92 protein-coding genes, 3 pseudogenes and 1 riboswitch (1 of these 96 only partly in view) are annotated in these 115343 nt (G+C 70.7%); of the genes and pseudogenes, 49 read left to right on the top strand and 46 right to left on the bottom strand.

Going from position 1 to position 115343, the window contains the following annotated elements:
- From ABZ794_RS11740 to ABZ794_RS11730, 3 genes are all read right to left on the bottom strand, one after another.
- Positions 1-718 carry the 5' portion of an AAA family ATPase gene (locus tag ABZ794_RS11740; RefSeq protein ID WP_357515434.1) on the bottom strand. 221 nt of this gene lie to the left of the window's left edge, so only the first 718 of its 939 coding nucleotides appear in the window; it begins with the start codon at positions 716-718; its stop codon lies off the left edge, out of view.
- Positions 719-720: 2 nt separating this feature from the next.
- Positions 721-1542, bottom strand: a complete 822-nt coding sequence (locus tag ABZ794_RS11735; RefSeq protein ID WP_357515605.1) for a bifunctional DNA primase/polymerase — start codon at positions 1540-1542, stop codon at positions 721-723.
- A gap of 1375 nt (positions 1543-2917) precedes the next feature.
- Positions 2918-4432 (bottom strand): recombinase family protein, encoded by a 1515-nt coding sequence (locus ABZ794_RS11730; protein WP_357515432.1) that lies wholly within the window; start codon positions 4430-4432, stop codon positions 2918-2920.
- A gap of 22 nt (positions 4433-4454) precedes the next feature.
- Between ABZ794_RS11730 and ABZ794_RS11725 the strand changes: the two are divergent.
- Positions 4455-4616 (top strand): annotated as a pseudogene (locus tag ABZ794_RS11725) (antibiotic biosynthesis monooxygenase); the annotation flags it as partial.
- Between the two features lie 279 nt (positions 4617-4895).
- Here ABZ794_RS11725 and ABZ794_RS11720 read toward each other — a convergent pair.
- Both ABZ794_RS11720 and ABZ794_RS11715 read right to left on the bottom strand, forming a co-directional pair.
- Positions 4896-5492, bottom strand: a complete 597-nt coding sequence (locus tag ABZ794_RS11720) for a class F sortase (protein ID WP_210781410.1) — start codon at positions 5490-5492, stop codon at positions 4896-4898.
- A gap of 323 nt (positions 5493-5815) precedes the next feature.
- A complete protein-coding gene (locus ABZ794_RS11715) occupies positions 5816-6403 on the bottom strand; it encodes a hypothetical protein (protein WP_210781409.1) in 588 nt (195 codons plus the stop codon).
- A gap of 209 nt (positions 6404-6612) precedes the next feature.
- On the opposite strand from ABZ794_RS11715, the gene trmB reads away from it, so the two are divergent.
- The 3 genes from trmB to ABZ794_RS11700 all read left to right on the top strand — a co-directional run bounded on the left by trmB (position 6613) and on the right by ABZ794_RS11700 (position 10670).
- Positions 6613-7242: a tRNA (guanosine(46)-N7)-methyltransferase TrmB gene (trmB, locus tag ABZ794_RS11710; protein ID WP_357515603.1), complete on the top strand. Its 630-nt coding sequence runs from the start codon at positions 6613-6615 to the stop codon at positions 7240-7242.
- 112 nt (positions 7243-7354) lie between these two features.
- Positions 7355-9868: a DUF3516 domain-containing protein gene (locus tag ABZ794_RS11705; protein ID WP_357515430.1), complete on the top strand. Its 2514-nt coding sequence runs from the start codon at positions 7355-7357 to the stop codon at positions 9866-9868.
- A 157-nt stretch (positions 9869-10025) separates the two neighbouring features.
- The gene (locus tag ABZ794_RS11700) at positions 10026-10670 is read left to right on the top strand and encodes a hypothetical protein (protein ID WP_091401551.1); all 645 of its coding nucleotides are present in this window, start codon (positions 10026-10028) and stop codon (positions 10668-10670) included.
- Positions 10671-10776: 106 nt separating this feature from the next.
- Here the strand turns inward: ABZ794_RS11700 and ABZ794_RS11695 are convergent, their stop codons facing one another.
- The 5 genes from ABZ794_RS11695 to ABZ794_RS11675 all read right to left on the bottom strand — a co-directional run bounded on the left by ABZ794_RS11695 (position 10777) and on the right by ABZ794_RS11675 (position 17186).
- Entirely contained in the window at positions 10777-12894 is a 2118-nt protein-coding gene (locus ABZ794_RS11695) for an acyltransferase family protein (protein WP_357515428.1), read from the bottom strand.
- 255 nt (positions 12895-13149) lie between these two features.
- Positions 13150-14097, bottom strand: a complete 948-nt coding sequence (locus ABZ794_RS11690; protein WP_357515426.1) for an iron-siderophore ABC transporter substrate-binding protein — start codon at positions 14095-14097, stop codon at positions 13150-13152.
- The gene (locus tag ABZ794_RS11685) at positions 14097-14999 is read right to left on the bottom strand and encodes an ABC transporter ATP-binding protein (RefSeq protein WP_357515424.1); all 903 of its coding nucleotides are present in this window, start codon (positions 14997-14999) and stop codon (positions 14097-14099) included. The genes ABZ794_RS11690 and ABZ794_RS11685 overlap by 1 nt, the downstream gene beginning before the upstream one ends.
- Positions 15000-15018: 19 nt before the next feature.
- Complete coding sequence (locus ABZ794_RS11680; RefSeq protein WP_247668886.1) at positions 15019-16143, bottom strand: iron ABC transporter permease; 1125 nt, start codon at positions 16141-16143, stop codon at positions 15019-15021.
- Positions 16140-17186: an iron ABC transporter permease gene (locus ABZ794_RS11675; protein ID WP_210781359.1), complete on the bottom strand. Its 1047-nt coding sequence runs from the start codon at positions 17184-17186 to the stop codon at positions 16140-16142. The genes ABZ794_RS11680 and ABZ794_RS11675 overlap by 4 nt, the downstream gene beginning before the upstream one ends.
- A 141-nt stretch (positions 17187-17327) precedes the next feature.
- Between ABZ794_RS11675 and ABZ794_RS11670 the strand changes: the two genes are divergently transcribed.
- Entirely contained in the window at positions 17328-17687 is a 360-nt protein-coding gene (locus ABZ794_RS11670; protein WP_357515421.1) for a YciI family protein, read from the top strand.
- Positions 17688-17699: 12 nt separating this feature from the next.
- Here ABZ794_RS11670 and ABZ794_RS11665 read toward each other — a convergent pair whose 3' ends face one another.
- The gene (locus tag ABZ794_RS11665; RefSeq protein ID WP_210781357.1) at positions 17700-18092 is read right to left on the bottom strand and encodes a cytidine deaminase; all 393 of its coding nucleotides are present in this window, start codon (positions 18090-18092) and stop codon (positions 17700-17702) included.
- 143 nt (positions 18093-18235) lie between these two features.
- Here ABZ794_RS11665 and hrpA point away from each other — a divergent pair, with 143 nt between their 5' ends.
- Complete coding sequence (gene hrpA / locus ABZ794_RS11660) at positions 18236-22300, top strand: ATP-dependent RNA helicase HrpA (RefSeq protein WP_210781356.1); 4065 nt, start codon at positions 18236-18238, stop codon at positions 22298-22300.
- Positions 22301-22377: 77 nt separating this feature from the next.
- Here hrpA and ABZ794_RS11655 read toward each other — a convergent pair whose 3' ends face one another.
- On the bottom strand, positions 22378-23310 hold the full coding sequence (locus ABZ794_RS11655; protein WP_210781355.1) for a LysR family transcriptional regulator: 933 nt from the start codon (positions 23308-23310) through the stop codon (positions 22378-22380).
- 83 nt (positions 23311-23393) lie between these two features.
- Here ABZ794_RS11655 and ABZ794_RS11650 point away from each other — a divergent pair, with 83 nt between their 5' ends.
- From ABZ794_RS11650 to ABZ794_RS11640, 3 genes are read left to right on the top strand one after another with little or no spacing between them, the layout of a single operon-like run.
- Positions 23394-24077 (top strand): succinate dehydrogenase cytochrome b subunit, encoded by a 684-nt coding sequence (locus ABZ794_RS11650; protein ID WP_084597936.1) that lies wholly within the window; start codon positions 23394-23396, stop codon positions 24075-24077.
- Between the two features lies 1 nt (position 24078).
- Positions 24079-26016, top strand: a complete 1938-nt coding sequence (locus ABZ794_RS11645) for a fumarate reductase/succinate dehydrogenase flavoprotein subunit (protein ID WP_210781354.1) — start codon at positions 24079-24081, stop codon at positions 26014-26016.
- Positions 26013-26777: a succinate dehydrogenase/fumarate reductase iron-sulfur subunit gene (locus tag ABZ794_RS11640; RefSeq protein ID WP_210781353.1), complete on the top strand. Its 765-nt coding sequence runs from the start codon at positions 26013-26015 to the stop codon at positions 26775-26777. The genes ABZ794_RS11645 and ABZ794_RS11640 overlap by 4 nt, the downstream gene beginning before the upstream one ends.
- Before the next feature lie 250 nt (positions 26778-27027).
- On the opposite strand, the gene ABZ794_RS11635 is transcribed toward ABZ794_RS11640, so the two are convergent.
- Together ABZ794_RS11635 and ABZ794_RS11630 are read right to left on the bottom strand one after the other, a co-directional pair.
- A complete protein-coding gene (locus ABZ794_RS11635; protein ID WP_210781352.1) occupies positions 27028-27981 on the bottom strand; it encodes a sigma-70 family RNA polymerase sigma factor in 954 nt (317 codons plus the stop codon).
- Positions 27982-27991: 10 nt separating this feature from the next.
- Positions 27992-29200 carry an FAD-dependent oxidoreductase gene (locus ABZ794_RS11630; protein WP_210781407.1) on the bottom strand — a complete coding sequence of 403 codons (1209 nt, stop codon included), beginning with the start codon at positions 29198-29200 and terminating at the stop codon, positions 27992-27994.
- Positions 29201-29506: 306 nt separating this feature from the next.
- On the opposite strand from ABZ794_RS11630, the gene ABZ794_RS11625 reads away from it, so the two are divergent.
- The 4 genes from ABZ794_RS11625 (at position 29507) to ABZ794_RS11610 (ending at position 34067) form a co-directional block, all read left to right on the top strand.
- Positions 29507-30691 carry a zinc-dependent alcohol dehydrogenase gene (locus ABZ794_RS11625; protein ID WP_357515417.1) on the top strand — a complete coding sequence of 395 codons (1185 nt, stop codon included), beginning with the start codon at positions 29507-29509 and terminating at the stop codon, positions 30689-30691.
- A 55-nt stretch (positions 30692-30746) separates the two neighbouring features.
- Positions 30747-31676, top strand: coding sequence for an SDR family NAD(P)-dependent oxidoreductase (locus tag ABZ794_RS11620; RefSeq protein ID WP_210781350.1), 930 nt, complete (start codon positions 30747-30749; stop codon positions 31674-31676).
- Positions 31677-31788: 112 nt separating this feature from the next.
- The gene (locus tag ABZ794_RS11615; RefSeq protein WP_357515415.1) at positions 31789-32793 is read left to right on the top strand and encodes a serine hydrolase; all 1005 of its coding nucleotides are present in this window, start codon (positions 31789-31791) and stop codon (positions 32791-32793) included.
- Positions 32794-32966: 173 nt separating this feature from the next.
- Positions 32967-34067 carry an MBL fold metallo-hydrolase gene (locus ABZ794_RS11610; protein WP_210781406.1) on the top strand — a complete coding sequence of 367 codons (1101 nt, stop codon included), beginning with the start codon at positions 32967-32969 and terminating at the stop codon, positions 34065-34067.
- Positions 34068-34073: 6 nt separating this feature from the next.
- Here ABZ794_RS11610 and dgt read toward each other — a convergent pair whose 3' ends face one another.
- Entirely contained in the window at positions 34074-35585 is a 1512-nt protein-coding gene (gene dgt, locus ABZ794_RS11605; RefSeq protein WP_210781348.1) for a dGTP triphosphohydrolase, read from the bottom strand.
- Between the two features lie 172 nt (positions 35586-35757).
- Between dgt and ABZ794_RS11600 the strand changes: the two genes are divergently transcribed.
- The 7 genes from ABZ794_RS11600 (at position 35758) to ABZ794_RS11570 (ending at position 44605) form a co-directional block, all read left to right on the top strand.
- Positions 35758-38244: a Tex family protein gene (locus ABZ794_RS11600; RefSeq protein ID WP_357515412.1), complete on the top strand. Its 2487-nt coding sequence runs from the start codon at positions 35758-35760 to the stop codon at positions 38242-38244.
- Between the two features lie 205 nt (positions 38245-38449).
- A complete protein-coding gene (locus tag ABZ794_RS11595; protein WP_357515599.1) occupies positions 38450-39334 on the top strand; it encodes an aminoglycoside phosphotransferase family protein in 885 nt (294 codons plus the stop codon).
- Between the two features lie 24 nt (positions 39335-39358).
- Positions 39359-39817: a hypothetical protein gene (locus tag ABZ794_RS11590; RefSeq protein ID WP_357515410.1), complete on the top strand. Its 459-nt coding sequence runs from the start codon at positions 39359-39361 to the stop codon at positions 39815-39817.
- A 270-nt stretch (positions 39818-40087) separates the two neighbouring features.
- A complete protein-coding gene (locus tag ABZ794_RS11585) occupies positions 40088-40774 on the top strand; it encodes a sugar transferase (RefSeq protein ID WP_307850445.1) in 687 nt (228 codons plus the stop codon).
- Between the two features lie 22 nt (positions 40775-40796).
- Complete coding sequence (locus ABZ794_RS11580) at positions 40797-41945, top strand: aminotransferase class I/II-fold pyridoxal phosphate-dependent enzyme (protein WP_210781345.1); 1149 nt, start codon at positions 40797-40799, stop codon at positions 41943-41945.
- Complete coding sequence (locus ABZ794_RS11575; RefSeq protein ID WP_210781344.1) at positions 41942-42586, top strand: acetyltransferase; 645 nt, start codon at positions 41942-41944, stop codon at positions 42584-42586. Before ABZ794_RS11580 ends, ABZ794_RS11575 begins: the two co-directional genes overlap by 4 nt.
- Before the next feature lie 144 nt (positions 42587-42730).
- A complete protein-coding gene (locus tag ABZ794_RS11570; protein ID WP_210781343.1) occupies positions 42731-44605 on the top strand; it encodes a nucleoside-diphosphate sugar epimerase/dehydratase in 1875 nt (624 codons plus the stop codon).
- Between the two features lie 200 nt (positions 44606-44805).
- Here the strand turns inward: ABZ794_RS11570 and wecB are convergent, their stop codons facing one another.
- The 5 genes from wecB to ABZ794_RS11545 form a co-directional block, all read right to left on the bottom strand.
- Positions 44806-45930: a UDP-N-acetylglucosamine 2-epimerase (non-hydrolyzing) gene (wecB, locus tag ABZ794_RS11565; RefSeq protein ID WP_210781342.1), complete on the bottom strand. Its 1125-nt coding sequence runs from the start codon at positions 45928-45930 to the stop codon at positions 44806-44808.
- On the bottom strand, positions 45927-47165 hold the full coding sequence (locus tag ABZ794_RS11560; RefSeq protein WP_357515406.1) for a glycosyltransferase family 4 protein: 1239 nt from the start codon (positions 47163-47165) through the stop codon (positions 45927-45929). Before ABZ794_RS11560 ends, wecB begins: the two co-directional genes overlap by 4 nt.
- Positions 47162-48289 carry an NAD-dependent epimerase/dehydratase family protein gene (locus tag ABZ794_RS11555; protein ID WP_357515404.1) on the bottom strand — a complete coding sequence of 376 codons (1128 nt, stop codon included), beginning with the start codon at positions 48287-48289 and terminating at the stop codon, positions 47162-47164. The genes ABZ794_RS11560 and ABZ794_RS11555 overlap by 4 nt, the downstream gene beginning before the upstream one ends.
- Complete coding sequence (locus ABZ794_RS11550; RefSeq protein WP_307850444.1) at positions 48283-49323, bottom strand: SDR family NAD(P)-dependent oxidoreductase; 1041 nt, start codon at positions 49321-49323, stop codon at positions 48283-48285. The genes ABZ794_RS11555 and ABZ794_RS11550 overlap by 7 nt, the downstream gene beginning before the upstream one ends.
- 195 nt (positions 49324-49518) lie before the next feature.
- Entirely contained in the window at positions 49519-50781 is a 1263-nt protein-coding gene (locus tag ABZ794_RS11545) for a hypothetical protein (RefSeq protein ID WP_238688075.1), read from the bottom strand.
- A gap of 343 nt (positions 50782-51124) precedes the next feature.
- Here ABZ794_RS11545 and ABZ794_RS11540 point away from each other — a divergent pair, with 343 nt between their 5' ends.
- Both ABZ794_RS11540 and ABZ794_RS11535 read left to right on the top strand, forming a co-directional pair.
- Complete coding sequence (locus ABZ794_RS11540) at positions 51125-52357, top strand: glycosyltransferase (protein ID WP_357515401.1); 1233 nt, start codon at positions 51125-51127, stop codon at positions 52355-52357.
- Positions 52358-52504: 147 nt separating this feature from the next.
- Positions 52505-53749: a hypothetical protein gene (locus tag ABZ794_RS11535; protein WP_357515399.1), complete on the top strand. Its 1245-nt coding sequence runs from the start codon at positions 52505-52507 to the stop codon at positions 53747-53749.
- 19 nt (positions 53750-53768) lie between these two features.
- Here ABZ794_RS11535 and ABZ794_RS11530 read toward each other — a convergent pair whose 3' ends face one another.
- Positions 53769-55079 carry a hypothetical protein gene (locus tag ABZ794_RS11530; RefSeq protein WP_357515397.1) on the bottom strand — a complete coding sequence of 437 codons (1311 nt, stop codon included), beginning with the start codon at positions 55077-55079 and terminating at the stop codon, positions 53769-53771.
- Between the two features lie 240 nt (positions 55080-55319).
- Here ABZ794_RS11530 and ABZ794_RS11525 point away from each other — a divergent pair, with 240 nt between their 5' ends.
- Positions 55320-58427 carry a M14 family zinc carboxypeptidase gene (locus ABZ794_RS11525; protein WP_357515395.1) on the top strand — a complete coding sequence of 1036 codons (3108 nt, stop codon included), beginning with the start codon at positions 55320-55322 and terminating at the stop codon, positions 58425-58427.
- A gap of 91 nt (positions 58428-58518) precedes the next feature.
- Positions 58519-59436, top strand: a complete 918-nt coding sequence (locus tag ABZ794_RS11520) for an NAD(+)/NADH kinase (RefSeq protein WP_357515393.1) — start codon at positions 58519-58521, stop codon at positions 59434-59436.
- Between the two features lie 8 nt (positions 59437-59444).
- On the opposite strand, the gene pgm is transcribed toward ABZ794_RS11520, so the two are convergent.
- Together pgm and glgC are read right to left on the bottom strand one after the other, a co-directional pair.
- Positions 59445-61085 carry a phosphoglucomutase (alpha-D-glucose-1,6-bisphosphate-dependent) gene (gene pgm / locus ABZ794_RS11515; protein ID WP_357515391.1) on the bottom strand — a complete coding sequence of 547 codons (1641 nt, stop codon included), beginning with the start codon at positions 61083-61085 and terminating at the stop codon, positions 59445-59447.
- A gap of 31 nt (positions 61086-61116) precedes the next feature.
- Positions 61117-62349: a glucose-1-phosphate adenylyltransferase gene (gene glgC, locus ABZ794_RS11510; RefSeq protein ID WP_091401467.1), complete on the bottom strand. Its 1233-nt coding sequence runs from the start codon at positions 62347-62349 to the stop codon at positions 61117-61119.
- Between the two features lie 72 nt (positions 62350-62421).
- Here glgC and glgA point away from each other — a divergent pair, with 72 nt between their 5' ends.
- Entirely contained in the window at positions 62422-63627 is a 1206-nt protein-coding gene (gene glgA / locus ABZ794_RS11505) for a glycogen synthase (protein ID WP_357515389.1), read from the top strand.
- A gap of 12 nt (positions 63628-63639) precedes the next feature.
- On the opposite strand, the gene ABZ794_RS11500 is transcribed toward glgA, so the two are convergent.
- From ABZ794_RS11500 to ABZ794_RS11490, 3 genes are all read right to left on the bottom strand, one after another.
- Entirely contained in the window at positions 63640-64584 is a 945-nt protein-coding gene (locus ABZ794_RS11500) for an inositol-3-phosphate synthase (RefSeq protein WP_357515387.1), read from the bottom strand.
- Between the two features lie 164 nt (positions 64585-64748).
- On the bottom strand, positions 64749-65969 hold the full coding sequence (locus ABZ794_RS11495) for a helix-turn-helix domain-containing protein (protein ID WP_357515385.1): 1221 nt from the start codon (positions 65967-65969) through the stop codon (positions 64749-64751).
- A 16-nt stretch (positions 65970-65985) separates the two neighbouring features.
- On the bottom strand, positions 65986-66183 hold the full coding sequence (locus tag ABZ794_RS11490; protein WP_238688066.1) for a hypothetical protein: 198 nt from the start codon (positions 66181-66183) through the stop codon (positions 65986-65988).
- A gap of 255 nt (positions 66184-66438) precedes the next feature.
- On the opposite strand from ABZ794_RS11490, the gene ABZ794_RS11485 reads away from it, so the two are divergent.
- Positions 66439-66666, top strand: a complete 228-nt coding sequence (locus tag ABZ794_RS11485) for a winged helix-turn-helix domain-containing protein (protein ID WP_112731238.1) — start codon at positions 66439-66441, stop codon at positions 66664-66666.
- Between the two features lie 161 nt (positions 66667-66827).
- Here ABZ794_RS11485 and ABZ794_RS11480 read toward each other — a convergent pair whose 3' ends face one another.
- On the bottom strand, positions 66828-67109 hold the full coding sequence (locus ABZ794_RS11480) for a hypothetical protein (RefSeq protein ID WP_238688100.1): 282 nt from the start codon (positions 67107-67109) through the stop codon (positions 66828-66830).
- A 34-nt stretch (positions 67110-67143) separates the two neighbouring features.
- A pseudogene (locus ABZ794_RS11475) lies at positions 67144-67209 on the bottom strand (AbrB/MazE/SpoVT family DNA-binding domain-containing protein); the annotation flags it as partial.
- Positions 67210-67354: 145 nt separating this feature from the next.
- Between ABZ794_RS11475 and ABZ794_RS11470 the strand changes: the two are divergent.
- The 4 genes and pseudogenes from ABZ794_RS11470 to ABZ794_RS11455 all read left to right on the top strand — a co-directional run.
- Positions 67355-69400 (top strand): annotated as a pseudogene (locus tag ABZ794_RS11470) (maltotransferase domain-containing protein); the annotation flags it as partial.
- Positions 69401-69627: 227 nt separating this feature from the next.
- Entirely contained in the window at positions 69628-71730 is a 2103-nt protein-coding gene (glgB, locus tag ABZ794_RS11465; RefSeq protein ID WP_238688064.1) for a 1,4-alpha-glucan branching protein GlgB, read from the top strand.
- A gap of 161 nt (positions 71731-71891) precedes the next feature.
- Positions 71892-72239, top strand: coding sequence for a hypothetical protein (locus ABZ794_RS11460; RefSeq protein WP_210781327.1), 348 nt, complete (start codon positions 71892-71894; stop codon positions 72237-72239).
- Positions 72236-72766 (top strand): DUF6036 family nucleotidyltransferase, encoded by a 531-nt coding sequence (locus ABZ794_RS11455; protein ID WP_210781326.1) that lies wholly within the window; start codon positions 72236-72238, stop codon positions 72764-72766. Before ABZ794_RS11460 ends, ABZ794_RS11455 begins: the two co-directional genes overlap by 4 nt.
- Positions 72767-72792: 26 nt before the next feature.
- Here ABZ794_RS11455 and ABZ794_RS11450 read toward each other — a convergent pair whose 3' ends face one another.
- Positions 72793-73833, bottom strand: a complete 1041-nt coding sequence (locus tag ABZ794_RS11450) for a phosphatase domain-containing protein (protein WP_210781325.1) — start codon at positions 73831-73833, stop codon at positions 72793-72795.
- A 173-nt stretch (positions 73834-74006) separates the two neighbouring features.
- Between ABZ794_RS11450 and ABZ794_RS11445 the strand changes: the two genes are divergently transcribed.
- The 4 genes from ABZ794_RS11445 to ABZ794_RS11430 all read left to right on the top strand — a co-directional run bounded on the left by ABZ794_RS11445 (position 74007) and on the right by ABZ794_RS11430 (position 78398).
- Positions 74007-75662, top strand: coding sequence for a hypothetical protein (locus ABZ794_RS11445; RefSeq protein WP_357515381.1), 1656 nt, complete (start codon positions 74007-74009; stop codon positions 75660-75662).
- A gap of 64 nt (positions 75663-75726) precedes the next feature.
- A complete protein-coding gene (gene yaaA / locus ABZ794_RS11440) occupies positions 75727-76524 on the top strand; it encodes a peroxide stress protein YaaA (protein WP_238688062.1) in 798 nt (265 codons plus the stop codon).
- A 106-nt stretch (positions 76525-76630) separates the two neighbouring features.
- Entirely contained in the window at positions 76631-77377 is a 747-nt protein-coding gene (locus ABZ794_RS11435; RefSeq protein WP_238688061.1) for a hypothetical protein, read from the top strand.
- Positions 77378-77441: 64 nt separating this feature from the next.
- A complete protein-coding gene (locus ABZ794_RS11430; protein ID WP_238688060.1) occupies positions 77442-78398 on the top strand; it encodes a TAXI family TRAP transporter solute-binding subunit in 957 nt (318 codons plus the stop codon).
- Between the two features lie 10 nt (positions 78399-78408).
- Here ABZ794_RS11430 and ABZ794_RS11425 read toward each other — a convergent pair whose 3' ends face one another.
- From ABZ794_RS11425 to ABZ794_RS11415, 3 genes are all read right to left on the bottom strand, one after another.
- Positions 78409-79839, bottom strand: a complete 1431-nt coding sequence (locus ABZ794_RS11425) for a HAMP domain-containing sensor histidine kinase (protein WP_357515377.1) — start codon at positions 79837-79839, stop codon at positions 78409-78411.
- 9 nt (positions 79840-79848) lie between these two features.
- Positions 79849-80505 carry a response regulator transcription factor gene (locus ABZ794_RS11420; protein ID WP_210781320.1) on the bottom strand — a complete coding sequence of 219 codons (657 nt, stop codon included), beginning with the start codon at positions 80503-80505 and terminating at the stop codon, positions 79849-79851.
- A gap of 97 nt (positions 80506-80602) precedes the next feature.
- A complete protein-coding gene (locus ABZ794_RS11415) occupies positions 80603-80914 on the bottom strand; it encodes a hypothetical protein (protein WP_210781319.1) in 312 nt (103 codons plus the stop codon).
- Positions 80915-81027: 113 nt separating this feature from the next.
- Here ABZ794_RS11415 and ABZ794_RS11410 point away from each other — a divergent pair, with 113 nt between their 5' ends.
- Entirely contained in the window at positions 81028-81366 is a 339-nt protein-coding gene (locus ABZ794_RS11410) for a DUF952 domain-containing protein (protein ID WP_210781318.1), read from the top strand.
- A gap of 130 nt (positions 81367-81496) precedes the next feature.
- On the opposite strand, the gene ABZ794_RS11405 is transcribed toward ABZ794_RS11410, so the two are convergent.
- The 3 genes from ABZ794_RS11405 to ABZ794_RS11395 form a co-directional block, all read right to left on the bottom strand.
- Positions 81497-83254: a CDP-glycerol glycerophosphotransferase family protein gene (locus ABZ794_RS11405; protein ID WP_210781317.1), complete on the bottom strand. Its 1758-nt coding sequence runs from the start codon at positions 83252-83254 to the stop codon at positions 81497-81499.
- Positions 83255-83482: 228 nt separating this feature from the next.
- Positions 83483-85591, bottom strand: coding sequence for a DUF6077 domain-containing protein (locus ABZ794_RS11400; protein WP_357515374.1), 2109 nt, complete (start codon positions 85589-85591; stop codon positions 83483-83485).
- Positions 85592-85716: 125 nt separating this feature from the next.
- On the bottom strand, positions 85717-86355 hold the full coding sequence (locus ABZ794_RS11395; RefSeq protein ID WP_238688058.1) for a TetR/AcrR family transcriptional regulator: 639 nt from the start codon (positions 86353-86355) through the stop codon (positions 85717-85719).
- 180 nt (positions 86356-86535) lie between these two features.
- On the opposite strand from ABZ794_RS11395, the gene ABZ794_RS11390 reads away from it, so the two are divergent.
- From ABZ794_RS11390 to ABZ794_RS11375, 4 genes are all read left to right on the top strand, one after another.
- Complete coding sequence (locus ABZ794_RS11390; protein WP_210781314.1) at positions 86536-87432, top strand: ABC transporter permease; 897 nt, start codon at positions 86536-86538, stop codon at positions 87430-87432.
- A gap of 34 nt (positions 87433-87466) precedes the next feature.
- Entirely contained in the window at positions 87467-88243 is a 777-nt protein-coding gene (locus tag ABZ794_RS11385; RefSeq protein ID WP_210781399.1) for an ABC transporter ATP-binding protein, read from the top strand.
- A 146-nt stretch (positions 88244-88389) separates the two neighbouring features.
- Entirely contained in the window at positions 88390-89907 is a 1518-nt protein-coding gene (locus ABZ794_RS11380) for a bifunctional cytidylyltransferase/SDR family oxidoreductase (protein WP_210781313.1), read from the top strand.
- 33 nt (positions 89908-89940) lie between these two features.
- A complete protein-coding gene (locus ABZ794_RS11375) occupies positions 89941-91611 on the top strand; it encodes a CDP-glycerol glycerophosphotransferase family protein (RefSeq protein WP_238688057.1) in 1671 nt (556 codons plus the stop codon).
- A gap of 4 nt (positions 91612-91615) precedes the next feature.
- Here ABZ794_RS11375 and ABZ794_RS11370 read toward each other — a convergent pair whose 3' ends face one another.
- From ABZ794_RS11370 to ABZ794_RS11350, 5 genes are all read right to left on the bottom strand, one after another.
- Positions 91616-92362, bottom strand: coding sequence for an alpha/beta fold hydrolase (locus tag ABZ794_RS11370; RefSeq protein WP_210781311.1), 747 nt, complete (start codon positions 92360-92362; stop codon positions 91616-91618).
- Between the two features lie 124 nt (positions 92363-92486).
- Positions 92487-93335, bottom strand: a complete 849-nt coding sequence (locus tag ABZ794_RS11365) for a C39 family peptidase (protein WP_238688056.1) — start codon at positions 93333-93335, stop codon at positions 92487-92489.
- 232 nt (positions 93336-93567) lie between these two features.
- Positions 93568-93708, bottom strand: a riboswitch (cyclic di-AMP (ydaO/yuaA leader).
- Positions 93709-93992: 284 nt separating this feature from the next.
- The gene (locus ABZ794_RS11360) at positions 93993-94763 is read right to left on the bottom strand and encodes a hypothetical protein (RefSeq protein WP_238688055.1); all 771 of its coding nucleotides are present in this window, start codon (positions 94761-94763) and stop codon (positions 93993-93995) included.
- 135 nt (positions 94764-94898) lie between these two features.
- Positions 94899-95321 carry a hypothetical protein gene (locus ABZ794_RS11355; RefSeq protein ID WP_238688054.1) on the bottom strand — a complete coding sequence of 141 codons (423 nt, stop codon included), beginning with the start codon at positions 95319-95321 and terminating at the stop codon, positions 94899-94901.
- A 91-nt stretch (positions 95322-95412) separates the two neighbouring features.
- Positions 95413-96648, bottom strand: a complete 1236-nt coding sequence (locus ABZ794_RS11350) for an acyltransferase (RefSeq protein ID WP_210781307.1) — start codon at positions 96646-96648, stop codon at positions 95413-95415.
- A 299-nt stretch (positions 96649-96947) separates the two neighbouring features.
- On the opposite strand from ABZ794_RS11350, the gene ABZ794_RS11345 reads away from it, so the two are divergent.
- Positions 96948-98111, top strand: a complete 1164-nt coding sequence (locus ABZ794_RS11345) for a glycosyltransferase (RefSeq protein WP_357515369.1) — start codon at positions 96948-96950, stop codon at positions 98109-98111.
- Positions 98112-98244: 133 nt separating this feature from the next.
- Positions 98245-99297, top strand: a complete 1053-nt coding sequence (gene pseI / locus ABZ794_RS11340; RefSeq protein WP_210781305.1) for a pseudaminic acid synthase — start codon at positions 98245-98247, stop codon at positions 99295-99297.
- A gap of 23 nt (positions 99298-99320) precedes the next feature.
- Here the strand turns inward: pseI and ABZ794_RS11335 are convergent, their stop codons facing one another.
- From ABZ794_RS11335 to ABZ794_RS11320, 4 genes are read right to left on the bottom strand one after another with little or no spacing between them, the layout of a single operon-like run.
- Positions 99321-99776 (bottom strand): hypothetical protein, encoded by a 456-nt coding sequence (locus tag ABZ794_RS11335; protein ID WP_357515367.1) that lies wholly within the window; start codon positions 99774-99776, stop codon positions 99321-99323.
- 52 nt (positions 99777-99828) lie between these two features.
- Positions 99829-100584, bottom strand: a complete 756-nt coding sequence (locus ABZ794_RS11330; RefSeq protein ID WP_210781303.1) for an SDR family NAD(P)-dependent oxidoreductase — start codon at positions 100582-100584, stop codon at positions 99829-99831.
- A complete protein-coding gene (locus ABZ794_RS11325; RefSeq protein ID WP_357515365.1) occupies positions 100577-101857 on the bottom strand; it encodes an AMP-binding protein in 1281 nt (426 codons plus the stop codon). The genes ABZ794_RS11330 and ABZ794_RS11325 overlap by 8 nt, the downstream gene beginning before the upstream one ends.
- Positions 101854-102105: an acyl carrier protein gene (locus ABZ794_RS11320; protein ID WP_091401397.1), complete on the bottom strand. Its 252-nt coding sequence runs from the start codon at positions 102103-102105 to the stop codon at positions 101854-101856. The genes ABZ794_RS11325 and ABZ794_RS11320 overlap by 4 nt, the downstream gene beginning before the upstream one ends.
- A 100-nt stretch (positions 102106-102205) precedes the next feature.
- Between ABZ794_RS11320 and ABZ794_RS11315 the strand changes: the two genes are divergently transcribed.
- Positions 102206-102715 (top strand): GNAT family N-acetyltransferase, encoded by a 510-nt coding sequence (locus ABZ794_RS11315; protein ID WP_210781301.1) that lies wholly within the window; start codon positions 102206-102208, stop codon positions 102713-102715.
- A gap of 100 nt (positions 102716-102815) precedes the next feature.
- Here the strand turns inward: ABZ794_RS11315 and ABZ794_RS11310 are convergent, their stop codons facing one another.
- Positions 102816-104552 (bottom strand): hypothetical protein, encoded by a 1737-nt coding sequence (locus ABZ794_RS11310; protein ID WP_210781300.1) that lies wholly within the window; start codon positions 104550-104552, stop codon positions 102816-102818.
- A 364-nt stretch (positions 104553-104916) separates the two neighbouring features.
- On the opposite strand from ABZ794_RS11310, the gene pseB reads away from it, so the two are divergent.
- The 7 genes from pseB (at position 104917) to ABZ794_RS11275 (ending at position 112274) form a co-directional block, all read left to right on the top strand.
- Positions 104917-105900, top strand: coding sequence for a UDP-N-acetylglucosamine 4,6-dehydratase (inverting) (gene pseB / locus ABZ794_RS11305; RefSeq protein ID WP_210781299.1), 984 nt, complete (start codon positions 104917-104919; stop codon positions 105898-105900).
- Positions 105897-107054 (top strand): aminotransferase class I/II-fold pyridoxal phosphate-dependent enzyme, encoded by a 1158-nt coding sequence (locus tag ABZ794_RS11300; protein ID WP_210781298.1) that lies wholly within the window; start codon positions 105897-105899, stop codon positions 107052-107054. The genes pseB and ABZ794_RS11300 overlap by 4 nt, the downstream gene beginning before the upstream one ends.
- 10 nt (positions 107055-107064) lie before the next feature.
- Positions 107065-107913: a hypothetical protein gene (locus ABZ794_RS11295; RefSeq protein ID WP_210781297.1), complete on the top strand. Its 849-nt coding sequence runs from the start codon at positions 107065-107067 to the stop codon at positions 107911-107913.
- Positions 107903-109729: a class I SAM-dependent methyltransferase gene (locus ABZ794_RS11290; RefSeq protein WP_210781296.1), complete on the top strand. Its 1827-nt coding sequence runs from the start codon at positions 107903-107905 to the stop codon at positions 109727-109729. The genes ABZ794_RS11295 and ABZ794_RS11290 overlap by 11 nt, the downstream gene beginning before the upstream one ends.
- Positions 109726-110499 carry a glycosyltransferase family protein gene (locus ABZ794_RS11285; protein ID WP_307850442.1) on the top strand — a complete coding sequence of 258 codons (774 nt, stop codon included), beginning with the start codon at positions 109726-109728 and terminating at the stop codon, positions 110497-110499. The genes ABZ794_RS11290 and ABZ794_RS11285 overlap by 4 nt, the downstream gene beginning before the upstream one ends.
- Complete coding sequence (locus ABZ794_RS11280) at positions 110496-111572, top strand: spore coat protein (protein ID WP_210781397.1); 1077 nt, start codon at positions 110496-110498, stop codon at positions 111570-111572. The genes ABZ794_RS11285 and ABZ794_RS11280 overlap by 4 nt, the downstream gene beginning before the upstream one ends.
- A 66-nt stretch (positions 111573-111638) precedes the next feature.
- Positions 111639-112274 (top strand): alpha-ketoglutarate-dependent dioxygenase AlkB, encoded by a 636-nt coding sequence (locus ABZ794_RS11275; protein WP_210781295.1) that lies wholly within the window; start codon positions 111639-111641, stop codon positions 112272-112274.
- A 13-nt stretch (positions 112275-112287) separates the two neighbouring features.
- On the opposite strand, the gene ABZ794_RS11270 is transcribed toward ABZ794_RS11275, so the two are convergent.
- On the bottom strand, positions 112288-115092 hold the full coding sequence (locus ABZ794_RS11270; RefSeq protein ID WP_210781294.1) for a BTAD domain-containing putative transcriptional regulator: 2805 nt from the start codon (positions 115090-115092) through the stop codon (positions 112288-112290).
- Positions 115093-115343 lie beyond the last annotated feature (251 nt).

Genomic DNA, 115343 nt, shown 5'->3' with positions numbered 1-115343 from the left:
AAGCCGTTGTGGTGTCTGTTGTCCAGGGCCAGTCACCACCACGCATTAGCGACTTCGGCCAATCTCGTGAGTCCCGAGGTGGCCGGTAGTGCTTGATTTCGCCATCCTTGGCTAGGTGTAATCCAAACTCAGGCCACCTGAGCCACAGTGAGGCACCGTAGGGTCTAATCGGTCTGGTCAACCCTTGGGCCGCATGGGGACTGTGAGCCTCGATAATTACCGCGAATCCAAACTCTGCCCGTAGTTCGTCGATCAGAGTTGAGATTGGCTTTGAGACTCTGTCCTCTTTGAGGTCATCAGACGCCAGCTTGTAGAGCGGACCGATAATCAACAGATCCGGAGAAGTCTCTAAGATTTCGTCTCTGAGCCACTTCCGGTCATCTGGACTACCTGGGATGTCCAAACCCTCTGGCCTTGATACGACTGCTAAGTTTGCCCGTTCGACTTTGCTTCGGAGTGCGGCGAGCGACCGACTGAGGATCTTCTTAGGGTTCTCGAAGTCGGCCAGGAGTACGCGCAACGGCTCTATCTTTTGAGTCGGGTCAAGAGGGTGCAGTCCGGCACTTGTGGTTACGGCCATCTGTCGTAAGAGAGTGCTCTTTCCGTGCCCTTCACCACCAGTGAAAATCAGCCGGTCACGACGTTCAAGCATTCCCGGGATTGCCCAGTCATATTCTTGTTCGTCGTCGTTCAGGAAGTCGTCAAGTTCAGAGGCCACATTCAGCCACCGATCCGGGTTTGCTCAAACCGAATCGGGCGCATCTTGCCGTCCGCAATAGCGTTGTTGACTGTTGGGATAACCTGACGGTCGAGGTCTAGGCCACAGGTGATTCCGGCAGCAATCAATGCTGTTCGGACTTCGGCCTCTTCTAAGTAGCCACCAGCAATCATTCCTCCCAGCCGGTATGCCTTGAGGTTGAGCAAGTTATATCGGCCGGACTGCGCACCTGAAATGTCATCGACGGAACCAGCTAGAGCACTGTTTGCCCAATCGTGGGGGTCACCGTTTATGTATTTGACCGTTGCGCTGTTGGAAGCAAGCCCGCCCAGCGGGGGGAATTTATTTTCTGGTGGTGCGGAGCACAGGTCAATGAAATATTGGGGTAACGGTAGCGGGTCGACGTTGTGACTCACCGTATAACCAGGAGTGCCAGGCGCAACTACTAGCCCACCGTCGCCGATAATGTCGATACCGGGTCCTGGTCTGTTATGGCGGGTCCGCAAAGGCTTATCGTAGTAAAACCAGAAGTGCGGACCTCCGCTTTTTGAGCGGTGAACGCGAGTCTCCCAACACCCCCGCTGGGTGGGTTCTGGAAACTTTGACAGCGACTCTTCGCCACCATTCCGGTCGTCCACCTCGACAACTACTAGGTTGCCTTTCTGGTGCCCTGTCTGAACTCCGATGTACTTGTGTCCGCTGTTCTCGAAGTAGAGAAGCGCATCTTCCGGTTTGTGTGATTGCCAACCTACGTACTTAGGTCGCTTATCGGCTGGCCGCAGTGGAACCGGCCACAACCCGTCGCCGACGTACACACGCGCCATTTCAACCGCACTCGTGCTACCGTTGTTCTTGTTCAGGGAGCTGGACCACTCGGAACAGGTTTCGGGGACCGTGGGCGAATCTTCTGGGTTCACGTGCGGTCCCCGCTTCCATTCGGGGTTAGTGGCTCGGTCAAAACACGAGCGACCCGTAACCGTTGTTCGGGACTTAGGTTTTCGGCCAGTTGCCGAACCTTCGACGCCGCTACTTGCTCTCGCAGCCTGTCTTGTAGCGCAGAAACGTCAGCATCCGGATTTTTCCTCTTGGCATTGGCAATCGCTGCCCTTGTATGAGTCCATGATTCAGACATAGTTAAACCTCCCCTTGTCTCGTTAGGTCTGGGATTCGAGTCTTTTTGTGCTGGACTCAAGCGCCGTAACTAACTTCGAGATTCGGTGAGGTTGGCTGGTTCTTATTGCTTCGCTGTGGAGTTGTCAGGTGCACAAGTGCTAATTAGCACGTGGCGTCGGCCGATCTGGCATCCGCTCTCCGTTGATCATATCCCTTGTCCTAGGTAGAACAAGGACAGCAAACGGCCAACGTATTTGGTCGATTGGTGCCAGGTCTTACACCACCTGCGATTGATCTTGGACACAAAGTAATGGTGACCTTTCCGCCCGAGAGCTACCCGAGCAACGTCGGCCAGCGGTCATGTTTGGCTAATCTCGATCGATGCTTATCAGCGCGCTCGATCGATGCATGCCGATCAATGGGGAGTCGTTACCAGAAAGATGGTTCGGGACTACGGTGCGTGAGGGCTAGTTACCAGTTGAGCGCTAGCCGGTTAACTTTCTGACTTTCTGAATCTTTCTGGTCCGTTCCATAAAGATCATTCCGGGGATCTTTCTGGCTTTCTGAGCCTTTATAGAAGGCTCGAAACAGAAAGGCAGAAAGATCCCGGCCAACTTGACCACCAACCAACCCACCAGCCCACTCACGTTCGTCGATGCTTCGTCCTGGTGGCCGTTCACCTCCCCTACCGACGCTCCCAGAGATGACCCTCTAGCCACCCTCAGAGCGGCCCACAAACCCGCGCGGAGGGCAGGGGTCCGTGGGTAGGGGTAGCGCGCACGGCTCGCCACAGAGGCTCTGAGCCGATAGCCCTAAATGATCACGCTGCATTAGTGCTGCACTCACGTTCGGTCCTGAGAGTGATATCGTTGACGTGCAGGCTGGGTTATGGTCATTTCTTCAGTTTGCCCCAGTGGGGACTAAGAGAATTTTGGTTTCTTCGGTTACCCTCCTTTCGCTCTTAGTCCCCACTAACATAATGCGACTTTTTCCCAGGAGTCGTGACATGACGAAAGCCCGCAACCCTAATAAGGACTACGGGCTTTCGTCGTTTGGCGCACGGCTGAATCTGCCGTGCGTCCTGGTCTAGCTCTGCGGATTCCTACTAAGCCGATCCTCCACCCAATCAATGTGGACGCGTTCCTCAATCGGCTTCTTGTAGCCCTTACCGTTTGGCAAAACCTCGATGCCATCAATCAGGTTGCCTGAGCGCAGAAACTCTCGCTTCTCCGGAAGGCTCATGTCATCCCACGTTTCCGGGTTGCTAATCAGCTTGCCGACAATGGGCAGGACTCGACTTGAGCGAAGTTGCTCCTGTAGGTCTTGGAGCTGTGGCTCTATGTCCGCCTCGATACTCGCCAACCGGACCGCAGAAAGCCTCTTAGTCCCCGGTGCCGGACGGAGGAACTGCTCTTGAGCCTCATCTAGCTGCTTCTGCAATTCGGCTATCTCGGACTTGATGACTTCCCGTTCTTCGTCCTGGTCGTCATCAACCAGCGTGACAGTGATCAGACGTGCCTTAATCTCTGCTGTGAGGTAGTCCTCTAGCGGCTTGCGTGGGACTGTCGAACAGAAGTTTATCGAGCACATGTAGACCGGATAGCCGTTGTTCATTCGAGCGCGCATCAGCTCACCACACTTGCCACACCTGATGATGTAGGAAAGAAGGTGTTTGATAGCGCTGTCGCGCTGAGTCCTACGAGCAGGGTCGGAAAGCTTCTCGACGCACGCTTGCCACACCTTCTCATCAAGGATCTTCGGCCATGATGCTTCGGTGAAAGTCGGCGTCATGATTTTAGCGAGTCTGTCTGCCTTTGTGATGTGGATTCGCTTACCGACGTAGGCCGGATTGGTAATCATCCGCTTGACTTTGGTGATGTCCCATCGCGTACCCGTTGCGGTAGGAATACCCCTCTTGTTGAAATCCTGTGCTACTGCCCACAGGCTTTCGCCTTCCGATACCCTTTTCGCGGCTTCCCTGATTACCTTGGCCTGGTCTTCGTTGATGTGCTGCGCGACCATCTTTCGGCGGACCTGACCTTTAGCGTCCTGGACAATCTCGTACTCTCGCCAGTAGCCATACTGAGTACGACCGTGCGGCTTTCCCTCACGCACGTTATCAACCATGGCTCGACGTACGCGCTCAGCCGTTTTCTCCGACTCATAGGCGGAATCGATTCCGTCCTCTGCCAGGCTTTTCCAGTCTCGACCTACCATGAGATCGTAGGTACGCCGGTCTTTGACGACATGAATACCGATTCGATAAGTCCGGCAGAGGGCGAGCAGGGTGAACCACTCAATAGGTTCACGGCTTCCGCGTGAGGATTCCCACAGAATGAGGATATCTGGCCGATTGGCGTTCAGGTATTCAACCAATGCTTTGTACTGCGGACGTTCGGTAGTGGCGAACCTACTTGCGGACCGGTCATTTTCAGGGAAAACCGCATCGACGTGCCAACCTTCATAGTCGGCGTCTGCTCGACATTCGGTTTCCTGCTCACCTACTGAGCGTCCATTGCGTTCGTCATCTTTGCTCACTCGGCAATAGATAACTGCGCTCATTGCCCGTATTGCCGCAAGTCCCGGTTTCGTCGCCCTCATGTCCTCAATGGTACGTCTCTAGCTGTACTCACCGTGGGAGAGCGAGGAAGCGTTCCAGGCATGGGCCGCCGGCCCGTCGCGCGCCGCCCACGCCACCGCCCCCGGCGACAAGCCCCGTCCCCCGGTCTCCACCGGCGCCAGCCTGCTGGAGTTCGAGGTGGCGCTGCACGTCCCCCAGCCCTGACCGACCCTCGCCGACCGCTCGGACACGGACGACGTCCCCGTCTCGACACGTCGCGACGAGGCGGGCTGGTTCAGGCGCGTTGGAGCACGTTGGAGCGGCGGCCAGCACCTTGATCGTGCTCGATCCTGGATCTCAACGCCGTCGCGTCAGGGCTGCGGCGAGCAAGAGGTCCGCGCCGATCTTGCAGTTTCTGTTGTTGATATGGGCGGATGCGCCCCTTGCGTCGGGACAGAAAGTGCAAGATCGCGGCGCAGGATCGGTTCGGGCTCGGGGTCGATCTCAGGACTTGCGGGAGGACTGGAGGGTGGCGAAGGCGATGACGTTGTCGGCGTAGCCGGTGCGGCCCCCGATGAACTGCCCGCCGCAGGTGATCAACCGCAGCCCGGGCGGCCCGTCATGGCCGTAGATCCGTTCGGCGGGCAACTGGTCCTTCGGGAAGTGTTCGACGGTGTCGACCCGGAACACCACCACCGACTCGTCCGCCCGGGCCACCTCGATCAGGTCGCCGGGGTGCAGCTTGCCCAGGTCGTAGAAGACCGACGGGCCGGTCTTCGTGTCCACGTGCCCGACGATCACCGCAGGGCCAGGCTCACCGGGCGTGGGCCCTCGGTCGTACCAGCCGGTCTCGTTGTGCCGTTCCAACGGCGGTACGGCGATCGAGCCGTCCCGCGCCTGCCCGACGGGCGCCACCGGCGCTGTCACCTTGATCGCCGGCACCGAGAGGCGCACCGGCCGACTGGCTGACAACCCGACCGACTCGCTGCGGGCCGGCCGGTCACCGCCGGTCGGGGCCAGGTCGAACGGGCCGACCGAACGGCCCAGCCCCGCCCCGGTGGCGAAGACCCCGGCCAACACCAACACCACGGCCAACGGTATTGACCAGGGGCTGCGGCCGGAGGGACGACTACGCCGGGGGGCGACGGCGGTCGGCGGACGCGCGGCAACCGACGGGCGGTCGGGATCCGAAGGGCGCTCGGGATCCGGCGGACGCCGGCGATTTGGCGGGCGCTGGGGACCTGGCGGGCGGTCCGAGCCCGGCCAGCCGTCGTCCAAGTGCAGCCGAACATCATCGGGCGGCGAGGCGGGGCGGCCAGCGAACGGCGGGCGTGAACCGGCCGGCGGCGGCGTGGGACGGCCAGTCGGCGGCGGTCGTGAACCGGCCGGCGGCGGCGTGGGGCGGAAGATCGTCATGGCGGGCCTCAGCGACGCGCGGCGGCTCGGGGACGGCGAAACGCCATCACGGCGAGGACCAGCCCGGTGATGATCAGTGCCGCGCCGCCGGGCAGCAGCAGATTGCCGGTCATCCCGCCGGTGCTCCCGCCGAAGCCGGTTGCCGGACCACGGCTGGGCTGGACGGGGACCTTCTTGACCACCTGGAGCATTGTCGAGGCCGTCTCGCCGTCGCGGCACTCCAGCTTGACCCGGTAGTTGCCGGGGCGGGTGCGCTCGCGGACCATCGGCGCGGCGGTGAGCACCCCGCGCTGCGGCTGCACGCCGACCGCCCCGAAGGCGTCGGAGACCACTGTGGCGCCCACCGAGTTGTCCCGACAACTGGCCCGGATGCCCACCAGGTAGCCGGGCTGCACAGTGCTGGGGCTCACCTCGACGAAGATGTCCACCGACGGGTGCGGTTGGGGCGCACCTCCGGGCGGCCATTCCGGCTGCGGCGCGGGCGCGACGGCAACGGCCCGCTCAGGCGCGGCGAGGGCGGGCGTGGCGGCCAACAGGGGGCCGGCCAGCACGGTCACCAGCGACAGGGTCACGACACCGCGGGTCACTGTCACGATGCCCCCTCTCGACGCCGTGCGGCCGGGTCGGGCGGTGGAGCACCCCGACCTGCCGTACCAGTTGGATCCTCTCATTTCCGGTCGCACATCACATCCGATCAGCCGGCGGCGTCGCGTACGCTCGGTTCGCTGTGACCGCCACCGACCATGACCCCGCCGTCCCGCCCGCGAGCCGGACGATCCGCACGTTCCACCCCCGCCGGGGTCGGATGAGCGACCGGCAGACCGACGCGCTGAGCCGGCTCTGGCCCGCGTACGGCCTCGATGTGCCGGACGGACCTGCCATGCCCGTCGACCTGGCCGACCTGTTCGGTCGCCGGGCGCCCGTGGTGCTGGAGATCGGCTCGGGCATGGGCGACACCACCGCTGCGATGGCTGCCGCCGACCCGGATCGAGATTATCTGGCGGTCGAGGTGCACACGCCGGGAATCGCCAACCTGCTCCACCTGGTGGAGCGTGGTGGCCTACGCAACGTCCGGGTGGCGGAGGGCGACGCGTTGTCCCTGGTCAACGGCTTGCCCGAGGGCGTGTTGGACGCCGTGCACGTCTTCTTTCCGGACCCGTGGCCGAAGTCCCGCCACCACAAGCGGCGGCTCATCCAGCCGGCGCACGTGGCGCTGCTGCGGTCCCGGCTGCGCTCCGGCGGCATGCTGCACTGCGCGACCGACTGGGCCGAGTATGCCGAGGCGATGCGGGAGACCCTCGACGCGGACCCGGAGCTGGTGGACGCGTACGGCGGTTTCGCGCCGCGTCCGGCGCACCGCCCGGTGACGAAGTTCGAGCGGCGGGCGATCACGGCCGGTCGGCCGGTCGCCGACCTGCTGTACCGCCGACGGTGACGGGCGAAACGCCCGGACCGGCACACGGGGGCGCGTTCGGGACGCCCGGACGGGGGTCCGGTGCGGACCGGGTTGGCGTACCGGGGCATGATCCAGGCACCATGGACAGGCTATGACGCTCACCGCCGCGCTGCCGACAAGCGCCGACCCCGACACCCTCTTCGACGCGTTCGCCGGCTGGGCGAAGGAGCGCGGCCTCGACCTCTACCCCCATCAGGAAGAGGCGGTCATCGAGATCGTCTCCGGCGCCAACCTGATCATGAACACGCCCACCGGCTCGGGTAAGAGCCTGGTGGCGATCGCCGCGCACTTCGCGGCCCTCGCCGACAGCCGGACGACCTTCTACACCGCGCCGATCAAGGCCCTGGTGTCGGAGAAGTTCTTCGCCCTCTGCGAGGTCTTCGGCGCCGAGAACGTCGGCATGCTCACCGGCGACGCCAGCGTCAACGCTGACGCCCCGATCATCTGCTGCACCGCGGAGATCCTGGCGAACCTGGCGCTGCGCGAGGGCACGAAGGCCGACGTCGGCCAGGTGATCATGGACGAGTTCCACTTCTACGCCGAGCCCGACCGGGGCTGGGCGTGGCAGGTGCCGATCATCGAGCTGCCGCAGGCCCAGTTCATCCTGATGTCCGCCACCCTGGGGGACACCACGCGCTTCGTCGACGACCTGACCCGGCGCACCGGGCGGCCGACCGCCGTCGTGCGCACGGCCGAGCGGCCGGTCCCGCTCATCTTCTCGTACGCGATGACGCCGCTGCACGAGACACTCGAGGAACTGCTGGAGACCAAGCAGGCCCCGGTGTACGTGGTGCACTTCACCCAGGCCGCCGCGCTGGAGCGTGCCCAGGCGCTGACCAGCGTCAACGTCTGCACCCGCGCCGAGAAGGACATGATCGCCGAGGCGATCGGTGGTTTCCGGTTCACCGCCGGCTTCGGCAAGACGCTGTCCCGGCTGGTCCGCCACGGCATCGGCGTGCACCACGCCGGCATGCTTCCGAAGTACCGCCGCCTGGTGGAGACCCTCGCCCAGGCCGGCCTGCTCAAGGTCATCTGCGGCACCGACACCCTCGGCGTCGGCATCAACGTGCCGATCCGCACCGTGCTGTTCACCGGGCTGTCCAAGTACGACGGGGTCCGTACCCGGCTGCTGAAGAACCGGGAGTTCCACCAGATCGCCGGGCGGGCCGGCCGGGCCGGCTACGACACCATCGGCCGGGTCGTGGTGCAGGCCCCGGAGCACGTCATCGACAACGAGAAGGCCCTCGCCAAGGCCGGCGACGACCCGAAGAAGCGGCGCAAGGTGGTCCGCAAGAAGCCGCCGGAGGGTTCGATCGGCTGGGGCCAACCCACCTTCGACCGACTCGTCGACGCCGAGCCGGAGCCACTGACCTCCAGCTTCCAGGTCAGCCACTCGATGCTGCTCAACGTCATCGGTCGGCCCGGGGACGCGTTCACCGCGATGCGGCACCTGCTCACCGACAACCACGAGGAGCCGGCCGCGCAGCGCCGGCACATCCGCCGCGCGATCGCCATCTACCGGGCGCTGCGGGCCGGCGGGGTCGTCGAGGAGTTGCCCGAGCCGGACGAGACCGGCCGGCGGATCCGGCTCACCGTCGACCTCCAGCTCGACTTCGCCCTCAACCAGCCGCTCTCCCCCCTCGCGCTGGCCACCATCGAACTGCTCGACGCCGAGTCCCCGTCGTACGCGCTCGACGTGCTGAGCGTGATCGAGTCGATCCTCGACGACCCCCGGCAGATCCTCTCCGCGCAGCAGTTCAAGGCGCGCGGCGAGGCGGTCGCCGCCATGAAGGCCGAGGGCATCGAGTACGAGGCGCGCATCGAACTGCTCGACGAGGTGACCCACCCGAAGCCCCTGGCCGAGCTGCTGGAGGCCGCGTACGAGATGTACCGGCAGGGGCACCCGTGGGTGGCCGACCACCAACTCTCCCCCAAGGCCGTCGTCCGCGACATGTACGAGCGGGCCATGACCTTCACCGAGTACGTGCAGTTCTACGGGCTGACCCGCTCGGAGGGTCTCGTCCTGCGCTACCTGGCCGACGCGTACAAGACGCTGCGCCAGACAGTGCCCGAGGACGCCAAGACCGAGGAGCTGATCGACCTCATCGAGTGGCTGGGCGAGCTGGTCCGCCAGGTCGACTCCAGTCTCATCGACGAGTGGGAGCGGCTGCGCAACCCGTCCGACGTGGCCGAGGTGGCCCAGGCGCACGCCGCCCTGACCGATCGACCACCGGCGGTGACCCGCAACGCGCGGGCGTTCCGGGTGCTGGTGCGCAACGCGCTGTTCCGCCGCGTCGAGTTGGCCGCGCTACGCCGCTGGGACCTGCTCGCCGAGTTGGACGCCGAGGACGGCTGGGACTACGACGCGTGGGCCGACGCCCTGGCGCCGTACTTCGAGGCGTACGACTCGATCGGGGTCGGGCCGAACGCCCGCGGTCCGGCGCTGCTCATGATCGAGCAGGGCCGGGAGCGGTGGACCGTACGGCAGATCTTCGACGACCCGGACGGCGACCACGACTGGGGCATCAGCGCCGAGATCGACGTGGCCGCCTCGGACGAGGTCGGCGCGGCGGTCGTACGGATCACCGACGTCGGCCAGCTCTAGCGAGCGTCTCGACAGGGGGGCCGTCAGTACGCCGGACGGCCCCCTTTGTCGCGTCTTCCGCACCCCTTCTTTCGCTGGGCGATGTCAGACCCGTCGATTAGAATGTATGTACTAATCGAGTTCCTGACCTGCAGGATTACGACCCGGGAGGACGCCCGTGACCGCGCCCGCCTCCACGCCCCTCACCCCCTACGCCACGCTGCTCGGTTTCACCCGCTACGTCGACCGCACCGGCCCCACCAAGGCGACCTTCGTCGGCGGGCTGCGCAAGCAGCGCGCCAGCCGGTCCGGCTTCAACCCGCACGGCCAGTTCGTCAAGGCGCTCAAGGCCGACATCGCCTTCCACACCGGCGGCACCCACCTGGCCGGGGTGGCCGACATCGTCAAGCCACGATGGCGCCCGCTCTACCAGGCGCTCGTCCCCGGCGCCACGACCTGGCTGCACTCCCTCGGCGAGCCGGCCGCCGTCGATCTCGCCCAGACCCGCGACGCCCTGGCCATGCTGGGCGACCTGCCCGTCAAGATCAACCCCCACTTCGGGGTACGCCACGCCGACGGCCGCGCCGAAGCGGTCCGCCTGCACTTCGACGAGGCCCCACCGAGCGAGGAATCGGTGCTCGCCACCCTGCACCTGATGGCCCGACACATGGACGCGGTGCTCCCGCACGCCGAGCCGGTCCTGGTCGACGTCCGCCGCGGCCTGGCCCACCGCATGCCCACCGACGCCAAGCCCGACCAGATCGAACGATGGCTCTCCGGCGAAGCCGCCGCCTTCCGCGCCATCTGGTCCACCGCCGCCTAAGACACCGCCGCCGCCCGAGCACCCTGCCGCCGCTGACCGGTCCGGCTTGGTGCTCGGGCGGTGGCCTGCTGTTCGAGGTAGCCCGCCAGCGAGACCGCGGCGCCCCTCAACCCAATACGCGGTCCAGCGCCGTGCCCAGCCGTGGTGCGAGGGTCGCAGCGTAGGTGGCGGTGATGTGGTTGTTGTCGCGGTACACGAGCACCCCGCCAATGACCGGCGAGCACCGCTCACGCGGGCAGATGGCCGGGTTCAGATCGACCAGGTACACCTTGTTGTTGCTGCGGGCGGCCGCTTCGTGGGCTGGGCCGCCGCCACCTGCGAGGACCTTGTCCCGGGGGGAGACGCATCGGGTCAACTTCTTCGGATTGGCGGACACACACTCAGCGATGTCCCTGTCGTGATAGGGGGTGTCACGCAGCACGATCACGGGAACCCCGGCTGCCGCCATCGCGGCCCACGTCCGCCGGAGTGCGTCCGTGAAGGCGGCCTGTGCTTGGCTGGTGACCCTCTCACCGTTCTGGATCATCACATAGAAGGACGTACTCACCACCAGCACGTTCGGGCGCTCCGCCCCGGTCACCTGCGCGCGAAGTTTGTCGTTCCACTCGGTGCAACTGGGGTACGGCCGGCTGTCCAAGGCAACTTCGCCATCGATGAACGGGCATGAGGACTTCGTGTAGCTCTTGAGGCGCCACTTCTTTGACTCGGCCACCCTCTGCAGCGCCGGAAGCCATTGAGCGGCGTGGGAATCCCCGGCGAGAGCCACGGTGAACGACGCGTTGGGGTCCCCGTACTGACAGGCCCTGACCGCACTGCTGCGCTGGTCCGCATGGCATCCGTCCCGCCACGCGTCGGGGCCATCCTTGCTGGCCACCAGCGGATCCGGCACGAACGGTCCGACTCGGTCGACGGGAATCCCCGCGTCGCTGCTGGCCGGAGAGTCGCCCAGAGCGGAGGCGCCCAGAACCGTGGGTGAGGCAGCTACGGGGACACCGCTGCCGCCCGCCGTCGGCACGGCCAGGGTGGGCGGCATCGGCGCCCTCGCCGGCGGGACGGTGAGTTGGAAGGCCAGTCCCGCTAGGAGGGCCACGCCGGTGCAGACCGCCCCGAGTTGCAATGATCGCGCAGGTTCCCACGTGAGCGTCGGCGACATCCGGATCGGGTTCTCGATGAAGCGGTAGGTGAGGGCGGCCGGCACCACTGAGATCGCGGCAACGGCGAGGCCGGTGGCGGTGGTCAGCTCCCCGAACCGAGCCTCGGCAGCGATGAGGAGAGGCCAGTGCCAGAGGTAGAGGGAGTAGGAGATGGCTCCTACGGCGCGTACCGGCCGCAGCGCCAGCAGCATGGCGGGCCCGAAACCGCCGGCAGCCATGCCTCCGGCGATGACCGCTGCCGTGCCCAGGGTGGGGGCCAACGCCACGTACCCGGGGAAGGCGGAAGCCTCCGACAGGAGAGCGGCGGACGCCACGATCGCGGCGAGGCCGCACCAGGCGAGCGCGGCCGCTACCAGCCGGGGCAGACGCTGCAGATGCCCGCCGAGCAGGGCCAGGAAGCCGCCAAGGGCCAGCTCCCACATCCGGGTGGTGGTCACGAAGTAGGCGCGGGCGGGATTGTCCTCGGTCAACCAGACGGACCACGCGAAGGACGGCACAGCGACCAGCGTGAGGGCGAAGAGCAGGTATCCGGTGCGGGCGTACCGCCGCCGGCCGAGCCACACCGCGGAGGCAAGTAGCAGCGGCCACACCAGGTAGAACTGCTCCTCGACGCCGAGGGACCAGAAATGCTGGAGGATGCTGGGCGCCTGATTGGCCGCCAGGTAGTCGACGGACTGTTCGGCGAGTCGCCAGTTCATGGCGTACAACCCGCTGAACACCACATCCCAGCCCGTGGCCGACCACCGGGTGCGCGGCAGAAAGGCGAATGTGAGCAGCAGGCTCCCGATCAGAACCACCACTGCGGCCGGCAGAAGCCGCTTGGCGCGCCGGGCGTAGAAGCCGATCAGCGAGAGGCGGCCCGTCCGGTTCACCTCGGCGACAAGTAGTCCGGTGATCAGGTAGCCGGAAATGACGAAGAAGACGTCAACACCGACGAAACCGCCAGGCACCAGTTGCTGGCCGGCATGTCCCGCGAGCACCAAAATCACGGCGAGGGCACGCAGCCCTTCCACGTCACCTCGGAACCCGGCCCGGGGACTGGCTTCCGGTCGCACGGCCGTTCGTGTCATTCGTTTCCCACCCCATGCCTCATTCGCGTCGCTGGCACAACTGGGGGAAGGCGTGGGTGGTTACGATTCATATCAGGCTGGTTGGCCGTATTCCGCCTGGGCGGTGACCATCCGGCGCGCCTCCCCCGAATCAACGGCGAGCCAGGGGGTCAAGCGAATGGGTGCCATGGAGGTAGTGGCCCCGGTCGGGAGAGGGCCACTACCTCGAAGCAGTGCGGAACGCTTTCCGAACGCCAGCCAGGCGCCGGGTGCGTGTCAGGCGGCGGGGAGGTACTTGGTCAAGTCGTCGAGGATCTTGTTGGCGGCGCCGACGCCGATGCCGGTCATCCAGACCTCGTCGGAGACGGGGTACGCCTTGCCGGCCTTGACCGCGCCGAGGCCCTTCCACAGCGTCCCGCCGGCGACCTTGGTCTGCTCGGCGGCGGCCTTGTCGCCGTACGCGGTCACGAAGATGACGTCACCGTCGACCTCGTTGACCCGCTCGGGGCTGACCAGGTCGAAGCGCTTGTCCTCCTTGTTGGCGAGCAGCTGCCGCTCGGGGCGGCCCAGGCCGGTGTCGCCGATGACGATGCCGGAGAACGAGTCCGGACCGTACACCCGGATGTTGCCGGGCAGGAACCGCACGATGGAGACCTTGCGCGCGGCGGCGTCGCCGAGCGTCGCGCCGAAGTCCTTGGCCCGCTTCTCGTACGCGGCGAGCAGATCCTTGGCCTGCTGCTCACGGCCGAGCGCCTTGCCGTCGAGGAGGAGGTTCTCCTTCCAGGTGATGCCCACCTTGTCGGTGAACACGGTCGGCGCGATGGCGGCCAGCTCGTCGTAGAACTTCTCCTGGCGGAACTTGCTGCCGAGGATGAGGTCAGGCTTCAGCGCGTTGATCGCCTCCAGGTCGGGTTCGGTGAGCACCCCGACCTCCTTGATGCCGGCGAGCTTGTCCGCGCCGAAGTACGTGGGCCAGCTCTTCGCCTCACCGGCGGTGGCCGCGCCGACGGGCGTGATGCCCAGCGAGAGCGCCGTGTCGATCTTGTCGGTGTCGAGCACGACGACGCGCTTGGGCTCGGCCGGGACCTTGGTGGTGCCCATGGCGTGGGTGATCTCCCGGGTGTCCCCGGTGGTGGAGCCGGCGACCGGGTCGCTCTCACCGCAGGCGGTGAGGCCGGCACCGAGGGCGACGGCCGCGGCGAGAGCTGCGACGAGACGACGCATCAGAGTCCTTTCGAGGGGTGCGAGCCGGCGAGCGGGTTGGCCGCGTCGCCGGTGGAGGGTCCGACATCCGGTACGGACGCCGTCGACGAAGAGTGGTCACCCGCGACAGCGGGTGCCGGAGCGTTACCACCGGTGTACGCGGGCACCACCAGCGGTGCGCCGGTCACCGGGCAGGGCACCACCACGCAGGCCAGCCCGAAGACGTCGCGGACCAGGTCGGCGGTGAGGATCTCCCGGGGCGGGCCGGCGGCGACCACTGCGCCGGCGCGCATGGCGACCAGGTGGTCGGCGTAGCGGGCGGCCTGGTTCAGGTCGTGCAGCACGGCGACCACTGTGCGGCCCCGCTCGGAGCGCAGCCGGTGCAGCAGGTCCAGCACCTCCACCTGGTGGGCCAGGTCGAGGAAGGTGGTCGGCTCGTCCAGCAGCAGGGCGTCGGTGTCCTGGGCGAGGGTCATGGCGATCCACACTCGTTGCCGCTGACCGCCGGAGAGGCTGTCCACCGGTCGGTCGGCCAGGTCGGTGACGTCGGCGAGGGCCATCGCCTGGTCCACCGCCGCGCCGTCCTCCGACGACCACTGCCGCCACCACCGCTGGTAGGGCTGCCGGCCGCGCCCGACCAGGTCCGCCACAGTGACGCCCTCGGGCACCAGCGGGCTCTGCGGCAGGACGCCGAGGCGGCGGGCGACCTCCCGGGTCGGCAGCTCGCGGATGGCGGTGCCGTCCAGCAGCACCGTGCCACGGCGGGGGGTGAGCAGCCGGGCCATCGTGCGCAGCAGGGTGGACTTGCCGCACGCGTTGGGTCCGACGATCACGGTGAACGCGTCGGTGGGCAGGTCGAGATCGAGCCCGTCCAGCACGGTCCGCTCGTCGTAGCCGGCGACCAGGTCGCGGGTGGAGAGCATCACACGACTCCTTGAGGCGTCACGACGACCGCCGCCGGCCGCGCTGCAGCAGGAAAATCAGGTACGGGCCGCCGATCGCGGCGGTCAGCACACCGGCGGGTAGTTGGGTGGGTGCGAACAGCCGCCGGCCGGCCAGGTCGGCCAGCACCAGCAGGAGGGCGCCGAGCAGCGCCGCGCAGACCAGCGGTGGTCGTTCGGCGCGTACCAGGCGACGGGCCACCTGCGGGGCGACCAGCGCCACGAAGTCGACGGCGCCCACCTGGGCGGTGACCATCGCGGCGACGAGTACGCCGGTGCCGGCGAGGCCGATCCGGCGGGCCACCGGACGCAGGCCGACGCCCCGGGCGGTGTCGTCGTCCAGGGCGCTGCTGTTCAGCGCCCAGCCGGCCCAGGCCAGCACCGGCAGCAGCACCAGCAGTGTGCCGGCGATCCAGGCGGCCTCGGTCCAGCCCTTGCCGGCCAGGGTGCCGATCAGCCAGATCTGCGCGCGCAGCCCGTCGATCGGATCGGCGGTGAGCATGACCACCTCGGTGAGCGCCCGGAACCCGAACGCGACAGCCACCCCGGCGAGCACGAACCGCTGCGCGGCCAGCCCGTGCCGGGCGCCGAGGGCGAACAGCAGCACCGCCGCGAGCAACCCGCCCACCAGCGCTGTGGGCGCCACCAGCACCGCGGCCATTCCGCTGGTCAGTGCCACGGTCGCGGCGAGGCCGGCACCCTGGGTGATGCCGATGACGTCCGGGCTGGCGAGTGGGTTGCGGGCCACGCTCTGGATCAGCGTGCCGGCCACCCCGAAGGCGGCCCCGGCCACGGCCGCCAGCACGACCCGCGGCAGCCGAAGATCAAAGACCACGAGGTCGTACGGGGTGCCGGCTCCGGAGAGGGCACGCAGCACGTCGGCCGGTGCGACGTACGGGGTGCCCAGCGAGAGGCTGAGCACGACGGCCAGCAGGAGCAGCACGGTCAGCACGGCGGCCACCAGTACCGCGCGACGGCGGATCAGCAGGCTGACCGGGCCGATCCGCAGCAGCGACCGCCCGGGCAGCCGGGCACCGTCGGCACCAGACGAGCCGGCGGCCGCGACGGTCGACAAGCCAGCGGACCCAGCCGAGCCGGGGCCGGAGGAACGGCGGGTGGTGGTCATGCGGTCACCACCCGGGCGCGGCGGACCAGCACGGCCAGCAGTGGCGCGCCGATCAGCGCGGTGACGATCCCGGCCGGGATCTCGCCGGGTGGGGCGACGAGTCGACCGACGATGTCGGCGGCGAGCAGCAGCGCCGGCCCGAGCAGCGCGGAGACGGCGAGGGTCCAGCGGTGGTCCGCGCCGACCAGGGCGCGGGCCAGGTGCGGCACGGCCAGCCCGACGAACGCGACAGGTCCGGCGGCGGCCACCGCGGCGCCGGTCAGCAGCACGGCGGCGAGGCCACCACCGAGGCGGACCAGACCGATCCGGTGGCCGAGACCACGGGCCACGTCGTCGCCGAGGGCCAGCGCGTCCAGGCCCCGGGCCACCAGGGCGGCCAGCACCAACCCGACGAGGACGAACGGCAGGACCTGCGCGGCGACCGACAGGTCCCGTCCGGCCAGCCCGCCGACCACCCAGAAGCGGTACTCCTCGAAGGTGCGGGCGTCGATGCTGAGCAGCGCGTACACCCCGGAGGCCAGGCTGGCGTCGAGCGCCGCGCCGACCAGCGCGAGGGTGACCGGGCTGGCGCCCTCGCGGGCGCGGGTGGCGATGGCGAAGACCAGCAGCCCGGCGATCAGGGCCCCGGCGATGCCGAACCAGACGTACCCGGCGAGCGTGCCGACGCCGAAGACGGAGATCGCGAGCACCACCCCGAACGACGCGCCCGCGCTGATGCCGAGGATGCGCGGCTCGGCGAGGGGGTTGCGGGTGAGCGCCTGGAACAGCACCCCGGCCACGGCGAGCGCGAGCCCGACCGCGAGGCCGAGGGCGGTCCGGGGCATCCGCAGCTCACGGACGATGGTGCTGGCGTCGCCGCCGTCCGGCGCGACGAGCGCGTGCCAGACCTGGTCGACGCCGAGTTGTCGGCTGCCGAGCGCGAAGCTGGCCAGCACGGTGAGCAACAGCACCAGCGCGGCCGCGACGGTGACGGCCACCCGGCGGCCGGTGCGGGTGCCGGACCGGTTGCGGGCCGGGGTCGGCCGGGTGGCGAGGGTGGTCACGAGTCTCCTGCACGTTCACGCTTAGGTTCGCCTAACCTTAGCGGCTCAGTTGAGGGTCACCTAACTGGCGCTCATCGATCCGCCAAGGGCTGAGCAGGGCAGACGCCCGCGCGGAGAGGGCTGCGCGCCTACTGTTGGCTCATGCGATTCGACCAGCACACGGTCGTCCTGCTGAGCCGGCCTTCGGATCCGCCGGAGCTGCCGCAGGACGCGATCGACCGGTTGCGGGAGGCGCACCTGGCCCACCAGGCGGGCCTCGTGCAGCAGGGGCTGGTGCTCGCGGCCGGGCCGTTCCTGCACCCCGACGACGAGCGGCTGCGCGGCTTCGTGGTGCTGTCCATCGCCCCGGACGAGGCACGCGCGCTGTTCGCCAACGACCCCGCGGTGCGGGCCGGGCGCCTGGTCGCGCGGGTCACGTCGTGGCTGCTTCCGGAGGGCACAGTGCGGTTCGAGGCCGTGCCGGTGCCGCAGTCGATGCTGGAGGCGGCCTCCGGGGACTGACCCCGGGCCCGGTCAGCCGGCCGCGCCGCTGCCGGTCTCGGCCGGCGACTCGGCGAGCGGGACCACCCGCAGGGCGTCCATCGGGCCGACGATCACCCGCAGTTGCGGGAAGTGGTCCCGCAGCACCTGCCGGCACCGGTCACAGGGCGCGACGACCTCGCGGCCACGGTCGGCGACAGTGACGATCGTCTCCAGCGCGGTGACGCCCTGCGTGGCGGCCGTGCCGATCACGACCAGTTCGGCGCAGGCCCCTCCGGTGGCGTGCTGGACGTTCACGCCGGTGAAGACCCGACCGTCAGCGGTCCGGGCGGCTGACGCGACAGTGTGGTGCTGGCTGCGGCAGCGCAGCTTGGAGACCGCCGTGGCGGCCTGCACCAACGCGCGGTCGGTGTCGCGCATCTCCATCCGGCTCCCCCAGCGCTCGACGTCGGCCGCCAACTCTAGGGCCCGCTCGTGGCCGTCAAGGGACCGGAGGTGACCGTCGGACAGCCGGGCGCTCGGTAACCCAGGGGCGGTGCGTCGCCCGGCTGCCTATCCTTGGGCACGACATGCAGAATCCAACCGCCTCCGTCGCGTCCGACCCCGTTCGCGAGCTGCACCGCCGTCTCACACCTCTGATGTTCCGCGACCAGCGCCGGCTCCAGCGGCGACTCGACGGTGCCCGCAAGCTGCGCGACCCGCAGCGTCGGGAGGCGGCGCTGACCGAGATCACCGCCGACCTGGTCCGGGCCGAGCAGCGCCTCGCCGCCCGGCAGGCGGCGGTGCCCGTGATCACGTACCCGGCGGGTTTGCCGGTCAGTGAGCGCAAGGACGACATCGCCGCCGCCATCCGCGATCACCAGGTGGTGATCGTGGCGGGCGAGACCGGCTCCGGCAAGACCACCCAGATCCCCAAGATCTGTCTCGAGTTGGGGCGCGGGGTGCACGGCCTGATCGGGCACACCCAGCCCCGGCGGTTGGCCGCCCGGACGGTGGCCGACCGGATCGCCGACGAGCTGGGCACCGAGTTGGGCGACGTGGTCGGCTACAAGGTGCGCTTCACCGACCAGGTCGGCGAGCGCAGCCTGGTGAAGCTGATGACCGACGGCATCCTGCTGGCCGAGTTGCAGACCGACCGGATGCTGCGCCAGTACGACACGCTGATCATCGACGAGGCGCACGAACGCAGCCTCAACATCGACTTCATCCTCGGGTACCTGCGGGAGCTGCTGCCCCGACGACCCGACCTCAAGGTGATCATCACCTCGGCGACCATCGAGACCGACCGGTTCGCCAGGCACTTCGCCGGTCCACCCACCGCCGACGAGCCGGAGGGCGTACCCGCGCCGGTGGTCGAGGTGTCGGGTCGCACCTACCCGGTGGAGGTGCGCTACCGGCCCCTCGTCGAGCTGGCCGAGGGCGAGGACGACGGCGACGGTGACGAGGAGAACGTCCGCGACCAGATCCAGGCGATCGGCGACGCCGTCGAGGAGCTGGCCGCCGAGGGCCCCGGCGACATCCTGGTCTTTCTCAGCGGCGAGCGGGAGATCCGGGACACCGCCGACGCGTTGGGCAAGCTGGTGCAGAAGAAGCGCTCGCTGCTCGGCACCGAGATCCTGCCGTTGTACGCGCGGCTCTCCTCCGCCGAGCAGCACCGGGTCTTCGCCGCGCACTCCTCGCGCCGGGTGGTGCTCGCCACCAACGTGGCGGAGACCTCGCTGACAGTGCCCGGCATCAAGTACGTGGTGGACCCGGGCACCGCCCGTATCTCCCGCTACTCCAGCCGGCTCAAGGTGCAGCGGTTGCCGATCGAGCCGATCTCCCAGGCGTCGGCCAACCAGCGCAAGGGCCGCTGCGGCCGTACGTCGGACGGCATCTGCATCCGCCTCTACGACGAGCAGGACTTCCTCTCCCGCCCCGAGTTCACCGATCCGGAGATCCTGCGGACCAACCTGGCGTCGGTCATCCTCCAGATGACAGCGATCGGGCTCGGCGACCTCGCCGCGTTCCCGTTCATCGACCCACCGGACAAGCGCAACATCACCGACGGCGTCAACCTGCTGCACGAGCTGGGCGCGTTGGACCCGACCGAGGCCGACCCGGCGAAGCGGCTCACCGCGCTCGGCCGGCGGTTGGCCCAGTTGCCTGTCGACCCGCGCCTGGCCCGGATGGTGGTCGAGGGCGAACGCAACGGCGCCGCCACCGAGGTGCTGGTGATCGCCGCCGCGCTCTCCATCCAGGACCCGCGGGAGCGGCCGGCCGAGAAGCAGGCCCAGGCGGACCAGGCGCACGCCCGGTTCGCCGACAAGGAGTCGGACTTCGTCGCCTTCCTCAACCTGTGGCGCTACCTGCGCGAGCAGCAGCGGGAGCTGTCCTCCAGCGCGTTCCGTCGGATGTGCAAGGCGGAGTACCTGAACTACCTGCGCATCCGCGAGTGGCAGGACATCGTCAGCCAGCTGCGCCAGGTGCTGCGTACCCCGCCTGAGGGCGACCGGCGTGGCGGGCGGCCGGCACGCGACAGCTCGGACGACGCGGACGCCGGCCGGGGCCGCCGGGGTGGCGCGGACCTGCCGGAGGAGATCGACACCCCGAAGGTGCACCAGTCGCTGCTGCCCGGCCTGTTGTCGCACATCGGCCTCAAGGACGCCCAGAAACACGAGTACCTGGGGGCGCGGGGCGCCAAGTTCGCCCTCTTCCCCGGGTCGGCGTTGTTCAAGAAGCCGCCGCGCTGGGTGATGGCCGCCGAGTTGGTGGAGACCTCCCGGCTGTGGGGGCGCATCGCCGGCCGGGTCGAGCCGGAGTGGGTCGAGCCGCTGGCGCAGCACCTGGTCAAGCGCAGCTACAGCGAACCGCACTGGGAGAAGAAGCAGGCCGCGGTGATGGCCTACGAGAAGGTCACCCTGTACGGCGTCCCGCTGGTCAGCTCCCGCACTGTCAACTTCGGGCGGATCGACCCGACGCTGAGCCGGGAGCTGTTCATCCGGCACGCCCTCGTCGAGGGCGACTGGCAGACCCACCACCAGTTCTGGGCGGACAACAAGCGGCTGCTCGCCGAGATCGAGGAGTTGGAGAGCCGGGCCCGACGCCGGGACATCCTGGTCGACGACGAGACCATCTTCGGCTTCTACGACCAGCGGATCCCGGCCGACGTGTCCTCCGGCCGGCACTTCGACAGCTGGTGGAAGAAGATCCGCCGCGAGCAACCCGACCTGCTCACCTTCACCCGCGACCTGCTGATCAACGACGGCCGACCGGGGGTGGACGAGGACGACTACCCGGACGAGTGGCAGGCCGACGGGGTGAGCCTGCCGCTGACCTACCGGTTCGAGCCGGGCACGCCGGACGACGGCGTCACAGTGGACATCCCGCTGCCGCTGCTCAACCAGGTGCCGGCGGAGACCTTCGACTGGCAGGTGCCCGGGCTGCGCGAGGAGACGGTGATCGCGCTGATCCGCTCGCTGCCCAAGGCGATCCGCCGCAACTTCGTTCCGGTGCCGGACTACGCCCGGGCCGCGCTGGCGGCGATCACTCCCGGCGAGGAGTCGCTGCTGGACGCGCTCACCCGGCAACTGCGCCGGATGACCGGGGTGACAGTGCCCCGCGACGCCTGGGAGCCGGGCAAGCTCCCGGCGCACCTGCGGGTGACCTTCCGGGTCCTCGGCGACGACGAGAAGCCGGTCGCCGAGGGCAAGGACTTGCCGGCCCTGCAACGCCAACTCCGCCAGGAGGTACGCCAGGTGGTGGCGGCCGCCGCGCCGGAGGTGGCCCGCACCGGGCTGCGCGAGTGGAGCATCGGCACGCTGCCCCGGACCATCGAGCAGGTCCGCGCCGGGTACGCGGTCACCGCGTACCCGGCGCTGGTCGACGAGGGCGTCACGGTCGGGGTGAGGGTGTTCGACTCCCCCGCCGAGGCGGAGGCGGCGCACTGGGCCGGCACCCGCCGGCTGCTGCGGCTCACAGTGCCGTCCCCGGCGCGGTTCCTGCAGGGGCGGTTGGACAACGAGGCGAAGCTGGCGTTGAGCCGCAACCCGCACGGCGGTGTCCAGGAGTTGATCGAGGACGCGGCGGGCGCGGCCATCGACCGGCTGATCGGTGTGGCGGGCGGGCCGGCGTGGGACGCCGACGGCTTCGCGGCCCTGCGCGAAAAGGTGCGCGCCGACCTGGTCGACACCGTCGTCGAGGTGATGGACCGGGTCCGCAAGGTCCTCGCCGCCGCGTACGCGGTCGAGCAGCGGCTCGGCGCGACCCGCAACCTCGCCGTGGTGGCGGCGCTGGCCGACATCCGCAACCAGCTCGCCGGGCTGGTGCACGCCGGTTTCGTCACCGAGACCGGGTACGCGCGCCTGCCCGACCTGCTGCGCTACCTCACCGCCATCGAGCGTCGGCTGGAGCGGCTGGGCGGCAACCCGCAGCGGGACCGCCAGCAGCAGGACCGGATCGCTGTGGTGCAGAAGGAGTACGCCGACCTGCTCGCCAACCTGTCGCCGGCCCGCCGCCAGGAGTCGGCCGTCCGGCAGATCCGCTGGATGATCGAGGAGTTGCGGGTGAACGTCTTCGCCCAGGCGCTGGGCACTCCGTACCCCGTCTCCGAGCAGCGGATCTACCGGGCGATGGACGACGCCGAGGGCCGCTGAGCCGACGGCCGGGCCGCTGCCGACCTCTTCGCGACCGCGGCCCCGGCTGGCCTCTTCGCGACGGCGGCCCCGGCGGGTCAGGTCAGTGGCTCGACGCCCGGGGGCAGTTCACCGAGGTCGATCGCCGACTGGATGTAGTCGAGCAGGATGCGCCGAAGCTCCCGACCGGCGTGGGTGGGTACGACGTCGCGCCGACGGGCCACCGCTATGGTCCGCCGCACCCCGGGCGGGGCGAGCGGGGTGATCCGCACGCCCGGCCGGCGAGCCAGCACGATGCCCGGCACGAGAGCGATGCCGAGCCCCGCCTCGACGAAGCTGAGCACCGCGTCCATCTCGCCGCCGTCCACCGCGAAGGTGGGTTCGAAGCCCGCCTCCCGACACGCCTGGATGGTCGCGTCGCGCAGGTCGTATCCCTCCCGGAACATCACCATCGGCTGGTCCCGCAGGTCGGTGATGCGCAACTCCCCGGTCGTCGACGCGGTCGCCACCTCCCCCACCGAGGCCACCACCAGGCTCTCCCGCAGAATCGGGTCGACCCGCAGCCCCGGGTCCGCCCCCTGCGCCGGCATGATGATGAGGGCCAGGTCGAGGTCGCCGCGGAGCAGGTCGCGGACCAGATCCTGCGAGCCACCCTCCTCGACGCGCAGGTCGACGGTGGGGTGCGCGTCGCGGAACCGGCGCAGCACCGGCGGGGCAAGCGAGGTCGCCAGACTGGGGGTGGCTCCGAGCCGGACCCGGCCCCGGCGCAGCCCGACCAACTCCTGGACCTCCCGGGTCGCGGTTTCCACGTCGGCGAGGATCCGGGTGGCCAACGGCAGCAGCACCTCACCCGCCGCGGTGAGGGCGATGTTGCCCCTTACCCGCTCGAACAGTGGTGCTCCGAGGTCGGCCTCCAGAGCGTGAATTTGCTTACTGAGAGAAGGCTGAGTGATGCCCACGAGGTCGGCGGCTTGGGTGAAATGTCGTACTTCGGCCACCGCGACGAAGTACCGGAGCTGATGGAGCTGCATCTACATAGCCTACGGCTATCAACACTGCGAGTTTGATGCATTGGACGACTGATCGAAGTGCTCCTAGCGTCGGTCCTGTGGTAATCACGAAGACTCGGTCGCCCATCCGCTCGAACGTCGGCCTCAAGGCCGTCATGGCGGTGACGGGCATCCTGCTGGCGCTGTTCCTCATCGCCCACATGCTCGGCAACCTGAAGGTGTTCACGGGGGAGACCTCGTTCGACCACTACGCGCACTGGCTGCGCGACATCGGCAAGCCGCTGCTGCCCGGCGTCTGGTTCCTGTGGATCCTGCGCACCGTGCTGGTCGTGGCGGTCGTCGCCCACATCGTCGCCGCCACCGTGCTGGCCCGGCGGGCCCGCGCCGCCCGCCCGGTGAAGTACGCCCACCGCAAGAAGGTCAACGGCAGCTACGCGGCCCGCACGATGCGCTGGGGTGGAGTGATCATCCTGCTCTTCGTGATCTACCACCTGCTGGACCTGACCACCGGCACGCTGAACCCGGTCGGCGACGCCAGCAAGCCGTACGGCAACGTCGTCGCCGACTTCGCCCCGGAGCGCTGGTACGTCACCCTCTTCTACACGCTGGCCATCCTCGCGGTGGGCTTCCACCTGCGCCACGGCGCGTTCAGCGCGTTCCGCAGCCTCGGCCAGCAGACGCCCCGCGGCGAGCGCAGGGCACGTACCGCGGCTCTGATCTTCGCCGTGCTGCTCTGCGCCGGGTACCTGGTGGTCCCGTTCGCCGTACTCACCGGATTGGTGTCCTGACATGGAACTCTTCACCGAGGGCGACCCGATCGCCGACACCAAGGCTCCCGCCGGCCCGGTCGAGAAGCGTTGGGAGACCCGGCGCTTCGAGGCCAAGCTGGTCAACCCCGCCAACCGCCGCAAGATGACGGTGATCGTGGTCGGCACCGGCCTGGCCGGCGGCTCCGCCGCCGCGACCCTGGCCGAGCAGGGCTACCACGTCAAGTCCTACTGCTACCAGGACAGCCCGCGCCGGGCGCACTCCATCGCGGCGCAGGGCGGCATCAACGCGGCGAAGAACTACCGCAACGACGGCGACTCCGTGCACCGGCTCTTCTACGACACCGTCAAGGGCGGCGACTTCCGCTCCCGGGAGTCGAACGTGCACCGGCTCGCCGAGGTGTCGGTCAATATCATCGACCAGTGCGTCGCCCAGGGGGTGCCGTTCGCCCGCGAGTACGGCGGCCTGCTGGACACCCGCTCCTTCGGTGGCGCCCAGGTGCAGCGCACCTTCTACGCCCGGGGCCAGACGGGCCAGCAACTGCTGCTCGGCGCGTACCAGGCCCTGGAGCGGCAGATCGGCCTGGGCAACGTCGAGATGTACGCCCGGCACGAGATGCTCGAGCTGGTCCTGGTGGACGGCAAGGCCCGGGGCATCGTGGTCCGGGACCTGGTCACCGGCGAGATCAGCACCGAGATGGCCGACGCCGTGGTGCTCGCCTCCGGCGGCTACGGCAACGTCTTCTACCTCTCCACCAACGCCAAGGGCTGCAACGTCACCGCCACCTGGCGCGCACACCGCAAGGGCGCGTACTTCGCCAACCCGTGCTACACGCAGATCCACCCGACCTGCATCCCGGTCTCCGGCGACCACCAGTCGAAGCTGACCCTGATGAGCGAGTCGCTGCGCAACGACGGCCGGGTCTGGGTGCCGAAGACCAAGGGCGACGACCGCAGCCCGAAGGACATCGGCGAGGACGAGCGGGACTACTACCTGGAGCGGATCTACCCCTCCTTCGGCAACCTGGTCCCCCGCGACATCGCCTCCCGCGCCGCGAAGAACGTGTGCGACGAGGGTCGGGGCGTCGGGCCGACGAAGCTCGGCGTCTACCTCGACTTCGCCGACGCGATCGGCCGGCTGGGCCGCAAGGCCATCGAGGCCAAGTACGGCAACCTCTTCGAGATGTACGAGCGGATCACCGGCGAGGACCCGTACGAGGTGCCGATGCGCATCTACCCCGCCGTGCACTACACGATGGGTGGCCTGTGGGTCGACTACGACCTCCAGTCGAACATCCCCGGCCTGTTCGTGATCGGCGAGGCGAACTTCTCCGACCACGGCGCGAACCGGCTCGGCGCCTCGGCGCTGATGCAGGGCCTCGCCGACGGCTACTTCGTGCTGCCCACCACCATCGCCAACTACCTGGCCTCCGGTCCGCTGGAGAAGGTCGACGCCAGCCACCCGGCGGCCGTCGAGGCGCGCACCGACGTCGAGGACCGCGTCCAGCGGCTGCTCGCTGTCGACGGCGACCGGACCGTGGACTCGTTCCACCGGGAACTGGGCCAGATCATGTGGGAACACTGCGGCATGGAGCGCAGCGAGGCCGGGCTGCGCAAGGCGATCGACGAGATCCGTGCCCTGCGCGAGCAGTTCTGGCAGCGGGTCAAGGTGTCCGGCACCGGCGAGGAGCTCAACCAGTCGCTGGAGAAGGCCGGCCGGGTGGCCGACTTCTTCGAGCTGGCCGAGCTGATGTGCATCGACGCCCTGCACCGCGAGGAGTCCTGTGGCGGCCACTTCCGGGCCGAGCACCAGACCCCCGACGGTGAGGCGCAGCGCGACGACGACCGGTTCGCGTACGTGGCGGCCTGGGAGTTCACCGCCGACGGCGAGCCCTCGGTGCTGCACAAGGAAGACCTGAAGTTCGAATACGTCCACCCCACGCAGCGGAGCTACAAGTGAACCTGACCCTGCGCATCTGGCGCCAGAAGGGCCCTGAGGACAAGGGTCGGATGGTGACCTACCCGGTCGACGACGTGTCCCCGGACATGTCGTTCCTGGAGATGCTCGACGTGCTCAACGAGCGGCTGATCCTCGCGGGCGAGGACCCGGTGGCGTTCGACCACGACTGCCGCGAGGGCATCTGCGGCATGTGCGGCCTGATGATCAACGGCGACGCGCACGGGCCGCAGCGCGGCACCACCGCGTGCCAACTGCACATGCGGCAGTTCTCCGACGGCGAGACGATCGACATCGAGCCGTGGCGGGCCAGCGCCTTCCCGGTGGTCAAGGACCTGGTCGTCAACCGGAGCGCCTTCGACAAGATCATCGCGGCTGGCGGCTACGTCACCGCGCCGACCGGCAGCGCACCCGAGGCCCACTCCACCCCGGTGGCCAAGGCCAACGCCGACGCCGCGTTCGAGTCGGCGGCCTGCATCGGCTGCGGCGCCTGCGTGGCAGCCTGCCCGAACGGCTCCGGCATGCTCTTCACCGCCGCCAAGCTCACCCAGCTCTCGCTGCTGCCGCAGGGCCAGCCCGAGCGCTACACCCGGGTGATCGGCATGGTCGACGCGCACGACGAGGCCGGCTTCGGCGGCTGCACCAACGCCGGCGAATGCACCCCGGCCTGCCCGAAGGGCATCCCGCTGAACACCATCGGCCGGCTCAACCGCGACTACCTCGCGGCCACCGCCAAGGGAGCCAACAACACCCCCGGTTCCTGAGCTCCGCCGCGTCTGCACAGGCCGCCGTATCCCTTCCTGGGTGCGGCGGTCTGGCGTTTCGGCGGTCGGCGGTCGGCGTTCGGTTGGGCGGTTGCGGTCCGGTTCCGCCGACGAACTGGTGGGGTTGGCGTAACGGCGCGTCAGCCCGGTCACTCACCCTGCTCACGCCGGAGTTCGGCAAGCAGCGGCCGGTACGTCATGTGGTACGCGAAATGACGACCAGCTGCGCGGGTTTCGTCCCAGTACCTCGTCACCACTGGGTGATGAGCGGCGTGTCCGGTTCGTGCTGCCGCCAGGCTTCGGTCAGGCGGGCAAGGCGGATGGGGGCGGCGATGCCGCGCACAGTCGCGATCTTGCCGTTGCTGATGTCGAGCGTCACGGCACCGAGGACCTGGTCGCCGAGCACAAAGAGGAGGGCGGGGGCACGGTTGACGAGCGCGTAGTGGATGGCGGGCGTACCGCCGGCAAGTCGCCGTTTCGCGGGTGTGGGTTTGAAGCCGGCCCGTACGACGGCGGCGATGCGCTGCGGAGTGTCGTACCGCAGCAGCGTCTCGGTCAGGCCGGCGCCGTCGGAGATCGCGGTCGCGTCGTCGGTCAGCAGCGCCACCAGCCGCTCGGTGCGGCCCGAGGAGGCAGCGGCGAGGAATTCCTCGACGATTCTGCGGGCAGCTGCCGGGTCGACCTCGCCGCTGCGGCGGCGGGCGGCGGTGATGTGGCGCCGGGCCCGGTGGAGGTGCTGCTGGCTTGCGGACTCGGTGATGTCGAGGATCTCGCCGATATCGGAATGGCTGTAGGAAAATGATTCGCGCAAGAGGTAGACGGCCCGCTCAAGGGGTGACAGGCGCTCCATGAGAGTCAGCACGGCCAGGGAGACCGATTCGCGCTGCTCGAACGTGTCGGCCGGGCCGAGCATCGGGTCGCCGTCAAGGAGCGGTTCGGGCAGCCAGGCGCCCACGGCGCGTTCCCGGCGGGCCTGTGCCGAGCGGAGCCGGTCGAGGCACAGGTTGGTGACGACCTTGGTCAGCCATGCCTCCGGCACCTTGATCCGCCGCCGGTCGGCGGCCTGCCAGCGCAGGAACGCATCCTGCACGGCGTCTTCGGCCTCGGCGGCGGAACCCAGCAGCCGGTACGCCAGCGAGGCCAGCCGGTTCCGGCTGGCCTCGAACCGGCTGGTGTCGAAGCGATCCTCGGCGATGCTGTCCACGCGGACCAACCTAGGCGGCTACGCGACCGTCTGTCCGGCGGGACGCATCCGGCAGCGCGATCAGGCGGTGCCTGCGCTTGGGCAGGCCGAAGGTCGGGTGCGAGACGGCCCACAGCGAGGTCTTGAGGATGCCCGCCTTGACCCGTGCGGCCTTCCGGCCGCCCACATACTTCGGCTTTGCGTGCGCCTCGTCGTCGACCATCTGCAGGATCCCGTCCCGCCGCCCGAGGCTGATGTGGTTGCCCGGGTAGCCCAGCTTGGTGTTCGCAATCTTGCGGCCGGTCAGGCGTCCCACGATCGCTTCGATCGCCTGCATGCCGGTGTAGCCGGCCGAAGCGCAGGACATCGGCAGCGGCTGGCCGTTGTCACCGATGGCGTAGGCGCTGTCGCCAGCGGCGTAGACGTTCGGGTGCGAGACCGACCGCATGGTGCGGTCGACGACGATCTGACCGTTCCCGGTGACCTCCAGCCCGCTGGCGGCGGCGATGGGGCTGACCGCGAACCCCGCCGTCCACACGGTCGCGTCTGACGCCAGGCCAGTGCCGTCGGCGCACAGCACCCGCGTCGCTTCGACGGCTTCGACGCAGGTGTGCTCCAGGACGGTGATGCCCAGCCGGTCGCAGGTCCCGCGCAGGTGGCTGCGGGCCCCGGCGGAGAGCCGGGCACCCAGTTCGCCGCGGGCGACCAGCGTGACCGACAGGCCGGGCCGGGATTCGGCGATCTCGGTGGCGGTCTCGATGCCGGTCAACCCGTCGCCGACGACCAGCACCTTCCCGCATTCGCTGCGCCTGCCCAGGCTATCCAGGCGCTCGCGCAGACGCAGCGCCGAGGGCCGGGCGGCGATGTCGAAGGCGTGTTCGGCTACGCCGGGGACGCCACAGTCGTTGCCGTGGCTACCGAGCGCGTAGACGAGCGTGTCGTAGCCGAGCTCGCCGCCACCATCGGCGTCGGCCACGGCGACGACCTGGCCCTCGGGGTCTACGGCGCTGACACGGGCCAGGCGCAGCCGTATCCCCGTGTCCGCGAAGACGTTGGCGAGCTTCGGAGCCGCGATCTTCTGGCCGGCGGCGAGCTGGTGCAGCCGCAGCCGCTCGACGAAGTCCGGCTCAACGTTGACCACGGTGATCTCGGTGTCCACCGGGGACAGCCGGCGGGCCAGGTTCCCGGCCACGTGGGTTCCGGCGTAGCCGGCACCGAGAACGACGATGCGGTGCTTCATGTGTTGCTCCTGTCCTTTGGCGTGCTCACGTGAGTTGAGCGGGACAGCGCCCCGATTGCTGACGGGATCGCATGTGGCATGGGTCACAGAGCGGCGGGAGCGGCGCCGAACGATGTTCGCGACGCCGAGGCGTAGCAGGTGCAGGCCCACCTCGCCCCGCCCGGCCCAATGCATGATCCACTCGCCGGCCGCAGCTCACGGGCCGACGCACCCGATTCGCCCGAGACGGCCCTGGAGCGCAGCCGGTTCAAGTGCCCGCGCCCGGGTAGCAGTCTCCGGAGACGGCGTCGAGAGGAGACGAGTGAAATGAAGGCCTTGACCTGGCAGGGCAAACGGGACGTACGGGTCGAGGAGGTGCCGGACCCCCGGATCGAGGAGCCGACCGATGCGATCGTGAAGATCACCTCGACCGCGATCTGCGGTTCCGACCTGCACCTCTACGAGGTGCTCGGGCCGTACCTGAAGCCGGGTGACGTCCTGGGTCATGAGCCGATGGGCATCGTCGAGGAGGTCGGGTCGGAGGTGACCGGGCTCAAGCCGGGCGACCGGGTGGTGGTGCCGTTCAACATCGCCTGCGGCAGCTGCTGGATGTGTTCGCGCCAGCTCTACGCGCAGTGCGAGACCACCCAGGTCACCAGCGAGGGCAAGGGCGCGTCCCTGTTCGGCTACACCTCGCTCTACGGTTCGGTGCCCGGCGGGCAGGCCGAGTACCTGCGCGTCCCGCAGGCCCACTTCGGGCCGATCAAGATCCCGCAGACGGGCGCGGACGAGCGCTACCTCTACCTGTCCGACATTCTGCCCACCGCCTGGCAGGCGGTGAAGTACGCGGACACCCCACCGGGTGGCACCCTGGCCGTCTTCGGCCTGGGTCCGGTCGGGCAGTTCTGCGCACGGGTCGGTCGCCACCTCGGCGCGGGCCGGGTGATCGGGCTGGATCTGGTTCCCGAGCGGCTGGAGTTGGCCCGCCGGCACGGCATCGAGGTACTCGACGTGAGCCAGCTGTCCGACGTGCCGGGCGCGTTGATCGATCTGGTCGACGGGCGCGGCCCGGACGCGGTGATCGACGCGGTCGGGATGGAGGCGCACGGTTCGCCGGCGGGGAAGTTGGCCCAGACCGCGGCCGGGCTGTTGCCGGACAAGCTGGCCCGGACGATGACCGACCGGGCGGGCGTGGACCGCTTGTCAGTCCTGCACGCGGCGCTCAAGTCGGTTCGTCGCGGCGGCACCGTGTCGCTCTCCGGGGTGTACGGCGGCGAGGCGGACCCGATGCCGCTGATGGAGATGTTCGACCGGGGCATCCAGTTGCGGATGGGGCAGTGTCACGTGCGCCGGTGGACCGACGAGATCCTGCCGCTGCTCTCCGGCGACGACGATCCGCTGGGCGTGGAGGACCTGCGTACCCACCGGGTGCCGCTGGCCCGGGCGCCGCAGGCGTACGAGATGTTCCAGAAGAAGGAGGACGGCTGCATCAAGGTCGTGCTCGAACCATGAGTGCGAGGAGTGAGCCGGGGTTGCGAGCCCCGCAGTCACGAATGCAGCCGGTGCCGTGAGCCGGGTGGTCGTGATCGTTGGCGCGAGCAGCGGGATCGGCCGGGCGACGGCCCGGGCGTTCGCCGAGCGCGGAGACCGCCTGGTCCTCGCCGCTCGCGCCACCACGACCCTTGCCGAGGTACGCGCTGAGTGCGCCGACGTCGACGTGCTGACCGTGCCGACCGACGTGACCGAGGCGGACGCGCTGGACGCGCTCGCGGGCGCCGCGATCGACCGCTTCGGCCGCGTCGACGTGTGGGTGCACACGGCGGCGGTGATGGCCTACGGGCGCTTCGACGAGCTGCCGGAACGGGTCTTCGACCAGGTGGTGCGGACCGATCTGCTCGGGGCGGCCGGCTCGGTGCGGGTGGCGCTGCGGCACTTCCGGACCACCGGGGCCGGCACTGTGATCCTCACCGGTTCGGTGCTCGGGCACATCACCGCGCCCTACATGAGCGCGTACGTGGCGAGCAAGTGGGGGTTGCAGGGTCTGGTCCGGACGGTGCAGCAGGAGTTGCGTGACAGCCCGGAGATCCGGCTGTGTCTGGTCAACCCGGGCAGCGTGGACACGCCTGTTTACCAGCAGGCGGCCAACTATCTGGGCCGCATCGGGCGACCTCCGCCGCCGGTCGCCGGCCCGCAGCGGGTGGCCCGGGCCATCGTGGACTGTGTGGACCGGCCCCGCCGGGAGGTGTCGGTGGGCCGGCTCAACGTGGTGCTGCGGGCCGGCTTCACCGTACTGCCGGGGGTCTACGACGTCCTCGTCGGGCCGTTGATGCGGGCGGCGGGCCTCAGTGGACGGTCGGTCGCCGCGCACGACGGCTCGGTCTTCGCCGCGAACCCGGCCGGCGAGGCGGTACGCGGCGGCCACCTGCCCGACCTGCGGCAACTCGTGTCCGGATCGGTCGGTGCGGTGGGCGCCGCACTGCGCCGACGGTTCGGTTGACCTGTTCGGGACTGTTCGGGACATATTCGGGGGCATCGTGCATCGATCAACTCGCCTAGGGTGGTGGGCCAGCAAGCGCTCAGGCACACCACGATCGGGGAGACGATTGACCATGCGACTGAACCGCAGAACGGCACTCGGGTTGGGCACTGTGGCCACCGCCGGCACGGTGCTGGGCGCCGCCGCCCCGGCGAGCGCCGCCGAGACCACCGAGGCGTCGCCGACCACCCCCGCTCGGGCCGCCCTTCGGGTCGCCGCCGTCTTCACCAAGCACAGCGCCGCAGCCGGCGGCAACTGGCAGGCGTACGTCAGCGTCGCCGACCCGGCCGGTGCGCCGGTGGTCGCGGTGGAAGCCGACGCGGACCGGCGGATCGAGGCGTACAGCGTCAACAAGATCGCCGTCGCCACGGCGGTGCTCGACAAGGTCGACCGAGGGCTGCTCACCCTGGACCAGCAGGTCGAGGTGAGCGCGGCGATCGTCGTACCGGGCGGTGACGGCATCTTCAGCCTGGACGGCGCGTACCCGAGCCTGGTGACCGTCGGGCACGTGCTGGCGAACCTGCTGACCGTCTCGGACGACACGGCGGTGCGGCTGTGCGGGCTGGTCGCCCCGGCCGCCGAGATCAACTCCATCCTGGTCGCCAAGGGCTTTCCGAACACCCAGGTCCAGCCGGTGGCCAACCCGAACCGGTTCTTCCTCGGCACCAGCACCCCCCGGGAGACGCACGACCTGCTGCGCGCCCTGGTCGCTGGCACGCTGCTCTCCCCCGCGTCGACGACGTACCTGTTGGGCATCCTGCGCTCCCCGGTGGCGTTCACCGACGGCATCCGGCGCACCATGTCCTCCGACGAGCGGGCCCGGATCGCCACCAAGGCCGGGTGGTACGCCGACGCCCGGCACGAGGCCGGTGTGATCTTCGACCGCTCCGGCGCGGCGGTGCTCACCTACGCTCTCTTCGCCGACGGGCAGGCCAACCCGGAGGACTTCGGCGCGACCCACCCGGCGGTGCAGGCCCGGGCCGCCATGGGCCCGAGGTTCCTGGCCGCGGTGGACCGGATCGCGGGCGTGGGCAAGACGTTCCGGATCACCGCCCGACGCCCCAGCAACGGCGGCTAGAGCACGCCGTGAAACCGTCCCGGGTCGGTCGCCGTCTGCCGGTGACCGACCCGGCGTGGCGACCACCGAGGCACGGGTCGGTCCGGGTGACTACCGTGTAGGGCGGACACGTCGGAGGGACGGCAATGGCACGAGCGCAGAACACGGACGTCGAACGGTCGCTCGGGCGGCGGATGCGGGGCGCCGCTGGCCTGGCCGCGCTGGCCGGCCTGGCCTGGGTCGCCCGGGATGTGCCGGCGGCGCTGGGTGGCCGGCTCAGCGGGGCGCGGGCCGAACGGGCGGCCCGCTCGCCGCAGTTCCGCGAGGGCACCTTCCACAACCGGGCCGGCACCCGCACGATGATCGCCGAGCCGGGGCGCAACCTGGTCCGCGAGCTGATCTTCGGCAAGCAGAAGCGGCGTCCGACCGCGGCCGTCCCGCTGCTGCGCCCCAGCGCCGGCGGGCCGGAGGCCGCCGACAGCGCCGACGAGCTCAACATCGTCTGGTACGGCCACGCCTCGACCCTGATCGAGATCGAGGGCCGGCGGGTGCTGCTCGACCCGGTCTGGAGCGAGCGGTGCTCCCCCTCGGGTCTGGTCGGCCCGCGCCGGCTGCACGAGCCGCCGGTGGGCATCGACGAACTGCCCCCGCTGGACGCCATCCTGATCTCGCACGACCACTACGACCACCTCGACATGGCCACCGTGCGGGCGCTGCTCGCCGGGCAGTCCGCGCCGTTCCTGGTGCCGCTCGGCGTGGGCGCGCACCTGGACCGCTGGGGCGTACCCGCCGAACGGATCATCGAACTGGACTGGTCCGAGTCGCATCAGGTCGCCGGCCTGGAGATCACCGCCACCGCCGCCCAGCACTTCTCCGGACGAGGGCTGCGCCGCGACGGCACGCTCTGGAGTTCGTGGGTGGTGGCCGGGGCACGCCGCAAGGTCTTCTACACCGGCGACTCCGGCTACTTCGACGGGTACGCCGAGATCGGCGGCGAGCACGGGCCGTTCGACGTGACGCTGATGCAGATCGGCGCGTACGACAGGGCCTGGCCGACGATCCACATGTTCCCGGAGGAGGCGGTCAGCGCCCACCTCGACCTGCGCGGCGGGCTGTTCGTGCCGGTGCACTGGGCGACGTTCAACCTGGCCCTGCACGACTGGTCCGAGCCGGTCGACCGGCTGTGGGCCGAGGCGAAGGCCCGCGACGTGCGGCTCGCCGTGCCCCGGCCGGGCGAGCGGGTGGTGGTCGACGAGCCGCCCGCCGTCGACGGCTGGTGGCAGGCCGTCGCCTGAGCCGGGTCAGAGCACGAACGCGTCGGTCCAGAGCGCGCCGGACCGGCCGGAGAGCGCGTCCAGCATGGCCACCGCCTGACCGTCGGTGAGCTGCGCGACGAAGTCCACGATGGCTCGGCCCCGGGCACGACCGATCCGGTCCGGGGTACGCGGGTGCAGCTCCGCCTCGGCCAACTCGACCAGGTCGTGCAGCCGGCGGGGCAGCCGGGACTCCTCCTCCGGGTCGAGCAGCCACTCCCAGAGCGCCTCGACCAGGGTGCCCAGCAGCCGGGCCTGGCCTCGCTGGTGCAGGGCGAGATCCGGGCGGGCCAGCACGAACCGGTGGTGGACGAACTTGAGCACCTGCACCTCGTGCCACTGCGCGCAGCCCAGCAGCACGTGCCCGGAGCGCACCGACGGCTGTTCGGTGACCGTGATCGCCTCGACGAAGCGGGTGGACCAACGGGCGGAGAACCGGGCAACGTACTGCTCGGCCTCGATCGAGCCGTCGAACGGCATCGCGAGCAGCCCGTCCACCAATTCCTCGCGGACGTGCTCGACGGCGGCGGCGAACGCGTCGTCGTCGGCGATCCAGGCGTCCTTGCGGTGCAGTTGCCGGCGTAGCCGCTCGATCGCCGCACCGGGTCGCCGGGCAGCCGTGGCCAGCGCCGCGTCGGTGATCGCCCGCAGTTGCCCGCTCTCACGCTGCCAGGCCATCAACTCGGCGGAGACCGAACCCTGCTGGAGCACTCCGACCCGGTAGAAGTCCTCCACGTCGTGGATGGCGTACGCGATGTCGTCGGCGGTGTCCATCACGGACGCCTCCACTGTCTGCTGCCAGTCCGGGATGCGACCGGCGAACGGCGCCCGGGCCTGCCGCAGGTCGTCCAGCTCGGTCCGGTACGCGCCGAACTTCGACGAGCCGCTCTCCGGGTCGTCCGGCGGCGGGGTGGCGCCGCGCGGCGGCGGGTCCATTGTGCGCGGGTGCGGGTCGGGGTGGTCCAGCCGGGTCCACGGGTACTTCAGCATGGCCGCGCGGACCGCCGCGGTCAGGTCCAACCCGGTGGTGGCCGCGCCGCGGATCTCGGTGCTGGTGACGATGCGGTACGACTGCGCGTTGCCCTCGAAACCGTCGGAGAGGCCGAGACGCTGGCGGGCCAGCCGGTCCAGCACGCGCTCCCCCAGGTGACCGAACGGTGGGTGGCCGAGGTCGTGGGCGAGCGCTGCCGCCTCCACCACGTCGGGGTCGCAGCCGCCGAGCTTGTCCAGCAGGTCACGCCACCGTTCGTCGGCGTTCAACCGCTCGGCGACCGCCCGGGCCACCTGGGCGACCTTGAGGCTGTGGGTGAGCCGGTTGTGCACCAGCAGCCCGGAGCCGACCGGGCTGATCACCTGGGTGACACCACCGAGGCGGGCGAAGAACGGCGAGCCGACGATCCGGTCCCGGTCGGCGCGGAACGGGTTGGCCGTGAGGTCGCCGAGGGCCCGGGCGCTGCCGCCGAAGAGCCGCCGGGCGCGCGGCTCCGCAGCAGATTCCATGATCGCCACGCTAGCGCAGGCCCGACGGGACCGCCGCCGGTCACCCCGGCCGGGCGCGGCGGTTCGGTCCCCCGCCCCGGCCGGGCGCGGCGACAGCGCCACGGCCCGCCCGGCAGAATGCAGGCGTACCCGCTCTTTGAAGGGCGGATCGAGTCGAAGGCGGATCGAGATCGTGACCCAGTCTGTTCATCAGCGGATCGCCGACGAGCTCGGCGTGGCCGAGCGTCAGGTGCGGGCGGCCGTGGAGCTGCTCGACGGCGGCGCCACAGTGCCGTTCATCGCCCGCTACCGCAAGGAGGCCACCGGCCTGCTCGACGACACCCAGCTGCGCACCCTGGAGGAGCGGCTGCGCTACCTGCGCGAGCTGGACGAGCGGCGGGCCGCGGTGCTGGAGTCGATCCGCGGCCAGGGCAAGTTGGACGAGGCGCTGGAAGCGCAGATCATGGCCGCCGACTCGAAGTCCCGGCTGGAGGACATCTACCTCCCGTACAAGCCGAAGCGGCGGACCCGTGCGCAGATCGCCCGCGAGGCCGGGTTGGCGCCGTTGGCCGAGACGCTGCTGGCCGACCCGGGTCAGGACCCGCGGGCCACCGCCACCGGGTTCGTCGACGCGGACAAGGGCGTCGCCGACGCCGCCGCCGCGCTCGAGGGCGCCCGGGCCATCCTCATCGAGACCTTCGCGGAGGACGCCGACCTGATCGGCACGCTGCGCGAGCAGATGTGGTCGCGGGGCCGGCTGGTTTCCCGGGTACGCGAGGGCCAGGAGGCGTCCGGCGCGAAGTTCGCCGACTACTTCGACTTCTCCGAGCCGTACCCGAAGCTGCCCTCGCACCGGATCCTGGCGATGTTCCGGGGCGAGAAGGAGGGCGTGCTCGACCTGACCATGGAGTCGGAGGAGGCGGGCGAGGCGGACGCCGTACCGACCGGCCCGACCCGGTACGAGGCGGCCATCGCCGGCCGGTTCGGGGTGTCCGACGCGGGCCGCCCGGGCGACCGTTGGCTGATCGACACTGTCCGCTGGGCGTGGCGTACCCGGATCCTCATCCACCTCGGCGCGGACCTGCGGATGCGGCTGTGGCAGGCCGCCGAGGAGGAGGCCGTCCGGGTCTTCGCCACCAACCTGCGGGACCTGCTGCTCGCCGCGCCGGCCGGCACCCGGCCCACGATGGGCCTGGACCCGGGCCTGCGGACCGGTGTGAAGGTGGCAGTGGTGGACGCCACCGGCAAGGTGCTCGCCACCGACACGATCTATCCGCACGAGCCGCGCCGGCAGTGGGACGCGTCGGTGGAGACCCTCGCCCGGCTGGCCGGGGCGCACGGGGTGGAGCTGATCGCGATCGGCAACGGCACTGCCTCCCGCGAGACCGACAAGCTCGCCGGTGAGCTGATCGCCCGGCACCCGCAGCTCAACCTGACCAAGGTGATGGTCTCCGAGGCCGGCGCGTCGGTCTACTCCGCCTCCGCGTACGCCTCGCAGGAGTTGCCCGGGATGGACGTGTCGCTGCGCGGCGCGGTCTCCATCGCCCGCCGTCTCCAGGACCCCCTCGCGGAGCTGGTCAAGATCGACCCGCGCTCGATCGGCGTCGGTCAGTACCAGCACGACCTGTCCGAGGTGAAGCTGTCCCGGTCGCTGGACGCGGTAGTGGAGGACTGCGTGAACGCGGTCGGAGTGGACGTCAACACCGCCTCCGCGCCACTGTTGACCCGGGTCTCCGGGATCGGCGCCGGCCTGGCCGAGAACATCGTGCTGCACCGGGACGCCAACGGGCCGTTCCGTACGCGTACCGAGCTGAAGAAGGTGGCCCGGCTCGGGCCGAAGGCGTTCGAGCAGTGCGCCGGCTTCCTGCGCATCCCCGGTGGCGACGACCCGCTGGACTCCTCCAGCGTGCACCCCGAGGCGTACCCGGTGGTGCGACGCATCCTCTCCACCACCGGGCAGGACCTGCGCTCGGTGATCGGCAAGAGCGGCATCCTGCGCGGGCTGCGGGCCACCGACTTCGTCGACGACCGGTTCGGCCTCCCCACCGTCACCGACATCCTCGCCGAGTTGGAGAAGCCGGGCCGGGACCCCCGCCCGGAGTTCCGCACCGCCACCTTCGTCGAGGGGGTGGAGAAGATCAGCGACCTGACGACGGGGATGGTGCTGGAGGGCGTGGTCACCAACGTGGCCGCGTTCGGCGCGTTCGTCGACGTCGGGGTGCACCAGGACGGTCTGGTGCACGTCTCGGCGATGTCCCGGACCTTCGTGAAGGACCCTCGCGAGGTGGTGAAGTCCGGCGACGTGGTCAAGGTCCGGGTGCTCGACGTGGACGTACCCCGCAAGCGGATCTCGCTGACCCTGCGCCTGGACGACGAGCCGACCGCCAGCGGTGGTGGTGGCGGCGGTCGGACGAGCCAGGAGGGGCGGGGCGGCCCGGCGCAGCGCGCGCCGCAGGGTGGTCGCGGCGGCGGCCAGAGCGGTCGCGAAGGCCAGGACAGTCGCGGCGGCGGCCAGGGCGGTCGCGAAGGCCAGGCCGGTCGAGGCGGACAGGACAGTCGCGGCGGGCAGGGAGGTCGCGGCGGCGGGCAGGGTGGTCGCGGCGGGCAGCAGCGGCAGGGCGCACCGGCGCCGGCCAACGACGCGATGGCCGAAGCCCTGCGCCGCGCCGGACTGGCCTGACCCCGTTCAGCACAGCAACCCCGCCCCGTCCCACGAAGCCGAGCCGCCCCTCTCCGTCGATCTTGCACTTACTGTCCCGACATAGGCCGCCATTCGCCTATTTCGACGACCGAAAGTGCAAGATCGACGCGGGTGCGGCCTGCGCGGGCGGTGGGAAATCCGCTCGCGTGGCCGCGAGGTTCGGGGCGATGATCTCGCGGTGAGGATGCACGCCGATCAGGTGGACGTGAGCGTGGACGTAGTTTCCGCGCTGGTGGCCGAGCAGTTCCCCCGGTGGCGGGGCCTGCCGGTCCAGCCGCTCCCCTCGACCGGCACGGTGAACGCCCTGTTCCGGCTCGGCCGGGACATCGTGCTGCGGTTTCCGCTGCTCCCCTCGACCGATCCCGAGCTGCGCGCCGAGCTGCGGCGCGAGCAGGAGTACGCCGTGCTGCTCGGCGGGCACCTGCCGGTCGCGGTGCCCGAGCCGCTCGGCCTCGGCGAGCCGGGCGACGGGTACCCCGGGCCGTGGACGGCGTACCAGTTCATTCCGGGCGAGACGGCCCAGCCCGACCGGATCATCGACCTCGACGTCTTCGCGCGGGACCTGGCCGGCGTGGTGACGGCCCTGCGCGGCATCGACACCGACGGGCGGGTCTGGTCCGGGAACGGGCGCGGCGGGCGGCTGGCCGCCGAGGACGCCAGCGTGCGGGCCGCGCTCGCGGTCAGCGGCGCGCTCACCGACACCACCGCGCTCGGCGAGGTGTGGGAGCGGTGCCGGGACGCGCGCCGCGACGACCTCGCCGACGTGTGGATCCACGGCGACCTGATGCCGGGCAACCTGCTGGTCCGCGACGGCCGGCTGGTCGCCGTCATCGATCTGGGCGCGGTCGGCGTGGGCGATCCAGCGGTGGACCTGATGCCGGCGTGGAACCTGTTCGACGCGGGTTCCCGGCAGACGTACCGGCGGGCGTTGGGCGTGGACGACGCGACGTGGGAGCGGGGACGCGGCTGGGCCCTGGAGCAGGCGATCAACGCGCTGCCGTACTACGTCGAGACCAACCCGGTGATGGCCGGCATCGCCCGGCACACGCTGCGGGCCGTGCTCGACTGAGTCGGCTCGCGTACCGTCGGCGTCGTGGGTGAGCGAGACGCCCGGGAGTGGCGGGATCAGCAGCGGCAGGCGGTGCGGGCGCACGCCGACGCGGACGCGCGGCGGCGGGCCGCCGAGCACGCGGAGGCGGCGGAGCTGGTGGCCTGGTTCGTGGCCGAGGCGGCCCGGCGAGGGCTGCCCACCACCCGGCTGCTCGCCCGGGGATACGACGGGCGTGGGCGCTACCGGACCGGGCTGACCGGCTGGTACGTCGACCGGGCCGAAACCCGGGCGGTGGACGTGGCCGGCCGGTTCCACCTGCTGACCGTGCCGGGCGGTCTGCGGGCCCGGCTGTTCGGCGTCGACCCCCAGCCCAGCCCGGCGCCGTTGGTCGTCGGTGCGGGGGGCCGCGACGGTGAGTCGATCCCGCTGCGGACGCTGCTCAACCGGCTGCTGGGCGACGGGCCCGGTGCCACCACCACGCCTGCCGCACCACGAGGGTGAGCAGGCCGGCAAGGACGTCAGGCGCAGCACGATCTTTCCCTGGCCCGACCGGCTGATTCTCTGCTCGCCCGACCGGCCGGTCGCGCTCCTACCGCCCGACGTGACGGCCCGGACCGCAGGCGGGCGTCCCACGAGGCCGTGTCCATCCGAGCCGTTTCGGGGTTGATCGGGGCGAAGCAGCATGAGTGTCGCCATTCTGAGCTACTGGCCGGCTTGTGCTGGTACAACCCTTACACGGTCTTTCTGTCGTTTCTCCCGGAGGTCGGATCGGTGCCAGTGCCTGGTGGTCTCGCGAACGCCCCCGAACACCCCTTGCCGCTGCCCCGACCCGCCCCGGGTAAGCGCGTCTTCGACGCGATCCTCGCGGGCGTACTGCTGGTGCTGGTCACGCCCCTGCTGCTGGTGGTGGCGGTCCTGGTCATGGTGGGCCTCGGCCGCCCGGTGCTGTTTCGTCAGTGCCGCGCCGGACTGCACGGCCAGCCCTTCGAGGTGGTCAAGTTCCGCACGATGCGACCGCCCCGACACGGCTTGGTCGGCGACGGCGATCGACTCACGCCACTGGGGCGCTGGCTGCGCGCCACCAGCCTGGACGAGCTGCCCACGCTCTGGAACGTGCTACGCGGCGACATGAGCCTGGTGGGCCCCCGCCCGTTGTTGCCCGAGTACCTCGATCGCTACACCACCAGCCAGGCTCGCCGGCATGAGGTACGGCCCGGTGTCACCGGGCTGGCCCAGGTGCGCGGGCGTAACAGTCTGAGCTGGGAGGAGAAGCTGGACCTCGACGTGCAGTACGTGGACAGCCGCGACCTCCGACTTGACCTGTCGATCCTGGTCGCGACCGCGCGCACCGTGCTGCGCCGCGATGGCATCAACGCGGCCGGGTCCGCGACCATGCCGGAGTTCCTCGGTACGCACCGACGCCCAGCACCACCGCAGCGGGACCGGACACCGGCATGACGATTCCCCAGGGAGCCGGCCGATGAGCCAGACCATCCACCTGTCCCCGCCCGATGTCGGGCCGCTTGAGGAGTCGTACCTGGTCGCGGCCCTGCGTTCGGGTTGGGTGGCACCGGCCGGCCCGGATCTTCAGGCGTTCGAACGGGACATCGCCGAGCGCGTCGGCACCGGCGGAGCCGTCGCGGTCAGTTCCGGCACCGCTGCCCTGCACCTGGCCCTGCTCGGTGTCGGAGTCGGACCTGGCGACGTGGTGATCGTGCCCACGCTCACCTTCGTGGCAACCGCGAACGCGGTCCGGTACGTCGGCGCGCGTCCGGTCTTCGTCGACTGCGACCCCAGGACCGGAAACGTCGACGTCGGTCTCGCCGCTGACCTGCTGCACCGACTGCTGTCGGGTGGTGAGCGGGTGGGGGCGATCGTCCCGGTGGACATGTTCGGCAGCTGCGCCGACTACCGCGCCCTGGTCCCGGTCTGCGCCGAGGCCGAGGTCCCCTTGGTGGAAGACGCCGCAGAGGCCCTCGGGGCCAGCCACCGGGGACAGCCCGCCGGCTCCTTCGGGCACGCCGGTGTGCTCTCGTTCAACGGCAACAAGATCATGACCACGTCCGGTGGCGGAATGCTGGTGTCCGACGACCCGGCGCTCCTCGATCGCGCTCGCCACCTCTCCACACAGGCCCGAGAGCCGGCGCGGCACTACGAACACCGTGAGACTGGCTACAACTACCGACTCAGCAACCTCCTCGCGGCGCTCGGCCGGGCCCAGTTGCTTCGGCTTGACGGAATGATCGCGCGACGACGCCAACTGCGTGACCAATACGCCAAGCTCTTCGCCCCGGTGCCGGGCGTTCAACTGCTCGGCGCCGAAGACACCGAGTCGAACTGCTGGCTCACCGTCATCACAGTCGAGCAGGAGCGGTGTGGTTGGCGGGCCGACGACTTGGCTGCCCACCTGGCCGAACGGGACATCGAGACCCGGCCGGTGTGGAAACCGATGCACCTGCAGCCCATGCACGCCGGCGCGGAGAGCCTGCTCACGGGCGCGTCGGAGCGACTCTTCGCCAACGGGCTCACCCTGCCGAGCGGGAGCGCCCTGACCGAACCGCAGATCGCCAGAGTGTTCGGCGCGATCGACGAGTTCCTGGCCATCCGCTCAGGAGGGTCCACGGCGTGAAGACCGAACTGGTGGTGGTCGGCTGCGGCGGGCACGGCCGGGAAGTGCTCACCATCGCCCGAGCGGTGAACGAGGCCGCTGGCCGGCCGATCTGGCAACTGCTGGGCGTCGTCGACGACCGGCCCACCGAGGAAAACCTCAAGCGGTTGCAGCGACTCGACGTGCCGTACCTCGGGGATGTGGCCTGGCTGCGGGATGCGCCCCCGACCACCCGGTACCTCATCGGGGTCGGCGATCCGCGGGTCCGCCGCGCCATCGGCAGCCGGATCGACGGGTACCACATTTCCGCCGCGAGCCTCGTCCACCCGGACGCCACCATCGGGCCGGACACCGAGTACGGGCCGGGGTTCGTCGCTTTTGCCGGCGCCCGGGTCACCACGAACGTCACCCTCGGCTGCCACGTGCATCTCAACCAGAACGCCACCGTCGGCCATGACAGCACACTTGCCGACTACGTATCGGTCAACCCGCTCGCCGCAGTGTCCGGTGACTGCCACCTGGCCACCGGCGTACTGGTCGGGACCACCGCCGCAGTGCTGCAGGGCCTTCGCATCGGGCGGGACAGCACGGTCGGGGCCGGTGCCTGTGTCGTCCGGGATGTACCCGATCAGGTGACGGTCAAGGGCGTTCCGGCCCGCTGAGGCAACGGACAGACAGGATATTCAGCCTGCGCTGTCGGAAACCGCCCGGACGAGCCTCTAAGCATGTAACAAGGACAAAGAGCCCCGAGGCCCCTTCTGCCGCGCGGGCGGAAGCAGTCGTGCGACGAAACAGGGAGCCAACTCATGGCGCAGGACACCGAGAACACACAGGACGCCGACCGACACGCGCGGCGAGCCCGGGCTCGCCGGCGCACCGTCCGATTCCTGGCCACAGACACCACCGCGTGGGTCGGTGGGTTCGTCGCGGCCGTGTGGACCCGGTTCGAGTTTCAGCTCCCCCCGGGCCAACTGTCCCGGGCTGCGGCGATCGGACTGGTCGCGGCGGTCGTGCACGTGGCGGTGGCGGCGCTGCGGCGGCTCTACTCCGGACGACACCCACTGGGCAGCCTTCAGGAGGTCCAGGGCGTCGCCGGTACCACCATCACCACGGCCGGCATCGTGCTGCTCGGGCTGTTGCCGGCCACCGAGCGGCCGGTTCCGGCGAGCACCCCTCTGGTCGGCGGCGCGCTCGCCCTGCTGTTCATGCTCGGCGCCCGGTTCGCGTACCGGCACCGGCGCGACCTCGCGATGAGGCCAGACGTCCGATCGTCCACGCCGGTGCTGCTGTTCGGAATGGGTGACGCCGGGCAGGGGCTGCTCCGCGCCATGCTCGGCGACCCACGCGGTCGGTACCTGCCGGTGGGCGCGCTGGACGACGACCCGGACAAGCGTGACCTGCGCATCGGCGGGGTACGCGTGCTCGGCGGCCGGCACGACGTCGCCGCCTCCGTCCGGCTTACCGGTGCCAGCACCGTCATCTTCTCGGTGGCCAACGCGGACGCCGCCCTGATCCGTCAGATCCGCGAGGCCACCCTCGAAGCCGGCGCGGTCTTCAAGGTGCTGCCCCCGGTGCGGGACCTGGTCGACCACCGGATCACCGTCACCGACGTCCGGGACGTGCAGGTCAGCGACCTGCTCGGCCGCCGGCAGGTGGTCGGTGACCTACCGCTGAGCGCCAACAGCCTGACCGGAAGACGGATCCTGGTCACCGGCGCCGGCGGTTCGATCGGCTCGGAGCTCTGCCGTCAGGTGATGAAGGCCAACCCGGGTGAGCTGATGATGCTGGACCGGGACGAGTCCGCTCTGCACAGCCTTCAGATGTCGCTCGCCGGACGGGCCATGCTGGACGGCCCCGAGCTGATCCTCGCCGACCTACGCGACGACGAGGGCATCCGACGGATCCTCCGGGAGCGCCGTCCGGAGATCATCTTTCACGCGGCGGCGCTCAAGCACCTGACGTTGCTTCAGCGGCACCCTGGCGAAGCGATCAAGACCAACGTCTGGGGCACGCTCTCCGTGCTGGACGCCTGCCAGGACGTGGCGAAGTTCGTCAACATCTCGACCGACAAGGCGGCCGATCCGATCAGCGTCCTCGGCTACTCGAAGCGAATCACGGAGCGGTTGACCGCGCACGCCGCGTCCCGCTTCCCGGGCACGTTCCTCAGCGTCCGGTTCGGCAACGTGCTGAGCAGCCGCGGTTCGGTGGTGACAGCCTTCCAACGGCAGATCGAGACGGGGACGCCGCTGACCGTCACCCACCCCGACGTCAGCCGCTATCTGATGACCGTCCAAGAGGCCGTCCACCTGGTGCTTCAGGCCGCCGAAATCGGCCGGGACGGGGAGGCGCTGGTGCTCGACATGGGCGACCCGGTCCGGATCGTCGACCTGGCGCGTCAGATGGTCGAGCATGCCTCCAGCTCCGTGCCCATTGTCTACACCGGTCTGCGCCCCGGCGAGAAGCTGCACGAGGACCTGCTCGGGACCGGTGAGGTCGACACCCGACCGTTCCATCCCCTGGTGTCCCACGTGGCCGTGCCGGCGCTCGACCCGATCGAGGTGAGCGGGCTCGACCCGTACGACGACGCGGCGAAGATCGTCGAGCATCTCGCGCTGCTCTGCGTGCAGCCGGTCGATCCGGTGGTGAAGGGCCAACGGGGGGTACCCCTGCAGTCGCACTGATGTGATCGGCCCCGCCGCTGCGGCGGCGATGCACCGGGGTGACGCCGCGCGGCGTCACCCCGTTCCGTGCGCCGGGAGGGGACCCCGGCCGGGTCAAGGCACTCCGGGCTGCCGCACCAGAAGCACAGAGAGGACCCCGGGCACGGCGACCAGGGCTGACGACCACAGGTTCGTGGTGGTCAGCCCCGGTGCCCCGATTGTCAGCGGCGAATGCCCGCCCAGTCGTGGTGCCGGCGGACGGTGGAGAGGATGAAGTCGACCACCCGCCGGGAGGTGTCCGGCACCTGGTAGTCGACCGGGCAGGGCACCCCCTCGGCGGCGACCTGGGCCACTGTCACCTCGACCGCCTCGACCACGCCCTGCGGGTCGAGGCCGGTCATGATGATGCCGCCGGCGTCGAGCGCCTCCGGACGTTCGATCGACTCGCGCAGCGTCACAGCGGGGAAGCCAAGGATGGCGGCCTCCTCGCTGATCGTCCCGCTGTCCGACAGCGTGCAGTACGCCTTGGTCTGCAGGTGCACGTAGTCGAGCAGGCCGAACGGCTCATGGAAGGCGATGCCGTCCAGGGCGGTGGCGTCCGGGGCCAACGCCTCCAGCCGTTTACGGGTGCGCGGATGGGTGGAGACCAGCACCGGGAGGGCCCACCTGTCCCGCACTGCGACAAGACAGTCCAGCAGCCGACGAAGCCGGTCGGGACGGTCCACGTTCTCCTCGCGGTGGGCGCTGACCAGGAAGTACCCGCCTCGATCGAGCTCCAGCCGCCGGAGAATGGTCGAGCTGGCGATCGGTGCACGATAATGCTCCAGCACCTCCCGCATCGGCGAGCCGGTGTGCAGGATCCGCCGCGGGTGCAGGCCCTCGGCGAGCAGGTTACGCCGGGCGTGTTCGGTGTAGACGAGGTTGAAGTCGGCCACGTGGTCGACCAGCCGCCGGTTGGTCTCCTCCGGCACGTTCAGATCGAAGCACCGGTTGCCGGCCTCCATGTGGTAGACCGGCACCCGCATCCGTCGCGCCATCAGCGCGGCGATGCAGCTGTTCGTGTCGCCCAGCACCAGCAGCGCATCCGGCCGCAGCTCGGCGATCGCCTGTTCCATGCCGACCAGAACGCCACCGAGTACCCGGCCGAGCGAGGAGGTGTCGACCTCCAGGAACCGGTCCGGCTGGCGCAGTCGCAGCTCGGTGAAGAACACGTCGGACAGGGTCGGGTCCCAGTTCTGCCCCGTGTGAATCAGGGTGTGGTCGACAGTGCTGTCCAGTCTGGTAAGCACCCGGGACAGTCGAATGATCTCCGGCCGGGTGCCGACCACTGTCATGATGCGGGTCATGCCCGTCCTCTCTGCGCTGCCACCTTGGTCAGGATGTCTTCGAACTGGTCGACGCCCACGCGCAGGGACATCCGATCGCGGTACACCTGGCGGGCCCGGTCCGCCATGGCCTGCCGCGTGGCGGCCGGCTGTTCGGACGCTTCCACGAACCTTTCGGCGAGCGCCCGCCAGTCCTCTGGCGGACAGACGAGACCGACCCCGGTCGACCGGACAAGGGCCCCGGTGTCGCCCCCGGCGGCAGCGATCACCGGAACACCGCAGGCCAACGCGGCCTGCAGCTTCGACGGGACGGCAGCGCGCAGGGCGGGTACGTCGCGTAGGCACACAAGTTGCCAGTGCGCTGCCGCGTACAGCTCCGCCATCTGTTCGGGCGGACGCCGACCGATGAACCGCACGTTGTCGGCGCCCAGGTCGGCGGCCAATCGGCGGGCGCCGTCCTCACCCGCGCCGGAGCCGACCAGCACCAGGTCCATCCGGTCACTGGCGGCGGCCGCCGCCCGGATGGCCGTCTCGATGCCCTGCAGGAGCCCGAGGTTGCCCGCGAACATCACGGTGCAGCGCTGGCGGTGACCGAGCGCCGCACGGGCCTCGTCGGTGACCGGCACCGGCCGGAACAGCGCGTCGTCAGTCCAGTTCCAGACCACCCGCACCCGGTCCGGGTCGGCGCCGCCGGCCACCACCCGCTCAGCCATCGTCGGCGAAATCACCACGATGGCATCGGCCAGCCGGTACGTCCCACGCATCAGCGCCCCGATGGACCGCTCCAGCCATCGCCCGGCCCGGCCGGTCGGTGCCATCCCGGACTGCGTCACCGACTCGGGCCACAGATCCTGCAGGTGGAGCACGATCGGTGTTCGGCGGGCCGCACGCTGCAGGGCCGCAGCGGCGATGGCCGTGGGCGGCGGGTGGTAGACGTAGGTGACGTCGACGTCAGCGAGCCACCGCGCCCCAGCCACCGCGCTGGTGGCACCGAAGGAGAGGTGGCTCAGGGCGCGCCGGACGGTGGAGGTGTCGTGGCTGGGATAGGCGGGCACCCGCCGGACCATCACCGGCCCCTCGGTCTCCCGATGCCGCCAGCGCTGTTGCCAGCCAGGAAAGACTCGGCCGTACGGATAGCTCGGGAATGTGGTGAGGACCTTGACCTCGTGGCCACGGCCGGCCAGTTGGTGCGCCAGGTTACCCGGTATGAAGACACCCTCCGGCGGATACCACTGGCTGATCAGGCCAATCTTCACGCCCCGACCGCCACCGGCGCCGGTCGGGCCGCCACCACCGCCTCAGGCCAGGTATCCGGTCGGTCCGGGTCGAAGATCTCGTTGGTCCAGAACATCGTCACCAGCTCATCCGGCCCGGTGTTCACCAACTTGTGTGCCCACATCGTCGGCATGTCCACGAGTACCGGCTCGTCGCCGCTCACCGGGAAGCGCAGGACTTCGGTGTCACCCACCCGCCGCAGGCTGATCTCAGCAGAGCCGCGCAGCACCACGAACCGCTCCACCTTGGCCAGGTGAAAGTGTTCGCCGCGGGTGATCCCGGGCAGCGTGGTGGAGCAGAAGGTCTGGCCGGCACCACCGTGCGCCTTGACCGTCTCGACCAGCTCACCCCGGGCATCGGCGCGGCGAGGCAGCGCCAGGGGGTAGTGCGCCGGAAAACAGTGCGACCGGTATGTGTTGAAGAGCCGCACATCATGCCGCTTCAGTAGGTGCGGGATGTCCCCTGTCCGGTACGTCGCGGCGATCTCGGTGAGCCGGTGGGCCAGCCCCTGCACTCCGATGCGCAGCGGCGGCATGGCCGGATCCCATGAACCGCCGGCCGGCACACCGATGAGCCGGGCGGCCGCGTCGGTGACGTGCACGAGGCTCAACTCACGGTCGGCGTGCACCTCCGGCCGGCCACCCTCCGCGAGCACCCGACAGAACGTCGCCACCGCGGAGTTGTAGTGCGGGCGTCCGTGCTCGCCGTAGAGGTTCGGAAGCGACACGTCATCGAGGTCGACGCCGGTATCCGCCAGCACTCGCGCAGCGGTGGCCTTGGCGTCGCCGTACGCGGTGCCGTTGCCGGCCTGCACCGAATTGGCGTAGACAACCCGCGTCGGCGGGTTCGCGCAGTGCTTGAGTCCCTCCGCGAGCTGCGCGGCGAGCAGGACGTTCCCGGCAGCGACATCGGCCGGCTCACCCCGGTTCACGCCGGCCAGGTGCAGCACCCGGTCGACTCCGTCCACCTTCGCCGCGACCAGGTCGGGATCGGCGAGGTCGCTCCGGGTCACCACGACCGGTTCCGGCCAACCCAGAGCGCGCAGCAGCACCCGGACGTGCCAGCCGAGGAAGCCGCCGGCACCGGTGACGGCGAGCCTCAGCACGCCAGCACCGGATCCCGCAGCGCCAGCTCCGCGCGCACCTCGGGCAGCGTCTTCAGCAGTTCGATGATCTCGGGTACGCCGAGCTGTGGCGCGTTCGACGAGTTGAAGTCCTCGGTCCGCCCGTCGCCGAGGCCGCCCTCGGAGACGTAGAGCGCGTAGTTGAGGTCACGGCCGTCGAGCGGCACCCGAAGGAAGTCACCGAAGTCCTCGGCATGAGCGAGTTCCTCCCGGCTGGCCAGCGTCTCAGCCTGCTTCTCCCCGTGCCGTACGCCGATCACGTCGAGCTTGGAGGGCACGTCGAAGAGTTGACAGAGCGCCTCGGCCAGGTCGCCGACGGTGCAGGCGGCGGCCTTGCGGATGAAGATGTCGCCGGGCCGGGCGTGCTGGAAGGCGTGCTCCACCAGCTCCACCGAGTCGGCCAGCGACATCAGGAAGCGGGTCATCCCCGGGTCGGTCACGGTAGGTGCCCGGCCCGCCTTGATCTGCTCGATGAAGAGCGGAATCACCGAGCCACGGGAGTACATGACGTTGCCGTACCGGACGCAGGAGACCGTGGTGGCGCTGTTCGGGTTGTTCCGAGCGTGTGCCTGGGCGACCTTCTCCATCATCGCCTTGCTCATCCCCATCGCGTTGACCGGGTATACAGCCTTGTCGGTGCTGAGCACCACGACCGAGCCGACGCCGTTGCGCTCGGCGGCCTCGACGACATTGCTGCTGCCCAGCACGTTCGTCCGGACCGCCTCAAGCGGGAAGAACTCGCACGAGGGCACCTGCTTGAGGGCGGCCGCGTGAAAGATGTAGTCGATGCCCCGGCTGGCCTTGAGCACCGAGTCGTAGTCCCGCACGTCTCCGACGTAGTAACGGGCCCGCTCGTCGCCGAGCAGCCGACGCATGGCGTCCTGCTTGGCCTCGTCCCGGCTGAGCACCCGGACCTCGCCAACTCCACGGTCGAGGAGTCGGCGCACCATCGTCTGCCCAAAGGAACCCGTACCGCCGGTGATGAGCACCCGGCGTCCGGTGGTCAAGTAACTCACTGACGCTCCGTTCGTTCATGGTGGCTCGCGTAGGCCGCGCTGGTTGGGGCCGTGGTGCGGCCACAACTGCCGCAACGAGTGGAATCCCGCGAGAGAAACGCCCACATCGGGACCAAAAGCACAATGGAGTTGCTCTAGATCCTGATGGTCCTGGTGCACCACCAGATGGTCAGGCGTCGGGCCCGCGTGCCGCCGTCATCGGGTGGGCGCCATCGGCCGCGCGGGGCGGGCCGCAGGCGTCCGGTAATTGCCGACCAGGTGGTTCGGCGCCACCGCCCCGGAAACCCGCCAACCAAGCAGCAGGATCACCGCGGCCAGCACCAGCAGTCGCCCACCTCCGCGCACCACGTAGGTGAAACTGCCCACCCAGAGGAGGTCGAACAGACCGACCGCGGTGACGATCGCACCGGCGTAGACGCCCACGGCGTACGGCGTCGTCAGCGGGCCGGACGAGGCCCAGGCCAGGACCCTGTCGATGAACCGGACGGCCAGGCCGGTCACCGGCACCATCAGCCCCAGGCCCAGCAGGCCAAAGTTGTACAACCACTCCCCATGCGCGAGCGCCGCCGCGGAATGTCCCGTGCCGACCAGTTCAGGGCTCAGAAAGGCGACGAGGTCGGAACCGAAACCGATCGGCTTACCCTCCCACAGCGCGCGAGGCACCAGACCCACGGCGGCGTTGGCAAACGTCTCCCCCCATCCGCGCGGCAGCAGCCCCACCTCGTTCAGGCGCAGCAGCTGGGCGAACGAGTGAAGCGGGCTGATCGCGGACCCGAATCCGTCCTGGTCGACCATCGCAGCCGAGCCCTGTGAGCCGGTGGCGCGCAGCCCGGCGAGGAACAGCAGAGCCGGCGCCGCTCCACCGAGGACGAGGAGTTTGGTGTAGGGCCGCTGGTCCCGGTGGGCCGATATCACCAGCAACGCGAGCGCCAGCGTACCGACGACGATCCGCCCGAAGCCATTGAAGAGGTAGGTGAAGTAGAACGCGAAGGCGACCAGGAGAACCAGTCCCCAGACGAACGTGTGGCGTGCCATCGGGCCCCGCAACAACCCCACCGCGAGGAGCACGACGCCGACGAAGCCGATCGGGTTTGCCACCGGCGGTGAATTCGGTGCGACCGTTGCCATGCCCACTCCGAGCACCAGCAGGACCAGACCACACTTCACCGCCCACCCTGCCGTCCTGCCGTCCGCCTGGCCGGCAGCCGGTGGCAGCCGATGCGGCGCGGTGCTGCTCCAGAACAGCAACCACGTCACGACCTGTACGAAGTAGCAGATGGCAAGAGCGGTGAAGAGCGGGATGCCGGGATCGATCGTCCATGCCTTCACCGTTTGGTAAAGCCCGCTGAAGCCGACAAAGAATGCGAAGGCGAGGTTGTAGAGCCCTACGGCGGTGATGCGGCGACCGCCGTCGCGCCAGAAGACCCAGGCGCCGAAGAGGGTCGCCAGCAGGCTCATCGCGAGGTTTCCGTCCCTGCTCCACCCAACTGAGGAGTTTCTTTCCAGGAGCAGGCACGCCACGCCCAGCACGAGCCAGGCCAGCCCGGCGAAGCAGCGCCAGAGTCCGCTGGTCGGGAGCCTTGCCTCATCCTCGGGTACGCCGCGTGCGTGACGTGGACGCGCGCCTTGATTCCCACCTGCCATCGGGCGCGCCCCTGTCATTGACTCCATGACAGCGGAGCATATATCCGGACTTCCATTTCGGCCGCCTGTCTCGCGATTTCGGCGCCGATCGCCGCCACATCGCACAGACCGATCCTCCGTGGCGTCACCGATCCACACCGCCCATCGTTAGCCGGACGTGGCCGAACCCTTCGACGTGCTACACGACGACCTGACCCCCGCAGCCGCGAATGTCATTCGCGATTCGCCAATTCCGGTCCCCACACCGCCATATCGCGTGCTGTTGACGTGTGACTTCTTCGAACCGGGATTCCGCGCCGGCGGCCCTGTCCGTTCCGTTGCCCAACTGCTCGACGTCGTATCGCCAGCGATCGAGGTGACGATGGTGACGAGAGACCGCGATCTCGGCTCCGCGGAGCCGTATCCCGGTCACTCCGGTCACTGGATCGACCGGGGCCACGCTCGCATCTACTACCTCGATCCAGGTCGCCTCCGCCAGTGGTACGCCCTGCTGAAAGCGCTCCGATCAACCAGATTCGACCTCCTCTACGTCAACAGTCTCTGGGCGAGGTCATCGGTTCTGCCGATTTTCGCGGCGCAGGCACGCATCATTCGGGTCAAACAGATACTCGTCGCCCCTCGGGGTGAGCTGGCGGCGAGTGCGCTAGGGGTCAAGAGCTTGAAGAAGCGATTGTTCCTACGCGTTTGGCGACCCATTCTCAGACGGCTCAGGGTCCACTGGCACGCCACCAACCCGCACGAAGCGCAGCTGATCAGGAACCTCTTTCCGTGGGCCCGGATCGAGATGCGACCCAACGAGGTGTCGCTTCCGCCAGAGCCAATCCCACCCGAAGAGACCGGTGGTTCCTCGCGGCTCGTATTCATCGGTCGCATCAGCCCGATCAAGAATCTGGCGAAGGTGATCGAGGCCCTCGCGCTGGTGACGCGGCCGGTGGTTTTCGATATCTACGGCCCTATTGAGGACAGGTCCTATTGGGCCGAATGCCAACTGCTTGCCCAGCGGTTGCCGGCGTCCGTGACGCTCTCCTATCGGGGAGAGCTCGCGCCCCGCGCGGTCCGGTCCACCTTCGCGGAGTACGACATGTTCGTCTTTCCGACTCAGGGGGAGAACTTCGGCCACGTCATCGCGGAGAGCCTCTCCGCGTCGTGCCCGGTGATCTGTTCGGACGAGACCCCCTGGAGCCCGGTGCTCCGGGCCGGCGGAGGAGTCGTCCTGACGGATGCCACGGTGGCGACTCTGGCTCACCAGATTGACCAGTTCGCCCAGCGCAGCCGGGAGGAACGGCTCGCGGCACGCCGGGCGGCGGGGCAGGCCTATCGGTCCTGGCGGGCCGAGACCGAAGGGCCGAACATCCTCGACCGGATCAGGTTGACAGTCGCGGAGCGCTGACCCCCGCCCGTCGGCGGGCGGTGCCCAGCCGCCGTGAAAGGACCACGATTGAAGGAACGGTCGACTCCAGAGCAGACGCTCTCCGAGCCCACTGAGTCTGTCCGCTCCCAGGGAGGTCGCCGGTCGGGGGTGCGGTCCAATACCGTTGTGGCGTCGGCGTCCAGCCTGATGAGCGGACTGCTGAACGCCGGGATACTCGCGTACAGCGCGCGGCAGGGCCAGACCGCCGAAATCGCGGCTTACAGCGTGATGACGGCCGCGCTGACCTGGGTGGCGAACCTGGTCATGGGTGGATCATCCCTGCTGTATGTATCCGGCAATGACGAGGAACGCCGCGCGGCGCACAGTCAGCGAATCCTGGTGGCAGTGCCTGCCATGGCCACCGCCACTCTGCTGATCGCCGCGCTCTACGCTGATCAGGGGTACGGCGGGGCAGCCCTGATCAGCGCCGGCGGCGTGATGATCTTCAACAGCCTCGCCGACCTGCGCTTCGGCGACCTCGCCCGACAGATGCGCTTCATCGCGGCCTCGGCCGCGATGACCAGCACCCGACTCCTCGCCATGGTGCTGCTGATCGCCGGCACGCCACTGACGACCGCACTGCTGGTTGGTGCCGCCACCTACCTGCTCAGCACGGAGATACTGGCTTGTCGAGGCCCGGCCGGCCCGCCACCAATGTGGAGGGGACTGTCGCCGGGGGCAGCGGGGCGCGCCTTCCGGTTGAGCCGTCCGCTGTTCACCTACAGCCTTGCCGAGGCGTTCACCGGCCGTGCCAGCACTATCGCCCTCTCATTGGTGGCGAGCCCTCAGGTCGTTGGCTGCTACGGCGCCCTCGTCAGCATCTACCAGGCACTGGTCGCCGTCACGTTCAGCGGACTCCGGGTGCCGATGGCGATCCGGACCCGGCGACGACACAACCTCGGCCCCACAGTGGCGATCAGCCGGGAGAGCGAGATTATCGCCGTCATAGGTGCGACCGTCATCGCGGCCGCTGTCATCGCCACCGCGCCGTGGCTCACGACGAGCCTGCTCTCGCTGCCGATACCCGAGTCGGCGCTTTGGCTGCAACTGTTGGCGCTCGCCCTACCGTTCACGACCATGAACCGCGCCGTTGCGCTCAACCGCATCGGCGACGGGAACTACGTCGCCGCCAGTCGTCTCGCCCTGTCGATCGGTATGCTTTTGGGCGGCGCTCTACTCGTCCAGGCGGCGACACTCGGCCCGACAGGTGCCGCCGCCGCGACCACCGTCGCGGAGATGCTGGTCGCGGGGATCCTCGTGCTGGCCGCGGTGTCGCGTCGATACCGGCGGCGCGGATCTCATCGAGCAAGACATATCTCCCCTGAACAGGAGCGTCAGGCGGCGCCGCCCGTCGACCTCATCGGCAGGTGAGGCCGTAGTGCCACTCGGATCAGGAAACGAACAGGGCGTGCTTGCCTGCACGAGTGCGAGCCTGGTCGGCAACCTGGTGGAACGTTATCGACTCTGCGCGGAGGTCAGGGTGATCTTTCCGCAGCTCGCGAACGAAGTACAGACTCACCGCTTCCAGATCAAGCTCGTGGTCTGCCTGTAGGTAGATGTGCAGGGCGTCAGGTCGCTCCTGACGGAACTGAACGCCGACGATGTCCGGGAGGGTCTTGAGGATGTGCACCGGCAGGATCGGGGAAAGGTCGAGAATCCCGTGCGCCGAGCCGACCTGGACGATTTCCTGCTGTCGGCCGAGGACCGAGCGGATCTCGAACACGTTACCGTCGACGACGTCAGTTGGTTCGACCTGGTCCCCGATGGCGTAATTGACCAGTGGGAACAGACGGTCGTCGAGGGTGGTGACCGCGAGCGAACCATCATCATCGACGAGACAGATGAAGCTGTCCCAGATGACCTGGATGGGTCGTGCCTGCTCACGGGACATCGCCACCAGGCCGGTCTCGGCAGCGCCGTACTCGATGACCGCCCTTGCCCCGAAGACCCGTTCGATCAGTGCGATGTCCGTGTCGCTGGCCGTCTCCGCGGTCAGGATCACCGCCCGCAGCCGACTCATGTCGCCCAGGTCCAGCCTGTTGCGCTGGATGTAGCGGGCGACCTTGAAGATTGCGGAGGTGTATCCGACCAGCAACACGGGTCGCCGAGAACGGATCGCCTCGTAGTGCCCTCGAAGCGCAGGATCACTGAGGTCGTAGGCGTTCAACCGAGTGATGTTCACCAGGCGGTCGGCGACGCCGCGCCGCAACCGGGCGACTTGGCTGGCCAGCCCGTCGCCGAAGAGGTGCGAGTGCCCCCAGAGCAGGACCTGCGGCTCGAACGGCTGGACTCCCCGCCAAGCTCGCCCGAGATAGTTGTTCGCCCACCGGTCGGTCGACTCGCCCCGCCCCCGAGGAAACTTGGTGGGCTGGCCGGTGCTCCCGCCGGTGCTGTAGGCCTGCTTCGTCGAACCACCCGCGAAGACCTCGGCAGAGCGGCTGATCAGCAGCTCTTTGTCGAGCATCGGAAAGTGGCGAAGGTCCGACGGCCGCGAGATGCCACTGGGTAGATCATGCTCTTTCCGCCATGACCGGTAGAACGGCACCTGGGTCAGGCAGTACGCCCACATCTTGTTGAAGCGTTGGACCTGGATCCGCTCGATCTCCGCGCGGGACAAGGGCTTGTTGTAGAGGACGATCTTTCGTTCGAGGCGCCGACGGCGTTCCGCGAACAGCCACCCGCGCTCCATCAACGCACGCACGTCGAGTCGCCTCCTGGCTCCGCTACACCCTCCGAAGCAGAGCTGACGTCCATCAGCCCGCTCGTTCATCAGCACCCTTTCAACGATGCGACAAAATCCCAGTTACGAGGCAGGTCATCCATTCATCACACACGGCACCGACACCAACACGGTCAGCAACCTTGCACCCATCGACCTATTGACACTGATCACGCCGCACCGAAGGCTCGCGCCTAGAGGTCCTTCACCCAAGGAGGCGCGATGAGACCGAGACGACTGGCGATCGCCGGCGTGGTCACCCTGCTCGGCGCACTGGCACTGACCCCACCGGCCAGCGCGCGGCCCCCGTCCGACCCGGGCGTCCGCGACGGTCTGGAGGTGTACGTCGGCGTTGTCGACGCGAAACAGCGGGAGCAACTGCGCGCGGCGGGGGTCGACCTCGGCCACGACGCGAAGGCGGACTCGTCCGGCCGCACGACTGTCGAGACGGTCCTCAGCCGACGGCAGGCGAAGCGGTTGACCGACAAGGGCGTACCGCTGTCGGTGAAGAAGGTGCGGGGCAAGGACGCGTCGCAGGCGCTGCGGGAGCAGGCCGCGGCCGGCTGGACGAGTTTCCGTCCCTACGGTGAGCCGGGCGGCCTGCGAGACGAACTGAACGCCACAGCGGCCCGGTATCCCAAGCTGACCAAGGTGGAGACGATCGGTCGCAGCCAGCAGGGGCAGCCGATCGTCGCGGTGAAGGTCACCAAGAACGCGCGGACCGTGGCGGACGGCAAACGACCGGCGGTGCTCTACGCCGGCGCGCAGCACGCCAGGGAGTGGATCACGCCGGAGATGACCCGCCGGCTGATGCATCACGTGCTGGACAGCTACGGCACCGACCGGGAGATCACCCGTCTGTTGGACACCACCGAGCTGTGGTTCCTGCCGGTGGCCAACCCGGACGGCTACGACTTCACGTTCACCCCCGGCAACCGGCTGTGGCGCAAGAACCTGCGGGACAACAACGGTGACGGGCAGATCGGCTCCGGCGACGGCGTCGACCTCAACCGCAACTTCAGCTACAAGTGGGGATACGACAACGAGGGCTCGTCGCCGGAGCTGAACAGCGAGACCTACCGGGGCCCGGGCCCCAACTCCGAGCCGGAGACCAAGGCGCTGGACCGGCTCTTCAAGCGGGTCGGGTTCGAGTTCTTCGTCAACTACCACTCGGCGGCCGAACTGCTGCTCTACGGCCTGGGCTGGCAGGTGAGCACCCCCACGCCGGACGACGTGATCTACGAGGCGATGGCCGGTGACGACGCGCACCCCGCGGTGCCCGGCTACGACCCGGACATCTCCGCGGAGCTTTACACCACGAACGGTGACACCGACAGTCACGCCACCGTCAGGTACGGCACGCTGGGCTTCACCCCGGAGATGTCCACCTGCGAGGCCGCCTCGGCCGTCGACCCGGACGACCAGTGGCGCCCGGAGGACTGCGTCAGCGGCTTCATCTTCCCTGACGACGAGGCGCTGATCGCCGGCGAGGTGAGCAAGAACCTACCGTTCGCGTTGGCGGTGGCCCGGTCGGCGGCGGACCCGGACGACCCGGTCTCGGTGGTCGGTCGCAGCACTCCGGACTTCGTGGTGGACGCCTTCGACACCTCGTTCGGGCGGACCCAGCAGGTCGCCGCGATCACCCGTCGGGCGCTGAGGAACGTGCGGATGCACTACACGGTCAACGGTGGGCGGCCGAAGACGGTCGCGGTCCGCGAGTGGCGCGGCGGCGAGCGGTACGGCAACACCCACGACGACTACTACGCCGAGCTACGGGGCACTGTCAGCGGCGCGAAGCCGGGCGACCGGGTGGAGGTCTGGTTCACCGGGAACAAACCGCGCGCCGGGGTGGTGGCCAGCGAACACTTCACCTATCGGGTGCACGACGACGTCGGTGGCGACGTGCTGGTCCTCGCTGTGGAGGACGTCACCGGCCTCAGCCCGGCGCAGACCGGCACCACGGCGAAGTACGCCGACGAGGTCGCGGCGTCGCTGGGCGCCGCCGGGCGCAGCAGTGACGTGTACGACTTCGACGCGATGGGCCGCAAGGCGCCGCACCCGCTCGGCGTGCTGTCGCACTACGAGGCGGTGGTCTGGGAGACCGGCGACGACGTGATCCTGCGCTCCCCCGGTCAGGTGGCCGGCACGACGGCCAGAGCGGCGCTGGAAACCGAGCTGGCCGTTCGGGACTACCTGAACGAGGGCGGCAAACTGCTGGTCAGCGGCCAGTACGCGTTGTTCGCGCAGGGCGCCAACGGGTCGTACGTCTATCACCCGGACGCGCCGCCGGAGTGCACCGACGCCGAGGCTGCCAGCTGTCTGCCGCTGTTTAACGACTTCCAGCAGTACTGGTTGGGCGCGCACACCTATGTCAGCGACGGCGGAACGAGCCCGGACGGGGAGCCGTACCCGGTCGCCGGCACCGATGCGGCGTTCACCGGCTTCGACGGGCAGCTGAACGCCTCCGGCTCGGCGGAGAACCAGGCGCACACCGCGTCGTTCCTGACCACGTCGAGCTTCCTGCCGCCGGACGAGTTCCCGCAGTTCGCCAGTTCCGCGCCGGTGGGCTGGTCCCGACCGGGCGGCGCGCCGTTCGATCCGCGTACGGGTGAGTGGTACCTGTACAGCGGGCAGACCGACGAGTCGTACAAGCGGCTCACGCGCACTGTGGACCTCACCGGGGCGAGCAGCGCGGAGTTGCGCTTCTTCACCTCCTACGAGATCGAGCAGGACTGGGACTTCATGTTCGTCGAGGCGCACGAGGTGGGTCGCGACGACTGGACGACACTGCCGGACGCCAACGGCAAGACCAGCACTGTCACCGGGGACAGCTGCCCCGAGGGTTGGGTGGAGCAGTTGCACCCGTTCCTCGCGCACTACCAGGGCGCTGACTGCTCCCCCACCGGGAGCACCGGCAGCTGGAACGCGGCGAGCGGGTCGTCGGGAGGCTGGAAGGAGTTCGTGGCCGATCTGTCGGGCTACGCCGGTAAGCAGGTCGAGGTGTCGATCACGTACGCCTCGGACTGGGGCACCCAGGGTCTCGGCGTCTTCCTGGACGACGCCCGGGTGCTGGTTGACGGGTCGACGGTGGCGGAGACCTCGTTCGAGTCGGCCGACCTGGGTGGCTGGACGGTGGCCGGCCCACCGCCCGGCTCCGCCGGCAACGCCAACGACTGGTCGCGCAGCCAGCAGGCGTTCGAGGAGGGCTCGGTGGTGGTCACCGGGGACACGGTGTATCTGGGCTTCGGGTTGGAGGGTCTGCCTCCGGCGGCCCGCGACGACCTGGTCGCCCGCTCGCTGACCCACCTCACCGGGCAGCCCCGCCCCTGATGGCGGCGAGGTGCGCCGACGGTCCGCGGGCCGGAGGCGCACCTTCGGTGTACGCCGGGTACGGTCGCCGCCGATGTGGTGAGCTGTACGGGTGTCGGGGCTGGGACTTGTGTTGCACCCCACCCGGGATGTCACCGAGGTGGTGGGGATCATCGAACGGTGGGCGACGCGTCACCACAAGACGTTGATGGTGCGCGAGGAGGACCAGCACCGCGTCTCGTCCTGCATCGTGCCGGTGCCGGCGGACGAGGTGGCGGCCCGCGCCGACGCCTTGATCAGCATCGGTGGCGACGGGACCATGTTGGGTGCGCTTCGATCCGCCGTCCTCGACCCGAAGCCGGTGCTCGGCGTACACCTGGGTCGTGTGGGTTTTCTCGTGGAGATCGAGCCGCCGGAGCTGCCTGAGGCGCTGAGCCGGTTGCTGTCCAAGGAGTTCACCGTCGAGTCGCACGCCTGCCTCGCCTGCGACGTGTGTGGCGACGACGTGGTGGCGTTCAACGACATCGCGCTGGTGCGCCAGCCCGGCTCCGGCTTCGTCAACGCCACACTCGCCATCGACGGCCAGCAGTACGGCTACTACCGGTGCGACGCCGTGGTGGTCAGCACCCCGATCGGCTCCACGGCGTACAGCTACGCCGCCGGCGGCCCGCTGATCTCCCCGGCGGCGGACTCGATGGTGGTCACGCCGTCGGCGCCGATGGCGGGCATCTCCCGGTCGGTGGTGCTCTCACCGGACGAGAAGATCCGGCTGGAGCTGGAGCCCGACTCGTCCCCGGTGGTGGTGGAGATGGACGGGTTGGTGTTCCGCGACCCGGCCACCGAGGGAGCGGTGGAGATCAGGTACCGCCGCAACGCCGGCCTGGTGGTGCGCTTCGACCCGCTGCGCTACCAGGAACGCAACCAGTTGAAGATGACGCTGCTCGACCTGCCGTTCCTGCCCGAGCAGCTCCGCGAACTGCTCCCCGAGGAGCTGCGCCGCACCCAACGAGAACTCCCGCCACCCTGCTGACCCCGCGGTTAGGGGGCCAGGGCTTGGTCTACCAGGGCTTTGGCCTCTTCCTGGATCTTCTTGAGGTGGTCGGGGCCCTGGAAGGACTCGGCGTAGATCTTGTAGACGTCCTCGGTGCCGGACGGACGGGCGGCGAACCAGCCGGACTCGGTGCTGACCTTGAGGCCACCGATCGCCGCGCCGTTACCGGGGGCGGTGGTCAGCGTCGCGGTGATCGGCTCACCGGCAAGCTCGGTGGCGGTGACCTGTTCCGGGGAGAGCTTGCCGAGCACTGCCTTCTGCTCCCGGGTGGCCGGGGCGTCGATCCGGGCGTACGAGGGCGCGCCGAAGCGTTCGGCCAACTCCGCCCAGTGCTCGCTCGGGCTACGGCCGGTGGTGGCCTGGATCTCGGCGGCGAGCAGGCAGAGCAGCAGGCCGTCCTTGTCGGTGGTCCAGGTCGAGCCGTCGCGTCGCAGGAACGACGCCCCGGCGCTCTCCTCGCCTCCGAACCCGACAGCGCCGTCCAGCAGGCCGGGTACGAACCACTTGAAGCCGACAGGCACCTCCAGCAGCGGGCGACCCAGGTCGGCGGCGACCCGGTCGATCATCGACGAGGAGACCAGGGTCTTGCCCACAGCGGCGTCCGGCCCCCACTCGGTGCGGGTGCGGAACAGGTGGCGAATCGCCACCGCCAGGTAGTGGTTGGGGTTCATCAGCCCGGCGTCCGGGGTGACGATGCCGTGCCGGTCGGCGTCGGCGTCGTTGCCCGTGGAGATCTGGTAGTCGGCCCGCGCGGCGATCAGCGACGCCATCGCGTTCGGCGAGGAGCAGTCCATCCGGATCTTGCCGTCGCCGTCCAGGGTCATGAATCGCCAGGTCGGGTCGACAGTCGGGTTGACCACTGTCAGGTCCAGGCGGTGCCGCTCGGCGATCTCACCCCAGTACGCTACGCTCGCCCCGCCCAGCGGGTCCGCGCCGATGCGGATCCCCGCGTCGCGGATGGCGTCGATGTCGATCGCGGCCGGCAGGTCGTCGACGTAGTTGGCGAGGAAGTCGTACTCCCCGGTGGTGTCGGCGGCCCGCGCCCGCGCGTAGGTGATCCGGCGGACCTCCTTGAGCCCTGCGGCGAGGATGGCGTTGGCCCGGTCCTGGATCCACCGGGTCACGTCGGTGTCGGCCGGCCCACCGTTTGTGGGGTTGTACTTGAAACCGCCGTCGTCGGGCGGGTTGTGCGACGGGGTGATGACGATGCCGTCGGCGAGCCCGCTGGTCCGCCCACGGTTGTGAGTGAGGATCGCGTGCGACAGCGCCGGGGTCGGGGTGTAGCCGTCGCGGCTGTCCACCAGCACTGTGACCCCGTTGGCGGCGAGCACCTCCAGGGCGTCCACAGCGGCCGGCGCGGAGAGCGCGTGGGTGTCCCGGGCGAGGAAGAGCGGCCCGTCCAGCCCCTGCTCACGCCGGTAGTCGCAGAGCGCCTGGGTGACCGCGAGGATGTGGTCGGAGTTGAACGCGTTGCGCAGGCTGGAGCCGCGGTGGCCGGAGGTGCCGAAGGAGACCTGCTGGGCCGGGTCCGCGGGATCCGGATGCTCGGCGTAGTAGGCGGTCACCAGGCGCGGCACGTCGACCAGGTCGGCGGGCTCGGCGAGCTGGCCGGCACGGGGGTGGGTCACTGCGGGATCCTCCTCGGGGAGTGCCTGTCGGTCACGGCACGACCTTCTGGCCCTTGCCGATCACCACGATGCCGTTGTCGGAAACGGTGTAGCGCTGCCGGTCCTTCTCCAGGTCGACGCCGATCTCGACGCCCTCCGGGACGAACACGTTCTTGTCAAGGATGGCCCGCCGGACCACAGCGTGCCGGCCGATCTCCACACCCTCCATCAGCACCGAGCCCTCGACGTGCGCCCAGGAGTGCACCCGCACCTTCGGCGAGACGATCGAGTTCTCCACCAGCGAGCCGGAGATCACCACACCCGGGGAGACCATCGAGCCGACCGCCCGGCCGACCCGCTCACCCCACTGGTGCACGAACTTCGCCGGCGGCCACGGCGGCTGCTCCGTGTAGATCGGCCAGTCGAAGTTGTACATGTTGAACACGGGGTGCACGTTGATCAGATCCATGTGCGCGTCGTAGAACGAGTCGAGCGTTCCCACGTCCCGCCAGTAGCCGCGATCACGGTCGGTGCTGCCCGGTACCTCGTTGTCGCGGAAGTCGTAGACGTTGGCCTCGCCGCGCTCGACGAGCATCGGGATGATGCTGCCGCCCATGTCGTGCTTGCTGGACTTGTCCTCGGCGTCGCGCTCGACCGCCTCGCAGAGTGCCCGAGTGGTGAAGACGTAGTTGCCCATCGAGGCGTAGATCTCGTCCGGCGCGTCGGGCAGACCGACCGCGTCGGTGGGCTTCTCGCGGAACGCGCGGATCCGCTTGCCGTCCTCGCCGACCTCGATGACGCCGAACTGGTCGGCCATCGACAGCGGCTGGCGAATGCCGGCCACTGTCACCGCCGCGCCGGAGGCGATGTGGTCCTCCACCATCTGCCGCGGGTCCATCCGGTAGATGTGGTCGGCGCCAAAGACGATCACGTAGTCGGGCTGCTCGTCGTTGATCAGGTTGAAGCTCTGGTAGATGGCGTCGGCCGAGCCGGCGAACCACCACGGGCCACGACGCTGCTGCGCCGGCACCGGGGTGACGTAGTTGCCGAGCAGCGTGGACATCCGCCAGGTCTTGGTGATGTGTCGGTCGAGGGAGTGGGACTTGTACTGGGTCAGCACGACGATCTTGAGATAGCCGGCGTTGGCCAGGTTGGAGAGGACGAAGTCGACCATGCGGTACATCCCGCCGAACGGGACGGCCGGCTTGGCCCGATCCGTGGTGAGTGGCATCAGGCGCTTGCCCTCCCCACCCGCCAGGACGATCGCGAGCACCTTGGCAGCCATGCCCCGACGCTATCCACCCTCGCCCCACTTCACCACTCGTACGGGGAGTCTTCTGCACTAGGGTGCGGGGTCATGACGGAACCCACCCCGCTGCGCGTCGATCTGCTCACCCGCGAGTACCCACCGGAGGTCTACGGCGGCGCGGGCGTGCACGTCGAGTACCTGGCTCGGGAGTTGCGCAGCCTCGCCGACGTACGGGTGCACTGCTTCGGCCTGCCGCGCACCGAGCCGGGCGTCACCGCGTACGCCGAACCGCCGGGCCTCACCGGCGCGAACGCCGCGCTGCGCACGATGGGTGTGGACCTGGAGATGGCCGCCGGCGCGGCCGGCACCGACGTGGTGCACAGCCACACCTGGTACGCGAACCTGGCCGGCCACACCGCGAAGCTGCTGCACGGGGTGCCGCACGTGGTGACCGCCCACAGCCTGGAGCCGCTGCGGCCGTGGAAGGCCGAGCAGCTCGGCGGCGGTTACGCGCTCTCCTCCTGGATCGAGCGCACCGCGATGGAGGCCGCCGACGCGGTGATCGCGGTCAGCGGCGGGATGCGCAACGACGTGCTCACCGCGTACCCGCAGATCGACCCCGACCGGGTTCGGGTGGTCTACAACGGCATCGACACCGTCCAGTACGCCCCGGATCAGGGCACCGACGTGCTCGACCGGCTCGGCGTCGACCCGTCCCGCCCCAGCGTCGTCTACGTGGGCAGGATCACCCGGCAGAAGGGGCTGCCGTACCTGCTGCGGGCCGCCCGGGAGTTGCCGGCGGACACCCAGCTCGTCCTGCTCGCCGGCGCGCCGGACACCGCCGAGATCGCCGCCGAGGTAGAGGAGTTGGTCGCCGAGCTGCGGGCCAACCGTTCCGGTGTGGTCTGGGTGGCCGAGATGCTGCCCAAGCCCGAGGTGATCCAGGTGCTCACGCACGCCACGGTCTTCGTCTGCCCGTCGGTCTACGAGCCGATGGGCATCGTCAACCTGGAGGCGATGGCCTGCGAGACGGCAGTGGTGGCGACCGCGACCGGCGGCATCCCCGAAGTCGTGGCCGACGACGAGACCGGCCTGCTGGTACCGATCGAGCAGTCCACCGACGGCTCCGGCACCCCACTGGAGCCGGACCGCTTCGTGGCCGACCTGGCGGCCGCGATCAACACGTTGCTCGCCGACCCGGCGCGCACCGAGCGCTTCGGCCTGGCCGGCCGGCGGCGCGCGGTGCAGCACTTCTCCTGGGACGCCATCGCCCGGCAGACCCTGGAGGTCTACCGCTCCGTCGGCGCGGCCTGAGGCAGACGGACGTCAGATCGCCGTGCCCGGCGGAGACTTGAGCAGCGACGTCGCCTCGGCAGCATGACCACCACGCCCGTTCCGTAGCGCGCTGGCCGCGATGCGGATGAGGTCGATGTTGACCCCGGCGGCGCCACTCGGGTCATGCACCTTCAGCTTCACGTCGAGGCTCACCGCTGTCTCACCCCAACCCTGCGCCTCAAGGTTGAGGTGAGCCACCTTCTGCGACGCGAGATGCGGCAGGTACCCGAGCGGCGCCACCTCGACGCTGCCCGCCTCCGAGAGGGCGTTGAGCTTGGACTGCTTCTTGGTGTTGGGGTTCTCGACCAGGTTGCGGAAGTCCTCGGTGCCGCCCAGATTGACCTGGTAGGAGCTGACCAGCGTCAGGCCCCGCTCCTTCAGGAGCCGCAGCAGCGCGTTGTGCAACACCGAGGTGCCGAACTGGCTCGCCAGGTCGTCGCCGAGCAACGGCAGACCGGCAGCCTCGAAGCTGTCCAGCAGCTGTGGATCGCGGGCGACCGGGTCGGCGGTGGTGTTGATGAAGGCGACGCCCGCCGTGTGGGCCGCCTCGGCGTACGCCCGGGCAGTCTCCGGTCGGCCACTCGGCGCCGAGTAGAGCAGCACCTCCGCCCCTGCCAGCGCCGCTGCCACCCGCTGCACCTCGCTCGCGTCGACGAGGCCCTTCGTGACCGGCACACCCGCTCTCGGCAGGTCGCAGTTCAGCCGGGGGAAGTTGTTGGGCGCCAGGAAGATCGCCTCGGTCAGGTCCCGACCGATCTTCTCCTCGGAGGTGGCGAAGGCCGCCACGATGTCGATGTCCCCCACTCCGAGGCCGTCGATCATCGGCCTGCGGATTCCGACCAGGCTGCCGCCCTGGCGGTAGAGAGCAAGCCCCTGCACCAGTGCGGAGGTGTTGTTACCGACACCGACTACCGCGACTCTCACCCGTTCGATCATGGCCGGAGGCTACGGCACCTCCGGTTCGGCGGTCCGCCCCGGCGAGACCGTCAACGGTGCCGAAAGTTCGGTCACGACGGCCAATCCCCCGAAGGTCCACCGCGCTGACTGGTTCCCCCCGCACCGGCCCGCCACCATCCGCCAGGGAGACCAGGTGGCGGCCGTCAGGCGACACCGAGGGTGGTGGCGAGCTGGACGATGCCGGCGGGCGCGTCGGCGGAGCGCCACACGACGGTGACCAGCTTTCGTACCGCCGGCCGGTCGTGCACCTCACTGCGGGCGGTGCGCTCCGCGTCGAGGACCGCCCGGCCCGCGCGGTGCATCTCGCCGGCCAGGGCGTACACCCGGGCCACATCGAGGAGGTATGCGGCCCGGTGCTCGGGCGGCAGGCTTCGCCACTCGTCGCCGGTCACCAGCCGCTCGTGCCGGGCCGTCGCCGTGGTGACGTCGCCGAGGGCCGCATCGGCCACCACCCGGGCCGCCTCGACCGCCGCCTGACCGAAACCCCCGACACCGAAGACCACACCGCCAGAGCCCGAACCCTCGGAGCCAGCACCACCCCCGGAGCCGTCCGGGCCGACGTCTCGGGCGATCATCTCGGCCTGGTCGAGTGACTGACGGGCGACGCGTCCGTCTCCCCCGCCTGCCGCGGCGAGGGCGGCTTGAAGAAGCAGCGTCCCGCGTAGTCCCACGCTGGCTGGGGACACACCGCCGACCCCGTGCGCGCCGATGCGGTCCGCGGCGACGAGCGCGGCGTCCAGGGCGGAGCGCCGTCGACCACGGGACCGCAGGGCCTGACTCAGTGACACGGTGGCGAGGCCGGCCAGTTGCGGGTCGGGGGCAGCCAGGGCGATGGTCATTCCACGGTCGGCGGCCAGCCAGGCCAACTCCCCCTGGTCGACCTTGACCAGCACCAGCGCGACGAGTGCGTACACCGACACGAGCAGCGCGTCCGTCGCGATGGGGCGAGCGGCGTGCGCTTCGCGGACGGCGTCGAGCAGACCGGGTAGCAGTGCCAGCAGGGCCGGGTACCGCGCGTGCCGATAGCTCTGCTCGGCATGCTCCAGCCGAGCAGCCAACTCCTCCACCAGCGGCGGTCGGTCCGCGCCCGGTAGCTGGTAGCGGGCCAGCGCCGTCCGGACCCCGTCCAGCCCGGCAACCGGAGTCGGCCGCGCGGGCCGGGCCGCCAGCAGGACCTCCACGTCGATGCGCAGCGTCTCGGCGACCTCCCGGAGGTTGGACACCCGCTCCAACCGGCGTACCCCACGCTCGACCTTGTCCACCCAACTCTTCGACTTGCCGAGCCGGTCGGCGAACTGCTGCTGCGTCATGTTCCGCCGGACCCGCCACTGCGCGACCCGGCGACCCACCGGCAGCTCGTTCACCGCCGGCCCGTCGCGCTCACCGCAGGACCCCAATCACAACCAGCACGAGTACGACCACCGCGATCGCGATGCCGTAGGCGTACTGCCGCCGGGTGAGCGGCGCCCGCGTCGGCCGGGCTGGAGCGCGCACCCGATCCCCGTCCGGCTGCGGAGGTCGCGCCCCGGCAATGGGGTACGCGGGCGGCAGCGGCCCGTCCGGCAGTCGCTCGTCCAACTGTGCCTCCTCGGGGCGCGACGAATTGATGGGTGATGGAGGTACCGACTGCTGGGAGTGGTTGGTGATGGGGGATGCAGGTCAGAGGCGGTATGACACGGGAAGCCACCCGCCCCTGATGAGGCACTCCGCTGCTGACGAGAGGACCTCCGACATAGTCCAACTTAGGACCCTAAGTAGCCAGAGTCAACACAGGGTCCAGACTGCGTCGCGCGTGGTGAGACTCTGTACAGGCTGACGAGAGGTGGTCCCACCATGCCCCGCAAGCCTGTCTACGAGCAGGTCGTCGATGACATCACGACGTCGATCCGAAGCGGCACCCTCAAGCCCGGCGACAAGCTGCCAACCATCGCTGAACTCGCCCGCCAGTACAACTCGTCCGACAACCCGATCAAGCGGGCTCTGTGGATCTTGGATGAGCGGGGCTGGATCGAGGTGCACCAGGGCAAGGGGTCGTTCGTGGCGCCGAACCCGCCCGCCTGACTCCGTTCTGCCCCTCACCCGGCCTAGATCCACTCGGGTTTCAGGAAACCGTCGCATCTGGGTCGCGCCGACACCGCCGCTGCATGACGCTGGAGTGGCTGTTCGTCAACGCCCGCACCGCCTCGTCGATCATGGAGTTGTGGTGGGTGACGAAGTGCTAGTTATAGCGTCAAAACAGGCACCACAACTCCATGATCGACGGGACCAACCTCGATCTTGCACTTTCTGTCGTCGAAATGCGCGGAATGCTCTTTATATCGCGACAGAAAGTGCAAGATCGCGGAAAGGACGGAGCGAAGGAAGTCCTCCGCCGGCAACGCCTCGTCCAGCTCCTCGATCCGGTCGAAACGGACCGACACCTCGGCGTACACGATGGGGTTGATCACCAGGTTGCCCGCGGCCCCGGGTTTCGGCACCGTGGACTCGAACGATGCGGAGGGCACCGCCCTCCTCAACCACGTCAACCTCGTCGCCCTCGTGCAGGTTGTATCGAGCCCGCAGCGCCGCCGGGATCGTCACCTGGCCCTTGCTGTCCAACCGCATGCTCTGCACCTCCGTCACGTAATACTGCCGATACGTGACACTTCTCGACGCGCGGTCTGAGCGATGTCGCCGCGGGGAGCTGGGAGGAGTAGCGGGTGGGGTGCTTGGCCGCGCGCGAACGGATCTCGCGCAGTAGGTTGGCGGGGTGACTGGACGGTTCCCGATCGAAGACGTCTCCCCTGTCGTCTCGTGCGGGCGATACCCGGCCAAGGCGGTGGTCGACGAGCCCGTTCCGGTGTCGGCGCGCGCCTACCGGGAGGGGCACGACGCGCTGGGCTGCAACGTGGTGTGGGCTGGTCCGGACGGCGCGAGCCGGCCGTTCACCCGGATGCGCCCCGGCGAGCCCGGCCAGGACCGCTGGCACGCCACCATCGCACCGGACGCCGTCGGCTCGTGGACCTTCTCCGTCGAGGCGTTCCAGGACCCGTACCTGACCTGGCAGAACGCGGTGACCAAGAAGATCGCCGCCGGGCAGGGGCCGGAGGACCTGGCCAACGACCTGGCCGAGGGCGCGCGGGTGCTCGCCGCCGCCCGGGGCCTCGTGCCGACCGCCGATCGACCCCGGGTCGCCGACGCGCTCACCGCGCTGGTCGACACCGACCTGCCGCTGGCGCAGCGGGTCGACAGGGCGCTGGCCCTGGCCGACCTGCTCTGGGAGCACCCGGTGCGGGAGCTCGTCACCGTCGGTGACACGTACTCGATCTGGGTTGACCGCAAGCGGGCGCTCTACTCGGCCTGGTACGAGTTCTTCCCCCGCTCCGAAGGAGCGGCAGGCGGCCGGTCCGGCACCTTCGCCACCGCCACCGAGCGGCTGCCGGGGGTGGCCGCGATGGGCTTCGACGTGCTCTACCTGCCGCCGATCCACCCGATCGGCCGGGTCAACCGCAAGGGCCCGAACAACGCGCTCACCGCCGGGCCGACCGACGTCGGCTCGCCGTGGGCGATCGGCGCCGCCGAGGGCGGCCACGACACGATCCACCCCGACCTGGGTACGCAGGCGGACTTCCGGGCCTTCATCCAGGCGGCGGCGGCACAGGGCCTGGAAGTGGCGATGGACCTGGCGTTGCAGTGCGCGCCGGACCACCCCTGGGTCACCGAGCACCCGGAGTGGTTCACCACCCGGGCCGACGGCAGCATCGCGTACGCGGAGAACCCGCCGAAGAAGTACCAGGACATCTACCCGGTCAACTTCGACAACGACCCGGAGGGCATCCGGGCCGAGGTGCTGCGGGTGGTGCTGCACTGGGTCGGCGAGGGCATCCGGATCTTCCGGGTGGACAACCCGCACACCAAGCCGTTCGACTTCTGGCACTGGCTGATCGCCGAGGTGAAGGCGGTCGACCCGGACGTGCTGTTCCTGGCCGAGGCGTTCACCCGGCCGGCCATCATGCACGGCCTCGGCAAGATCGGCTTCACCCAGTCGTACACCTATTTCACCTGGCGCACGACGGCGGCCGAGATGCGGGCGTACTGCGAGGAGCTGATCGAGGCGGCCGACTACATGCGGCCGAACTTCTGGCCGAACACCCCGGACATCCTGCACGAGTCGCTGCAGCACGGCGGCCCACCGATGTTCAAGATCCGGGCGGTGCTGGCCGCGCTGCTCTCCCCCTCCTGGGGCCTGTACGCGGGCTACGAGCTGTTCGAGCACGTGGCCCGACCGGGCGCCGAGGAGTACCTGGACAACGAGAAGTACCAGCTGCGACCCCGGGACTGGGCCGGCGCCGAGGCGCAGGGCCGCTCGCTGGCGCCGTTCCTGGCCACCCTCAACCGGGTACGCCACCACAACCCGGCCCTGCACCAGCTCCGCAACCTGCGCTTCCACGAGATCGACAACCCGGCGCTGCTTTGCTGGTCGAAGCACGACCCGGAAACCGGCAACACCGTCATCGTGATCTGCTCGTTCGACCCGCGCGTCGTGCAGTGGGGCAACACCACCCTCGACATGCCGGCGCTCGGCTTCGACTGGCACGAACGGTTCACGGTGCACGACGAGCTGACCGGCACCAGCTACGACTGGGGTCAGCGCAACGCGGTACGGCTCGACCCGTACCTGCAACCCGCGCACGTGTTGACAGTGCGTCGCCCGACCCCGCCGACCCCGCCGGAGCCGGCGGGCGCCGAGCCGGCCGACCTCACCGTCGCCGAGGTGCCGGACGACCTTTCCGGCGGCACCGCGCCGACAGCTCCCGTCCCGACACCTCCTGCGCCGACACCTCCTGCGCCGACAGCTCCTGCGCCGACAGCTCCTGCACCGACGCCTCCTGCTCCGGCGCCTCCTGCGTCGACAGCTGCCGCGTCGACAGCTCCCGTTCCGACTCCGCCCCGCCGGTCGGGCCCGGTTCCGACCCCACCGCGCCGAGCGGCCACCCGCCCGTCCGCCCCCGTACCGACCGACGCCGCTCCGAAGGACGACCGATGGACCAGCTGATCTCCGGCGCGACGCACGACCCGCACGCGCTGCTCGGCGCGCACCCCGCCGACGGCTCGACGACGATCCGCACGATGCGCCGGGGCGCCGGCGACGTCGCCCTGATCGTCGGCGACGAGCGGCACCCGATGAAGCGGGTGCACGACGTGGGTGTCTTCGAGGCGCAGGTCGACGGCACCGTGCTCGACTACCGGGTGGAGGTCGACGGCACCGCCCACGACGACCCGTACCGCTACCCGCCGACCCTCGGTGAGCTGGACCTGCACCTGATCCGCGAGGGCCGGCACGAGCGACTGTGGGAGGCGCTCGGCGCCCGGGTCTTCGACGAGGGCGTGGCGTTCAGCGTCTGGGCGCCCAACGCCCGTGGGGTGCGGGTGATCGGCGACTTCACCGGCTGGGGTCCCGACGACGGCTGGCCGATGCGGTCGCTCGGCTCCAGCGGGGTGTGGGAGCTGTTCGTCCCCAACGCCCGGGCCGGGGCCCGCTACAAGTACCGGGTGCTGGGCGCCGACGGGCAGTGGCGGGACAAGGCCGACCCCCTCGCCGCGTACGCCGAGGTGCCGCCGGCCACCGCCTCGGTGGTGCACCACTCGACGTACCGGTGGGACGACGCGGACTGGCTGGCCCGGCGGGCCGAACGACAGCCGCACCAGGAACCGATGAGCGTCTACGAGGTGCACCTTGGTTCGTGGCGGCCCGGCCTGGGCTACCGCCAACTGGCCGAGCAACTCACCGCGTACGTGACCGAACTGGGCTTCACGCACGTGGAGTTCCTGCCGGTGATGGAGCACCCGTTCGGCGGCTCCTGGGGCTACCAGGTGACCGGCTACTACGCGCCGACCTCCCGATTCGGCGACCCGGACGAGTTCCGCCACCTCGTCGACCGGCTGCACGCCGCCGGCATCGGCGTACTCCTGGACTGGGTGCCCGCGCACTTCCCGAAGGACGAGTGGGCCCTCGCGCGCTTCGACGGCACCCCGCTCTACGAGCACCCCGACCCGCGGCGCGGCGAGCACCCCGACTGGGGCACGTACGTCTTCGACTTCGGCCGCAACGAGGTACGCAACTTCCTGGTCGCCAACGCGCTCTACTGGTGCGACCAGTTCCACGTCGACGGGCTGCGGGTCGACGCGGTCGCCTCGATGCTCTACCTGGACTACTCCCGCAACCACGGCGAGTGGGCCCCGAACAAGTACGGCGGCCGGGAGAACCTGGAGGCCATCGCGCTCATGCAGGAGGTGAACGCGACCGTCTACAAGCACCACGCCGGCGTCGTCATGATCGCCGAGGAGTCCACCGCCTGGCCGGGCGTCACCCGCCCCACCGCCGACGGCGGGCTGGGCTTCGGGTTCAAGTGGAACATGGGCTGGATGCACGACACCCTGCTCTACACCTCGAAGGACCCGATCTACCGCCAGCACCACCACCACCAGCTCACCTTCTCCCTGGCGTACGCCTGGAGCGAGAACTACGTGCTGCCGATCAGCCACGACGAGGTGGTGCACGGCAAGGGCTCACTGGCCGGCAAGATGCCCGGTGACACCTGGCAGCGGCTGGCGAACGTGCGGGCGCTGCTGGCGTACATGTGGGCCCACCCCGGCAAGCAACTGCTCTTCATGGGCTCCGAACTGGCCGACGACCGGGAGTGGAGCGAGGAGCGCGGCCTCGACTGGTACCTGCTGCACGACCCGGCCCGCGCCGGCGTGCAACGACTCGTCGGTGACCTCAACCGGGTCTACCGGGAAACTCCGGCGCTCTGGGCCCAGGACACCGAGCCGGCCGGGTTCCGCTGGATCGCCGGCGACGACGTCGCCAACAACACCGTGTCGTTCGTCCGGATCGCCCCGGACGGCTCGACGCTGGTGTGCGTGGCGAACTTCTCCGCCCAGCCACTGCACGACTACCGGATCGGCCTGCCGGCCGGCGGGACGTGGACCGAGGTGCTCAACACCGACGCCCACCACTACGGCGGTTCCGGGGTGGGCAACATGGGTGCGGTGCACGCCGAGGACGTGCCGTGGCACGGAATGGTCGCCTCGGCGGCCCTCCAGGTCCCCCCGCTCGGTGCCATCTGGCTCCGCCAGGGCTGACCCGTGCCGCCACCGGCACCGGCCGAACACCCGGCCGGCCTGGACCGTGGCGACGACAAGCTCGGGGGAAAGAGCCTTACGGCAGATATGTCTCTCGCTGTACTAGCGTTGGTGGTGTGAACAGTCGTCCTGCGAGGTATGAGCCGTTGACGATGGCGCGTATGGGCGTCCTGCTCGTCGGCCGCGACGACACACAACGGTGGCGTCTGGTGGCGGAGTTCCTGGAGGAGTATGGCTGGGAACCGCCCGAGCGCCGCGTTGACCTGCTCACCCAAGAGCCACCGTCTACGGGTGACGAGCGTTGGGACGTGTTCCTTGCGGCAATGACGGAGCACCTTGCCGCCAAGGACGGGTGTGGCGCGCCTGCGTGGGTTGAGCGGCGGACGCTGCGGCGGTTCTGGTTCCCCTTCAACACGCCCGCTGCCCGGGTCGACGCGGTCGTTCACGCGCCTGCGGCGTTCCGGCGGCGAGGCGTGTTCGTCTCTCCGCAGGAGTTGAAAGTCGCATGAGCCTCGACGACCCCCTGCTGGATCGGGCGGCGATCGAAAACGCCCTACGCAGACTCGGCGACCGGTTAGCCAAGAGAGGTGTGGTCGCTGACCTGTACATCTTTGGCGGGGCTGCCATGGCGCTGGCATACGACGCGCGGCGAGCAACCCGGGACATCGACGCGGTGTTCCAACCACACGGCATCGTGCTCGATGAAGCGCGGGCTGTCGCGGATGAACTCGGCCTACCGCATTGGTGGCTGAACGAACAAGCCAGCGCATACGTCGCCGCCGGGGGCGACGCAGCAGCGCCGCGCGTCTTCGACCACCCAGGCCTACGGGTCTCGGCAGCGTCCCCGGAACACCTGCTCGCCATGAAAGTGCTCGCCGCGCGACGTCGGGACGCCGAAGACATCCGATTCCTGGTGGAGCATCTCGAGTTGACCACTACCGAGCAGGTGCTCAGCCTCTGTGCCGAGATCTTCCCTGAAGAAGAGGTGCCAGGCCGGGCAAGACTCGTGCTTGAGGACGTGTTCGAAGGCCGGTAACTCGTCTTCGTGGCCAACGGGCGTGGTCAGACCAGGCCGGCGTCGCGCAGCAGCTGCCACAGGCCGGCGCCGTCCGGGGCGGAGAGCCACTTCTGCCCCACCGGTCCCGCCGACGACGCACCTGCCGGGGCAGGCAGGCTACCGGCCAGCACCGACTGCGTCGGGGAGAGCCGACGGATCGCCACCCCGGCGACGTTCTCCGGGTGGGCGGCGGCGAACTCGCGGTAGATCTCCTGGTCGTGCTGCCCGTCGTCGCCCACCAACAGCCACTTCACGTCGGGAAACTCCTTGGCCATCCGGGCCAGGGTGACCCGCTTGTGCTCCCGCCCGCTGCGGAACCACCGGTCGGCGGTCGGACCCCAGTCGGTGAGCAGCAGCGGCCCGGCCGGATAGAGGTGCCGGGACAGGAAGCGGGTCAGCGTGGGCGCCACGTTCCAGGCCCCGGTGGAGAGGTAGAACACCGGTGCGCCGGGGTGCGCGGTGACCAGCCGCTCGTAGAGCACCGCCATGCCGGGCACCGCGTTGCGGGCGTGCTCGTCGAGCACGAACGTGTTCCATGCGGCGAGCAGCGGCCGGGGCAGCGCGGTCACCATCACCGTGTCGTCGATGTCGGAGATGATGCCGAACTTGACCTCCGGGTCGAGGATGCGCACCGGGGCGTCGACCGGCTCGGCGTCCGGGACACTGAGCCGGACCGTACCCCAACCGGGCGGCAGGTCCGCCTCGACCAGGGTGTCGACGAAGCCGCTGCGGTCGGCCCGCGTCTCGTGCCGCACCCCGCCGGCCTCGATGGTCACCGTGACGTGCTTGTTCGGCAGCGTCGTGAAGCTGCGCCAGCCGCGAACCTTGTCCAGCCGACCCCGCTGGCGGGTGTCCGGACGGCCCAGCAGCACCCGACACATCACGCGCACCCAACCCGGCGCGCCGTAGCCGGTGTACGCGACGATGTTGACCCGCCAGCCGGTGCGCCGCAGCCGGCGCTCGACGAGCTGGTGAACGGCGTCCTCGATCCGCGCAGCCCGGTGCAGGTTCGGAACGGCCAGTTGGCCGGCGGGAGTGGGTGGCACGCGCCAACCCTGCCACACGTCGACAGCCACGGCCACGCGAGCCGAGCCCGGCAGCGCGCTGCGGCCCGGCCACCGTGGAGACGATCCAGCCCCACCCCGGCTACGCCGATCCACCTCGGCGACCCGGCCGAACGTGAAACACTCCGGTCGGGACGACGACGGGGGCGTTGGTCGTGTCGCATCCAGAGCACCACCGTGGGCGATGGCGCCCGCGACTCGATCGGCCGGCGCTCGTCGCGCTGCTGTTCGGGCTCGCCGGTGTCGTCTACCGGCTGGTCCTGACGCTGTTCACGGTGCCGGTGTCGAACAGCGACGAGGCGACCTTCGGGCTCGCCGCGCTGCACATCGGGCAGGGCCGGGAACACCCGGTCTTCCTCTACGGCCAGCACTACATGGGGATGCTGGAGTCGTACCTGGCCGCTCCCCTGGTGGCGGTGGCCGGGCCGAGCTGGCCGGTGCTGCGCCTGCCGATGCTCGCCCTGTACGCGATCTTCCTCTACCTGATCCACCGGTTGACCCGTCGGCTCGGCACCCCGTGGTTCGCCGCCTTCGTGGTGGGTCTGCTCGCGCTCGGGCCGGAGCGGGTGGTGCGCGACCAGCTCACCGTCGTCGGTGGGCGGCCGGAGGTGAAGCCGGCGGTGCTGCTGATGCTGTTGATCACAGTGGGGTTGGCGGCCGGCACTGTCCACCGCCGACGGCTCGCGGTCGGTCTGTTCGGGCTGCTCGTCGGACTGGCCGTCTGGTCGGACTGGCTGATCCTGCCGTACCTCGCGGTGGCCGGGTTGGCACTGGTCTGGGCGGTACGGCGGGAGTTGCTCGGCTGGTCCGGTCTGCTGCTGGCAGCGGGGGTGGTCGTCGGTGTGGCCCCGATGATCGTGGACAACCTGCGGGCCGGGCCCGGTGAGGACTCGCTGTCGGTGTTCCGGGAGGTCAGCACCAAGGCCGGGCCGCAGCCGCCGTGGTCCGACCGGATCCGGGGCGGCCTGCTGGAGGGGGTGCCGCTGGCGCACGGGCTCTGCCCGGTGGACGGCTGCGGACGCTGGCAACAGTGGTTCGGCGTGCTGTACCCGGTGCTGCTGCTGGCCGGCGCGGCACTCGCTGTGCTCGCGTACCGTCGCGCCGTCGGGGCGCCCCACGGGGAGCGGGTCGGACGCGGGGCCGGGGCGCTGCGTGGGGAGCGGGTCGGGCCGGTCGTGCAGCTCGCGCTGATCGCCGGCGCGGCGTTGACACTGCTGTCGTACGTGCGCAGTCCGCTCGCCGCGACCAGCCCGCTGGACAACGCCCGCTACCTGTCGGTGCTGCAACTGTCGCTGCCGGCGGTGCTCTGGCCGCTCTGGGTGGCGGCGCTCACCGCCTGGCGGGGCACCAGCAGCGTGCTGGGACGGCTCACCGGCGCGCTGTCCGCCGCCGTGCTGGCCGCACTGACCGTGACCACCCTGGTGATCACCGTGCTGTTCGCGGCCACCGGCACCGCGGCGTCGCGGACCGAGGAGCGCCAGGCCCGGGAGTTGGCCGCCGCCCTACGCGCCGACGGACCCCACGAGGTGTACGGGGACTACTGGACCTGCAACCGATTGATCTTCAACACGGATGAGTCGGTGGTCTGCGGGGTGCTCGACGGGGACCTGTCGCCGGGACAGAACCGCTACCGGCCGTACTGGCGGCAGGTGGGGCGGGCCGAGCGGCCGGGCTACGTGGTGGAGATCGACTCGCCGATGGACCGGCGGCTGCGCCGGCTGCTCGCCGACCGGGCCGACACCGCGCCGGCGCGGGAGGTCGGCGGCTATCGCGTGTACCACCCCGACACCCCGGTGCGGCCCTGGCGGTAGGGGCTGGTCGTACGCTGGCCGGGCCGGCGCGTGGGCGCCGCAGTTTCGCCCGTCGAGGAGACCCATGCTCATCCTGTTGCCGCCCTCGGAGGGGAAGGCCGACGCCGGCACCGGACGGCGTTGGGCCCCGGACCGGCTCTCGCTGCCCGAGCTGAACCCGGCCCGCCAGCGGGTGCTGGACGCCCTTGTGGCGCTGAGCGCCGGGCCGGACGAGGAGGCCGCGCGGGCGGCGCTCGGCCTCAGCGAGGGCCAGCGGGGCGAGCTGCGGCGCAACGCCCGACTGCGGGAGGCTGCCACCGCGCCGGCCGAGCGGCTCTACACCGGGGTGCTCTACGAGGCGTTGGACCTGGCCTCGTTGCCGGCCACGGCGCAACGGGCGGCCCGCCGGTCGATCCTGATCAGCTCCGGGTTGTGGGGCGCGGTCCGGTTGGCCGACCGGATCCCGCCGTACCGCTGCCCGATCGGCGCCCGCCTGCCCGACGTCGGGGCGCTGTCGACGTACTGGCGCAGGGAGCTGACGCCGGCGGTGGACGGCGCCGCCGGGCGCGGCCCGGTGCTGGACCTGCGCTCGGGCGCGTACGCCGCCACCTGGACGCCGCGCGGTGAGCTGGCCGAGCGCACGGTCACGGTGCGGGTTCTGCACGAACGGGAGGTCGACGGCGTGCCGGTCCGCTCGGTGGTCAGTCACTTCAACAAGGCGACAAAGGGGCGTCTGGTCCGGGACCTGCTCGTCGCCGGCGCCCGGCCGCGCACCGCCGCGGAGCTCGTGGGCGCCCTGCGGGAGTTGAAGCACACAGTGCTGGAGCACGACACCGCCGCGGGCCGGGTGCGCCAGCTGGATCTGGTGGTCACCGACCTGTAGGGGCACCGCAGCCGCAAGATTTGCTCAAGGCTGGGCCGGACCGGTTCCGTAACCGCGTGCCAGGGGCCACGGTAGGGCAACCCAGACTCCGACAAGGGAGCCTCCGTTGACCCACGAACCCGCAGTGCTCGACCGGCCTCACACCCCGACCGCCCCGTCCCCGCTGGGCTGGCTGACGCTGGGCGACGCGTTCGAGGCTGCCTGCCTGCTGCGTTGCACACCACCACCGACCGCCGCCCGGCCCAGCGCGGTCCGTGCCGAGCACACCGCCGGGGTGGAGTTCAACCGGGAGGACGCCGCGCAGCGGATGCGGCAACTGCTCAACCGGCTCGACATCCCGGTCACCCACGAGGTGGCCGTCGGTGGCCTGCGTCGCCGCTACGAGCTGCACCGGCTGTGGGTGCCCCGGGAGCACCAGGGCGCGTACACCCGGATGTTGGACGCGGGCTGGTGGCAGGGGCGACGCGAGCTGCTCGGCGGGCCGCTGCCTGGCGCCTCACCGGCCCGCCGGCGGTTGGTGACCCGCCTGGCGGAGGCGGCCTGGCGTTCGGCGTTGCTGGCCGCCGGGCGGCACGTCCGCCGGCACATCCTCGGTGTCCGGCTCACCGACCGGGAGCTGGCCGCGGTGCTGATCCGGGGCGCGGCCGTGCTCGACGTGCCGGCCCGGCTCCGCCCCGGCACCGGTTGCTTCCTGGTCAGCGTGGCCGACGGCGCGGACCGGCAACGGATCCTGCGCAGCGCGGCGTTGGAGCCGGCGCGCGGGCCGATGGCGGAACCCGGGACGGCGCCCGGGGTGACCCCGGCGTCGGCACGGGGCGCGGGCGTGGCGCCGGCAGGTCGCGCCGCCTGCTGAGCGGGTTCCGACCGTCCGGGACACCGCCAACCCGGGCTTGCGCGCACCCGCCCGACGGCGCACAGTGCACCGCGTGAGTCGTACCTCGTCCCGCCGCGCCGGCCTGGCCACCCTGTCGACGGTCCTGCTGATCGCGAACCTGGCCGTCGCCAGCTGCCGGGACACCCCGACCGACCCGACGTCGATCCGGATCGCCACCGGCAGCCCCACCGCTGTCTACTACGCGTTCGGGCAGTCCCTGGCGGCCATCCTCAACCGGGAACTCCCCGACGTACGGGCCAGCGTGGTGGTCACCGCCGCCTCGGCGGAGAACGTTCAACTCGTCGGCTCCGGCGGGGCCGAGCTGGGCTTCACCCAGGCCGACGTGCTGCCCACCAGCACGACGGGAAGCCCCACTGTCGACGCCGTCGCCCGGGTGTACGACGACCAACTGCACCTCGTCACCACGAGCGGCGGCCCGGTCCGTACTGTCGCCGACCTGCGGGGCCGGCGAGTCTCCGTCGGCGCGGCCGGCTCGGGCACCGAGATCACCGCGACCCGGCTGCTGGAGGTGGCCCGCCTCGGTGGTGACGAGGTGCGCCGGGAACGGCTCGGACTGGACGATTCGGTGACGGCGCTGCGGTCCGGGCGGATCGACGCGTTCTTCTTCTCCGGTGGGTTGCCGGTCCGGGGCATCGAGGAGTTGGCCGAGGCCAGCGCCATTCGGATCGTGGACCTCAGCGAGTGGACCGAGCCGCTGCGCTCGCGCTACGGCCAGGTGTACGTCTCCCGGGACATCCCCCGCTCGGTGTACGGGGTGGACGCGGTGACCACCGTGGCCGACCCGAACTACCTGATCGTCCGGGCCGACCTGCCGGAGCCGTTGGTCCGTGAGGTGACCCGGCTGCTGATGGAACGCCGGGCCGAGCTGGCCGCCGCCCATCCGGCGGCGGGACGGATGAGCCCCCGCTCGGCGATCGTCACCGCGCCGCTGTCGCTGCACCCGGGCGCGGCGTCCTGGTACCGCGCCACCAAACCGTGACGGCCGGGCCTCACCGCGCCGGGGAGGGTCGCAGGTCGGCGGCCGGTTCCTCCTCCGCCGGCTCCACCGCAAGGGTCGGCGTCGGGAACCACAGGGCGGCGATCAGCCCCCGCGACTCCCCCGGGCGCATGGTGAGCCGCCCGTCCGAGGCGTCCACCAGCACGGCGGCGATGGTCAGACCGAGCCCCGCCCCGTCCACGTTCTGCGCGTCCGGGGCCCGCCAGAACCGTTCGGTCGCCTGACCGAGCTGACTCTCGGTCATGCCGGGGCCGGAGTCGCGAACCTCCAGCGCCACCCCGCCGTCGCGGCGGGCCACCGTCACCGTCACCGCCCCGCCCGCCCCGCTGAACTTCACCGCGTTGTCGATGAGCGCGTCCAGCGCCTGGTCGACGGCGGTCGGCACGGTCTGCGCGTACGCCGGGGCGTCGGTCGTGGCCAGCCGCAACGCGACCGACCGGTGCCGGGCCAGCGGCGCCCACGCGGCCACCCGGGAGGCGGCCACCGCGGCGGCGTCCACCGTGACGCGCTCGTTCTCCTCCCGTTCGGCGCGGGCGAGGGTGAGCAGCGCGTCGAGCACCAGCGCGAGCCGGTCGGTCTCCTCCAGGGCCAGCCGGTGCTCGGACCGACCGTCCGGGTCGGTCAGGCTGGGCCCCAACTCCTCCACCCGCAGCCGCAGCGCGGTGAGCGGGTTGCGCAGTTGGTGGCTGGCGTGCGCGACGAAGGCACGCTGCCGGTCCATCACGTCGGAGACCACGTCGGCCATGTGGTTGAAGCTGGCCGCGAGGCGGCGCAGCTCCGGCGGTCCCAGCCGGTGCTGCACCCGGGCGCCCCGGTCGCCCTCGGCGATCTCGTGGGTGACCGCGTCCAGCTCGGTGACCGGTCGCAGCACCCAACCGGCCAGCCCGAACGCGGTGAGCACGCAGGCCAGCACGGCGAGCAGACCGGCCAGGGCGAGCAGCAGCCACCACGCGACGACGGCTCGGCGGATCGGGCCGGCCGGGGTCACGATCACCACCGCTCCGAGCACCTCACCTCCGTCGTTTATCGGCACCGCCACCACCACGGGGTCGGTCGTCCAGGGCCAGACCGACTCGGGGGCGCTGGTCTGCTGCCCGGACAGCGCGACGTCCAGCACCGTCGCGGTCCCCGGGCTGGCCTGCCACCTCGGCGACGAGACCGGGATGTTCCGGTCCCGGTCGACGATCGCGGCGCTGATCGCGTACAGGTCGTCGTAGCTGGTCAGCTCCGACTCGATCGGGCCAGGGCCGCCGTCACGCAACGCCGGACCGGCCAGCGAGGCGAACCGGGTGGCGTCGGCGAGCCGGTCGGCGCGGACCCGTTCGGTCTCGCGGCTGGCCATGGTGGCGGCCAGTGGGGTCTCCAACGCGATGAGGACGAGGACCATCAGCAGCAGATAGCTGATCACCAGGCGACGGCGCACGTCAGCTCCTCACGCGTCGCGCAGTCGGTAGCCGACGCCGCGTACGGTCTCCACCAGGCGGGAGTCGCCGAGCTTGCCGCGCAGCGAGCCGACGTGCACCTCCACGGTGTGCCGGTCGGCCCAGGTGGTGCCCCAGGCGTCGAGCAGGATCCGGTCGCGGGGCACCGCCACCCCGGGCTGGCGGGCCAGCGAGAGCAGCACGTCGAACTCCTTGCGGGTCAACGTGACGGCACGGCCCTCGACGGTCACCGTCCGCGCTGCCACGTCGATGCGGACCGGCCCGGCCTCGATGAGGTGCCGCTCGGGCGCCGCGTTCGCGGCACGGCGCAACACCGCCTCGATGCGGGCCTGCAACTCCACCATCGAGAACGGCTTGACCACGTAGTCGTCCGCGCCAAGGCGCAGACCCAGCACCCGGTCACGTTCCTCACCCCGGGCGGTCACCGCGATGATGCCGAGCTGACTGCTGCGCCGACGCAGCTCCCGGCACAGGTCCGTGCCGTCCCCGTCGGGCAGCGTCAGGTCGAGCAGCACCAGGTCACAGGGTGCGGCGGAGAGCGCGGCGGCAACGGTGGCGGCGTGCTCGACCTCGTACCCCCGGCGGGTGAGGGCGGAGGACAGCGCAGCGGCCACCCGGCGGTCGTCCTCCACCAGCAGGATCCGCACCCGTGCCCCCGTCCCTCGCAGCGCTGTTCTGCGAATGGTGGCAGAAGTGCGCGCGGACCGGGAGGCCGCCCACCCGCGCCGGGCGGGCTACCGGCCGCTACAGGCCGAAGGTGTCGTCGGCGGTGGCGTCCCGGACGCCGTCGGTGAACCCGCGGAAGCCCGGGTCCTCGTGGCTGGCCGGCACGCTGGTGACGCTGACCCCGCTGGCCTGGGTGACAGCGTCGACCAGGGCCGGATAGTCGATCTCGGCGTCCTGGAAGGCGTCGTCGTCCGCCTCGGCCAGGTTGATCACGTGCTGCACGTCGTCGGACGACGTGTCCGGGTCGTCGGCCCACTCGCCGCCAGCCTGGTAGCACTCGTCGTACAGCGCGCGCTGGCTGTCGGTCCAGTCATCGTCGTAGCTCTGCATCGCCCATCCCTCCGCGGCCCTTGACCTGAGCATGCCCGGCGGGAGGCGACGGGCGCGGCGGTACCGGCGAAAACCGGGCGGGCGCGCCGACCACGGCCCCGTACGCTGCTGTGGTGATCTACAAACTGCTGTCGAGCGCCGAATGGGACGACGCCCTCGCCGCCGGTGCCTTCACCGGCTCCGCGGTGGACCGGCAGGACGGCTTCATCCATCTCTCCGGCTCCGACCAGGTGGTCGAGACGGCACGGCGGTACTTCACCGGGGCGACCGGGGTGACAATGCTCAGCGTCGAGGAGGAGCGGCTGGGCGACGCGCTGCGGTGGGAGCCGTCGCGCGGCGGGCAACTCTTCCCGCACGTGTACGGCCCGCTGCCGGTCGCGGCGGTGGTGGCGGCGCGGGCGTTGCCGGCGGACCTTCCGGCCGCCGACGCGGTGGCCGCTCTGCTGGCCTGATCCGGTGGCCGCTCTGCTGGGGTGATCCGGTGGCCGCTCTGCTGGCCTGATCCGTGGTCGCCCTGCTGGCTGACACGGACGCGCCCGACCCGACAGTGTCGGGCCGGGCGCGATGCCGTACGGACGGAACTCAGTGGCAGAGCCGGTCGATCTCCTGCTGGAACCGGTCCATCGGGTTCGCCTCGGCCGGGCCGAGCAGGTAGGTCTTCAGCTCCCGGCGGGCCTCGGTCATCGGGTCGTCACCGGCCCGGGTGACCGACACGATCTTCTCCAGCTCACCGCAGTCCTTGGAGAGCAGGTACGCGGCCCGCGCCGTCGGGTACTCGCGGCGGAAGTCGTCCTCCGACAGGCCGGCCGGGTTGGCCACCACGTACGGCCGCTGGCTCTGCACGAAGTCGGACACCACACTGGACACGTCGCTGATCAGCAGGTCGGTCTGGTTGAAGCAGTCGAACAGCGCCGGCGTGCGGCCGGTGACCACCAGGTGCGCGGTGCCGTCCAGCGAGGACGCGTCCGGGTTGCCGCCGGCCGCGCGGATCGCCGTGACGATCCGGTCGTGCACGGCCTTCGCCGCCTTGGACCGCGACCCGGTGAGCGGGTGCGGCTTGTAGATCAGGCGGACCCGGGGATTCGTGGCGAGCAGCCCCTTGACGATCCGCTCACCCATCAGCACCAGCGAGGTGTGGTACGGGTCGTCGTCGAGCCAACCCTCCCAGGTGGGCGCGTACAGCACCGTGAACGGCCGGTCCACCGACTCGGCACCGAAGGTGTGCACCCCGGCGAGCTGCGGCCGGCCGATCTCGACGATGTCCGAGTCGAGCACCCCCACGCCGGCCCGCGCGTAGCGCTCCCGGCCGGCCAGGCCGGCGACCCAGACCTCGTCGTACACCTTGCTGTAGGGGTTGACGCTGGCCTGCTTGTCGCTGTCGCCGTGCCCGACGAAGACGTGCTTCGTACCCGGCTCGCGGAGCATGTGGATGTTCGCGCCGACGTTCGCGGAGTAGAGCGCCGCGCGGATGCCGCCGAGGTCGAGGTTCATGAAGTCGACGCCGGCCGGTACGCAGATCACCGGCAGCCGGGTGTCGGCCAGCTCCAGGAACGCCTCCCGGCTGCGCATCAGCACCACCGCGCGCTGTTCGAGCGCCTCGGTCGGGGCGAGCCACATGTTCGCCTGGTAGACGTCCTTGGCCGGGCCGGCGAAGTAGAGCGCCACCTCCGGCCGGTAGTTGTCCAGCCAGCGCTGGACCGCCGGCAGCAACGGACCCTGCCCGGCACCCCGACCCCGCAGCCAGGTCAGCGCGATGATGGCGCCCACCAGACCGGTCGCCACGACCGCCACCGCGCCGGCCACGAAGAACGGCGTCGGATCGTGCTGCACCGCGGCGGCCACGCCGGCCGGCACCAGCAGCAGGTTGAGCAGCGGCATCCGGTCACCGGCAACCGCCGCCGCCCAGGCGGGCGGCTGTGGGGCGCTGGACAGTGGACCCAGGTCGATGTTGCGCACCATGGCGGAGAGCGGGTTACGACGCTCGATCATTGTGGAGAGCGCACCCGCGAAGACCGACACGACCCACACCACGGCCGGTAGCACCAGCAGGAGGGTCAGCTCGCCGCCGCTGAGCCGCACCTCGGCGACGACCAGCAACACGGCGGCGAGGTCGCGGGTCAGCTGCCGGTACGACCAGTGCAGGCCCACCTTCTCCAACAGCAGTTGCGACGGCGGTGACCAGCGGGCGACGGCGAATTCGCCGATGATGGCGGCCAACCCGGCGACGGCGAACAGGCCGATCCAACCGAATACGCCACCGACGAGCATGACCAGGTAGGCCAGTACCAGCAGCGCACTCTGGGCGGCCACCCCGAGGCGTCCTGTCAACGTGCCGAACAAACGAGTTCGCTCCCTACGAGATTTCGTTGCGGGCGGTGCCCGTGATGGACCGACGTCACTCCCCCGTCGCGCAGCGGCTCAGTCGCGGCCGGCTCCGTGTGACTGCGACCTTAACGCGAGGGGACAGCTCGGTGTCGCTCGGGTATCCGGCACCATTTCGGGCAAAGTTCCGAACCGGGGCGCGCCCGACCCCACCACGGGGCCGGGCGCTCGGTGCGGGTGAAGCGCTCAGCCGACCCGCCGGAAGCAGGTCATCGCGCCGGGCGCCTTGCGCTTGGCGAACTCCTGGTAACCCAGCTGCGGCGCGGTGTCGCGGGCGTAGCGGTTGCCGTTGTAGACGCAGATGGTGCCCACGTCGAGGCGGTCCAGTGCCGGCGTCAACTCGGCCGGCGTCGGGCTGGCGGCGCCGTCCGCGAAGCCGGCGAGCAGCAGGCGGTCCTTGGCGAACTGGGAGCTGAGGTCGTACTCGACGAGGTAGAAGTCGCGGGGCAGCACGACCCGGACCTCGCTGGTGACGATCGGCGTGGTGCGCATGATCGTCTTAGGGGCGAGCAGCAGGCCCTGCGGACGGTCCAGGTCCTTGATCCAGAACGCGATCGCCTGACGCTGCTGCGGAAGCTTCCAGGTGGGGCGGTCGTGCACGTCGACCCAACTCTTCGGCGACCACATCGGGGTGGCGAACAGCGCGAACGAGGCGACCAGCAGCACCGCGATCCCCCCGGACGCCGCCCGGCGCAGCGCCCGGGTCGGTGCCGGCACGCGCACCGTGCAGAGCAGACCGATCAACGTCGGCAGGGCGAGCAACCACGGCACGCGCCAGAGCACCACCGAGATGCCGCTCAACGCGCTCAGCAACTCCAGCACGCCGGGCACGAACAACACGCTCAGCGCGAGGGCGGCGCCGGCGGCGAGCAGCGCGGGCGTACGCCGACGGGCGAGCAACGCGCCGCACCACAGCGCCAGACCGCTGATCACCCCGACCACGCCGAACAGCAGGGTTCGCCGGTAGGTGTACGCGGCGTCGAAGAAGGCGTCGTCCGCGCCCGTCGCGCTCATCCCGCCGAGCACCAGGCGGGAGACCACCAGCGAGCCGATCGGGTACGCGAGGGCGGCGACCGCCGCGACCACGGCCGCCTTCCACCGGCCGACCAGCAGCATGGCGAACCCGGCGGCGCCGATGAGCATCGGCAGGATGATCGCCGCGGTGTTGGTGAGCCCGATCGCGGTGATCGAGAGCGCCACGATGAGCAGCAGGCTGCGCCGCGACCGGTTGTCGAACCACTCGGTCAGGTAGAGCCACATCAGCGGGATGACCGCCGAGACGAACATGCCCTTGCCCTCGTGCAGCCGGGGAAGGTGGAACGTGCCCAGTGCGGCGTCCCCGCCCGCGACGAGGTAGAGGTACGCGATCGCCACGGTGAAGGCGAGCACCGGACGGCGCGGGGCCCACCGGTGCGTCAGCCGCCACAACGCCAGCGCTGCGAGCACCGCCATGATCGGCAGCAGCACGTACCAGAGGGCCGAGCTGGCGTGGATGCCGACGACGTTGGCGAACGCGCCGTCGAACACCTCGATCGACGGGATGGGCGGCTGCGAGCCCATCGACGGCAGCACGTTCTCGGAGAACAGGAAGTCGTTGAGCGGGATCAGGTCACGCTCGGCGATCCACACCGACTTGCCGACGTAGTAGACGTCGTCCGGGGTGTTGCGAGCCATGAAGAACGACGAGATGCCGACCAGGACCGAGACGACCAGCGCGTACGCCGACTGCGCCGGGGTGGGTGCCGGGGCGGCCGGGGTGGGCGTCGGGCCACTCAGCCAGGCCTGGCGCACCAGCAGCATCCCGCCGACGGCCGCGAGCAGGCCGGACACTGCCGGGATCCACCAGGAGACGTTGACGCTGGTGTTGGCCAGACCGGCGGAGACGGCGGCAACGGCGGCGGCGGCCAGCACACCGATCAGCAGGCGACGGTCGGCGGCGGGCCGCGCGCTGACGGGCTCCTGAGCCGCCGGCGCGCTGTCGGCCGGGGTGCTGTCGGCCGGGGTGCGGCGGCGGGCGCGCAGCACGGCCACGACAGCGAGCACCACACAGGCCAGCAGCCAGATCCGGAAGGTGACCGACGGACGCAGGTCACCCAGGAAGGCCAGGTGGTAGAGCACTGTGAAGAGCGCGAACGCGATCACCGCGCCATCGGTGAGCACCGCCGGGGCGACGGCCACCAGCGCGCGTACCCGGGACAGCCCGGCGCGGGCGGCGGCGGGCCGGGATGCCTGCCCGGGCCGCGGCGTCGGATCCGGTTCGGCGGGCGCTACGGCGATGCTGTCGACGTTGGCCACGGGCGTCCTTACTCGTCAGACGGATCAGGGGCATCGGCACGGTGACGGCCGGGTGTCAAGGGGGCAGCGTAGCGGAATCGGGCAGGGCGGCCGCTGCTGCCGGCGACCGAGTGTCGGAGGGCTGGTCAACCCGCCATCGGTGCCGCCCGGGGGCGGGGCAGCACGCTGTCGGCGCCGAGCCCGGCGGCCACGGATTCGACCAGGTTGTCGAGGTAGCCGTCGGTGAGTGGGAGACGGGCGATGGCGAGCCGCCAGTAGAGCGGCCCCACGATGAGGTCGACGGCGGCGTCCAGCTCCGTGTCGGCGGGCAGTTCGCCACGCTGCACGGCCCGGGTGACCAGGTGACCGCCGATCTCCTGCTGCCGGGCGCGCAGCACCTGACGCAGGGTCGCGTCGATGCTGGGGTTGCGGGCGGCCTCGGCCAGAAGATCCGGAATGATCTGCGACGCCAGTGGGTGGCCCAGCGCGTGCGCCACCGCCTGGAACAGCAGCGCGAGATCACCGCGCAGCGTGCCGGTGTCCAGTACGGGGAGCTTGCCGTGTGCCGCGGCGGCGACGACCTCCAGCACCAGATTGAGCTTCGAGCTCCACCGTCGGTAGATCGCCGTCTTGCTGACGCCGGCCCGCCGGGCCACCGCCTCGATGGAGAGCCTGCCGTAGCCGACCGCGGCGAGCTCCTGCATCAGCGCCCGGCGGATCGCCGTGGTGATCTCGTCGCGCAGCACCGCCGCGCCGGCCGGCGCCCGCCTCTTCTCGGTGGTCATCGAGGGCTCTTATCGCAGGTCACGCCGGACAGCGTAGCGCAACGACGGTACGGTTGCGTCCCGACGTGTTTCGGACTACTGTCCTCGCAGCGACGAGGCGGCGCCCCGCGCAAATTTCCCACTAGGATTCGATCGTCGCGAGCAACCCCCGTCTGCACGAAAGATCGGAGCGCCATTTCCATGGCCACCACCGCGCTGGTCGACCCCGACACGGGCCTGACCCAGGCGCAGCTGGCCGCTCGGCACGGGCTACGGGTCGCCGGTGAGCGACCCAGCCTCGTCGAGTACAGCCGCCGACTCTGGGCCTACCGGCACTTCATCGCCGCGTACGCCAACGCCAAGCTCGTCGCCTCGTACAGCAACGCCAAGCTGGGTCAGCTCTGGCAGGTGCTCACCCCGCTGACCAACGCGGCGGTCTACTACCTGATCTTCGGGGTGGTGCTGGCGCAGAACGACAACATCCCGAACTTCATCGCCTACCTGACCACCGGGCTGTTCATCTTCAACTTCACCCAGAGCGCGATCCTGGCCGGCACCCAGTCGATCAGCAGCAACCTGGGGTTGATCCGGGCACTGCACTTCCCCCGGGCCAGCCTGCCGCTGTCCACCACGATCACCCAGTTCCAGCAACTGCTGGCCTCGATGGTGGTGCTGGTCGGCATCGTGCTGGTCACCGGTGAGCCGCTCACCTGGAAGTGGCTGATGCTGCTGCCCGCGCTGCTGCTGCAGGCGGTGTTCAACGCCGGCGTGGTGCTGTTCGTCGCCCGGCTGGGCGCCAAGGCGAGCGACCTGAAGCAGGTCATGCCGTTCATCATGCGGACCTGGATGTACGGCTCCGGCGTCCTCTACAGCGTCAGCCTCTTCGACCGGCTGCCCGGCTGGGCGACGACGCTTGTGCAGTACAACCCGCTGCTGGTCTACATCGAGCTGGCCCGGTACGCGCTGCTCGAGGAGGCGCCGCTGCTCAACGAGTCGCTGACCCAGCTCTGGCTGGTCGGCGCCGGGTGGGCGCTGGTCGCCGGCATCGGCGGTTTCATCTACTTCTGGCGCGGCGAACAGGAGTACGGCCGTGGTTGATCACTTCGACGCCCCCGTTGAGGCGAGCGCGACGATGACCCGAACCCAGGAGCGCATCCCGACAGTGGTCGTGGACGACGCGCACATCATCTACCGGGTGCACCAGGGCGCCGCCGGTGGCACCACGCCGGTGGCCGCGCTGCGCCGGCTGGTGAAGCGCACCCACGCGCCGAACGTGCGGGAGGTGCACGCCGTCAAGGGCGTCTCCTTCACCGCGTACCGGGGCGAGGCGATCGGGCTGATCGGCAGCAACGGCTCCGGCAAGTCCACCATCCTGCGGGCCATCGCCGGCCTGCTGCCGGTCAACCGGGGCGCCATCCACACCCAGGGGCAGCCGTCCCTGCTCGGCGTGAACGCCGCCCTGCTCAACGACCTATCCGGGGAGCGCAACGTCACCCTCGGCTGCCTGGCCATGGGCATGCACCCCGATGACGTGGCCAAGCAGGCCGCGGGGATCATCGACTTCTCCGGGATCAACGAGCGGGGTGACTTCGCCAGCCTGCCAATGCGGACGTACTCGTCCGGCATGGCGGCCCGGCTGCGGTTCTCCATCGCCGCCGCCAAGAAGCACGACGTGCTGCTCATCGACGAGGCGCTCGCCACCGGCGACAAGGGCTTCCGCAAGCGCAGCGAGCAGCGGGTGCGGGAGTTGCGGGAGGGCGCGGGGACGGTGTTCCTGGTCAGCCACCAGCTCTCCTCCGTACGGGACACCTGCGAACGGACGATCTGGCTGGAATCGGGCCTCATCCGGATGGACGGTCCCACCGACGAGGTCATCCGGGCCTACGAGGCGTACGCGAACAGCAAGTAGAGTTCCGGCGAACGTCCGGCATCGACACGGCACCTGAGGACCGCGTCGCCCGCGTTGGGGCGACGCGGTCCGCGCGTTAAGGTTCATTCCGTCGCCGCTCGGGCGGAACCTTCCGTTAACGCATCCCTGAGAGTGAGGATCCGGCAATGACGCAGGACCAGACCCCTGGCCCGGACGCCGAAGCGGAGACCCCGACGCCGTGGCGGCCCTCGCGGACAGTGGCGGTGGTTCTGGCCGGCGGCACCGGGACCCGGCTGGGCCTCGGCATCCCGAAGCAGCTGCTGAAGATCGCCGGTAAGCCGATCATCGAGCACACCCTGGCGGTCTTCGAGGCGGCACCGGAGATCGACGAGATCATCGTGCTGATGGCCACCGGCCACGTCGAGGACGCCCGGCAGATCGTCGAGAAGGCCGGCCTGCGCAAGGTCACCAAGGTGATCGAGGGCGGTGACACCCGCAACGCCACCACCCGGATCGCGCTGGACGCGGTCGGCCCGGAAGACTGCAACATCCTCTTCCACGACGCGGTACGCCCGCTGCTCAGCGGCCGGATCGTGCGCGAGTGCGTCAACGCGCTCTGGAGCTACGACGCCGTGGACGTGGCCATCCCCTCCGCGGACACGATCATCCAGGTCGACGAGAACGACTGCATCACCGACATCCCGGTGCGCTCCCGGCTGCGCCGTGGCCAGACCCCGCAGGCGTTCCGCTCCCCCACGATCCGGGCGGCGTACCAGATCGCCGAGGACGACCCGGACTTCGCCGCCACCGACGACTGTGGCGTGGTGCTGCGCTACCTTCCCGGCACCCCGATCAAGGTGATCGACGGTTCGGACGAGAACATCAAGGTCACCCACCCGGTCGACGTGCACCTGGCGGACAAGCTCTTCCAGCTCGCCGCCGCGCAGGCACCCCGACTGACCGACCACCGCAGCTACAGCGAGGAGCTGACCGGCCGGACCATCGTGGTGTTCGGCGGCAGCTACGGCATCGGTCACGAGTTGACCGAGCTGGCCCGGCGCTACGGCGCCCAGGTCTTCCCGTTCAGCCGTTCCAGCACCGGCACCCACGTGGAGCGGGCCGAGGACGTCGAGGCCGCGCTGACGACCGCCTTCGAGGCCACCGGCCGGATCGACCACGTGGTGGTCACCGCCGGCATCCTGGAGAAGGGCGCCCTCGCCGAGATGGACGAGGAGACCATGGACCGGCTGCTCCAGGTCAACTTCGTCGGCCCGGTGACCATCGCCCGCCAGGCCCTCCCGTACCTGCAGCAGACCAAGGGCCAGTTGCTGCTCTACACCTCCAGCTCCTACACCCGGGGCCGGGCCCGCTACGCGCTCTACTCGGCCACCAAGGCCGCCCTGGTCAACCTCACCCAGGCGCTCGCCGACGAGTGGGCCGACGTGGGTGTCCGCGTCAACTGCATCAACCCGGAGCGCACCGCCACCCCGATGCGGACGCGGGCCTTCGGCGAGGAGCCGGAGCACACCCTGCTCGCCGCGGAGGCCGTCGCCCAGTCGTCGCTGGACGTGCTGATCTCCGACCTGACCGGTCAGGTGATCGACGTACGCCGGGCACCCGGCGACGGGCCCACGCCGAGCGTGCCGGCGCAGTCCGGGTCGGGTCGGGTCGAGGCACCGGCCGGCGCGACGTCGGCCAACTGACGCCGACGGCTGCGGAACCACGAACGGAGCGACATGCGCGGCGACCTGGTCCGAAAGCTGGCCGCCCGGTGCCTGACCACCGGGTTGGCCGTGCTGGCCTTTGTCGTGCTGGCGCTGACCGGCGCCACCGGCTGGGGGCTGGCGTTGGCCGTCGCCGCGCTGGCCGCCTCGGCCGCTGAGCAGCGGATCCGGCCCAGCGCCGACCTGGTGGCGGAGACCGCGTTGATCGCCGCGGCGATCCTGGTCGGTTACTCCCGGCGACTGGACGACGGGCTCAGCCTCGCGCTGGTCGCCACCGGGCTGGTCCTGCTGGGGCTGGTGCTGCTGGTGGGGCCGCTGCGCACCGCCGGCAGTCTGGAGATCCGGGCGGCCAACCTGCCGGTACGCGCCCGCACGCCGATGATCGCCGACCGGCTCGGCACGGCCCTGCTCGGGCTGCTCGCCGCCCTGGCGCTCGCCGCCGCGCTCGCCCTGCCGGCCGGTGTGGCGCTGGCCGCCAGCCTGCTGGTCGGCGCGGGCGCCGGTGCGGTCGCGCTGGACCTGGCCCGGCGACGGTTCCGGCCACGGTCCGGCGGCGGGTCGGTGGCCGCCGCGCTGCGCCGGCACCAGCCGGAGTTCCTGCTCTACTTCTCCGCGCCTCCCGGCTCGGAATACCAGGTCACCATGTGGCTGCCGTACCTGGAACGGATCGGCCGGCCGTTTCTGGTCGTGCTGCGTGAGCCGGAGTTCCTGGCCCCGATCGCGGCGGCCACCGACGCGCCGGTGGTCTACTGCCCCACCCTGGGGGCGATGGACGAGGCGTTGGTGCCGAGCCTGCGGGCGGCGTTCTACGTCAACCACGGTGCGAAGAACAGCCACTGCGTCCGCTTCACCCAGCTCACCCACATCCAGCTGCACCACGGCGACAGCGACAAGGCGCCGAGCGCCAACCCGGTGTCGGGGATCTTCGACCGGATCTTCGTGGCCGGGCAGGCGGCGATCGACCGGTACGCCCGCGCCGGAGTGCAGATCCCGGCGGACAAGTTCGTGGTGGTGGGTCGCCCACAGGTCGAGTCGATCGAGGTGCGCCCGGAGCCCGCGCGAGGGTTGGCGCACCCGACCGTGCTCTACACGCCGACCTGGACCGGGCACCACGCCGACGCCGACTACTGCTCGCTGCCGGTGGCCGAGAGCCTGCTGCGCCGGCTGTTGGAGCGCGGCGCGACGGTGATCCTGCGAGCCCACCCGTACACCAGGCAGAACCCGGCGTCGGCCCGCCAACTGGGCCGCCTGACCGAGCTGCTCGTCGCCGACCGGGCCCGCACCGGCCGCCAGCACGTGGTCGGCGCGGCGGCTCGGGAGCTGAGCCTGACCGAGTGCGTCAACTCCGCCGACGCGCTGGTCTCCGACGTGTCCGGCGTGATCTCGGACTTCCTCTACTCCGGAAAGCCGTACGCGGTCACCGACATGGGCGACGAGGGTGACCGGTTCGTGGAGCGGTTCCCGCTGGCCGGGTCGGGTTACGTGCTGCGCCGGGACATGTCCAACGTGGACGAGGTACTGACCGCCCTGCTGGACACCGACCCGCTGGCCGAGGCCCGCTGGGCCACCCGCCGCCGCTACCTGGGTGACTTCCCGGCCGAGGCGTACGCCGAGGCGTTCCTGACCGCCGCCCGCCGGGAGCTGGCACCGGCTGGGACACTGACCGCGTCCACACCTGCCTGACCGCTCAGCGGTACGGGTCGAGCAGCGCCAGCACCGCCGCCGGGTCCTCCACGTGCGCGTTGTGCCCGAGGCCGGGCAGCGTGGCGACCGGTACGCCGTACTCCTTGAGCTGTTCGTCGGTGACCATCGGGTCGTTCTCCCCGCGTGCCAGCAGCACCGGCACGTCGGTCGCCGCGAGCAGCGCGGCCAGGTCGGGCTCGCCGACGGCGAAGGCGGCCGGGTCCATGGCGAGGCGCCACCGGCCGTCGACCTGGCGCAGCCCGGCGTCCACCACCGGGTGGTCCGGCGAGACCAGGCCGGCCAGCCCGGAGACCCGCAGGTAGCGGCGAGCCGCCTCGGTGCGGCTGGCGAACCAGCTCACCGGGCGGGCGGCGACTTCGGCGGCGCGGGTCAGCTCAGCGGGTGACCAGAGTGCCTTGATGCCCAGCCCGACGACCGCGTCCACCGGCGTTCCGGCGTCGCGGGCGGCAAGCGCGAGACCGACCACCCCGCCCAGCGAGTGCCCGAGCACCACCAACCGGTCGTCGGGGGCGAGCGCCTGCGCGACCTGCTGGGCGAAGCCCGGGAAGGAGTACGACGGCAGCGGCGACGCCCAGCCGTGGCCGGCGAGGTCCGGTGCCAGCCACCGCCCGGGCCAGTGCTGCTCGAGGTACGGGGCCCAGGGCAACCACACGTCCCCGGTCGCTCCCATGCCGTGCAGCAGCAGCAGGACCGGCCTGCGGCCGGCGTGACCACCCGTCTTCTCCACCACGGCCGCAGTCTCCCACGGTTCACGGTCGGGTACGAGAGCCGTCGATGACGGGACCACGCGGACAGACGCCGCGGGCGCCGGCCCCTTGTGGAGGACGGCGCCCGCGGCGGTCAGCGTGCCCGGGTCAGGCGGAGTAGCCCCGGCTGGTGATCCAGTTGGCCAGGTCGATCGTGGTGATCCAGTACGACGGGTCGGCCGGGTTCGCCGAGTCGGCGATGCGTACGGTGCGGCCGTTGTCCTTGTAGCCCACGACGGCGATGTAGTGCCCGCCGCCGTAGGAGTGCCAGCCGCCGTCGGTGTCGGTGGCGTCGCCGACGACGTTGGCCACCACGCCCCGGCCGTCGGTGATGGCCTTCACCACGTCGGCCTGGAGCCGGTCCATCTGGGCCGGGCTGGGCGCGCCGGGGAACATCCGGGTCCGGTACGGGGAGCCCTTCACCTCGGCGTTGAGCACTCGGGTGGTGTCCTCGGCCGAGTTGGTGCCCATCTCGGTGGTGCCCAGCTCGGCGCCGAGCTCCTCCTGGGTGCGGTCGATGCCGGCGGCGCTGAGCGCGTTCCGGGTGGCCGCCGGGCCGCAGTTGTAGTAGGTGTTCTGCGCCTCGTAGTCGTAGTCGAGCACCTTGGTCGCGGGCGGCTTCGGCCGCTCCGGCTTCCGGGTGAGGTCCGGGTTGCTGCTGGCCTTGGCGGCGGGCGACGCGGCGCTGGTGGCCGGGGCGGCAGTGGTCGGTGCGGCGCTGGCCGAGGGGGAAGCCTCCCGAGCCTCGCCGCGGGAGGCGGCGACGTCGCTGCGCATCTCGGCGACAGTGGTCGCGGTGCGCTGGCCGGCCGGGGCGTCGTCGGCAGTGGTGAGCAGGGCGCCGGTGGTGGTGGCGATCGCGAGGGCCGCGGCGGAGGCGGCGACGATCTGGTACGGGCGCTCGGTGGCGAGGCGGCGGAGCTGACGCTGCAGGGTGTGCTTCACGGGGTCCTCCACGGATCGGGGGGAGAGCGGCACACCGGGGCCGGACCGGTATCCGGGCAGGCGCCAGCGCGCGGACCGTGGTCCGCGGATGGTGAACCGCTCAGGGGAACGCCCGGCGTGGCCGGGCGGGGAAGGCGATGACCCGGGGGTCAGCTCACCGTCACTGGACGGATGAGCGGGTGCACCGCCGCGCCGTGGAGGCGAGGGAACAACCGAGGGGTGGAAAGGTGCTGCACGAGGATGGGACTCCTTCCGACACCGCCTACCGGGTTAGCTGACGGATTCGGGCGGGAAGACGCCCTACCGCGGGCCGTGGCTCGCGGATTCACCCCGGACTTACTGGTGGGTCCCCGGTTCGTTGATCACGATTAAGCGGGTCGGTGCGGCGTCGCGTCTTGCGATCGGTTACCGCACCGGACGGGACGACACTACTGGCGTCTCAACGCCCTGCCAAGCCAGGTTCACCTGCGTAAACCCCAATTGGCGCGACAATTTCTGCGCGTATTGCCGATGATGTGACTCGATGGGACAACCGGTTACGGCGACGCCTGCGGGCGACAACCGGACAGGCCGCAAAGAACGCGGCCACAATCGCGGGATCAATGCCGCCGATCGCGTCGGACGTCCGATTTCCCGATTGGGTGACCGGCCTCACATCACGGATTGGGCTCAACCCACCCGGGCCGGGCGCCACAGTGCCACGACGGCGGGACGCAACGCCCCGGCCACCGTGCGGCGCGCGGGTACCAGGGTCGGGCGGAGCCGGGCCGCCGCCGCGTACGCCTCCTCGGCGAGGGCACGAGCCGACTCGGCGGCCAACTCCGCGTCACGCCAGGCGGCCCGCTCACGGCCGGCGGCCACCTGGTAGTCGGCCAGCCGCGCATCCCGGACCACCCGGCTGATCAGCACCTCCTGCTCGACCGGGTGCCGCCGGGGATCCCAGCCGCGCCGGTGCCCGAACACGTCGCCGAGCTGCGCCATGGTCAGCTCCCCCCGCCAGTACGCAGCCATCACCGCCCGGTGCAGATAGCGCTCCCGGGCGGCGTACTCGGCGGGGGTGTGCGGGGTCTGCGGGGTGGGCAGCGCACCGGCGCCAGCGAAGCGACGCGCTGCGGTGTCCGCCTCGTCGTACCCGATCCAGGCCCGCTCCAGCTGCTCCTGAGCAGTCAGCCAGGCGGCACGCCGCCGCTTGGCGGTGGTGGCCGCGCCGGCCGCGGCGACGGCCACCTCCTCGGCGTAGCGGCGCAGGTCCACGGCCTCGGCGGCGGCCACCTCCCGAGGAGTGGGCCCGGCCGGGAGCGGGTCGTCAGTGGGCCGGTCCCGTTCGGGGCGGGCGGCCAGCACGGAGAGCAGGCCCAGGGTCAGCAGGAACAGCGTCGACCAGATGGCGGCGGCCCGCGGCACCTCGGTCACGAACTGGTAGAAGACGACTGTCTCCATGGTCGGCACCTCGGGGAGGATGAGCAGTGCGATGGGGAGCCGCGCCGATCAGCGGGCCACTGTGGGCCACGGGTCGGCGGGTCAGGGAGCGGGTGGGTCGACAGGGCACGGTGGCGGGACGGTCGTCCCGGTGGCTCAGCGCCCGGGTGGGGCCCGGGAAGCCCGACCGCTCGTACCGTCGAGGAGGGGCAGCCGGCCGAATTCGGCCGCGCGGACCGGCAGCACGCCGGCCGCGATGGCGCCCTGATCATCGGGGAGCGCCACCGGCGTGTCGACCGACCATGTCGGGACGGACTCCTCGGCGGCCTCCGGCGGTATCGCCGCGGCCGGGCGGGCAGCACCGGGTGCCGCGGAGTGCCGGCAGGAGGCCGCCAGCGGGCCGGCGGCGACAGAGGCCGGCACCGCGCTCGACGTCGGCACCGGGCCGGGTGTTGCCGTGGTGGCCGTGGCCGGGCCTGCGCCGAGCGCCAGGGCCGCGACGACGGCGAGGCTGGTCAGCACCCGAGTCGCCCAGCGCGCCACCCACCACAGCGGACAGGTGAACGCGACCGGAAGCACGCCCCAACGCTACCGTCGCGCCGAGCCGGGCGCACCGACCACGGGCGTGTCGGATCGCGCCGCGCCGACCCGTTGACCAGGGTGGACGTTGTCAGCGCAGGTCGACGTACGGTGATCGCCCGCCGGCCTGACCGACCTCGTCGGCAGGTCCGTCGACCTTGCCGCGGGCGCTGCTTGCGGGGTCCCGTGCGTCGTCGTCGCCGGCCGCGCGTTGTCGGGGGACGGGCGCCGGACGGGCCGCACGGCGCGGCGCGAGCCGGCGCATCATCGGGGTTTCGACGAAGCGGTGCAACAGCCCGGCGAGGATCAGGTTCGCCGCCAGGAAGCCGAGCACCACGGCCGGGCCACGCCAGCCCGCGAAGCCGATCCCCCAGGTCCCGCTCCAGCGCAGCACGCTCGTCATCACCAGCACGTGCACCAGGTAGAAGGCGAACGAGACCTCACCGAGCCAGACCAGCGGCCGGGACCGCCACGGCGAGCGCCGACCCCGCACGTCCGCGTCCGCGGCCGCGGTGATCACCAACAGGTACGCGACCGCGAGCAGCGTGGTCCACAGCTCGGCGCGGATCCACTGCGCGGCCGCCACCCAGGTGACCAGGAAGATCCCGCTGGCCACTGTCAGACCGGGACCGCGCCACAGCCCCCGGCGCATCAACTCGGCAGCCACCGCGCCCAGCCAGAACTCCAGCGACCGTACCGGCGGGAAGATCTGGGTGAACCACCAGCGGCTCACCTCCGGCACCAACTCCTGCGCCGGCCAGAGCGCGAGGATCAGCAGCGGCAGCGCGACGATCAGCGTCCAGAGCAGCTTCGGTCGGGCCCGGCGCAGCAGCGGCAGCGCCAGCGGCAGACAGAGGTAGAAGAAGAACTCGCAGGACAGCGACCAGCTGACGGTGTTGATGCTGTAGAACCAGCCCGGCCGGGGGTCCCACGCCTGCAACAGCAGCAGGTTCTCCAACGCCGCCGCCGGCAGGACCGGGTCGGCGAACCACCAGGCGACCACGAGCGTCGCCGCGAACAGCACCAGGTGGTTCGGGTAGATCTTGGCGATCCGTCGCCGCCAGAAGGTACGCCGGGAGTCGCCCTCGCGGGCCGACCAGACCAGCACGAAACCGCTGAGGATGAAGAAGAACTGCACCCCGGAGAGACCGAGGGTGAACAACGCGTCGATGACGGCCTTGTAGTCCGGCTCGGCGATGATCCGCATGGTGCCGGCGTGAAAGCCGAAGACCAGCAGAGCGGCGATCCACCGCAGCCCGGTCAGCGAGGGCAGCCGGGGCAGGGCCGGTGCCGGCCGGGCGGCCGACGTCGCGGCGACGCTCGTCATGCCGGGATCCCGGCGCTCGGCAGGGTCACCAGCACGGTCGTAGCCTCCTCGTCGCGGCGTCGGACGGCGCGACGGCGACGCCCACGACGACCCGGCAGGGCCGCACCGAGGCACCCTACCGGGTCACTCCCGGGTGAACCGGACGCATCCCACCCGCCCCGCGAGCCCACGTTCCCCGGGCCGGAAACCGACCACCGGCCCGGCGTTAACCTTCCGCTGGGCTGGAGTTCAGAGAGTCCACCATCGGCGGCAACGTCAGGTTCCGGGGCCGGCCACCCGGGTCGTCGAAGGTGGCGGACGTGGTCAATGAGCCGACGCCCGCACCGCTGCTGAGCATCGTCGTGCCCGTCTACGGCGTCGAGGCGTACCTGTACCAGTGCCTCGAGTCGATCCGGGCCGACATCCCGGCGGGCGAGTCGGACACTGTCGAGCTGATCGCCGTCGACGACGCCTCCCCGGACGGCTGCGGCGACATGCTCCGCTCGTACGCGGTCAGCCGCGACGGCGTGCGCGTCGTGCACCTGAGCAGCAACGTGGGTCTGGGGCTGGCCCGCAACGCCGGGCTCGACGTGGCCACCGGCCGGTACGTCTGGTTCGTCGACAGCGACGACTGGTTGCCACCGGGCACGATCGCGGCGGTGCTGGACCGGCTTCGCCAGCACCAGCCCGACGTGCTGATGCTCGACCACCTGCGGGTACACGAGGACGGTCGGCGGGAGATCGACGCGAGCAGCCCGCTGCTATGCGGAATCACCGGCGTGACCCGGTTGACCGACCAGCCGCAGCTGCTGCGGGTGCAGCACACCGCCTGGAACAAGGTGGTCCGCCGCGACTTCATGGACGAACTGGAGCTGCGGTTCTTCCCCGGCTGGTACGAGGACATCCCGTTCAGCCACCCCCTGTTGATCGGGGCCGAGAAGATCTCCGTGCTGGACCGGGTCTGCTACCTGTACCGCCAGGGCCGTCAGGGCGCGATCACCTCCACCCGCAGCGGCCGGCACTTCGACGCCTTCGCCCAGTACGAGCGGCTGATGGACTGGGTCGCCCGGAAGCACCCGGACGAGCGGTTGCAGGCCGAGCTGTTCGAGCTGATGATCAGCCACTACCTGGTGGTGGTGGGCAACGACGGCCGGCTGCACCCACACCTGCGGCGCGACTTCTTCCACCGGGCCGCCGCGCACTACCGTCGGTACCTGCCCACCGGCGGCTACCCGCTGCCCCCGGGCGTGGCCGGGCTCAAGCACCGCCTCGTCGGGCGGGGTGACTGGGTGGCGTACTCGGCGCTGCGCCAGGCCCACCGGGTCGCTGGTCGCCTGCGTCGGTCCGGCCCGGTGGGCGGCGCCGAGGGCGGTTCGGTCGCCGCCGACGAGGACCCGGGGCGAGGGGCGAGCGCCGGGCCTACCCGCGACGGTGGGCTCGCGCCGGAGCGGCGCGACACGCTGGCCGTCGGCCGGCTGCCGTGATCGACCCCACCGCGGAGCACGCCGGGAGCCGGGGCGGCTCCCGGTGCCCTGATTTCCCAGGTCGTCCGCCCGCCGGGTGGACGACGACAGCACCACCGCACCCCGGTGCGGGCGTACCTGAGCAGAGGCCGGAATGACAGCGACAATCAAGATCGGACCGCACGCGGTCGGTGCCGGGGAGCGACCGTTCGTGGTCGCCGAGATGTCCGGCAACCACAACGGCGATCTGAACCGGGCGCTGGCCATCGTCGACGCGGTGGCCGCGAGCGGGGCGCACGCGCTCAAGCTCCAGACGTACCGGCCGGACACCATCACCATCGACGTCGACACCCCGGCGTTCCGAATCTCCAGCGGGCACGAGCTGTGGGGCGGGGAGAACCTGTACCGCCTCTACGAACGGGCGCACACCCCGTACGAATGGCACGCCCCGATCTTCGAGCGGGCCCGCGAGCGTGGCCTGACCGTCTTCTCGTCGCCGTTCGACGCGACCGCCGTGGAGCTGTTGGAGTCGCTGGACGCGCCCGCGTACAAGATTGCCTCGTCGGAGCTGGTCGACCTGCCGCTGATCCGACTGGTGGCCAGCACCGGCAAGCCGATGGTGATCTCCACCGGGATGGCGACGGTCGCCGAGATCGACGCCGCCGTGCGCACCGCCCGGGCCGGCGGCGCGGCGAGCATCGTCCTGCTGGCCTGCACCGCGTCCTACCCGGCCCCGCCGGCCGACAGCAACCTGCGCCGGTTGCCGGTGCTGGCCGGCGCGTTCGACGTGCCGGTCGGGCTCTCCGACCACACCCCCGGCATCGGGGTGGCGGTCGCCTCGGTGGCGCTCGGCGCCTGCTTCATCGAGAAGCACGTGACGCTGGACCGGGCCGACGGCGGCGTGGACTCGGACTTCTCCCTGAACCCGGCGGAACTCACGGCCCTGGTCGCCGAGTCCGGGCGCGCGTTCGAGGCGCTGGGCGGCACCGCGATCGGGCCGACCCCCGCGGAGCGGGAGGGGCTACGGTTTCGCCGGTCGCTCTTCGTGGTCGAGGACGTCCGGGCCGGCGATCCGGTGACCGCGCACAACGTCCGCTCGATCCGGCCGGCCGGCGGGCTGGCGCCCGTGGAGATCGACCGGGTCCTGGGCCGCACCTTCACCACCGACGTCCCCCGAGGCACCCCCCTGAGCTGGAATCAGATCTAACCCCCGCCCCGGCGATCTTGCACTTACTGCCCCGATTGAAGGCGCGAAAGCCGCGATTCGGCGTCAGAAAGTGCAAGATCGCGGGACGGGAGGGTCGGGGCGAAGCCGACGGTGACCACCAGGTCGGCCACCCGGAGGGTCCGCCAGACCGCCGATCCGTCGGCCGGCGTACCCAGACCATGGCGCCGCCACCAGACCGCCACCGACACATCGGCCAACTTGCACCAGCATTCGGCCCGGGTCCAGCGGGCCCAGAAGTCCGCCGTACCGAACCGGCGGGCCAGCGCCGGGGGCACCGGGGCGTCGGCGCGCTCCGCGTCGACGGCCACCCGCCAGCCGGGCGCCGGTGAGCCGTACCAGCCGACGCACCGTCCATCATCGAGGTGACTGCGGGTGACCGCGTCGGCCGTCGCGGTCGGCGACCCGATGCGCAGATGCTGCTCGGCGGCGGCGAGCAGCCCCGGCACCGGACGCGGCACGGCCGCCCCGCCGTGTCGTGCTGGTCGCACCGGCAGGGGAACCGGCCGCAGGTCAGATGGCGGCGGCACCGTCCACCACGATCACCTGGCCGTTGATGTTGGTGTGCTCCCGCAACAGCATCCGCACGACCGGGGTGACCTCCACCGGCTCGGTCAGGTGACCGGTCGGGGTGCGGCGCACGATCTGGTCGAGCTGGGTCGGACCGAGCACCGCGGACATCTCCGAGGCGAAGAACCCGGGCGCCACCGAGTTGACAAGCATCCGGCCGCCCAGTTCGCGGGCGAGCGAGCGGGTGGCGGCGTCCATGCCGCCCTTGGTGGCCGAGTACGCGACAAGGCCGGGGAAACCGCGCTGCCCGCAGATCGAGGTGATGTTGACGATCCGCCCGCGCAGCCCCTTGGCGAGCATCCGGCGGATCACCAGCCGGGTCAGCTGTAGCGGGGCCGTCAGGTTGGTCTCGATGATCCGGGCGATGTCGTCGGTGGCGGTGTGCGCGTGCAGGGAGTCCTGCCCCATGGCGGCGTTGTTGACGATGCCGTCGATCGGGCCGAGGCGCTGCTCCACCTCGCGGACGAAGCTCTGCGCGGCGCGCAGGTCGGTGACGTCCACCGAGCCGACGTGCACCCGGTCGGGGTGCTCGGCGGCGAGCTTCTCCAACTCCGGGGTGATGGTGCGGGCGAACGCGGCCACGCGTACGCCCGCGTCGAGCAGGTCGGTGACGATGGCCAGGCCCAGGCCACGGGAACCGCCGGAGACGAGGACCACGGAGCTGGGCGGGACGAGCTGGGTGTCGACGGGCTCAGACATCGCTCTTCAGGGTCTCCTTGACGGGAATGTCGGTCAGGACGCGAATGCGGCGCGGCACCGCGTGCTCGGGGAGCCGGTCGGCGCACCAGCGGACCAGCGCGGCCTCGTCCGGCACACCGGTGTCCACGCCGGACGGGTCGGCAGCGGCGAGGACCACCTCGGCGACCACCATCCGCCCGAGCACCGGGGCGCGGCGGCCGGTCACCCTGGCCCAGGCCACCGCCGGATGACCGGCGAGCACGCCGCGGACCACACCGGCGGAAACCTTGCTACCACCGACGTTGATCTCGTCGGAGTCCAGTCGGCCGGTGATCAGCACCCGGCCGTCGAGCACCTGCACCCGGTCCCCGGTGCGGATCGGGCCGGCGAGACCGGCCCCGTGGTACGGGGAGGTGACCACCAGCTCGTCGTCGCGGACGGAGAGCGTCGGCCGGCCCGGGGTTTCCCGGTCCAGCCAGTCGACCGGGAACCCGGCCCGCCCGTCGTGCACCACAATGGACGCCCCCACCTCGGAGGACGCGTAGATCCAGGAGATCCGTGCCGCCGGGAAGACCTCCCGCAGCTGGTCCAGGATCGCCTGGTCCACCGGTTCCCCACCGAGGGTGATCTGGCGCAGCGGCACCCGGCCCAGCGCCTCGGCGTCGCGGTAGAGGGTGCGCCGCCAGAAGGTCGGGGTGCCGGAGGCCGCGTCCACACGGTGGGCGGCCGCGACAGTGGGCCAGTCGTCCAACTCGTCGGGCTCGACCACCACCAGGTGCTGACCGGGCTGGGTCAGCGACAGGGTGACGACCTGCCACCAGGCGTACGTCCCGGGGGCGTACGGGCAGAGCCAGGTCCGGTCGGGCTGGTCGGCCCGCACTGTGGTCAGCGTGTCGAGGGTGTGCCCGACCCGCTTCGGACGCCCGGTGGAGCCCGAGGTCAGCAGCCAGAGCCGGCCCGGCTCGGCGGCTCGCGGCCGGGCCGGTGCGCTCGGGTGCACGCCGTCGCCGTCGAGGACGCCGACGGTGAACCCGGCCTCCAGCAGCTCGGCGCGCATCACCGCGTCGACTCGACTCGCGGTGCTGAGCAGCAGCTCGGTGCCGTGCACGGCGTGCTGCCGCGCCGCGGTGAGCGCGTGCACGGCCGAGCGGGCGAGCACCGCCGCCGGGTCGGGCAGGGTGGGCGTCGGCAGCGAACGCCAGGTGAGCGCGGTGCCACCGACGACGAGCCGGTTGTCGACACCGGCCGGCTCCGGGCTGGCGGGGACGGGGTGGCGCGACGTCGCGACGGTCACTGGTGTTGAAGCTCGACGAGGAAGTCGAGGACGTCCCCGACGGTGGCGATGCGACGCAGCCCGGGGGCGTCGAAGTTGAGCTCCTCCCCCGTCTCGTCCTCCACCCGCAGGGCCAGCTCGGAGAAGTCGAGCGACCGGAAGCCGATCTCCCGCAACTGCGCCGCGTCGTCCGCGGGCAGCTCCTTGTCCTGATTCTTCAACACCTGAGCCATGAGGTCGCGGATCTGCGCGCGACTCAATTCGTTCATGCGCCGCAGTCTACAACCCAACGAATGCATATCTGATTTCCCGGTAGGCCCGGGTAAGGTGCCGGAACCCGACGTGAACGGCTAGGAAAGCGAGACGCACGTGCTGCGCGAAGCGACGACGGACGACGTTCATCTGATGTTGTCCTGGCGTAATCAGGAAACCAATCGACAGGTCAGCAAGACCAGTCACGAGATCACCGCCGAGGAGCACGCCCGGTGGTGGTCGGCGGTCCGCGACGATCCGTCCCGGCGGGTGCTGGTGTACGTCCGCGACGACCTGCCCTGCGGTGTGGTCACCTTCTTCGACCTGCGGTTGGACGGCCCCCGCACCGGCGCCTGGGGCTTCTACCTCGACGCCGATGGGCTGGACGGGCGGGGCGAGACACTGCCGGCCTGGCTGGGGGTCATGCGGGAGGCCGTCGAGTACGCCTTCGACGGGTTGCACCTGGACCGACTCGACGGCGAGGTGCTCGGCCACAATACCGTCGTACGGCAGATGAACCGACGTTTCCGATTCGTCGAGGGCACCCCGCGACAGGAGCTGTCCGACGGCCGGGAAATCACCGTCATCCCGATTTCCCTGGCTCGGGCGGACCGTCGCCAACGCTGATTGTCGGACCTTTTCCGCGATGGACGGGAACCATTAACCGACAGTGCTCCCGGTGGACATCCGCCGTTAACGAACAGCGGTGTCCACCGGGCGCGGTGGGTCAGCCCCGCCGCCAGGCCGCCCAGCGCTGCTCCGGGTTGCCACCGAGCCGGACGAAGCCGTAAGCCGTGCCGTTCCAGTCGTCGATCTGCCCGGGTGCCCAGCGGGCGAACACGACCTGCGCCGCGGCCGGCGGCTGCTTGTCGCCGAACCACCGGACGTCGGTCCAGGTCACCTGGTGGCTGAGGTTGAACCGGAGGACGTAGTGCACGCCGGTCGAGGCCCACACCCGCTCACCGGGGCGTACGCCGACGTCGGCCACCCGGGGCGTCGGGGCGGTGCTCTCGGCGGCCGGTCGCACGATCCGTTCGTCGATCACCTGCATCGTGACGAGGTTGACCACCACGAGGGCGCCGAGGATCGGCAGCCGCAGGCGGGGCACCCGGGCCGCGGCGACGAGCAGCACACAGCCGGCGATGCCGACCAGCGACCCGACCACCGGTCGCAGCTCACGCCAGCCCCCGGTCAACGCCACCAGGTCCGGCGCGCTGAAACCGCCGTAGCGCAGCTGGTGGCCCTGGCTGGCCACGTACGCGAGTCGGGCCGCGATCAGCGCACCGCCACCGACCAGCAGCGCCACCGCGACGGCCGCCCGGCGCAGCACCACCCGCCACCCGGCGGTGAACAGCACCCCCAGCCCGACCAGCAGCCAGAACGGCGCGAGCATCTGCACGTACCGGCCGTAGATCGCGTCCAGCGGCTTGCCGGTGATGCCGGACAGGATCACCGACGCTCCCCCGGCCACCCCGACGGTCACCACCAGCGCCACGCCCATCGTCCAGCGGGCCGCGTCGCCGTGCCGTGGACGCCACAGCTCGCGGACCGCCCCGGCCCAGGCCACCCCGGCCAGTCCGAACGTGATCACCACGAGGTACCAGAGCTGGGTGGTGACCGCGGCGCTCACCCGGACCACGCCCTGGGCGGAGGCGATCGCGTCGAGCGTGCTGCCGCCGGGAGTGCTGCCGAGCAGGTAGACCTTGCCGCCGAGGTAGCGGATGGCGGCTTCGTTGACCAGCGCCATGGCGAGCACCGGCAGCAGCGCCGCGAGCACCACGGGCGGGCTGATCCGGCGGCGAACGAACAGCAGCAGGACCAGCCCGGCGTGCACGGCCACGATCACCAGGCCACGGGAGTGCAGCAGGTGGAACCCGCCGACCAGCAGGCCCACCGTGGCGGCGGCGAGCGGGCCGGGCCGGGTGATCCAACGGTGCACGGCGAGCAGCCAGGCGACCACGAGCGGCGCCATCACCGCGTCGATCATGGCGACGCCCGCGTAGAAGGCGGTGGCCGGCAGGGTCGCCGCAACCACCGCGCCGAGCAGCGCGTACGAGCGGCGCAGCTGGAACAGGCGACGACCGAACAGGTACGCCAGCGGCAGCAGCGTCGAGTTCACCATCGCGTTGATCAGCTGGACGATCCGGTAACTGTCGGTGAAGTGCCGGTCCCCGAGGAACGCCGGCGAGATCAGCATCGGGTAGCCGACCCGGCGCAGCAGGTCGTTCTCGCTGCTGAAGCCTCCCGGGCCGCCGGCCAACGCGCGGGCGGTGTTCAGGTAGCTGTCCTCGTCGGTGTGGGCGATGGGCAGCACGACGTGCCGGGACCACCACATCCGCCAGGCCACGCTGAGCACCCAACCGACGACCAGCAGCAGCGGCACCAGCCAACGTCGGGCCGGCGGGCCGCTCGGCGTCTCGGCCACCACCACCGGCCGTTCGATCACGTCACTACCGGGTGCCATGAACGCCTCCAGAGTTGCCGGCCGGACCGGGCCCGCGCTGATCCGACGGGCCACCGGCCGGCGTCGGTGACGCCCGGGGTGGCCCGCTCGCACCGAGGCGGTGTGGATGTCGGGTGAACGTGGGACCCGGCTGCGCGTCGGGCCGCCGGGTCGTTCGCGCGGTCACTGTAACGGCCCGGTCCGACCAGGTCAGCCCACATCCGGGCCGGTCGGAAGTGTTCGCCTAAGCGGTGTTCGGCATTCACGGGAGCAGGGGTTGTGGTTCACCCGCGAGCGCCGAGGAGTTAACCCGGCATGGCTAGCGTGTCACCCCGGTCGGCCGGCCCAGGGCCGCTCGTTCATCCACGAACACGGGAGCACCACATTGAGTGAGTTGAATGGATCGTCCATTCTGATCACCGGCGGAACTGGTTCCTTCGGCAGGACGTTCCTCCGGCACATCCTCAACGAGGCCGACCCCGCCCGCGTGGTGGTGTTCTCCCGCGACGAGCTCAAGCAGTACGAGCTGCGCCAGCAACTCGGCGACGACCCGCGGCTGCGCTGGTTCATCGGCGACATCCGGGACCGGCACCGCCTCACCCGGGCCATGCACGGCGTCGACCACGTGGTGCACGCGGCCGCGCTGAAGCAGGTGGACACCGCGGAGTACAACCCCTCGGAGTACATCGCCACCAACATCACCGGCTCGCAGCACGTCGTCGACGCGGCGATCGAGGCCGGCGTCAAGAAGGTCATCGCGCTCTCCACCGACAAGGCGTCCAGCCCGATCAACCTGTACGGGGCGACGAAGCTGGTCGGTGACAAGCTGTTCGTCTCGGCCAACCACTACGCCGCCCAGCACCCCACCCGGTTCTCGGTGGTGCGCTACGGCAACGTGGTGGGCAGCCGCGGCTCGGTGGTTCCGCTGTTCCGCCGGTTGGCCGCCGAGGGCAAGAGCCTGCCGATCACCGACAAGCGGATGACCCGCTTCTGGATCACCCTGGACCGGGCCGTGCAGTTCGTCATGGACTCGTTCGGCCAGATGCAGGGCGGCGAGCTGTTCGTGCCGCGCATCCCGAGCATGCGCATCCTCGACCTGGTCGAGGCCGTGGCCCCGGACGCCACCACCCACGAGATCGGGATCCGGCCCGGCGAGAAGCTGCACGAGGAGATGATCGCGCCCGACGACAGCCGGCGGACGCTGCGCGCCGACGGCCGGTTCATCGTCCAGCCGACCATCGCCACCTGGGGCTACCAGGCGCCGGTCGACTGCGACCCGGTGCCGGACGGCTTCGCCTACCAGTCGGACACCAACGACGAGTGGCTCACCGTCGAGCAGTTGCGCGACATGCTCGGCATCAACGGATGACGGGGATGCTCCCGTACGGCCGGCAGTCCATCAGCGAGGACGACGTCGCGGCCGTCGCCGACGTGCTGCGCGGCGACTGGCTCACCACCGGTCCGCAGGTCGACGCCTTCGAGGCCGACCTCGCCCGGTGGACCGGCGGAGTCGGTGTCGCCGCCGTCTCCAACGGCACCGCGGCGCTGCACGTGGCGTACGCGGCGGCCGGGGTGGGGCCGGGCGACGAGGTGGTCGTCCCGCCGATGACGTTCGTGGCGACCGCCAGCAGCGCGGTCGCCCTCGGCGCGAAGATCGTGTTCGCCGACGTCGACGACGAGACGTTCTGCCTCGACCCGGCGGCAGCCGCCGCCGCGCTCACCTCGCGGACGAAGGTCGTCGCCGCTGTCGACTACGCCGGCCACCCCGCCGACTACGACGCGCTGCGCACGTCGGTCGAGGGCAGCGGCGCGCTGCTGCTCGCCGACGCGGCGCACTCGATCGGCGGGACGTACCACGGTCGGCCGGTCGGTTCGCTCGCCGACCTGACCACGTTCTCGTTCTTCCCCACGAAGAACCTGACCACCGCCGAGGGCGGCGCCGTCGCCGCGCTGGACCCGGAGATCCTGAAGCGGGCCCGCCGGTTCCGTGGCGTCGGCGTGGTCCGCGAACGCGACGACCTGCGTTTCCCGGACGAGGGCCGCTGGCACCAGGAGGTGCACGAGTTCGGGCTGAACTACCGGCTGCCGGACGTGCTCTGCGCCCTCGGCCGCAGCCAACTGCGTCGGCTCGGCGAGTTCACGGCCCGCCGCAGCGCCCTGGTCGCCCGCTACGACGAGGCGCTGGCCGACCTGGACGGCGTGCTGCTGCCAAACCGCAGGTCGTGGGCCGACCCGGCCTGGCACCTCTACCCGATCCGGGTGCTCGACGGACGTCGCCGCGAGGTGTACGACCGGATGCGGGCCGCCGGCATCGGCGTCCAGGTCAACTACATCCCGGTGCACTGGCACCCGGTCTTCGCCGACCTGGGCTACCGGCGCGGGTCCTGCCCGGTGGCCGAGTCGTTCTACTCCCAGCAGCTGTCGCTGCCGCTCTACCCGGGGCTCAGCGACGCCGACCAGGACCGCGTCATCGACGCGCTGACCGCCGCGGTGCGGGGCGGCTCGGTGCGTTCCGCCGCCTGATGGGAACCTGATGCACCACGCCAACCACTTCTACGGCCACGCGCACGTACTGGCCCGGTACGCCGGCCTCGGCGACCGGCACCCACCCCGGATCAACGGGTACGTGCAGCACGGCTGGAACATCGGCGACGGCCTGGCCCCCGGCCACCCGTACGCCGACCGCACCCCCAGCCTGCTCTGGTCGGAGCAGACCCGCCGCCGGGCCTGGTCGGTGGGGCGACGCAACGTTGTCGTCATCGGCGCGCCGTTCAGCTACCTGTTGGCCATGCGCCCCGAGCAACCACCGGCCGAGGAGCGGGAGGGCACCATCTGGTACCCGTTCCACGGCTGGGAGGGTCAACACGTCAAGGGCGACCACCGCAAACTGATCGCCCTCATCAAGGACACCGAGCCCGGCCCGGTCACGGTCTGCCTCTACTGGCACGAGTACCGGATGCGCAACGTGCGCCGGCTCTACGAGCGCGCCGGGTTCCGGGTGATCTGCCACGGCTACCGGGGACACTGGTGGAAGGACACCGATCCGGAGTTCCTCGACCGGCAGCTCACCGAGCTGCGCCGTCACCGCCGGGTAGCATCCAACCGGCTGACCAGCGCGATCTTCTACGGCATCGCGGCCGGGTGCGAGCCGGCCGTCTACGGCGACCCGATGATCCTGTCCAACGAGGACCCCACCTTCGGCGGCACCGCCCGGATCCGACGGCAGTGGCCGCAGCTGCACGGCGCCACTGTCGACCTGCCCACCGCGGTCGAGATCGCCCGCGCCGAGCTGGGCACCGACCACCGCTGCACGCCGGCCGAGCTTCGCGAGCTGCTCGGTTGGGCGAACCTCCAGGAGGAAGAGGAAGACCGTGACGACTGAGACGGCACCCGCCGACCGGATCACCCTGCCGGGCGGCGAGATGCTGGCCTGGTCGGACCTGCCGCAGGAACGGCTGGCCAACGGTGGGCCGCTCGCCGCGCTGGCCGCCCGGTTGGTGCCGCCCGGCGCCCGGGTCCTGGTGGCCGGTCCACACGACCCGGCACTGCTCGACCAGCTCACCCACGCCGAGGTGACCTGCCTGCTGCGCAGCCACCCGGACGCGGTGGCGCTGGCACACCGGGCCGGCCGCGTGGTGGTGGGTGGCCCGGCCGGGCTGCCCGACGACGAGACGTACGACGTGGTGATCGCGGCTGCCGGGCTGGACCCGGTGGAGTCGGTGGAGGGCACCCGGCTCGGCTGGGACGGTGTGCTGGCGCGACTCGTCGCCGCGGTACGACCGGGTGGCTCGTTGCTGCTGCGCCTGGACAACCCGCTGGGCCTGCACCGGCTGGTCGACACCACCCCCTGGTACGCCAGCCGCGACGACTCCGCCTGGGTGATCGGCGGCGTGCTGGACCGCGCCCACCCCGCCAACCGGGACCAACTGCGCGAGCGTCTCGGCGCGGCGGGACTGCGGCCGGCCGCGTGCTGGGCCACGTACCCCGATGTCAACGCCCCGACGGCGCTGCTGGACGCCGACCACCTCGACCGGGACGCGGGCTCCGGCCTGTTCGACGCGGTGCTGCACGGCGCCTGCGCCGGGGGTTTCACCAGCGCCACAGTGCTCCAGGACCCGGCCCGGCTCGCGGTGGACGCGCTGCACGCCGGACGCGCCGCCGACCTCGCACCGGGCTGGCTGACCCTCGCCCACCGGCCCGCCGACCCCACGGACCCGACCACGCCGACCCTCGACCGGGACCTGCCGGTGGCTCTCGTGCAGAACGGTCGCCCCGGGATCGGCGTGCTGGAGGTGCTGCACGGCCCCTCCGGTTGGCGCTGGGGGCTCATGCCGACCGCCGACCCGACGACGCCGGCCGTCGCGCCGTTCGCCAGCCGCGAGGCCGCGTACCGGGACGCGGACGCGCTGTCCGGACCGGTGCCGTCCGGCCGGCTGCTGCGTACCCTGCTGCTCGACGCGGCCCTGCGCCGCGACCTGGCCACCCTGCGCGCGCTGCTGCGCGGGTACGCGGGTTGGCTCGCCGACCAGGCCGACACCGACGGCCGGATCGCCGGCGCGGCGGCGCTGGCCGGCACCGACAACGTGGTGGTCGACGGCGAGCGGTACGCGGTGCTCGACCCCAGCTGGCGGGCCACCGCCGCGCTGCCCGGCGACGTGGTGCTCGCCCGCGGGCTGTGGCGCTTCGCCGCGGGCCTGCTCACCGGCGGGTACGCCCACCCGTGGTCGTCCACTCTCGACGTCGAGGGCCTGACCGTGGTGCTCGGCGGACTCGCCGGCCACGAGATCGACCGCGCGACAGTCAGCGAGGCGGTCGAGGTCGAGGCGGCCATCACCGCCGCGCTGCACGGGCTGGACGTCGGCGCCGCTGTCGGCCTCGCCACCGAACTGCAGGCCGTCGCGCCGACCGACCCGCCGGTCGGCGGGCACAGCTACCAGCAGCTGCGCGAGGCGTGGCTGCGCCAGCGCGAGGAACTCACCCGGTTGGCCGCGCTGACCGCGTGGACCGAGGAGTTGCTCACCTCGCGGGAACGGGCGCTACGCCGGGCCGAGACGACGATCGGCCTGCTCAGCGGATCAATCAGCTACCGGGTGGGCCGGCTCGCCATCACCCCGGCCCGGCTGGCCAAGCGGGGTGCCCGCGCCGCCAAACGGCGGGCCACCGCTGTGCTGGCCCCCAAGCAGGAGGAGCAGCAGTGACCGCCGTACCGGTGCCCGGGGTCGACACGGACGACGCGGGGCCACGGATCGTCGGCATCGTGCAGGCTCGCATGGGTTCGTCCCGGCTGCCCGGCAAGGTGCTCCGCCCGCTCGCCGGACGGTCCGTGCTGGGCCGGGTCGTACGCGCCGCCCGGGACAGTGGCGTCCTGGCCGACCTGGTCGTCGCCACCAGCACCGACGCGGTCGACGACGCGGTGGCCGCCGAGTGCGCCCGCCTCGACGTGCCGTGCCACCGCGGGCCGGTCGACGACGTGCTGGACCGGTTCGTGGGCGCCCTCGCGGCGCACCCGGGAGACGCCGTCATGCGGTTCACCGCCGACTGTCCCCTGCTCGACCCGGAGATCATCACCCTGGTCGCGTCGGTGTACCGGGCGGTTCCCGGGCTGGACTACGCCAGCACGTCGATCGCCCGGACCCTGCCCCGAGGGCTGGACGTCGAGATCATCCGAGCGGCGACGCTGCGCACCCTGGGCCGGCTCGCCACCGACCACCACCGGGTGCACGTCACCTCGTACGCGTACACCCACCCGCAGCTGTTCCGGGTGCTCGGGGTGACGCTCACCCCGGACCGCTCCGCGCTGCGGCTCACCCTCGACACCGAGCAGGACTGGACGCTGGTCAGCGCGATCATCGACCACTTCGGTGACGTCAGCGTGCCGCTGGCCAAGCTCGCCGACTGGCTCGACGGTCAACCCCGGCTGCGCGCGCTCAACGCCGACGTACGACAGAAGCACCTGGAGGAGTCCTGAGCACCCTGAGGGTCGGGTTGCGCTGCGACGCCGGGCCACGGCGCGGCGTCGGCCACCTCGTCCGCTGCCTGGCTCTCGCCGAGGAGTTCCTCGCCCGAGGCGCCGCCGTCACCGTGTTCGGCACCGTCGAACGGCTCGACTGGGCAACCGCGGAGCTGGCCGCGCGGGGCATCCCGCTGCTCCCCGGCCCCGACTCGGCGGCCGAACTGGTCGAGGCGGCCCGCCGACACCACCTGGACGCACTGGTCCTCGACTCCTACGAACTGGACCCGGCCGCAGCCGGCGCCCTGCGCGCCGCCGGCGTCTACACCCTCGCCATCATCGACGGCGACAGCCGGGGCCAGGTCGCGGACCTCTACCTCGACCAGAACTTCGGAGCGGAGCTGCAAAGGCCGGGGCCTGGGACGGAACTGCCCGGTCGGCTGCTGGCCGGGAGCGGGTACGCCCTGCTGCGCGACACCGTGATCAGCGCCCGGCCGCCGGTCGCCCCGCCCGCCACGGCGGTCAGCCGCCCCCGGGTGCTGGCCTTCTTCGGCGGCACCGACGCGGTCGGCGCGGCGCCGGTCCTCACCCGGGTGCTGGTGGCCACCGGTCACCCGATGGACCTCACTGTCATCGTCGGGCGACCCGAGATCGAGGCGGAGGTCGACGATGTCGCCCCCGGCCGTGGTCAGACCATCCGACCGGTCCCGCCCACCACCTCGCTGCCGGCACTGATCACCGAAGCCGACCTCGTGGTCAGCGCCGCCGGTACCTCCACCTGGGAACTCTGCTGCCTCGGCGCACCCAGCGCACTGGTCTGCGTGGTCGACAACCAACGTGAGTCGTACACCCGGGTGGTGCGGCACGGCCTGGCCGCCGGCCTCGGCGAACTGCCGGAGCTGACCGCCGGCGGCGTCGCCGGACGAGCCGCCCGTGCGGCGGCGGCACGGACCCTGCACGGGCTGCTCAGCTCGCCGCAGCGACGCGCGGCGCTCGCCACGCGCGCCTGGTCCACCGTCGACGGGCAGGGCCGGGCGCGGGTGGTTGACGCGGTGTTCGACGCCGTGCGCGCCGCCACCGTCCCCGGCTGACCGCAGCAGGCCAGGCCACGGTCCAGGGCTAGCACGGGTGTACGAAAGTGCTGCTAGGGTGGCTGCATGACGCCTGCCGCCTACCAGCCGTCGATGCTCGACCTGGCCGACTCCGGGCCGACCCTGAGGCCACTGCCCGGCCAGATCCGCCGGCACCAGCTCAGCCGGGGCGCATGGGTCGACCACCTCCCCGGCTGGGTGCGCGGCTCCGACACGGTCCTCGACACCCTGCTCACCGAGGTGCCCTGGCGTGCCGAACGGCGCACCATGTATGACGCCGAGGTCGACGTGCCCCGTCTGCTCTGCTGGTACGACGGCGCGAGGCACCTCCCCCACCCCGTCCTCACCTCCGCGCGGGCCGCACTCACCGAGCACTACGCGCCCGAGCTGGGCGAGCCCTTCGTCACGGCCGGCATGTGCCTCTACCGGTCCGGGCGCGACAGCGTGGCCTGGCATGGCGACACCATCGGCCGATCGGCGCACACCGACACGATCGTCGCGATCGTCTCCTTCGGAGCACCCCGACCGCTGCTGTTGCGCCCACGCGGCGGCGGCGAGAGCCTGCGCTTCCCGGTGGGCCACGGCGACCTGATCGTGATGGGCGGCTCCTGCCAACGCACCTGGGAACATGCCATCCCCAAGACCACCCGCCCCGTGGGCCCCCGGGTGAGCGTCCAGTTCCGCCCCCACAACGTCGCCTGACTCTCGCCCCGTACTACAGACGTTCAAGGCGGTGGCGGACCTCCTCGGCTGCGGGGTCGCCCACGTCCTCGTAGATCCGCGCAGCCAGGCGCCACGCGGCAGCGGCAGCGTTCCGGTCGCCCATCCCTTCCCGGGTGTCCCCGAGTCGGATGAGGGTCTCCGCCTCGTGATACCGGTCCGCAGAGTCGCGGAAAAGTTTGATCGCCTGCTCGTAGCAGTCGGCCGCGCGGTCGCGTTCACCGAGGCGGTCGTAGGCGAAACCGAGGCTGTCCAGCGTCGCGGCCTGACCGTTGCGGTCGTCGGTCCGTCGTTGCTGGTCCAGGGCCTCTGTGCAGCTGGCGATGGCCTGGACATAGTCGCCGGTGGTGGCGAGCAGCCAACCGATCGCGTTGAGCGTCCGGGCTTCGCCCGCGTGATTGCCGACCTGCCGGTAGAGCCGTAGCGCCTCGCGACCGTGTGCGAGCGCCTCGTCGAGCCGGCCGTCCAGATAGCAGAGTTCGCAGTAGTTGTGCAGCGTCTGGGCCTGGCCGATCGGGTCGCCGAGACGTTCGTGCAGCTCAAGCGCGCGCCTGAGCCGATACTCGGCAGTGGTGCGGTCGCCCAGTCGGGTCAGCGCGCGGGAGACCAGCCGGTTGGCGACGGCCTGACCGGCGAGGTCGTCGATCTTCTCTGCGGCCCCCAGCGCGACCTCTTGAATGGCGAGCTGGTCCTGCCAGAGGCCGCGCGGCGCCACGAAGGTGGTCAGCGCCCACGCGATCTGCCAGGCGTAGGTTTCGAAGCCGTTCTCGGCGGCCTGTCGGACCACCCGGACCAGCACCCGATGCTCCGCCGTGAACCAGGCGAGCGCGCCGTCGTGATCGGTCACCGACCGCCTGGCGGGTGCCGGCAGCGGCGGCACCGGCTCGATCGGGGGCCACTGCGGCTGGAGTAGCCGGGCGGCCGGATAGGCGGCGTGCAGGTAGTGGTCGTACAGACGCTGCCGGGCTGCGACATGTTCGTCGCCGCGCTCCGACGACTGTGCGAGCTCGGCCGCGTAGGCCCGCAGAAGATCGTGGAACGCGAACCGGCCGGGCGCATGCTCCGCCAGCAGGTGGAGCCGGGTCAGCTCCCGCAAGATCGGCGTGACGGCAGCGGCAGACACACCGGCGAGCGCCGAGGCCGCAGTGCTGGTCAGGTCCGGGCCCGGATGCAGCCCCAGCAGGGTGAACAGCCGGGCCGCGTCCGCCCCCAGGGCCAGGAACGACCACGAGAAGACGCGCCGGACGTCGCCGTCGGCCAACGCGTCCAGCCTCGCCTCGGCCGCGTACAGTTCGGCGGCTATCGCGCTGAGCGGAAAGGTGGGATGGGTCGCGACGCGCGCCGCCACTATCGACAACGCCAACGGAAGCCGGCCCGAGGCCTCGATGATGTCCGCCACCGCCACCGCCTCGGAGGCGATCCGGCTGATCCCGAGACGTCTGGCGAGCAGGCTCCTCGACTCCTCCGCCGTGAGCACGTCCAGTGTCAACGGCGTGGCACACTCGGCGGCGATCAGGCCGCCGAGCCGGTCACGGCTGGTGACCACGACCATGCAGCGGCCCGCACCGGGCAGCAGTGCGCGCACCTGGGCGGAGTCGCGAGCGTTGTCGAGCACCAGGAGCATCCGCCGCGAGGCCAGCAGACTGCGGTAGAGACCAGTCCGGGCCTCCATGTCGGAGGGTATCCGGGCGTGGGGCACGCCGAGCGCTTCGAGGAAGCCGGACAGGGCGTCGGGCGGGGACACCACGCCGGCCTCGTCGTAGCCGCGAAGGTTCACATAGAGCTGCCCGTCCGGGAAGCGGTCGGCAACCAGGTGCGCCCAGTGCAACGCCAGGGCCGTCTTGCCGACCCCGGCCATTCCGGACACCACAGAGATGGCGCCGCTCGTCGGGGCCCCAGCCCCGCCACGCAGAAGCCCGTCGAGGCTGGCCAACTCGGCGCTGCGTCCGACGAACTCCGGCACCGCACGCGGCAGCTGCTCGGGGCGCTGAATGAGCGGCCCCACTCCCGTGTCCGGCGCCGGCCGGTCCGACCCCGTCGGCGGTTGCGCCGCCAGTCCCGGACGGTGATGCAGGATGTCGTCGTACAGCGTGACAAGCTCAGGTGCGGGGTCGAGGCCCGTCTCCTCCGCCAGCGTCTGTCGGGCCTGCCGGAAAGCATCAAGTGCGCCGGCTACGTCCCCGATGCGGTACAGGCCCACCATCAGCTGGCCCCACGCCCGCTGCCGCAGCGGGTGCCGGTCGAGCAGGCCGCGCAACCGGTGCACGACGTCGGCCGACGCGCCGAGGGCCAGCACCGCCTCGGCGTAGTCCTCCTCGACGAGCAGCCGACGCTCCTCCAACTGCGCCACCCGCCGAGCCAGCGTCGAGCGCAGCGGCAGGTCGGACAGCGGTGCACCACGCCACAGGCGCACCGCGGCGGACAGTTCAGCCTCGGCCCGGTCCAGATCGGAAGTGGCGAACGCCTCACGGCCACGCGCCGCCGCGGCGTCGAACAGGTCCACGTCCCGTTCGCCTGGGCCCACCCGAAGCAGGTAGCCGCCGGCCGCAGCGGTTATCCCGTCCCAGGTCGCCCCACCGCCCAGCGACCGCCGCAGCCCGCGCACATAGGTGCGCAGGTTCGCCGCGGCCGACGCCGGCTCGTCGTCGCCCCACAGCATCGCGGCCAACTCGTCGGTGCCGACGACCTCATTCGGGCGCAGCAGCAGGGTCGCCAGCAGGAGACGCTGCTTCACCGAGCCCAGCGGAACCGGCCGGTCGTCGCGGTACACCCGGAACGGGCCAAGGAGTTCGAAACGCAACCAGGCACCTCACATGTGGACGCTGCCGTGTTCCGCCACGCGTACCACACCCGGACAATCGGGCGAGTACATGCTCTGTGCGTGAGTTGTGCGGGGGTTGTACCGGCCCCACCGTACCTTCTCCAAGGGGGGACCCGGAGCGGGGGGGGGGGGGGTGGCGTGCGCGCCCCGCCCCGCCCCACGGCCCCACCGCCCCGCGGGAGGGGGCGGCCCCCCCGCCCCCCCGGGGGGGGCCGCCACCGCCCCGCGCG

It is taken from the genome of Micromonospora sp. NPDC047187 (genome assembly GCF_040643355.1).
GTDB classification, from domain to species: domain Bacteria; phylum Actinomycetota; class Actinomycetes; order Mycobacteriales; family Micromonosporaceae; genus Micromonospora; species Micromonospora salmantinae.
This window is presented reverse-complemented; position numbering and strand designations above follow the sequence as displayed.

Coding starts and splice junctions, on each gene's coding strand:
- ABZ794_RS11735 (WP_357515605.1), bottom strand. CDS start 1,542: ATGGCGCGTGTGTACGTCGGCGACGGGTTGTGGCCGGTTCCACTGCGG.
- ABZ794_RS11730 (WP_357515432.1), bottom strand. CDS start 4,432: ATGAGGGCGACGAAACCGGGACTTGCGGCAATACGGGCAATGAGCGCA.
- trmB (WP_357515603.1), top strand. CDS start 6,613: ATGAGCGACCGGCAGACCGACGCGCTGAGCCGGCTCTGGCCCGCGTAC.
- ABZ794_RS11705 (WP_357515430.1), top strand. CDS start 7,355: ATGACGCTCACCGCCGCGCTGCCGACAAGCGCCGACCCCGACACCCTC.
- ABZ794_RS11695 (WP_357515428.1), bottom strand. CDS start 12,894: ATGACACGAACGGCCGTGCGACCGGAAGCCAGTCCCCGGGCCGGGTTC.
- ABZ794_RS11690 (WP_357515426.1), bottom strand. CDS start 14,097: ATGCGTCGTCTCGTCGCAGCTCTCGCCGCGGCCGTCGCCCTCGGTGCC.
- ABZ794_RS11685 (WP_357515424.1), bottom strand. CDS start 14,999: ATGCTCTCCACCCGCGACCTGGTCGCCGGCTACGACGAGCGGACCGTG.
- ABZ794_RS11680 (WP_247668886.1), bottom strand. CDS start 16,143: ATGACCACCACCCGCCGTTCCTCCGGCCCCGGCTCGGCTGGGTCCGCT.
- ABZ794_RS11670 (WP_357515421.1), top strand. CDS start 17,328: ATGCGATTCGACCAGCACACGGTCGTCCTGCTGAGCCGGCCTTCGGAT.
- ABZ794_RS11665 (WP_210781357.1), bottom strand. CDS start 18,092: ATGGAGATGCGCGACACCGACCGCGCGTTGGTGCAGGCCGCCACGGCG.
- hrpA (WP_210781356.1), top strand. CDS start 18,236: ATGCAGAATCCAACCGCCTCCGTCGCGTCCGACCCCGTTCGCGAGCTG.
- ABZ794_RS11655 (WP_210781355.1), bottom strand. CDS start 23,310: ATGCAGCTCCATCAGCTCCGGTACTTCGTCGCGGTGGCCGAAGTACGA.
- ABZ794_RS11645 (WP_210781354.1), top strand. CDS start 24,079: ATGGAACTCTTCACCGAGGGCGACCCGATCGCCGACACCAAGGCTCCC.
- ABZ794_RS11630 (WP_210781407.1), bottom strand. CDS start 29,200: ATGAAGCACCGCATCGTCGTTCTCGGTGCCGGCTACGCCGGAACCCAC.
- ABZ794_RS11625 (WP_357515417.1), top strand. CDS start 29,507: ATGAAGGCCTTGACCTGGCAGGGCAAACGGGACGTACGGGTCGAGGAG.
- ABZ794_RS11615 (WP_357515415.1), top strand. CDS start 31,789: ATGCGACTGAACCGCAGAACGGCACTCGGGTTGGGCACTGTGGCCACC.
- ABZ794_RS11610 (WP_210781406.1), top strand. CDS start 32,967: ATGCGGGGCGCCGCTGGCCTGGCCGCGCTGGCCGGCCTGGCCTGGGTC.
- dgt (WP_210781348.1), bottom strand. CDS start 35,585: ATGGAATCTGCTGCGGAGCCGCGCGCCCGGCGGCTCTTCGGCGGCAGC.
- ABZ794_RS11595 (WP_357515599.1), top strand. CDS start 38,450: ATGCACGCCGATCAGGTGGACGTGAGCGTGGACGTAGTTTCCGCGCTG.
- ABZ794_RS11580 (WP_210781345.1), top strand. CDS start 40,797: ATGAGCCAGACCATCCACCTGTCCCCGCCCGATGTCGGGCCGCTTGAG.
- ABZ794_RS11570 (WP_210781343.1), top strand. CDS start 42,731: ATGGCGCAGGACACCGAGAACACACAGGACGCCGACCGACACGCGCGG.
- wecB (WP_210781342.1), bottom strand. CDS start 45,930: ATGACCCGCATCATGACAGTGGTCGGCACCCGGCCGGAGATCATTCGA.
- ABZ794_RS11545 (WP_238688075.1), bottom strand. CDS start 50,781: ATGAGCCTGCTGGCGACCCTCTTCGGCGCCTGGGTCTTCTGGCGCGAC.
- ABZ794_RS11525 (WP_357515395.1), top strand. CDS start 55,320: ATGAGACCGAGACGACTGGCGATCGCCGGCGTGGTCACCCTGCTCGGC.
- glgC (WP_091401467.1), bottom strand. CDS start 62,349: ATGGCTGCCAAGGTGCTCGCGATCGTCCTGGCGGGTGGGGAGGGCAAG.
- glgA (WP_357515389.1), top strand. CDS start 62,422: ATGACGGAACCCACCCCGCTGCGCGTCGATCTGCTCACCCGCGAGTAC.
- ABZ794_RS11500 (WP_357515387.1), bottom strand. CDS start 64,584: ATGATCGAACGGGTGAGAGTCGCGGTAGTCGGTGTCGGTAACAACACC.
- ABZ794_RS11485 (WP_112731238.1), top strand. CDS start 66,439: ATGCCCCGCAAGCCTGTCTACGAGCAGGTCGTCGATGACATCACGACG.
- glgB (WP_238688064.1), top strand. CDS start 69,628: ATGGACCAGCTGATCTCCGGCGCGACGCACGACCCGCACGCGCTGCTC.
- ABZ794_RS11460 (WP_210781327.1), top strand. CDS start 71,892: ATGGGCGTCCTGCTCGTCGGCCGCGACGACACACAACGGTGGCGTCTG.
- ABZ794_RS11455 (WP_210781326.1), top strand. CDS start 72,236: ATGAGCCTCGACGACCCCCTGCTGGATCGGGCGGCGATCGAAAACGCC.
- yaaA (WP_238688062.1), top strand. CDS start 75,727: ATGCTCATCCTGTTGCCGCCCTCGGAGGGGAAGGCCGACGCCGGCACC.
- ABZ794_RS11415 (WP_210781319.1), bottom strand. CDS start 80,914: ATGCAGAGCTACGACGATGACTGGACCGACAGCCAGCGCGCGCTGTAC.
- ABZ794_RS11395 (WP_238688058.1), bottom strand. CDS start 86,355: ATGACCACCGAGAAGAGGCGGGCGCCGGCCGGCGCGGCGGTGCTGCGC.
- ABZ794_RS11390 (WP_210781314.1), top strand. CDS start 86,536: ATGGCCACCACCGCGCTGGTCGACCCCGACACGGGCCTGACCCAGGCG.
- ABZ794_RS11385 (WP_210781399.1), top strand. CDS start 87,467: ATGACCCGAACCCAGGAGCGCATCCCGACAGTGGTCGTGGACGACGCG.
- ABZ794_RS11380 (WP_210781313.1), top strand. CDS start 88,390: ATGACGCAGGACCAGACCCCTGGCCCGGACGCCGAAGCGGAGACCCCG.
- ABZ794_RS11375 (WP_238688057.1), top strand. CDS start 89,941: ATGCGCGGCGACCTGGTCCGAAAGCTGGCCGCCCGGTGCCTGACCACC.
- ABZ794_RS11360 (WP_238688055.1), bottom strand. CDS start 94,763: ATGGAGACAGTCGTCTTCTACCAGTTCGTGACCGAGGTGCCGCGGGCC.
- ABZ794_RS11350 (WP_210781307.1), bottom strand. CDS start 96,648: ATGACGAGCGTCGCCGCGACGTCGGCCGCCCGGCCGGCACCGGCCCTG.
- pseI (WP_210781305.1), top strand. CDS start 98,245: ATGACAGCGACAATCAAGATCGGACCGCACGCGGTCGGTGCCGGGGAG.
- ABZ794_RS11330 (WP_210781303.1), bottom strand. CDS start 100,584: ATGTCTGAGCCCGTCGACACCCAGCTCGTCCCGCCCAGCTCCGTGGTC.
- ABZ794_RS11320 (WP_091401397.1), bottom strand. CDS start 102,105: ATGAACGAATTGAGTCGCGCGCAGATCCGCGACCTCATGGCTCAGGTG.
- ABZ794_RS11310 (WP_210781300.1), bottom strand. CDS start 104,552: ATGGCACCCGGTAGTGACGTGATCGAACGGCCGGTGGTGGTGGCCGAG.
- ABZ794_RS11300 (WP_210781298.1), top strand. CDS start 105,897: ATGACGGGGATGCTCCCGTACGGCCGGCAGTCCATCAGCGAGGACGAC.
- ABZ794_RS11295 (WP_210781297.1), top strand. CDS start 107,065: ATGCACCACGCCAACCACTTCTACGGCCACGCGCACGTACTGGCCCGG.
- ABZ794_RS11275 (WP_210781295.1), top strand. CDS start 111,639: ATGACGCCTGCCGCCTACCAGCCGTCGATGCTCGACCTGGCCGACTCC.